Here is a 111208-nt window from a genome sequence, read left to right as displayed (position 1 = left end):
TCGCGGCCGTCCCAGCGGGCGTACACGCCCCGGCCCTCCAGCGGCATGCTGGCGCTGCGCTCGATGTCGAGCCGGAAGGCGAGCGTGTGCGGGGAGGCCTCGATCGCCTCCCTGGCGCCGCGCCCGTCGGCCGCGGGGACCTCCTGGACGAGGTGGGCGCCGATGTTGCCCGGCACGTCCTCGTGCACCAGCTGGGCCCCCTGGACGGCCTCCTCCAGGCCGACGACGGGCTTGAGCACCTCGTAGTCGACCTCGATGAGCGCGCAGGCGTCCTCGGCGGCGTACCGGTCGGCGGCCACGACCATGACCACCGGCTCGCCGACGTGCCTGACCACCTCCCTGGCCAGCGGGTAGGCGGTGCGGCCGTGCGTGAGTGCCGGGTGCGGGATGAGCAGCGGCAGCGCCCGGCCGACCCGCTCGGGCAGGTCCTCCCAGGTGTAGACGGCGACCAGGCCCTCCACGTCGAGCGCCGCCGCGACGTCGATGTCCCGGATGCGGGCATGGGCGTGCGGCGAGCGCACGAACGCCGCCGCGAGCGCGTCGCGGCCCAGGTCGTCGAGGTAGCGGCCCTGACCGGTGAGCAGCCGGGGGTCCTCCCGCCGTTGTACGGGCTCGCCGAACAGCCTCGTCGTCATGTCTCCTCCGCCAGCAGCTCGGCGGCCCGGTGGACGGCCTTGACGATGTTCTGGTAGCCGGTGCAGCGGCACAGGTTGCCGGAGATCCCCTCCAGGACGTCCTCCTCCGTGGGGGCCGGGTTGTCCCGCAGCAGGGCGGTCACCGTGCACAGGAAGCCCGGCGTGCAGAACCCGCACTGCAGCCCGTGGCACTCGGCGAACGCGCGCTGCACCGGCGACAGCAGGCCGGCCCCGGGGGCGAGCCCCTCCACGGTGGTGATCTCGGCGCCGTCCACGGTCACGGCGAACGTCAGGCAGGACCGGATCGGCTGCCCCTCGAGCAGCACCGTGCAGCAGCCGCAGACGCCGTGCTCGCAGCCCACGTGGGTGCCGGTCAGGCCGAGGTCGTGGCGCAGGCAGTCGGACAGCAGCCGCCGCGACGGCACGCGCACCCGCCTGGCCGTGCCGTTCACGACGAGCGTGATCTCATGCTCCACGGGCCGCCACCCCTTCCCGCGCCGCGTTCCGCAGCGCCCGCTCGGCCAGCACGCCCACCAGATGCCTGCGGTAGGCGGCTGAGGCGTGGATGTCGGCGTCCGGCTCGGTCGCCTCCCGCACGGCCTGCGCCGCCGTACCCCAGTCGGCCTCCCCCAGCTCCACGACGACGGGAACGGGCCCCACCCCGATGCACGCGAGCCTCGCCGGCCCGCCGGGCGTGACGACGGCGCAGACCCCGGCCAGCGCGTAGTCCCCGTGCCGGCGCGCGACCTCCTCGAACGCGACCCCGTCCCCTTCCCCCAATGCCGGGAAAAATGCTGACACGGCCAGCTCGCCCGGCCCGACCGCCGACTCCATGGGCCCGACGAAGAACTCGGCGGCCGGCACGTCCCGCGTGCGGACGCCGCCACCCGGTCCGGCGCCGTCCCAGCGCGCCACCCGCACGTGCCCGCCCAGCACCGCGAGCACGGCGGGCAGCTCGGCGGCCGGATCGGCGTGCACGAGGCTGCCCACCACGGTCCCCCGGTTGCGGATCACGGGATGGGCGACCAGCTTGAGCGCCCTGGTGAGCAGCGGGTGCGCCGCGGCCCGCTCGGCCTCGGAGTGCCGGACCAGCGCGCCGACCCGGACGCCCGCCGGCGTCACCTCGATCCCGGCCAGCTCGGGGATCCGGTTGATGTCGACGAGGTGCTCGGGCGCGGCCAGCCGCATGTTGAGCATCGGGATGAGGCTCTGCCCGCCGGCCAGCACCTTCCCGCGTACCTCGGCGAGCGTCCGCAGCGCCGCGCCGAGGTCGCGGGGAGCGTGGTACTCGAACGGCGGTGGCTTCACCCGGTCTGGCTCCTGACCTGTTCGGGGCTGCGCCCGGCGATGGCGCGCAGCAGGTGGTATCCGCCCAGCACCACGAGCGTGCCGAGCGCGATGCCCTCGAGGGCGAAGTCGCCGCCGATGAAGTGCTGCACAGGTCCGATGGCCAGGATGATGCCCGCGCCGATCGGAACCATGTTCACGGGATCGGCGAAGTTCACCCGGTTCTCGATCCAGATCTTCGCGCCCAGTAGCCCGATCATGCCGTAAAGGATCACCGTCACGCCGCCGAGCACGCCGCCCGGCGTGGCCGCTACCAGCGCTCCGAACTTCGGGCAGAGCCCGAACGCGATCGCGATGACGCCCGCGATGTAGTAGGCGGCCGTCGAGTAGACCTTGGTGGCCGCCATCACCCCGATGTTCTCGGCGTAGGTCGTCGTGGGCGACCCGCCGACGGCGCTGGTGACCACGGTGCCGACGCCGTCGGCGAGCACGGCCCGGCCCACGTACGGGTCCACGTCCGTCCCGGTCATCTCGCCCACGGCCTTCACGTGCCCGATGTTCTCCGCGATCAGCGCGATCACCGCGGGCAGCACCAGCAGCACGGCCGAGGTCCTGAAATCGGGCGCGTGGAAGCTGGGCAGCCCGAACCAGGGCGCGGAGGCCACCGATTCGAAGTTCACCCGGTCGTGCGGGAAGGCCGTCGCCACGCAGTACGTGCCCTCGACCGGGCAGCTCGCCCCTGCCGCGTCCCGCAGGTTGGCGCCCGGCAGCACGGACGTGATCTGCCCGGCCGTCCGGTCCAGCACCCACGACAGCAGGAACCCGGCGACGAGCCCGATCAGCACCCCGATCCGCCCGATGAACCCCTTGAACGCCACGATCACCACGAACGTGATCAGCATCGTGACGAGCGCCACCCAGTGGTCCTGCGGCCAGTAGACGTCCGCCACCACGAACGCCAGCCCGAACCCGATCAGCATCACGACCGCGCCGGTGACCACGGGCGGGAAGACGCGGTGGATGATGCCCACGCCGAGGAAGTGGATGGCGAGCCCGGCCAGGGCCAGCACGAATCCGGCGACCAGGATGGCGCCGGTCACGATGGCGTCCGCGCCGGCGGTGTCGCCGCCGGCGGCCGCCCTGATGGCGAACACGCCGCCCACGAAGGACGCGCTGGTGCCCAGGTAGCTGGGCACCTTCCCCTTCACGATCAGCAGGAACAGAATCGTCGCGACGCCCGACATCATGATGGCGACGTTCGGGTCCAGCCCCATCACCAGGGGGAACACGAACGTCGCCCCGAACATCGCGACCACGTGCTGCGCCCCGAACCCCACCATGCGGGGCCAGGTCAGCCTCTCGTCGGGCCTGACCACCTCACCGGGTGCCAGGTGCTTTCCGTCACCGTGTTTGGTCCATCCCATAACCATGCGAGCCCCTCTTGCACTGGGCGCTGTGCCGGCGACACGTTCCGTTGCGGGCACATTAGGCCCGATGGGACGCTCCTACACGGGCATGATCTGCCAAATCTGCCCCGCCGACCAGAGAGAAGCTCGCGCACACGGGGTCAGCTCACTTGTGCGGGCGACCGCCGGGTGACGCGCAGCAGGTGATAGCCGAGCAGCAGCACGATGGTGCCGAGCGCGATGCCGCTGAGCGCGAAGGTGCCGGTGATCGGGAACGCGACGGGCCCGATGGCGCAGATGATCCCCGCGCCGGTGGGGACGAGGTTGACCGGGTCGGACAGGTTCACCCGGTTCTCGATCCAGATCTTGGCGCCGAGCAGGCCGATCATGCCGTACAGGATGGTCGTCACCCCGCCCAGCACCCCGCCGGGCGTGGCCGCGATGAGCGCGCCGAACTTGGGGCAGAGCCCGAACAGGATCGCGATGGCCGCGGCGATGTAGTAGGCGGCGGTGGAGTAGACCTTGGTGGCCGCCATGACCCCGATGTTCTCGGCGTACGTGGTGGTGGCGGAGCCGCCCACGGACGTGGCGACCACGGTCCCGACCCCGTCGGCGAGCACGGCCCGGCCCATGTAGGCGTCGACGTCGGTCCCCGTCATCTCGCCCACGGCCTTCACGTGCCCCACGTTCTCGGCGATCAGCGCGATCACCACGGGCAGCACCAGCACGATCGCCGACACCTCGAACACGGGCCCGTGGAAGGAGGGCAGCCCCACCCAGTCGGCCTGCGCGACCGCGTCCAGGTTCACCCGGAAGTGCTCGGTCACCTTCCCGCTGTCGTCCGGCGCCAGGATCTTCCCCCCGACGAGGTCCCACACCCACGACAGCAGGAACCCGAACACCAGCCCCAGCAGCACCCCGATCCGCCCGAGGAACCCGCGGAACAGCCCGATGAACACGAACGTCGCCGCCATCGTCAGCAGCGCCACCCACGGATCCTTCGGCCAGTAGACGTCCGCCGCCACGTAGGCCATCCCGAACCCGATGAGCATCACCACCCCACCGGTCACGATGGGCGGGAACACCCGGTGGATGACGCCGACGCCCAGCCGGTGGATGGCGTACCCGCACAGGGCCAGCACGACCCCGACCACGAGCAGCGCCCCGGTGACGGTCGCGTCCCCTCCCCCGGCCGCCCTGATCGCCACCACGGCCCCGACGAAGGAGGCGCTCGACCCCACGTAGCTCGGGATCTTCCCCTTCACGATCAGCAGGAAGAGGATCGTCGCGACCCCGGACATCATCACGGCCAGGTTGGCGTCCAGCCCCATGACGAGCGGGAACACGAACGTGGCGCCGAACATCGCGATGACGTGCTGCGCCCCGATCCCCACCATCCTGGGCCAGCTCAGCCGCTCGTCCGGCTTGACCACCTCACCCGGCGTCAGGCGCTTTCCATCGCCGTGCACCTTCCACCCGAATGCCACGCCGTACCCTCTATCTCCCGCCTGACCAGCGGGTATGTCTCCTACCTGTGTCGGAGAGCACAATAGAGGGTGCCGATGGGTGCCGGCGCCGCCGGGCTCCGATCAACGGCCTACGCCACGTTGATCGAGAACCCCTCGCCGCTGACCACCTGCCCGGCCCGGATCTTGGCCCGCTTCCTCAGCTCCACCTCACCGTCCACCAGCACCATGCCCTCGGCGATGAGCTGCTTGGCCATGCCTCCCGTCTCCGTGATCCCGCAATATTTCAGCAGGTCACACAGCGGGATGAATTCAGAGCGCAGTTCGAAGTCCACGACCCCACACCTTAGATGCCCCGCATCCGCAGCACGTGCAGGGCCAGCGTCAGGTTGAGCCTCAGGTGGGGGTCGTCGGTGAAGTTGCCGAGCAGCCGCTCCAGCTTCCCGATCCGGTAGCGCAGCGTGTTGTAGTGGAAGTGCAGCCGCCGCGCCGTCTCCGCCACGTTCAGGTTGGTCTCCAGCAGCGCCTGCAGCGTGCGCCGCAGGTCGGCGTTCTCGGCGTCGTCGTCGGTGGCCAGCGGCCCGAGCGTCTCCCGTACGAACGCGTGCAGCTCCTCCGTGTCGTTGACCAGCGACAGCAGCCGGTAGACCCCGAGCTGGTCGAAGTGGGCCACCGCCCCCGGCCCGTGCAGCTGCCGCCCCACCCGCGCCGCCTTCAGAGCCTGCGAGTACGCCTCCGGCAGCGCCTCCGCCCCCGGGCTGGGCCGCGAGGTGCCGGTCGAGAACGTCGCGGGCGGCACGTCGGCGAAGGCCGAGGCGGCGTCCTTGGCCACCCGGGCGGCGTCGATCGAGGCGTCCACCACGGCCACCACCTCGTGGGAGAACCCCGCCACCGCCCCGCGCGGGTCGTGCCGCCTGATCGCCGCGGTCCAGCACGACACGAGCCGGTCCTGCGCGCTGCGCTCGTCGCCGTCCGGGTCGAGCTCGGCCACCAGCACCGTCACGGCACGCGCCAGGTCCCATCCGAACGCCCTGGCCCGGGCGGTGATCCGCTCCGCCGTGCCGGCCCGGCCGGTGAGCACGTCGCGCAGGAAGTCGGCGCGGTATTTGCTCTCGACGGCGTTGACCGCCTCCTGCCGGGTGACGACGAGCGCGGCCACGGTGGCGGCGCGCTCCAGGATGCCGACGTCGCTGTCCCTGATCGCCCCCGGCGGGCTGTAGGCCACGATCCGGCCGTGGTGGTGTCCGCCTGCCAGCACGGGAACCGAGGCGAACGACCGGGCCCGGCCGGCGGGCGAGGTGGGCGGACCCTCGCGGGAGATGGACTCGCGCAGGACCGTCACGTGGTCGTCGGGACCGGCGGTGGCCAGCACGCGGCCCGAGCCGTCCACGGCCGCCACCGACACGTCGAGGAGCTGCGCCACCTCGGCGGCGACCTCGTTGAGCCCGCCCCCGGCCAGCACCACCTGCACCAGCGCCCGGTGCGCCTCCTCGGCACGGGCGAGCACGGCGGCCTGGCGGTTGAGGATGTCCGTCAGCACCTGGTTGAGGATGTCGTCGAAGCCGACGTCGTTCGGCAGCAGGATGAGCGGGAAGCCGAGCCGGTCGGCCTGCTCGACCATTTCGTCGGGCAGCTCGTCCACGTAGCGGCCGAGCTTGATCGCCAGCGCGGCCAGCCCGCGCTCGTCCAGGTCGGCCACCAGCCGCCCGAGCGACTGCGGCGTGTTGCGCAGCGGGTATCCGGTGGTGAGCAGCAGCTCGTGCGGCTTGACCCAGGCCAGGATGTCGGGCACTTCCATGACGTTGAGCCGCTGGACGATGCGGCCGAGCCCGCTCTCACCCGCGATCAGCCTGGCCTCCGCGAGGGTGGACACGCCCAGCACCTCTCCGACGGACACGCCGTGGATGATCGTGCCGGTGCTGGCAAGACGGACGGGGGGCTCCATGTGGGAATTGTGACCCCGGAAGCCGTCTGTCAGGAAGAGCCAACCTTCCCGCTGACTGTTGGCAAATTTACCCGTACGGAGGGTTCACCGGCCGTTCTACGGTCAGGTCCAAGGTCGGTTGGGAGGTCCGGTGACGGTCAGTACTCATGCACGGCGCTCTCGCACCCACGTGACGGGCGCGGCCAGCACGGCGGTGCGGCCCGTGCTGGAGTCCCAGCGGCGCCCCGCGCGCGTGCTCGCCGCGTTCGCCGAGGGGGTGTACCTGGAGGTCAGGACCGAGCTGGAGCCTTCGGTGATCGCCGTCATCACGGGCGAGGCCACCCGGCTGCCCAACTCGGTGCTGCTGGCGACCCCGCTGCCGAACGTCACGGTGGGTGACGACGCCTCGGTGGGCGACCGCGTGATCGACCTGGGCCCGCTGAGCCTGAGCGTGCGCCGCTGGTGGGATCCCTCCCCGCCGCTGGGCCGGCTGGACCCGGCCCTCCTGGCCCGGGCGGCGGCCCACCTGGGCGAGCCGCCGGGCGCCGGGCTGGCCGGCAACGGCGCCGTGGACATGCTCGCGAGCAGCTGCGCGAAGGGCTGGCTGCTGGGCGCGGTGACGGCGGCGGAGCAGCTCGTGGGGCTGGGGCCGGGGCTGACGCCCAGCGGCGACGACGTGCTGGCGGGGCTGCTCGTGGCGCTGCGGCACCTGGGCACGGCGGCGGGGGTGGACCGCGCGGTCTGGCTGGCGGACTGGCTGGCGGCGACCGTCACGTTCGACGCCCGCACGCGTACGACGCCCATCTCGGCCACCCTCCTGCACTGCGCGGCCAGGGGCGAGGCCAGCCCGGAGGTGATCGCGGTGCTGCGCGGCGTGGCCGGCCGCCAGGCGCTCGACCCGGCGCTGCGCCGCCTGCACCGCCTCGGTCACACCTCGGGCGCGGACCTGGCCCAGGGCATCGCCATCGGCGTGCGCGCGGTGCACGCCCTGAGCGGGTCGCGATGAGCGGCCTCCCGCAGGCGGTGCTGGTACGGAGGGGGGCCTACCACGACTCCGTCACCCTCATGCGGGTCAGCCGCGCCCTGTCGGAGCTGCCCGGCGTGGAGGCGGCCATGGTCGCCATGGCGACGGAGCTCAACGTCTCGATCCTGCGGGACCTGGGCTTCGGCGTCCCGGAGGCCGACCCGGGCGACCTGCTGATCGCCGTACGCGCCCACGACACCGACGCGGCCGTCGCGGAGGCCGACCGCCGGCTCACCGAGTCGCACCGGACGCAGGCCGCGCCCGAGGACCAGCCGCCGCTGACCACCCGCTCGGCGGCCGCCCGGACCCACGCGGACCTGGTCCTGGTCTCGACGCCCGGCGAGTACGCCTTCTTCGAGGCCCTGGACGCCATCGAGGCCGGCCTGCCGGTCATGATCTTCAGCGACGGCGTCACCGTGGAGCACGAGCGCCGGCTCAAGGAGCTGGCGGAGGCCAAGGACGTCCTGGTCATGGGCCCCGACTGCGGCACCGCCGTGATCGGCGGCACCGGCCTCGGCTTCGCGAACGTCCTGACCCCCGGCCCGGTCGGCGTCGTGGCCGCCTCGGGCACCGGCGCGCAGCAGGTGACGTGCCTGCTCGACTGGGCCGGCACCGGCGTGAGCCACGTGCTGGGCGTCGGCGGCCGGGACCTGTCGGCCGAGGTGGGCGGCCTGTCCACGCGGCGGGCCCTGCGCATGCTGGACGACGACCCGGCCACCGAGCTGATCGTGCTCGTCTCCAAGCCGCCGTCCCCCGAGGTGGCGCGGGCCCTGGAGGCGGAGCCGTTGCGCACGCCGGTGGTGCGCGCCCTGCTGGCGGAGGGGGCTCCGGACCTCACGGAGGCGACCGAGCGCGCGCTGCGCGCCCTCGGCAGGCCCGTGCCCGAGTGGCCCGCCTGGCCGGCCTGGCGCGGCACCCGCCCGGCGGGCAAGCGGATCAGGGGCCTGTACGCGGGCGGCACGCTCAGCGCGGAGGCCGCCCTGGTGGCCGGGCAGGGCGACTTCGTGGACTACGGCGACGACGCCTACACCAGGGGAAGGGCACACCCGATGATCGACCCCACCCTGCGCGTGGAGGCCCTGGCCGGCGCGCGGGAGACGGACGTGGTGCTCATGGACGTCGTCCTGGGCCACGGCGCCGACCCCGACCCGGCCGCCTCGCTGGCCCACCCGGTCGCCCGCACCCCGGCCACCGTCGTGATCGCGCTGATCGGCACCGAGGGCGACCCGCAGGACCTGCACCGCCAGGCCGCCGCCTTCCGCGAGGCGGGCGCGGCCGTGTTCACCTCCAACGCCCAGGCCGCCCGCCACGCCAGGAGCCTGCTGTGACCACCCTGATCGACGCCCCGCCGCGGGTGATCACCGTCGGCGCCGGGCTGCTGGACGAGGCGCTGCGGGCGCAGGCGGTGCCGACGACCCCGGTGTCCTGGCGGCCGCCGCTGCCGGGCACCGCCGAGGCCCTGGCCAGGGTGCTGGCCGACCCGCGCCGGCAGGAGGCCAACGAGCTGGCCGTGGGCCGGCTGACCTCCGCCCGCCCGTACCTGGTGGGCGTGCGCCGGGCGTCGGAGGTCCTCGACGAGGGGACGTTCCTGCACGCTGGCCCGCCCATCTCGTGGGAGCGCGCGTCCGGCCCCATGCGCGGCGCGCTGATCGGCGCGATGTTGCTGGAGGAGCGGGCGGCCGACGAGCGCGACGCCGCGGACCGGCTCGCGGCGGGCGCCGTCGCGCTGCGGCCCTGCCACGAGCACGCCACCGTGGGCCCGATGGCGGGCGTGGTGAGCCCGTCCATGTGGTTGTTCGAGGTACGGGACGACGAGCACGGCGGCACCGCCTACTGCTCGCTGAACGAGGGCCTGGGCAAGGTCCTGCGCTACGGCGCGTACGGCCCCGAGGTCCTCGACCGGCTGCGCTGGATGGACCGGGTGCTCGGCCCGGCCCTGGCGGGGGCGCTGGAGCGCACGGGCCCGATCGACCTGCGCTCGCTGATGGCGCAGGCCCTGCAGATGGGCGACGAGCTGCACAACCGCAACCGCGCGGCCACCTCGCTGCTGCTGCGCGAGCTGGCCCCGGCCGTGGTCGAGGCGGCCCCCGGCGACGCGGCCGCGGTGCTGCGCTTCATCAACGGCAACGACCACTTCTTCCTCAACGCCGGCATGGCCGCGGCCAAGGTCAGCACGGACGCGGCCCGCGACGTCCCCGGCTCCTCCCTGGTCGTGGCCATGGCCAGGAACGGCACCGACTTCGGCGTCCAGGTGTCGGGGCTGGGCGGGCGCTGGTTCACCGGCCCCGCCGGGGTGCCCGACGGGCTCTACCTCGGCACGTACGGCCCCGCCGACGCCAACCCGGACATCGGCGACTCCACGATCACCGAGACGTCCGGGCTGGGCGGGTTCGCGATGGCGGCGTCACCGGCCATCGTGCGCTTCGTGGGCGGCGAGGTGGCCGACGCGGTGCGGGCCACGCGCTCCATGTACGAGATCACGCTCGCCGAGCACCCCGCCTACCAGATCCCCGGGCTCGGCTTCCGCGGCACTCCGGTCGGCATCGACGTCACGCTCGTGGCCAGAACGGGCCTGCTGCCCGTGGTCAACACCGGCATCGCAGGGCGCGTCCCAGGAACGGGACAAGTCGGTGCGGGCCTGGTCAAACCGCCTGTCGAGGCGTTCACCACCGCATTGCTCGCCTTGGCCGATTCGAGTAAATGATCCATTTGAATAGTGGCATATCCCCACGTCATTGCCGATGTAAGGCAACATCAGCTTCCCTTGGGCATTCCCCGCCGATATCGTAACGATCCTCACAATCTGCAAGTAGCGTGAAGACGCACGTGACGGATGAGGCGAGATGGGGGCGGGAACATGGCAGCCGACCGCTTGCTCAGCGGGCCCGGCTCGGAGGGAGGAGCCGCAGGGGGCGCTCCGCAGGGCCAGGGCCGCCTGATCGGCAGGCGATACCGACTGATGTCGCCTGTCGGCAGGGGCGGCATGGGCATGGTGTGGCACGCTCACGACGTGCTGCTCGACCGCGACGTGGCGGTCAAGGAGCTGATCCTTCCGTACGGGCTGGACCACGCCGGCAAACAGGTGGCGCACCGGCGCATGTTGCGCGAGGCCAGGTCGGCCGCGCGGCTGACGCACCCCGGCATCGTGACCGTGCACGACGTGGTCGAGGAGGACGGCCGGCCCTGGATCGTGATGGAGCTGGTCCGGGCGTGGTCCCTGGAGCAGGCCGTCCGCCAGAGCGGGCCCCTCCCGGTGATCCAGGCCGCCGAGATCGGCATCCGCGTGCTCGACGCGGTCCGGCACGCCCACGCCGCGGGGATCCTGCACCGCGACATCAAGCCGGGCAACGTGCTGCTGACCTCCGACCGGGTGGTGCTGACCGACTTCGGGATAGCGGCCATCGAGGGCGACGTCACGATCACGCAGACCGGGCTGCTCATGGGGTCGCCCGCGTACATCCCGCCGGAGCGCCTGTCCGGGCAGCCGATCACCCAGGCGGCCGACCTGTGGTCGTTCGGCGCCACCCTGTACGCCGCGGTCGAGGGCCGCCCGCCCTACGAGGGGCCGGACCCGGTCGCGGTGCTCGGCGCGGTGCTCACCCAGGACCCGATCAGGCCGCAGCGGGCCGGCTCGCTGATGCCGGTGATCGAGGGCCTGCTGCGCAAGAACCCGGCCGAGCGGCTGACCTCGGTCCAGGTCATCGACATGCTGGAGACGGTGCTGCGCGCGCACGGCGCGCCCAGGCCGCGCACGCCGGAGACGCTGCCCAGCCAGGCCGACCCCACTCCCGCCGGGCTGCTGCCGCCGCTGGAGACCCCGTCGGGGCCGATGCCGTCGCGGATCGTCGAGACGCCCTCCGGCCCGGTGCGGGTGCCGTACGACCCCCTGAACAGCCCGTCGGGCGGCTATTCGATGCCCTACGACGGGCTGACGAGCCCGTCCGGCAGCCACCGCACCGACCAGCTGCCGCCGCTGCCCCGCGCGTACGACTCCATGGCCGGCGCGTACGACTCCCTGGCCAGCCCGTCGGGCCCGCAACCCCGCGGGTACGACTCCCTGGCCGGCCAGTCGGGCCCGCAATCCCGGGAGTACGACTCCCTGGCCGGCCCGTCAGGCCCCCAGCAGCCCTTCGGCGCGCCTCCCGGCCCCAGGGGCGGGCGCGACGTCGACGACGACCTCGACCTCGCGTCGGGCCCGCACCCCCAGCCGATCCTGCCGCTCACCTCGGACAGCCGCACCTCCTCCGGCGCCACCCCGTGGCCGCTGGCCTCGGCCGACGACCTGCGCGAGCAGTCCCGCGACCTGTCGCGGGACATCGGTCGCAACCGCCTGGCCACCCTGCCCAGCGCCGGCCCGCGCACGGGCAAGAGCCGGCGCCGGCCGGAGGACGACGACGGCCCCTGGATGCGCGACGGGCGGCCCACGCCGCTGACGATCATCAGCGCGCTGCTGACGGTGGCCGTCGTGGTGGGCGCCGTGATGATCATCATGACCGGCGGGTCTCCCGAGGTCGCGCCCACCGCCACGACGGCGGCCAGCGAGGGGGCCAGTGAGGGTGCCGGCGAGGAAGCCACGGCCGGCCGGGAGGACACCAAGCCGTCCGCCGCGCCCGACGGCTACAAGGAGCACACCGGCTCCGGGTTCGTCGCCGCCGTGCCCGAGGACTGGAAGTTCGCGACCTCCGGCGGGGTGGCCACGTTCAGCGGGCCGAAGGACTCCGGCATGCGGATCCTGGTGGAGCGGGCGACCCCGCAGGCCGACGGCGGGCTGTCGGAGCTGGGCCGCCTCGAGGCCGACGGCGGTCTGGAGAGCTACATCCAGGTGCAGCTGCAGGCAGTGGACTACCGGAGCTGGCAGGCCGCCGACTGGGAGTACACCTACACCACCCCCAACGGCGTCCCGATGCACGCCCTGGCGAGGTACGTCTCCATCGGCGACACCGCGGCCTTCAAGATCACGTTCGACCTGCCCGAGCTCAAGTGGGACGACCAGGCGGACACCCGCAAGGTGTTCCTGGACACGTTCCGGCAGACCACCTGACGTATTGCACTAATCATTCCAAAACGTGTAGCGTGCCCGTCATGGCGCGACCGAGGATGTTCGAGGAGGACCGGGCGGTCGAGGCGGCCATGCGCGCGTTCTGGACCGCGGGCTACGAGGCCACCTCGACACAGGACCTGTGCGCCGCCACCGGGCTCGGCCGCAGCAGCATCTACAACACCTTCGCGAGCAAGCACGACCTGTTCGAGAAGTCGCTGCGGCACTACATGGACGAGCGCAACGCCACGCTCGCCCGGCTGATGGACGGCGAGCTGCCGATCAAGGAGAAGATCCGGACGGTGCTGTGGTGGGCGGTCGAGCCCGACCCCGGCGACCCGAAGGGCTGCCTGGTGGTCAACACGCTGGTCGAGCTGGGCCCGCGCGACCCCGGCATCGCCGAGCTGCTGCGGCGCGACACCGCGAAGCGGGTCGAGACCGTACGAGCCGCGATCGAGGCCGCCCGCACCCGCGGCGAGATCGGGGCGGACCGCGACCCGCTCGCCCTGGCCAACTTCGTCTCGGCCACGGTCAGCGGCCTGCGCGTGGCGGCCCGCGGCGGGGCCGGCCGGGCCACGCTCGAGTCGATCGCGAATGTCGCGCTGGGCGCGTTCTGACTTTTTCGCGCCCGCATTTTGAACTGATCAATCTAAAATTGTTGAGGAGAGACGCCATGCCGTTGGCGGTCTACATACTGGGACTTTCGATCTTCGCTCAGGGCACCTCCGAGCTCATGCTGGCCGGGCTGCTGCCCGAGATGGCCGCCGACCTGGGTGTCTCCGTACCGGACGCGGGGCTGCTGATCTCGGCGTTCGCGATCGGGATGCTGGTGGGCGCGCCGGTGCTGGCCGTGGCCACGTTGCGCCTGCCACGCCGGACGGTGCTGCTGGCGTTCACCGCGATCTTCGTCCTGTCGCACGTCGCGGGCGCGCTCACGTCCAGCTACGGCGTGCTGTTCGCGACCCGGGTCGTGGGCGCCTTCGTCTACGCCGGCTTCTGGGCCGTGGCGGCCGGCACCGCGATCGGCCTGGTGCCCGCCAACGCCCGGGCCAGGGCGATGAGCGTGCTGGCCGGCGGGCTCACCGTGGCCACGATCATCGGCCTGTCCGCCGGCACGGTGATCGGGCAGCACCTCGGCTGGCGGGCCGCGTTCTGGGCGGTGGCCGCGCTGTCCGCCCTGGCCGGCCTCGGCGTGCTCGCCACCATCCCCGGCGGCCGCCCGGACACCGGGTCCGCGCCGAGCCTGGCCGCCGAGCTGCGCGCGATGGCCCGGCCCCGGCTCTGGCTCGCCTACGGCACCACCTCCCTGACCACGGGCGCCCTGCTGGCCTCCTTCAGCTACCTGAGCGCCCTGCTGGTCGACACCACCGGCCTGGACTCGGCCTGGGTGCCCGCCGTCCTCGCCCTGTACGGCGTGGGCTCGCTGATCGGCATCACCCTCGGGGGCAGGATCGCCGACGCGCGCCCGTTCCCCCTCCTGTACGCCGGCGTCACCGGCCTCGTCCTGACCTCGGCGGCCCTGGCCATGTCGGCGACCGTCGCGGTGCTCGCCATCCCGCTGATCTTCCTGCTCGGCGCGTTCGGATTCGGCACCAACCCCGCGCTGAACGCCCGCCCGTTCGCCCTCGCCAAGGGCGCCCCCACGCTGGCCGCCGCGGTGAACGTCTCCGCCTTCAACGCCGGCATCACCACGGGCCCCTGGCTGGGCGGCCTGGCCATCGCCGCCGGGCTCGGCTACGCGTCCGTGGCCTGGATCGGCGCCGCCATCGGCGTGGCCGCCCTGGCCTCGGTGGCGCTCGCCGCCGCCCTGCACCGCACGGATTCCGCCATCAGGGAACCGGCCGGAACGGGTGAGATACGGTCGGCCGTATGAAGCTGGCGAGCATCTCCTTCTACCCCGTCAAGTCCACCGCGGGACATGAGGTCGCCGAGGCCGAAGTGCGACCGTGGGGGCTGGCCGGCGACCGGCGCTACCTCGTCACCGACGAGGGCGGCGACGTCCTCACCGCCCGCGCGGAGCCGCGCCTGCTGGCCTGCGTCGCCCGGCTCGACGGCGGCACGCTCACCTTGACCGGCCCGCACGCCGACCCGTTGCCGGTCGTGCCCGGCTCCTCGATGTCCGCCGTGACCATCGGGAGCAGCGCCCCCGTGGACGTCACCGACTGCGGCGACGCCGCGGCGGCGTGGCTGACCGGGCTGGTGGGGCGGCCGGTCAGGCTCAAGTGGCTCGACGACCCGGCCCGCCGCCCGGTCGATCCCGCGTACGGGCGGCCGGCCGACCGGGTGAGCCTGGCCGACGGCTACCCGCTGCTGCTCACCACGACCGCCTCGCTCGCCCGGCTCGACGACTGGATCGCCGAGACCGCGCTCGAACGCGGCGAGGAGCGGCCCGAGCCGCTGCCCATGCGCAGGTTCCGGCCCAACGTGGTGATCGACGGGGTGGCGGAGCCGTTCGCCGAGGACGAGTGGAAGCGCCTGCGCATCGGCGAGGTGGAATTCCGCGTCGCCAAAGGTTGCGACCGCTGCGTGCTGACCACGGTCGATCCGGAGACATACACCAAGGGCAAGGAGCCGATCAGGACGCTGGCCCGCCATCGCAGGCGCGACGGCAAGGTGTGGTTCGGCGTCAACCTGATCCCCGACGCGACCGGCCGCATCGCGCAGGGCGATCCCGTCATCGTGCTCTGAAAATGATGCTGATAAGGCAACTTGCCCGGTAAAGAACGCTCACCGTCCCCTTTGGGGCGATGTTAGGGGATATGGGAGACTTCGGGGGTGACCAGTGCCCCCACAAAGCCCGCTGTCTCATCCTCTGACCGGATTCGGACCGTCCAGCGCCGCACCTTGGCGGTCCTCTCCGCGGCACAGATCGTGGGAGGCGTGGGGGTCGCCGTCGGGCTGGCGCTCAGCTCGGTCCTCGTGGACGAGCTGTCGGGGTCCACGGTGATCAGCGGCTTCGCGGGCACGGCCACCGTGCTGGGCGCGGCGCTGCTGGCCCTGCCCACCGCCAAGGCGTCGGGCAGCGGCGGGCGGCGGGCGGGCCTGTCCCTGGCGTACGCGGCGGCGCTGGCGGGCTGCGCGATCTCGGTGCTGGCGATCAGCCTGCGTACGTGGCCGCTGCTCCTGGCCGGCCTGGTGCTGGTGGGCGGCGGCAGCGCCGGCGGCCTGGCGGCCCGCTACTCGGCGACCGACCTGTCGCCGAAGGACCGCTCGGCCAGGCACCTGTCGCTGGTCGTCTGGGCCTCCACGATCGGCTCCGTGGCCGGGCCGAATCTGGCCAAGCCCGCCGACCAGATCGGCATGCGGCTCGGGCTGGTGGAGAAGGCGGGGCCGTTCGCGTTCGCGGCGCTGGCGTTCGCCCTGGCGCTGGTGGTCGTCATCGGCTTCCTCCGCCCCGACCCGCTCAAGCTGGCCCGCGAGCTCAACGGCGCGCGGGAGGAGGGCGGGGGCCGCAACCGTACGATCCGCACCGCCTGGCAGACCTTGCGTACGACCCCGATGGCCCGCCGGGCCCTGGTCATGATCGCGATCAGTCACACGGCGATGGTCTCCGTCATGTCGATGACCCCGGTCAAGCTGCACCACGACGGCTCGAACCTGGACGTCATCGGCCTGGTGATCAGCCTGCACATCGCCGGCATGTACGTGCTGTCGCCGGTCGTCGGCTGGCTGGCCGACAAGGCGGGCAAGGTGCCGGTGCTGGTGCTCGGCATGGCGCTGCTGCTCAGCGCCTCCGCGCTGGCCGGCACGGCGGGGCACCGGGTGTGGCAGGTGACGGCGGCGCTCGTGCTGCTCGGGCTGGGCTGGTCCTGCGGCCTGGTGGCCGGCTCGGCGCTGGTCACGGAGTCGGTGCCGATCGAGCGCCGCCCCGCCGTCCAGGGGCTGTCGGACCTGCTGATGAACGTCTGCGGCGCCACGGGCACGATCGTCGCGGGCGCCATCGTGGGCCTGCTGGGCTATGGCGTGCTCGGCCTGGTCGTGGGGGTCATGGTGGCCGTGGCCGGCCTCTGGCTCGCCGCCGTCTGGCGCCGCGCCGCCCCCGGCTACGGGACCGCCGACCCCGCTCCCGTCACCACGGGCCCCTGACCGGGAGCCGCCTCACTTGGCGTCGGCGTAGGAGCCGACCGCCACCGCCTCCATCGGGAAGCGCACCGGAGTCTGCCCGAACAGCAGCCGGCTCGCCTCCGCCGCCGACTCCGTCACGGCCTCGATCACCTCTTGGGCCTGCGCCACCGGGCAGTGCACCATCACCTCGTCGTGCTGGAAGAACACCAGCCGGGCCGGCTCCGGCAGCCGCCCCCGCAGCACGGCCAGCAGCGCCAGCGCCCACTCCGCCGCCGTCCCCTGCACCACGAAGTTCCGGGTGAACCGCCCCCGGTCCCTGGCCGCCCGCGTGCCCTCGGGCCCCGACACCAGCTCCTTCCACCGCGCCGACGGGGGCGGGCTGGTGCGCCCCAGCCAGGACCGCACGATCCGGCCCTCCTCCCCCGCCTTGGCCGCGTCCTCGACGAACTGGTAGGCCTTCGGGAAGCGCTGCCGCATCACGGCCAGCAGCTTGGAGGCGTCGCCGCTGGTGCCGCCGTACATGGCGGACAGCATCGCGATCTTGGCGTTGCCGCGCTCGCCGCCGAACGACTGCGCCAGCGCCGAGTAGAGGTCGATCTCCCCCGCGGCCCTGGCCAGCCCCACGTCACCGGCCATCGCCGCCAGCACCCGCGGCTCCAGCTGCGCCGCGTCGGCGACGACCAGCACCCACCCGTCGTCGGCCATCACCACCCGCCGCATCACCTTGGGGATCTGCAGGGCGCCGCCCCCGTTGGTGGCCCACCGCCCCGACACCACGCCGCCCACCACGTATTCCGGCCGGAACCGCCCGCCGCGCACCCACTGGTCGGCCCACGTCCACCCGTGGGCGCTGAACAGCCGGGCCAGCTCCTTGTAGGCCAGCAGCGGCGCCACCGCCGGATGGTCGATCTGCTTCAGCTCCCACTGCCTGGTCGTCTTCAGCGCCACCCCCGCGCCCTTGAACGCCTTGACCAGCTGCTGCACCGAGTCGGGGTTGACCGCGTGCCCGAACGCCGCCGCCACCTCGTCGGCCAGCGCCTGCAGCTTGGCCGGGCGCATGCCGTGCACGGGCCGCGGCCCGAGCAGCTCGGTCAGCAGCGCGTCGTGCACGTCCCGGCGCCACGGCATGCCCTCGTGGGACATCTCGACCGCCACGAGCGCCCCGGCCGACTCGGCGGCCACCAGCAGCCGGAACCTGCCCGGCTCGGGCAGCGCGGCGATGCGCCGGAGCTGGTCGTCCAGCACCTCGGCGACCGCCTCCGCGCCGAGCGGCTCGGGCGCGAACAGCGTGCCGGGCGCGCTGGGTTGCTCCTCCGGCACCGGCAGGCCGCGCAGCCTGGCGTGCGCGGCCCGGACCGAGCGCGGCTCGCCGTAGCGGCCCGCGTGGGCCAGCAGCAGCCCCTCGGTCAGCGCGAGGTCGTGGCAGCGCGCGACCCGCACCCCCTGCTCCAGCAGCGGAGCGTACGCCTCGCGCGTGTCGGCCCACACCCACCGGGGCCGCTCGGCCGCCTCCAGCTCGCGGACCGCGCCCGCGAGATCGGCGGGACGGCGCGCGGAGCCCCCGACCGGCAGCACCGTCTCCCCTGCGACCACGACGTACACATGGCCAAGGGTGCCAAACGCTCCCGACAGAATCGCCCGTCAGGGTGCCAGGCTGATGCGCACCTCGTCCTCCATCGGCGGTTCCAGCTCCTGCCCCAGGCACCCGGTGGCCGCGAAACACCGCAGGGTCAGCTCGCCGGGGGTCACCGTGGCGTGCAGGAACTGCTTGAAGAACGGCGGCGTGTCCCAGTCGGACAGCTCCGACAGGTAGCGGTGGAACACCCTGTCCACCGGCAGCCGCAGCGGCCACGGCCAGGCCCCCAGCAGCCGGGCCGCCCACCGCATCCGCCGGGTGATCGTCACCGGCCCCGTCGGCGTCCTGACCGGCTCGTTCCTGATGTGCTCCGACATGATGCACAGCGCCTCGGAGGGCGTCAGGTAGAGCCACTTCATCCGCAGCCGCCTGGAGTAGAGCTGGCTGTAGAACGACAGCGAGTCACCGCGCAGCGGGTAGCACTTGAAGGCGTCCTCGTGCACCCCCGCCACGTCCACCCGCTGGATGGTGTGCGTCGCGTGCATGAACGCCCCGCCGCCGCCCGACACGATGTACTGGATCACCCGGCCGTCGTCCAGCTCGACCGGATAGCGCTGGTAGTTGTGCACGTCGCCGCCGATGGCCGCGACGTACCGGTGTGCCGGGTCGCGCACGATGTCGTCGATCGTCCCGCCGCCCTCCAGCGGCGACGGCTTGTACGTGTTGCCGGTGTAGATCGGCTTGCCGGTCACCAGGATCTTCGGCCGGGGGTCGAGCGAGACCCGGCGCAGCCACGCGGTCTGGGCCCGGTCGATCACGTTCCTGATGCCGGTGTCCACGCCCACGACGAGCAGGCTGTCGCTCTCGATCACCCAGTACGGCCCCGGCTGCGTCGCCTGCTGGGACGGCTTGCCCCTGAGCTCCCGCGCCTGCGCCAGCCGCGGCTCGTCGATCGTCTCCGGCTTGCGCCACAGCAGCCCGCGCAGCCCCCGGTCCGGCTTCGGCTTGAGCGGCGGCGCGTCGCAGAAGACCCGCATGAACCCGCCGAGCCCGTCGTACCAGTCATGGTTGCCGGGGATGGCGTAGATCGGGGCGTCGTAGTCCTTGTACGGACGGAAGAACTTGTCCTCGTACTCGTTGCCCGATCCCGTCGGATAGATCACATCGCTCGCGATGATGGCAAAGGACGTCTGCTCCCCTATTTTCAACAGGCCCGGAACAACGGCGTACTGGGAGGCATCTCCCTCTCCCGTATCGCCGAGCAGAAGGAAACTGAAATTCCCCCCAACAGGGGGCGTTATACGAAATTCCGGATCAATCCCGCGCGCTTCCTGGGCCTTCAGCCACCGCGCCCGGACCTCCCCCGAGGGATCGCCGAACAACCCCGCCAGGATCTCGTTACGAGAGAGCCAGAGCGTGCGCAAATTCAACCAGCTGAAGCCATGCCCATCGGGTCTGAGCTGCGCGAATGTACCCGTCTGCGAGCAGGCCCAGCCTGCCCCCTCCTCCGAGACCCGGGACGAAAGCTGCTTTCCCCGCTCAGCCGCGACATCCACCATGACCACATCTTTACCGCGATCTACCATTTGTGCATCCTGAACGCTCCGTACCGCTGGGAACACAGAAGGTGCGCAATGGTGTAACCTCACCCCCCAAGCAAGCGGTTGGGACCGCCAAGGGGAGGCTCCCATGCACCGTAACGACCCGGACGACGCGACACGAAAGGGCTCCGCCGACGTGGCGGCCATAGAGGGCCTGCTCGCGTTCGCCCAGACCCGGCCGCGCTGGAGCGGCGGGGCGGCGCTCAGCAGTGCGAGCGAGGCGATCGCACGCAGCAGGGTGCTGGCCGGGAAGTCGCCGGAGGAGCACACGGAGCTGCTGTCGCGGTGCCTGCGCACGACCGCGAAGCTGCTGCTCAAGCGGGGCAAGGCCACCGAGGCGCTGCCTCTGGCGCAGGAGGCGGTGGCGCTGGCCCGCTCGGTCGGCGGAGGGCCGCTGGTCGTCTCGCTGATGTGCCTGGCCCGCGTGTTCGAGGCCCTGCACCGCTACAGCGAGGCCGCCGCGACGATGGCCGAGGCCGACCGAATCCCGCCCACCGACTGACCTTTCACCCCTCCGGGACGAGCACGCCAGGGTTGAGTATCCCGGCGGGGTCGAGCTCCGCCTTGACCGCCCGCAGGACGGCCGCGCCCATGGGCCCGATCTCGGCCGCGTAGGCGTCGCGGTGGTCGCGGCCCACGCCGTGGTGGTGGCTGATCGTGCCGCCCGCCTCGACGATGGCCGCGTTCACGGCCTCCTTGGCCCGCTGCCACTGGGCCACGGGGTCGGCGTCCTGCGGGGTCACGACGGTGAAGTAGAGCGAGGCGCCGGTCTCGTACACGTGCGAGACGTGGCACATGACGAGCGGGGAGCCGAGCGCGCCGAGCAGCGCCAGCCGCACGGCGTCGTAGAGCCGGGGCAGGTTCGCCCAGAACCCGGCCGTCTCCAGCGTCTCGACGGTGGCTCCGGCCGCGAGCAGGGAGTCGCGCAGGTAGGGGGCGGAGAAGCGGCCGTGCTCCCACGCCCGGCCCGGCTCCGGCCCGAGCGGCTCGCCGCCCGTCCGGGCCAGCACGGCGGAGGCGGCCGCGTGCCGGTCGCCCACCCTGGCCCCCTCGTAGCCGGCGATCAGCAGGCAGCCGGAGCCGCCGGGGCCGCCAGAGCCGTCCGAACCGATCGCGTCCGGCTTGGCCAGGCCGATCATCGTCTCGGTCTCGTCCGACAGCCTGAGCACGGTCGGCAGCGGACCGTCCTGGGCGAGCGCCCGCATGGCGGCCGAACCCGCCGCGAACGACGCGAACCGCCATCCGTCGTACCGGCGCTCGGCGGGGGCCCGGCGCACCCGCAGCCGCAGCGAGGTGATGACGCCGAAGGCGCCCTCCGAGCCGAGCACGAGCTGTCGCAGGTCGGGCCCGGCCGCCGACTTGGGGGCGCGGCCGAGCTCCAGGGTGCCCGACGGGGTGGCCAGGGTGAGGCCCACGACCATGTCGTCGAAGCGGCCGTAGCCGGCCGAGGCCTGGCCGCTGGAGCGGGCCGCGGCGAAGCCGCCCAGCGTGGCGTACTCGAAGGACTGGGGGAAGTGCCCCAGCGTCAGCCCGTGCGCGGCGAGCAGCCGCTCGGCGTCCGGAGCCCGCACTCCCGGCTCGAACTCGGCCACCATCGACTCGGCGTCCACCGACCGGAGCCGGTCGAGCCGGGCCAGGTCCAGCGCGATCACCCCGGAGAACCTCGCGCGGGCCGCGGCGAGCCCGCCCACCACCGAGGTGCCGCCGCCGAAGGGCACGACCGCGATCCGCTCCCGCGAGCACAGCCGCAGCAGCTCGGCCACCTCGTCGTGCGAGCCGGGCAGCACCACGGCGTCCGGCGCGTCGGAGCCGTCCCCCGCGCGCATGCGCAGCAGGTCGGGGGTGGACTTGCCGCGCGTGTGGCGGACGCGGGCCTCGTGGCCCGTCAGCACGCGCTCCGCGCCGACGACCTCGGCGAGCGCGTCGAGCCGGGGCCCGGACAGGGCGACCGGCGGGAGGCTCACGGACTCCAGCGAGGCGGCGGGGGCGCCGGGCGCGCGAACGCCGAGCAGGTCGCGCAGCAGATCGCGGATCTGCTCGGGCAGCTCGCGGGCCTTGGCGGGGTCGCCCCAGCCCGACCACAGCATGGGTTCTCCAGTCACGCATACACTGTGACACATGACGTCGATCCGTCACAACGAGGCCGTGCTGGACGCGGCCCGCGACTGCGTGCTGGCCTACGGGGTGCGCAGGACCACGCTCACGGACGTGGCGCGCCGGGCGGGGGTGTCGCGGATGACGCTCTACCGCCGCTGGCCCGACGTGCGCACGCTGGTGGCCGACCTGATGACCAGGGAGTGGGTGCGCGTGGTGGGCGAGCTGGACCTGTCGGACCCGGTGCGCGCGGTGGTGGCCGGCGTGAGGGGGCTGCGCGCGCACCCGTTGTGGCGCAAGATCGTGGAGGCGGATCCGGAGCTGCTCGTGCCGTACCTGCTGGACCGGCGCGGCGCCAGCCACGAGGCCATCCTCGAGGTGCTCGAACGGGTGGTCGGCGATCCGCGCAAGGCCCGGGCGGTGCTGCTGGTCGCCCAGTCGTTCCTCCTGTCCGCTCCGACCATGCTCGACCCCGTGACGCTGGACGAGCTCGACTCCGAGCTCGCCGCCCTGCTGGAGGCCTACCTTGGATAGCTCTCTCAACGCCGCCAGACGATCCCGCGAGCTGCGCGGGGTCGCCGAGGAACGGGTGGACGTGCTGGTGGTCGGGCTGGGCGCGACGGGCGCGGGCGCCGCGCTCGACGCCGCCGCCCGGGGGCTGAGCGTAGCGGCGATCGACGCCCACGACCTGGCTTTCGGGACGTCGAGGTGGAGCTCCAAGATGGTGCACGGCGGCCTGCGCTACCTGGCCAAGGGGCAGGTGGACGTCGCCTACGAGAGCGCGGTCGAGCGCGGGATCCTGCTCAGGAGGACGGCCCCGCACCTGGTGAAGGCGCACCCGTACCTGCTGCCGCTGACCGCGGCCGTCTCGCGGCGGCAGGCGGCGCTGGTGATGACCGGCTACCGGCTCGGCGACGGGCTGCGGGCCGCCGCCCGCACGCCGCGCCGCCTGCTGCCCGGCCCGACGCGCCTGACCGGGGCCCGCGCCCGCACGCTGGCGCCCGTGCTGCGGCCCGACGGCCTGCGCGGCGCGCTGCTGTCGTGGGACGGCCGGCTGCTCGACGACGCCCGCCTGGTGGTGGCGATCGCCAGGACGGCGGCCGCGCACGGCGCCCGCGTGCTGACCCGCTGCCGCGCGCTGCGGCTGACGGATCAGGGCGCGGCGGTCCGCGACGAGCTGACGGGCGAGGAGTTCACGCTCCGGGCCCGGGTGGTGATCAACGCCACCGGGGTGTGGGCGGGCACGCTGGACACCGCCGTGAAACTGCGCCCGTCGCGGGGGACCCACCTCGTCCTGCCGCCGGGGGCGCTGCCCGGGCTGATCGCCGGCATGCACGTGCCCATCCCCGGCGAGTCCAACCGGTTCGCGCTCGTGCTCCCCCAGCGCGACGGCCGCGTCTACGTGGGCCTCACGGACGAGCCGGTGGACGGTCCGGTGCCGGACGTGCCCGAGGCGCCCGAGGAAGACGTCAGAACGCTCCTGGAGGTGCTGAACGGGGTCCTTGAGGTTCAGGTGACCAGAGAGGCGGTCGCGGGCGCCTACGCGGGTCTCAGGCCGCTCCTGGCGGCCGACGGCAGGACGGCCGACCTGTCCCGGAGGCACGCGGTGCTCACCGAGGGCGGCGTCGTGACCGTGGTGGGGGGCAAGCTGACGACATATCGCCGCATGGCCGAGGACGCGGTGGATCGAGCGGTTTCGTACGCGAACCTCCGGGCAGGCCGTTGCCGTACGCGGCGGATCCCCCTCACCGGCGCGGGTCCGCAGCCCTCCGGGGTGCCGGCGCGCCTGGCGGAGCGGTACGGCTCCGAGGCCGAAGCGGTGCACGAGCTCGTCAAGGCGCACCCGGAGGAGATCGGGCTCGGCCTCACGAAGGGCGAGCTGATCTGGTCGGTCCTGCACGAGGGGGCGCTCGACGAGGGCGACCTGCTGGACCGGCGGACCAGGATCGGCCTGGTCACGCAGGACAGGGACCGCGCCCTTCCTGCGACACGGGACGTACTGGACCGATACTCCCGCGCCTAAACCCGCCGATCCGTTAGGTTAGTCTTACCTAAGTCGGATCGGGGAAGGGATACGTGCGTTGGCAAGGGTCTGCGAGCATCCGGTCGGGTGCCACACCGGGAAGGTGCCCACGCTGGCCAGCGCCACCGTGGGAGCCAGGATGTGGCTCCTCATCGAATACACCGGAGCCTGGCCCTCGCACCTGGAAAACTTCGAACTTCCCGCAGAAATCTCGGAACTCGTGCGGCGCGCGCTCGAACGCGGTATCAGGCCTCAGCTGATCCGCCGCCCGGGAAAGCGGACCCGCCCACGGGAGCAGGGGATCCGTGTGCTAGTGGCCTACGCGGTGGGCGAGCACCCCTGGCTGGCGCAGGGCGTCATCGCAGGTCCTGACGATCTTGACCTGGACGCGCTGGTGGCCGGAGTGGTCCCGGAGTCCTGCATACTTGAAGACGAGCCGGTATTTCTGGTCTGCACGCACGCCAAGCGCAATGTGTGCTGCGCCCGCATTGGACTACCCCTCGCTCGGTCCCTGGCCGAAAACTTGCCGGACAGAGTGTGGGAAACGTCACACGTTGGCGGCGATCGTTACGCCGCCAACCTCGTGTGCTTGCCACACGGAATTTTCTACGGCAGCATGTCTCAGGCTGCTGCACTGGCAGCGGCTAACGCGTACCGGTCGGGCGAGGTCATCCTCGACCGCTACCGGGGACGCGCAGGCATCCCTGAGCCATTGCAGGCCGTCGAGCACTTCGCCCGAGCCCATACGGGAGAGCGCTCTGTCGGCGCGGTGGCCGTGGAATCCTCCAGGACGGACGGCGACGTCACCGTAGCCATCGTGCGGGTCAACGCGCGGAGCTGCGGAGATGTCCGGCTCCAGGTTGTGATTGAGCCATCGGCGTTCACAGCGCCGTGTGGTACGGCTTGCGCCGAGACGATCACCACCTACCGGCTGGTTTCGCTGGACAGGCTCACGCCTGTGCGGTACGCCACGCCTGCCCTTGCCTGAAGAGGGAACATCACGGCCCTACGTTGCGTTGGAACAGTGACGCCAAAAGCGTCCAATGCGGCTCAATTACCGAAATACCTCTCACGAAGGTGGTTTTCTCATGTCTCAGGTACGTCGGCAGCTCGCCCGCCCGCGCCCCAGCTGGGGTTGGCAGGATGATGCCGCGTGCCGGGGTGAGGACCTCGTGCTCTTCTTCGGCCCCGATGGGGAGCGGCAGCCCGAGCGTGACGTACGTGAGCGGAAGGCCAAGGCGATCTGCGCCCAGTGCCCTGTCCGCAACGAGTGCCTTGACTACGCGCTGTCCCGGCCCGAGAAGTACGGCACGTGGGGCGGTCTCAACGAGGACGAGCGCGCCAGCGAGCGTCGCCGTCGTATGCGCCGCGCGGCCAGCGCCGGCATCTCCGCCGCCTGACACACCCGGCAGCGTCACCAGCATCGCGTGATCACGCAGTTGTCCCGATGAACCGGAGCCTGGCCCTCCATGTCCAGGCCCCGGCGAACCCGGTCGGGGCAACTGCCTGATCAGGCACACACCTCACCCAAGCCCGCAAGCATCGCGGTCGCGGAGATTCCCCCCGAACTCCCGACCCGTCAGACATCCAGCCGACATCGCCCGTTGCCGTCCGTTCGGAATGCCGTCATGTGGCCGCCCTAGGGTGCCCGCCATGAAACGCATCGCCATCCTGATGTGCGCGGGCGCGCTGGCTGTCGGCCTGGCCGCCCCCGCCTCCGCGGATCCCGATCGGGCCGCTTTCGGCCGGGCCACGCTGACCGGCTTCGCCTCCCTGCCTGCCCTGACGTTCGTCCCCGGCAGTGAGGCGTCCGGGTCGCTGCTGGGCACCGCTCCGGTCAACGGCGTCACCCCGCCCTTCACCGGCCAGCCCGTCCAGGGCTTCAGCGGCATCGCCCGCCGTCACGACGGCACGTTCGACGTGCTGTCCGACAACGGCTACGGCAACAAGGCCAACAGCTCGGACTTCCTGCTCCGCGTCCACAGCGTCAAGCCGGACTTCAGGGCCAGGACCGTCGAGGTGCTCGGCGGCTTCAACCTGACCGACCCGCGCAAGCTGGTGCCGTTCCCGCTCACCCGGCAGGACCGGACGCTGACCGGCTCCGACTTCGACGTCGAGTCGATCGTGCGCCTGGTGGACGGCACCTACTGGATCGGCGACGAGTTCGGCCCGTTCCTCCTGCACTTCGACCGCAAGGGCCGCCTGATGGACGCCCCGGTCCAGTTGCCCGGCGTCAAGGCTCCCGAGAACCCGTATCTCGACGGCGGCCAGCCGAACCTCGGCGGCAGCAAGGGCTTCGAGGGCATGGCCAGGTCGGTCGACGGCCGCCGCCTCTACCCGCTGCTGGAGGGCACGGTGAGCGGCGACCCGGCGGGCACGCTCCGGATGTACGAGTTCGACCTGCGCAAGAAGGCCTACACCGACCGGCGCTGGACGTACCAGCTCGAAGACCCCTCGCACGCCATCGGCGACGCCATCGCCGTCGACGCCAACCGCTTCCTGATCATCGAGCGGGACAACCTCCAGGGCGACGCCGCGAAGGTCAAGCGCATCTACCTCGCCGACATGCGCGACAGGGACCGCGACGGCAAGCTCGACAAGACCCTGGTCGCCGACCTGCTCGACATCGCCGACCCGCGCGGGCTGGGCGGCGCGGCGGGCACGTTCAGGTTCCCGTTCCAGACGATCGAGGACGTCGTCATCCTGGACGACCGCACGCTCGGCGTGCTCGACGACAACAACTTCCCCTTCTCCAACGGCCGGACCCCCGGCAAGCCGGACGACAACGAGTTCATCACGGTACGGCTGACGCACGGCCTCCAGGCCGACCCCCGCGTCCACCGGTAACGACCACGGAACGCGGGCGAGGCCGCCTCGCCCGCGTTCACAGGTTCTTCAGCGGCGCCGCGAACGGGTCCCACTCGATGACCACGAGCTCGCCCCAGCTCTCGGCGGCCCTGCGGCGCAGACCCTGGTCGACGGTGTTGGTCACCACCACGATCCGGTTCAGCCGGGGCTCGATCCCCCCGCTCATGACATGCTCGTCGTCCACCGGCCACGCCGGCACCCTGTCCAGCACGGCCTGGCTGTTGCGCACCTGCCGCCGCACCTGGGGCACGTCCCTCGCGACCCGCCGACCGGCCAGCTCGCGCCCGCGCCCGGTGACGTAGGGGACGACGAGCGTGCGAGTGTCATAGAGCAGGTAGGGCGGTGCGAGATCGTAGGGGTGTGCCTTCGCCCGGTCCTCGGCGGCGATCAGCGCCCGGTTGTACGGCTCCAGCCCCTCCGGCGAGACCCGCAGGCCGGGATCCACGGGCTGCCAGTAGACCTCCGCCGCGCCGCGGGTCGCGGGTTGCAGGATCACCCGCCACCCGGCCGGGTCGTACCCGAGGCCCGCGAACGTCCCGTACAGGACGAGCAGCACGAAGATCATCCTTGCTCGCACCCGGAGGAGTGTAGCGGCCCCGGCGATAGGGTCCCTTGCCATGTCAGAACATGAACCGTCGCCCGCCGACGACCTCGAGCGGACCGTGCGGCTCGCGGTCGAGACGCTCCGGGACGCGCCCGGGACCGACGCCTGGGAGAGCAAGGCCGGGAGCCTCGACTGGACCTGCTGGGAGACCGCCGAGCACCTGTCCGACGACCTGTTCGCCTATGCCGTGCAGCTCGGCCTCACGACTCCCCCGCTGGACGTCAGCGTCCCCTTCGCCCTGGAGAGTCGCCGGCCGGGCGGGCCGCGGAACTCGGTGCACGCCGACCGCGAAGCGGGGGTCACGGGGCTGCTGCAGGTCCTGCAGACGAGCGGCGCGCTGCTGGTGGCGATGGTACGCACGGCGCCGCCGGGCGCCCGCGCGCACCACGTCTTCGGGGCCGCGGACCCGGCTGCCTCCGCCGCGATGGGCCTCGTGGAGACCCTCGTCCACACATACGACATGGCCCAGGGCCTCGGCCTCACCTGGGCGCCGCCCGCGGACACGTGCGCGCGGGTGCTGGCCCGGCTCTTCCCCGGCGCCCCGCGCGACGCGGACCCCTGGACGACCCTGCTGTGGGCCACCGGGCGGGCCGAGCTCCCCGGCCGCCCGCGCCTGACGAGATGGCGCTGGCACAATGAGCCGGTGTCACAGCCCTCGTGACCGAAACCCGGCGCCGGGCAGACCGTAACCCGGCGACGGGTGGTGGCGGTCCGCCGGATCAGACGATGAGATCGTCGAACTCGCCGTCCTTCGCCCCGAGGACGAACGCGGTGATCTCGGCCTGCGTGTAGACCAGGGCCGGGCCTTCGGGAAACCGGGAGTTACGCATGGCTATCTCCCCCGTGGGCAGGTTCGCGACCTCGACGCAGTTGCCGTTGGGGTTGCTCCGCCTGCTCTTGCGCCAGACGACGGGAAGGCGGCCGGCGGGCGTTCCGTTCCGGAACTCATGCATGGGGGCAGCTCCTCGCGATCTTACGGATGCACGTGCATCCGCGTTTGCGAGCTGACAATACGGCAGCACGAAGTGCTCCATATACCGGACGACCAAAAATCCCGGTATGGAGTGGATCACAGGGATATCAGCGGCTTATGCGGAAATGAGGCGTTCCAGGAAGCGCCGGGTCACCTTGGGCTCCTCCGCCTGGATGCTGAGCCGATCCATGACCTCCATGTAGTGGTCGGAGTCGGCGGGTTTGTCCAGGTAGAGGGCGCTGGTGAGCTGCTCCATGTAGACGACGTCGGGCAGATCGCGCTCGGGGAAGCGCAGGATGCTGAAGGGGCCGCCGGCCGCCGCGTGGCCGCCGCGGTCGAACGGCATGATCTGCACGGTGATGTTGCGCTCGGCCGTGATGTCCAGGAGATGGGCGATCTGCTGGCGCATCGTCTCCGGGCCGCCCAGCATGCGGCGCACGACGGCCTCGTCGATCACGGCCCAGAGCGTCAGGCCGCTCTCCAGCCGCTTCTGCCGGGTGGTGCGCAGGTCCACCCGCCGGTCGAGCTCGGACTTGGGGGCCTTCTCGTGGGCCAGCTCGATCACCGCCCTGGCGTAGGCGGGGGTCTGGAGGAGACCGGGGACGAACTGGTTCTCGTAGGTACGGATGCTGGACGCGGCGCCCTCCAGGCCGATGTACACCTCGAACCAGGGGGGCAGCAGATCGCCGTACTTGTGCCACCAGCCTGGGGCGTTGGCCTCCTTGGCGAGGGCCAGCAGGGGCTCGCGCTCGGCCGGGTCGGTGACGCCGTAGAGCGTCAGCAGATCGGCCACGTCGCGCTGCTTGAAGCTGACCTGGCCGAGCTCCAGCCGACTGATCTTGGCATGAGATGCGCGAATCGAGTATCCGGCGTCCTCTCGCGAGATACCCTGCTCTGTACGGAGCCTGCGCAGCTGAGTCCCGAGCAGGATCCGCAGCACCGTCGGGCTCCCCGGCGAATGGCTGAGAAGCTTCGCTTCCGCGCTCTCTGCGCTCACTGCATCGCTCCTAGGTCATCTGCACGTGCAGATGCGATTCGCATCCGTAAACTACGAAAAGTCTTGCATCGGTAAGCACTCCCCGTAAAGATGGGCATTGGATCACCAGACCGCGCTTCGGGGGCCAGAATGACGACTTTCGACGCTCGGCCGCAAGCCGCCATCGGTGCCCGGCCACCAGGATGGCTTTCGTCCATTCTGGTGGAAGGACGCACCGGGGAGTGTGATGCCGTCTTTCCGTTCCATCAACGTACCGCGCTGGAGCCCGCCTGTGTGGCGACGGCCCGGCGGTTCGTCGACCAGACACTCGGCGCCTGGGGGGCGGTGGAGCTGGCCTTCGACACCCAGCTGGTGGTCTCGGAACTGGTGACCAACGCGATGCGGCACGGCGGCGGCGCCGCGCAGTTACGCCTGCTGTCGCACGGGCCCGAGCTGGCGTGCGTGGTCACCGACCACAGTCACACCGTGCCGGTGGCGGCCTCGCCGGACGTGTTCTCCGAGTACGGGCGGGGGCTTCGGCTGGTGGACGCCCTCTGCACGGCATGGGGGTGGCTCTCGCCGGGAGGCGCCCGCAAACTCGTCTGGGCCATCATCGCGACCTGACCGCCCATCCTCCCCGCCGGGTCAGTCCTCCCTGTCGAGCAGGTCGAGAACGTCGGCGTCACTGAGCTGATCGAAGTGCTCGTACCACTGGCCGACCGCCCGGAAATCGATGGGCGTCAGCAGCACGACCACCTCGTCGGCCTCCTCCCGAAGCGACTCGACGGTCTCGCGGGCGCCGACCGGAACGGCCAGCGTCACCTTCGCGGGCTTGTGCGTGGCGACGGCCCTGAGCGCGGCCCGCGCGGTGCCGCCGGTGGCCAGCCCGTCGTCGACCACGATCACCTCCCGCCCTTCGAGCGCCGGCAGCGGGCGGTCGCCGCGATAGGCGCGTACGCGGCGGGCCAGCTCGCGCCGCTCCTCCTCCACCACGTCCGCCACGGACTCGGGCGTCATGCCCAGGCGATGCAGCAGCGTCAGGTCGAACACCGGCTCGCCGCCCTCGGCTATCGCGCCGACCCCCAGCTCGGGCGTCGGCGGATAGCCGATCTTCCGGGTCACGAGCACGTCGGGCACGGTGCCGAGGCGGCGCGCGATGGGCACGGCCACCGCCACGCCGCCGCGGGGCAGGGCGAGGATCACGGGGTCGCGCACGTCCTGCAACCGCTCGGCGAGCAGCGCCCCGGCCTCGGCCCGGTCTGCGAAGAGCTCCATGACCTGTGCCTACCCGCTGACGCCGACTCCTCGCCCTCCCCTCCCCAGCCATTCCATGGGCCCCCTGCGCGGCGGTCCGCAGGGGGCTCGCCGACGCCGCTGACCGTTCGGTTGCCCTCAAGCCCCGTCTCCGGGGCCGGGGCCACTGATCAGGGGCGGTTGCGGCCGGAGCGGCGCATCTCCTTGTGGATGATCTTCCACTTGTTCTGCTGCTCCTTGCGCAGCCGCGCGTCCGTCCGGGACGCCATCCAGGTGGCCTCCCGCTGCAGCTTGCGCCAGCTCTCCAGCCGCCGCTCCGGCAGCTCGCCGCTCTCCAGAGCCGCCAGCACCGCGCATCCCGGCTCGCCGGCGTGCCCGCAGTCGCCGAAGCGGCAGTGCTCGGCCAGCGCCTCGATGTCGGAGAAGACGAGGTCGACGCCCTCCCCGATGTCGTAGAGGCCCACCCGCCGGATGCCGGGCGTGTCGATGACCAGCCCGCCCCCGGGCAGCAGGATCAGCTCCCTGTGGACGGTGGTGTGCCGGCCGCGCCCGTCCGCCGCGCGTACGTGCTGGGTCTCCATGACCTCCTCCCCGGCCAGCGCGTTGACCAGGGTGGACTTGCCGGCCCCCGACGGGCCGAGGATGACGGCCGTACGGGAACCCCCGAGGTAGCCGCCGACCAGCTCCACCCCGTCCCCGTGCAGCGAGGAGACGGCGTGCACGTCCACGCCGGGAGCGGCGACGCGGACGTCGGCGAGCAGATCGTCGAGGCCGTTCTCGAACAGGTCGGACTTGGTGACGAGCACGACGGGCGTGCCGCCGGACTCCCAGGCGAGGGCCACGAGGCGTTCGATGCGGCCGAGGTCGGCGAAGTCGGTCGAGTGCATGGACGGCTCGGCCACGAAGACGACGTCCACGTTGGCCGCGAGCACCTGGCCCTGGCCGTCGCCCGACAGGCCCCCGACCGAGTCGCGGCTCACGCCGCCCCGGACGAACGCGGACGTGCGCGGAAGGACCTCGTCGAGCTCGTAGCGGCCCTCGGGCAGCCACCTGAGCGCGACCCAGTCGCCGACGCACGGCAGCGACACCGGGTCGGCGGCCGAGGCGCGGCGTACGCGGGCGGCGTATTTGACGTGATGCTGACCGTCCGCCGCGATCACCTCGGCGGCGCCGCGGTCGACGCGGGCCACCCGGGCGGGGACGGTTTCGGCGGGCAGCTCGGCGGCGCGGAGATCGGTCCAGCCGAGCAGAGCAAGATCGTTGAACAACGGAGTGAGACCTTTGATCGAGAAGGGTGGAACGGGTGGCTCAGCTGAGCCCCCGGAGGTGGACTGACGGCGCGCTGAACAGGGCGACCCGCATAAGTCCTCACCTCCTCGATCAGTCGTCGGAGTGACTCTACGCAGCCTGTCCCCGGCGATGCAATCGGATTATCTTCCGCGATCTGTTGAACCGTGCCAGGGCGCCTGGCCGTACCACCTCCCGACGGACTGAGAAAGGGGAATGATGCGAATCAGCACGTATCCCCCGCCCTCGGCCGAGGGAGCCGCCCCGATGGGCAAGCCGCGCTTACGTCACTGGATCCGGCGCGTACGCCCGGATGACGAGGTGGTCGTGTCCGCGCTCTACCGGGAATACCACAGGCCGCTGCTGGCCTTCGTGATCCGGCTGACCGCGGGCGATCGGCAGTGGGCGGAAGACGTGGTGCAGGAGACCATGATCCGGGCGTGGCGGAGTGCGGAGCGGCTCGACCCCGATTCGGTCTCGCTGATGCCCTGGCTCGCCACGGTCGCCAGACGTATCGTGATCGATGACCGGCGGCGAAGGGACGCCCGCCCCCAGGAGTCGGGCGACGGACCGCTGGAGAGCATGCCCGTGCCGGACGAGATGGAGGGACTGCTGCACCAGGTGGTCGTGTCTGAGGCGCTGAAGGCGTTGTCGCCGGCCCACCGCGAGATCCTCAACGAGACGATCCTGCGGGACCGGTCGGTCAACGATGCCGCCGAGGCGCTCGGGATCCCGGTGGGCACCGTGAAGTCCCGGGTTTACTACGCCGTACGCGCGTTGCGGATCGCACTGGAGGAGAGGGGGGTGACGGCGTGACTTCGAGAGTCGAGCACACGGACGTGGGCGCTTACGCGCTCGGACTGCTGGACGAGGACGACAGGCTCGCCTTCGAGGCCCACCTCCTCGGCTGCCCCTCCTGCCGGTATGAACTGTCCGATCTGGCCGGGGTGGCGAGCGTGCTGAACGGGATCGGGCCCGTCGAGGACCCCGACCCCCCTTCCTATGACCGCCCCATCGGGGGCCAGGACGACGTGGTCGACCTGCTCCGGCGCAAGAAGGCGGCCGACAGGCGGACGCGCAGGGGCACGTTCGTGATCGGGATGGCGGCGGCGGTCACGCTGGTGGCGGGGGGTCTGACGATCGGCACGCAGCTCAGCGGGGGCGAGCCGGCCCCGGTGGCGCAGGGGCACGGCGGTCACATGGGCACGCACATGGGCCCGGCCGAGCAGTTCTACGCCGACGGCAAGCCCATCGAGGGCAAGGGCGTGGACGGGGTGACCGGCGGCCTGGTCGTGGAGACGAAGGGGTGGGGCACGCACGCGGCGCTCAAGCTGGCGGGGGTGAAGGGGCCGCTGGAGTGCGAGCTCATCTCGGTGGCCAAGTCGGGTGAGCGCCGGGTGATGACCGGGTGGTCCGTACCTCCAGCCGGGTACGGAGTGCCGGGATCGCCCGATCCGCTCTACATGCACGGCGGCAGTGCCACGCAACTGAAGGACATCGACCGTTTCGAGGTGGTCACCTCGGCGGGTAAGAAGATACTCACCATCAAGGCCTGACCGGTCCTGGGGAAGCCCTCTCACCGCTGGTGGGAGGGCTTTCTTCATGCCCTCGCCCTTGTGTGGAAATTTACGCGTTCGCGGGTTGAACCGCACCGGGCTCCGGCGCGTACTGCTTGCCGTATCAACCGGAATATCAAGCCCTTTAAGGGGTTTCATTATGTCTATCCGGAAATTCGTATTTTCTAGTGCTTTAGCGGCAAGCGTGCTTGTCGTCCCGGCGGTGCCCGCGCACGCATCCGGCGACGACGTCTATCTCGCGGCGGGCCTGCGCGGCGCGAACGAGGTGGGCGCCCCGGGCGACACGGACGGCCGCTCGACCGTGGTGCTCAGGATCAGCGGGACCGAGGTGACGTTCGCGGCCCGGTGGCACAGGATCGGCACACCCACCGCCGGCCACGTGCACGCGGGCCCCAAGGGTACGAACGGCGACGTCGAGCTCGACTTCTTCACCACGTCCCTGCCCGGGTCGGTGCTCGGCGTCACCGGCACCGTCAAGGCCGGCGACGACCTCGTCAAGGCCCTCGTCGACAACCCCGGCGGCTTCTACGCCAACCTGCACGACGCCGCCCACCCCAAGGGCGCGGTACGCGGCCAGTTCCACCGGCTGAGCAAGCCCGTCGACCTCAACGGCGTGCTGCACGGCGGCGACCAGGCCACGCTCTCGTCCCAGGCGGACGGCCGCCAGGAGGTCCCCCCGGACGACGGCAGGCAGCGCGGCGACGCGGACGGCCGGGCCGTGTGGTGGCTGCGCCCGTCAGGCTCGTCCATCGCCTACACCGCCACCTGGTCGGGGCTGGGCCGGGTGACGGCCGGGCAGCTGCGCAAGGGGCCTCCGGGCAGGACCGGGCCGGTGGCGGCGGAGCTGTTCGCGGCCCGGGAAGGGCTGCCCGAGAACGTGACCGGCGTCGCGGGGGTGACGCCGGTCGCCGCCAAGGTCGTCAAGCGCGTCGCCGAGAACCCGGGCGCGTACTACTCGAACCTGCACACCACCGACTTCGACGGCGGCGCGGTGCGCGGGCAGCTCTCCGGCGAGGCGTTCACCCACCCGCGCGCGCTCACCGCCGACGTGCTGCGCGGCTCGCAGATCTACTCCTGCACGCAGCTTCCCACCGGCGGCTACGGCTTCACCCAGCTCGGCGTGACGGCCACGCTGCGGCGGGGCATCGACCACTCGTTCGTGACGCCCGCGTCGGGGCCGCCGCTGTGGATCGCCCCGGACGGCAGCGCGGTGCGCGGCGCGGTCGTCAGCCGCACGCCGAACGGCGACAACATCCCCGAGCTGGTCCTCGACGCCACCCAGTCGGGCGCGCCCACGGGGCTGCTCGCGCACGCCACGCAGATCCTGCGCCTCAACACCACGGGCGGCCTCGCCCCGGCCGGCTCCTGCGAGCCGGGCTCCGAGGCCAGGGTCCCGTACGGCGCGGACTACGTGTTCCTCGGCTGAGGCCGGGCGGGGGACGATTCGGTCCCGTCCCCTGTCAGGCCCTTCCCGGTCGATCCGGCCCGGTCCCCCCGGGCCACCGACCGGCCGCGACGGGGTGCTCCGGCCCGGTCGCGACAAGCGCCCCGCCGCACACGGGAGCCCGTGCGGCGGGGCGCCTCGTCATGCCCCCTGGCGGTGGGCGGGTACGGAAGGCGGTGGCCGCCCCGGGCGGGGATCGTCGCCGGGGCGGCGTGGAACCACCGTCACGGTCGAGCGTGCGCCGTGACGGCGGCCGGCCACGTGCGCGTCAGACATTAGCGGGCGTCACCCTGGAGGCCCTCAGCCCCGTGCGGCGGGTGGCGCCCACTTGGCTCCGCCGTAACGGATGGACCTCGGCAACCCCGTGCGGCGAGTGGGACCGACCCGCCGAGAAGAGCCCGTGCGGAGAGGGTGGGTTCAGAGGCCCGGGGCCGGGAACTGGGCGGTGAGTTCGCTGACCTCGTGGTGGACGCGGGTGATGACGTCCTCGGCGTCCCCCTTGGCCAGGGCCGTGACGACCTCGTCCATCCAGGCGCCGATCTGCCGCATCTCCGCCTCGCCCATGCCGCGCGAGGTGACCGACGGCGTGCCGATGCGGATGCCCGACGGGTCGAACGGCTTGCGCGTGTCGAACGGCACCGTGTTGTAGTTGGTCTCCAGCCCCGCGCGGTCGAGCGCCTGCGCGGCCGGCTTGCCGCCGATGCCCTTGGGCGTGAGGTCGAGCAGGATCAGGTGGTTGTCGGTGCCGCCGGAGACCAGGTCGAACCCGCGCGAGGCCAGCTCGTCGGCCAGGGTCTTGGCGTTGGCGACGACCTGGTGGGCGTAGTCGCGGAACGACGGCTGGGCGGCCTCGTGCAGCGCGACCGCGATGGCGGCGGTGGTGTGGTTGTGCGGGCCGCCCTGCAGGCCGGGGAAGACGGCCTTGTTGAGCGCCGTGGCGTGCTCGTCGGCGGTGGCCATGAGCATGGCGCCGCGCGGGCCGCGCAGCGTCTTGTGCGTGGTCGTGGAGATCACGTCGGCGTGGCCCACCGGGGACGGGTGCGCGCCGCCCGCGACCAGGCCCGCGATGTGGGCGATGTCGGCGGCCAGCACGGCCCCGACCTCGCGGGCGATCGAGGCGAAGCCCTCGAAGTCGATGGTGCGCGGGATGGCGGTGCCGCCGCAGAAGATCAGCTTCGGCCGGTGCTCGAGCGCGAGCTGCCGGACCTCGTCGAGGTCGATGCGGCCGGTGTCCTTGCGTACGCCGTAGCGGACCGGGTTGAACCACTTGCCGGTGGCCGAGACCGACCAGCCGTGGGTGAGGTGGCCGCCGAACGGCAGGCCCATGCCCATCACGGTGTCGCCGGGCTGCAGGAACGCCATGTAGACGGCGAGGTTGGCGGGCGAGCCGGAGTAGGGCTGGACGTTGGCGTGGTTGACGCCGAACAGGGACTTGGCGCGCTCGATGGCCACGGTCTCGATCTGGTCGATGACCTGCTGGCCCTCGTAGTAGCGCTTGCCCGCGTAGCCCTCGGAGTATTTGTTGGTCAGCACGGTGCCGGTGGCCTCGAGCACGGCCTTCGACACGTAGTTCTCCGACGCGATGAGCTTGACGGTGTCGGACTGGCGACGTTCTTCCGCCTTGATGAGCTCGGCGATCTGCGGGTCGACGCTAGCGAGAGAACCCATGACTCTCCTGTCATCATTGACGATTGCGAAGACCCAGGCGCACGGCCTCCGCTCCTTTCGCTCCCCGGTGGTCGATCCCACCCAATGCGCCAGTCGCGTCTCGTCCTAGACGATAGCGGATGTGACAGGGGCTTATTTCGTGGTGATCAGCAGATTCGCGTAGTGTCCGAGGTTCTTGAGGTCCAGGTCGACCGGGCCGGCGGCCTTGGGCACCTTGCGGAAGACGGCGAAGAAACGCCGGGTCTGACCGGCCTGGATCTGGTCGCCGGGGGTCAGCTCGGAGCAGGCGCACTGGTCGCCCTGGAACATGGGCTTGACGGGCAGCGCCTCGTCGCGGAGGGCCAGTTCGACGTCCTTCAGGCTGTAGGCGTTGGTCTCGGTCAGGCCCCACACGCTGAGCGAGTTCTGCGAGTGGTCGTTGCTGACGGAGAACTCGAGCTTGACGTCGTCGCCCTGCCACCGGAGCGCCTCGATCCGCAGGACGATGGGCACGGTCCGGTGGCCGTCGTTGTACTGGAAGGACCGCGACGCCTGCTTCGTTCCGGGGGTGACGGTCGCGGCGGGGTCGGGCGCGTTCGTGGTGGCCTGGTTCGTGGTGGCCTGGTTCGCGGTGGGCTGGTTCGCGGTGGGCTGGTTCGCGGTGGGCGCTTTCGCGGTGGGCGGCGTGGCGGTGACGGTCTCGTACTGGGTCAGCATCACCGTGGCCGACTGCTTGCCCGGCTGCTCCCAGGGGCGCCACAGGGCCAGCGTGGCGCCGGCGGTCAGCGCGGACGCGAGCACGGCGGCGATCACGGGCGCCGCCCAGCGCCCGCCGCCCGCGGGCCGGGGACCGGGAACGGGAGGCGCCTGGGGAGTCAGCAGCGGCGTCCAGGCGTCGCTGACCGCGCGGGTGGCGGAGGCCACCGTCGCCCGCTCGCGGCCCATCAGGCGGTCGAGGAGCTGCTGCGCGGTCGGCCGCCGGGCCGGGTCCTTCTGCAGCGCCGGCTCCACCAGCACCCGCAGCCGCTCGTCCAGCCCGTCGAGCATCGGTACGTGGTGCGCCACCCGGTACAGCACCTCCGGAACCTGCCCGGTGCCGAACGGCGGCCGCCCCGTCCCCGCGTACGTCACCACGCCGCCCCACGCGAACACGTCGCTGGCGGCCGTGATGGGCGCGCCGTTGGCCTGCTCCGGAGCCATGTACGCGGGCGTGCCCGCGACGACGGCGGACTGGGTGGCGTCCGGCTGGGCGATGCGGGCGATGCCGAAGTCGATGACGCGCGGGCCGACGGCGCTGAGCAGGATGTTCGACGGCTTGAGGTCCAGGTGCACGACCCCCGCCTCGTGGATGGCGGCCAGCGCGGTGGCCACCCCCACGGCCAGGGCCTCCAGGTTGGCGCCTCCCATGGGCCCCTGCGTCTCGATCATGGACGACAGGTCGGGGCCTTCGACGTATTCGGTGACGAGGTAGGCGGTGTCGCCCTCGATCCCGGCGTCGAGCACGGGCGCCGTGCAGAACCTGGCAACGTGCCGGGCCGCCTCGGCCTCCCTGGTGAAGCGGCGCCTGAAGTCCTCGCGACCGGCCAGCTCCGGCCTGAGCACCTTGAGCGCGACCGGGGCGAACGCGGCGTCCTGCGCGAGGTAGACGATGCCCATGCCGCCCTCGCCCAGCTTGCGCACGAGGGTGTAGGGGCCGATTCGCCGGGTCTGATCGATCACGGGATGAATTCTGACCTCATGGCCTGACATTTGGTGGCAGAACGCTGGATCGCGCTATTTCGTACGACTCACGCCCGGCCAGAGCCGATCCACCTCGGCGTTCAGGATCGCCCCGATGAGCACCGCCAGCGCGGTGATGTAGAGCCACAGCAGCAGCGCGATGGGCGCGGCCAGCGAGCCGTACACCGAGACGGGCGAGAACCACGCCGCCAGCACCGCGCGCAGCACCGCCGCGCAGAGGATCCACAGGAACAGCGCCAGGATGGCGCCCGGCAGCTCGCGGTACCACTTCGTCCGCACCGGCACGCTGACGTGGTAGAGCACGGTGAGGAACAGCACCGAGCCGATGATCACGACCGGCCAGTAGAGCAGGTCGATCAGGATGCCGTAGTCGGCGGGCAGCGCGTCCTTGATCAGCGTCGGGCCGACGACCAGGATCGGCATGACGATGATCCCGATGATCAGGCCGACGATGTAGAGGCCGAACGACATCAGCCGGGTGCGGATGATGCCGCGCTCCTCCCCCAGCCCGTAGGCGACCGAGATGAGGTCCACGTAGACGTAGAGCGCCCTGGAGCCGGACCAGAGCGACAGCAGGAAGCCCAGCGAGATGATCGACACCTTGCCGGCGTCGTCGCTGAGCACGTCGGTGAGGAGCGGGTTGATCACCTTGTTGACCGCGTCGTCGGTGAACAGCAGCCCCGCCTGCTCGATCACCCAGGTCTTCACCTGGGTGACCACGGTGGGCCCGAGCCAGGTGCCGAGCTTGCCCAGCACGCCGATCAGGCCCAGCACGAAGGGCGGCAACGACAGCAGCGCGAAGAACGCCGCCTCGCCGGCCAGGCCGGTGACCCGGTAGGTGACGCCGGCGTTCGTGGCCGCGCGCACGATCGCCCACGACTTGGTGTCGAGCACCCAGTTCAGCCTCGCGCGGGCATTCGAGACCGGCCCGCGCTTGGGTCGGGGAGGCGCATCGGTGGACGTCATGGCACCCATTGCTATTCGCAGTGACTCTTCGGGACAGCTTACGTCCCGGGACTGCCCTAGTCGTTGTCCACGATGCGCGCGCCCAGCGGAAGGAGGGAGACGGGGATCATCTTGATGTTCGCGACACCCATCGGGATGCCGATGATGGAGATGAACAGCGGGATCGAGGTCACGACGTGCCCGATGGCCAGCCAGATGCCGGCGACCACGCACCAGATGATGTTGCCCAGCAACGAGAACACGCCCGCGCCGGGGTCGCGCACCACGGTCCGGCCGAACGGCCACAGCGCGTAGGCGGCGATCCTGAACGAGGCGATGCCGAACGGGATCGTGATGATCAGGATGCAGCAGATGATTCCGGCCAGCGCGTATCCGATGGCCAGCCAGATCCCCGCGAACACCAGCCAGATGACGTTCAGAATTGTGCGCATGCTCACAGGATGTCACTGATCGTGCCCTCGGCGTCATCCGGCAAGACCCTGAACTCACCCTGACTTGGGCGGCCGCCCCTTTCCGGGTGCCCCGGCGAACGCCTGGGCGATCTCCATCCAGGCCCGCGCGGGCGCCCCCGTCGTCTCCAGGCCGGTGTCGGAGAGGTGGATGCGCTGGGTGACGACCAGGCAGAAGTCGAGCACCGTCCCGCGTACGACGGCGTCCGCGTCGTCGGGGCCGGCCGTCCACGTGGTCCCGTCGGGCATGGCCAGCTCCACGCGTACCGGCTCGCCGGGGACGGGCAGGCCGCGCACCGCGAAGCCGTAGGGGCGGGCCCGGTATCCCAGCATGGCCACGTGCCGCAGCCGGGTCGTCGGCTCCCTGGTGACGCCGAGCGCGTCGGCCACGTCCTGGCCGTGCGCCCACGTCTCCATCAGCCGCGCGGTGACGAACGAGGCGGCCGACATCTCCGGCCCGAACCACGGCAGCCGGTCGCGGGCGCCGAGCGTGGCGAACACCTCCAGGCTGCGGGCGCGGGACGTACGGAACCAGTCGTGCAGCTCGCCCGGCGGCATGCCGCGCGCCTCCAGCGCGAGATCGTCGACCGACCGGGAGTCCGACAGCACCGAGGCGCGGTAGGCGTCCGGATCGGTGGCGGCCCGCACGGCCGCGTCGTCGAACCAGGCCAGATGGCTCACCTGATCACGGATCGCCCACCCCTCGGCGGGCGTGGGCCGCTCCCAGTCCTCATCGTTCAAGGGCTGGAGCAGCGCTTCCAAGGACGCGGTCTCGGCACGCAGGTCGTCGAGTAATTCGGCCATGAGGTCCACGCGCGCCAGCCTAACCGGAACGAGGTTCTGGGAGAATAATGCAAGCGTGATCTGCGAGAGCTGCAAGGAGAGGCGCCACGAGGACTGCCGCGGCGGCTCGTGGTGCGACTGCCAGCACCAGGAGGAGGAGCAGGCCAAGGAGTCGGATCTGGACTGGCCGCGCCAAGGATGAACTATCCCACACTCTGGACCCCGTCTTGGACATCCCGGACAGCCAGAGTAATCTCGGAGTATGCCAGCGGACCCCATGCTCGTCGGTCGACGACACGTCGACCTTCAGCGTGTCCGCAGTGCCATCTGTTGCGACGCCCGCTAACCCACATTCTTTTCTACCGCTGAGCGCGTCGCACTCTTCCTCTCCAGCCCTGCCCATCGATGAAGATGGCAGGTGGGACACCGCGCGCGCCCATGATCCGAAGGACGCGCAATGAGCACCCCTGCCAGCCGCACTCCTGCCAGCCGGCACCACAAGCGCCCGCGCGGCGAAGGCCAGTGGGCCCTCGGTTACCGTGAGCCGCTCAACAAGAACGAAGAGAACAAGAAGAACGACGACGGCCTCAACGTCCGCCAGCGCATCATCGACATCTACTCCAAGCGGGGCTTCGACTCGATCGACCCGGCCGACCTGCGTGGCCGCATGCGCTGGTACGGCCTCTACACCCAGCGCAAGCCCGGCATCGACGGCGGCAAGACGGCGATCCTCGAGCCGGAGGAGCTCGACGACAGCTACTTCATGCTGCGGGTGCGCATCGACGGCGGCCAGCTCGACCTGGCCCAGCTCCGTACGATCGCCGACATCTCCAACGAGTACGGCCGCGGCACCGCCGACCTGACCGACCGCCAGAACATCCAGCTGCACTGGATCGAGATCGAGTCGGTGCCGGACATCTGGGAGCGCCTGGAGGCCGTGGGCCTGTCCACGACGGAGGCGTGCGGCGACACGCCGCGCGTGATCCTGGGGTGTCCGCTGGCCGGGATCGACTCCGACGAGGTGCTGGACTCCACGGAGCAGATCCACGAGATCCAGGACCGGATCGTGGGCAACCCGGCGTACTCGAACCTGCCCCGCAAGTTCAAGTCGGCGCTGAGCGGCTGCCCGGCGCACTGCACGGTGCACGAGATCAACGACGTGGCGTTCGTGGGCGTGGTGAACGAGCACGGCGAGGCCGGCTACGACCTGTGGGTGGGCGGCGGCCTGTCGACCAACCCGATGCTGGGCAAGCGGCTGGGCGTGTTCGTGCGGCCGGAGCAGGCCGTGGACGTCTACGAGGGCGTGGTCGGGATCTTCCGCGACTACGGCTACCGGCGGCTGCGGCACCGGGCCCGGATCAAGTTCCTGGTCAACGACTGGGGGCCGGAGAAGTTCCGGGAGATCCTCGAGACCGAATACCTCAAGGAGCGGCTGCCCGACGGGCCCGCGCCGGAGCTGCCGCGCGGCAGCCGCCGCGACCACGTCGGCGTCTTCCCGCAGAAGGACGGCAACTTCTACGTCGGGTTCGCGCCCAAGGTGGGCCGGCTCGACGGCGACAAGCTGCACGTGATCGCCGACATCGCCGAGCGGCACGGGTCGAACCGGGTCCGCACGACGGTCGAGCAGAAGATGGTCGTCCTCGACGTCGCCCCCGACCGGGTGGACTCCGTGGTGGCCGAGCTGGAGGCCAACGACCTGCAGGTCAGGCCCTCCACGTTCCGCCGCCAGACGATGGCGTGCACCGGCATCGAATACTGCAAGCTGGCCATCGTCGAGACCAAGGCCACCGCCATGGACCTGATCGACGAGCTGGAGCGGCGGCTGCCGGACTTCGAGGAGCCGCTGACCATCAACGTCAACGGCTGCCCCAACTCCTGCGCCCGCATCCAGGTCGCCGACATCGGCCTGAAGGGCCAGCTCGTCGTGGACGAGAACGGCGACCAGGTCGAGGGCTTCCAGATCCACCTGGGCGGCTCGCTCGGCGTCAACGCCGGCTTCGGCAGGAAAGTACGCGGGCTCAAGACCACCGCCAAGGCGCTGCCCGACTACGTGGCGCGCGTCGTGTCCAACTACGACAGCCAGAAGAAGGAAGGCGAGTCGTTCGCCGACTGGGTCCAGCGAGCGGACGAGGCCGACCTGAAATGACCACACGAGCGGTTCCCTTCCACTGCCCCTATTGCGGCGACGAGGACCTGGAGCCTTACGAGGGTGATGGCGGCTGGTACTGCCGCGCCTGCGCTCGTGCCTTCAAGCTGAAATTCCTTGGAATCGGAGTGAAGATATGACGCTGGTCGACATCGAGGTCGGTTTGAGAGAGCAGCGCGGGGCCCTCGACCTGCAGGACATCGTCGAGTCCGCCGCCACGTTCCTGGAGGGCGCCCCCGCGCGCGAGATCATCCGCTGGGCGGCGGCGACGTTCGGCGACCGGCTGTGCCTGACCTCCTCGATGAGCGACGCCCTCCTCATCGACCTGGTGAGCAGGGTCAAGCCCGGCGTGGACGTGTTGTTCATCGACACCGGCTACCACTTCGCCGAGACGATCGGCACGCGGGACGCCGTCCGGCAGGTCTATGACGTCAACGTGATCGACATCAAGCCGTCGCGGACGGTGGAGGAGCAGGACCGCGACCTCGGCCCCCGCCTGTTCGGCCGCAACCCGGACCTGTGCTGCTACCTGCGCAAGGTGGAGCCGCTGAACCGGGCGCTGGAGCCGTACCTGGCGTGGATCTCCGGCATCCGCCGCGACGAGTCGTCCAGCCGGACGGACACCAAGGTCGTGGAGTGGGACGCCAAGCGGCAGATGGTGAAGGTCAACCCGATCGCCGCCTGGACGCAGGAGGACGTCGACAACTACATCGCCGACAACGGGGTGCTGATCAACCCGTTGCACTACGACAACTACCCCTCGATCGGCTGCGCGCCGTGCACGCGGCAGGTCGCGGAGGGTGAAGATCCGCGCAGCGGACGCTGGGCGGGCCTGGGGAAGGTCGAATGCGGCATTCACCTGTGATCCCCGGCGGGGGACGCGTCCCGTTGGCAGGCGGGACGGCCCCCGGCCGCGTGCCACTGGTGGCGGTGGCGCACGGGTCTCGCGACCCGCGTGCCGCCGCCACCGTGGCCGCGTTGCTCGACCAGGTGCCGCTGGACGTCCGGGTGGCCTACCTCGACCACTGCGCCCCCACGCTCGGGCAGGCGCTGCGCGGTCTGGAGGAGGCCGTGGTGCTGCCGCTGCTGCTCACCGAGGCCTACCACAGCCGGGTGGACCTGCCGGCGGCCCTGAACGAGGCACGCGCCCGCGAGCCGCGCCTGCGCGTCCACTACGGCCACACGCTGGGGCCGCACCCGCTGTTGCTGTCCGCGCTGGAGCGGCGGCTGGCGGAGGCGGGCGTGCCGGCGGGCGACCCGGACACGGCGGTGGTGCTGGTGTCCGCCGGTTCGAGTGACGCCAGGGCCAACGCGGTGATCGCGGAGCTGGCGCGGGGGTGGCGGCGGTCCGGCTGGTGGACCGTGTCGCCCGCGTACGCCTCGGCCGCCGATCCGGCTCCCGCCGCGGCCGTCGCCGCGCTCAGGCGGGCCGGGGCGCCGAGGGTCGTCGTGGCGCCCTACCTGCTGGCCCCTGGCTACTTCGCCGACAAGGTGCGCCGCGACACGCTGGAGGCGGGCGCCGAGATCGTGGCGGACGTGCTCGGACCGGCTCCGGAGCTGGTGGACGTGGTGCTGGAGCGTTACTGGGCGGCTCAGCGGCAGCCGGTGTCACTGGCGGGATGAGCAGCTCGGCGTCACCGGCGGGATGAGCAGCTCGGCATGATCTCGCCGCTTCCCGGGTCGATGCGGATCACGTCGGCCCGGCAGTCCAGCGTCCGGGTGTCCAGCACCGTCAGCCGCCACGCCGCGGGGTAGGCGGGCGTCGCGGCCAGCAACTGCTCGGCGCGCTCCTCCGTCATGCGGCCCGAGCCGGCCGACGAGGCGGGGACCAGGGCCGCGGTGAGCTCGTTCACGCCCTCGCGGGCCACTGCCGGGTCGCCCAGCCAGCCGGGCGGCTCGGCGACGGTGGGGCCGCAGGGGCCGCTCGCCACGAACCGGCCGTTGAGCCAGACCAGGGCGTGGCCGTCCGCCGGGCAGCTCAGCCCGAACGTCACGCCCGTGGCCGAGGCCCTGAACCGGATCGTCTCCCGCTCCCCGCCCCGCTCGTACCGGTGGTAGAGCGGCAGGGCCGGGAGGGAGCGTTCGGGTGCGGGCGCCGAGCCGGGTTGTGCCAGCACGCCGGTCCAGACGTCCTCGGGCATGGGCGCGGCCTCGGTGCGGGGCAGGCTCGCCACCGCCACGACCGCCAGCGCGGCCATCGCGATCGAGCCGGCCGTCCGCCCGCGCCGTCGGCGGATGGCGCGTGCCCGCGCGTCCACGTCCGCGACCGTCACACCCCTGTGCCCGCCCGTACGTTCGGCGAGGCCTTCGGCGCTGTCGCTGTCGAGCAGCTCGCGCAGGTCCTGCTCTTGTCTCGTCGTCACGGTCAGCTTCCCGTCTCCATCGCGGCCCTGGCCTCAGGGTCGAGCCGCAGCTTGGCCAGCGCGCGGCTGGCCTGGCTGCGGACGGTGGTCACCGAGCAGCCGACGATGGCGGCGATCTCCTCGTCGGGGAGGTCCTCGAAGTAGCGCAGCACGATCACGGCCCGCTGCTTGGCGGGCAGCGCGGTCAGCGCCGCCCGCAGCGCCTCGCGGGTGCCGAGGCCCGCCTCCGCGTCACCGGGGCCGGCGCCGTCGGGCAGCTCGCCCGTGGCCACCTCGCCCCGCCACCGCCGCCGCCACCAGGAGGCGTGGGTGTTGGTGAGGATGCGGTAGACGTACGGGTCGGGGTTCGCGCCGACGCGGCGCCAGGCCAGCCAGGCGCGGGCCAGCGCCGTCTGGACGAGGTCCTCCGCCGTGGCCCAGTCGCGGCACAGCAGGTACGCCGTCCTGAGCAGGCGGGCCGAGCGTTGCTCGACGTAGCGCTCGAAGTCGGCTCGATCCCGCATCGAGGGTCCTCACTGCTCGGTGATGTACACCGAGCACTACGCGCCAGGAGGGCCGGGACGTTGCACGAGCCGGGAAAGGATTTGCGGGTCAGAAGCCCCGGCGCAGGTTGCGGTGCTGGTCGCGGAGCTGCTTGCGCAGCTCGCGGCCGTCCACGCGGACCTGGCGGCCGATCTCCCGCCAGTCCTCGCCGTGCAGCCGCTCCCAGTGCTCCCGCCAGGCGGCGAACCCGCGCTGCAGCGGCTTGACCTGCGAGTCGCCGATCACCTTGATCTCGCCCATCACCGCGTACGCCTTGATCCGCACCACGGGCACGTTCATGCCGGAGGGCGCCTCCAGGACCTTCACCTTCTTCTCGCCCATGATCGCGACGCCCTCGAGGTCCACGTTCACCCCGTCGGGCACGATGATCTTGATGTCGCCCATGACGGAGACGGCCAGGATGTCCACCATGTCGGTGCGCACCTCGGCCTCGCGCAGGTCGAGCAGCACCTCACCCATGACGGCGACCGCGCCGAGCTCCTTGTCGATCCGCCAGGTGCCGCGGCGCTTGGACTCGCCCATGACACCGACGAACCACCGTCGTTTCTTCCCCTCGCGCGCGGGGGCGGGCATGTGGGCGGGCGTGGCGCCCGCGGGCAGGTCCTGCGTGAGCAGGGCCAGCTCGGCATGGGTGGTCGCGGTATACGCGGCCTCCGTGCGGTCGGTCAGCTCGGCGAGCGTGAGCCTGCCTTCGACCGAGGCGACACGGAGCTGCTCGACGACGGCCTCGCGCTCGGCGTCCGACGCGCGGACCTCACCGGGATCAGTCATACTCGCAACATATCGCGTCTTGGCCGCCGTGAAGCTCCTCCTTTGGTAGGAAACGCGTGATCCATCGAAACATGCACGTTGGGCATGGGCTTTGAACCCGTACGGGGGCGGGGCGCGTACAACGCCATGACACGGGGCCCTGGCTTGGTCCGGGGCGCGGCCGGACCAGGCTAGGGTCCCTGTCATGCATGAGGAACAGCTCTACCGCGCGGCGTTGAACGGTGAGTCCGAGACCGTGGGCAAGCTGCTCGCCAGTGGCGCCGACCCCAACAAGCCGAGCAAGGGCGAGGAAGAGGGGCTGCCGCTGTGCGCGGCGGCCGCCTGGGACCGCACGGAGGTGGCCGAGGCCCTGCTGGCGGCCGGCGCCGACATCAATGGCAGGGAGGCCGGCGGCTGGACGGCGCTGCTCTGGGCCGCCGCCAACGGCCACGCCGCCGTGGCCCGGGTGCTGATCGAGGCGGGCGCCGAGGTCGACGCGACCAACGACGACGGCGACACCCCGCTCTCGCTGGCCGCCAGGCGTGGCGCGCTGGGCATGGTCCAGACGCTGCTGGAGGCGGGCGCCGACCACCAGAAGTACGACGGTGACGGCGACACGCCGCTCGACATCGCCGTCGACTGGGTGGGCGTGCACCTGGAGACCGCGCTGCTCGACCAGATCGAGCAGGACGGCTGGGAATACGTCGTGGCCCGCCAGTACGCCAAGGACGGCACCGAACTGGTCACCGTGGCCGGGCGCTCGGCCGACGGCTCCGAGAGCGAGCAGGTGCAGGCGCAGCGCGGCCACGCCGCCGTCGCGACCCTGCTGGAGGACGCGGCGGGCATCCACACGCCGGTGGACCGGCTCGTGGGGCGGGCGCTGGCGCACCGCGACATCGACGAGGACGCCGAGACCTGGTGGATCGTCGCCGACACGCTGGGCAAGCGGGCCGACGAGGAGACGTACGAGGCGCTGGCCAGGCTGTGCGTGAGCGAGGACGCCAGGGAGCGGGAGTTCGGCGTGGACGCGATCGCCCAGTTCGGGTTCGCCGACGGGGAGAAGCCGTACCTCGAAAGGACGCTGCCGCTCCTGCAGAAGATGGTCACCACGGAGAGCAACCCGCAGGTGCTGCGCTCGGTCCTGGCGGGGCTCGGCCATCAGGGCGACCCGCGGGCGCTGCCGTACGTGCTGGACGTCATCAGCCGCCCCGGGCACAAGCGCACGATGACGGACCCGATCGCGCTGGCCGACGTGCTGCCCCCGGACCACGAGGAGGGGCTGGCGCTGCTGATCGCGATGACCGAGGAGGAGGACTCGGAGATCCGCGACTGGGCCACCTCCGGGCTCGCCGGGCTGGCCGCCGACACGCCCCGCATCAGGGAGGCCCTGGCGGCCCGGCTGTCCGACTCCGACCTGCGCACGGTGGCCGAGGCCACGCGCGGTCTGGCGCTGCGCGGGGACGAGCGGGCCGACGAGGGGCGCCGGCGGGTGCTGGCGGAGAGCGACGACGAGTACGCCAGGGACCTCGTCAGCGAGGCCTCCGACAGCTGATCCGGCGGAAGGCTCAGTCGCCGTTGAGCACGCGGGTCACCCAGTCCAGGGTCCCCGTGCTCAAGGCCTCCTCGGCCAGGCGCTTGCCGGTCGGGGTGGTGATCGCGGCGAGGGAGCTGTCGATCCAGCCCTGGACGTTGTGCTGCCCCTGCTCGCGATATTCCACGGCCTGGATGAGGCACTCCAGCTTGTCGGCGTCACGCGCGCAGACGGCTTCGAGGGTCGCCTTCTCCTCGTATTCGCCCACCGCGCCGCTCACCATCCCGGCCACCTCCGCCGGCAGGCCCCGCACCTGGTCGGCGGTGACGTCCTCGTTGGAGGCCGCCTTGAGGTAGCGCTTGCCGATGTACGGGATGTCGGTGATGCGGGTTTCCTGCGTGTCGTGGAACAGGCTCATGAACGCGGCCCGCTCGGGATCGGCGCCCTCCAGCCTGGCGATCACGGCGGCGATGACCGCCGCCCGGAACGAATGCTCGGCGATGCTCTCGGGATCGCGCACGCCCGCGACCAGCCAACCGGTCCGCTTGTAGCGCTTGAGCAGCCCGAACTCGTACATCAACCCCGCGAGACCCGTTACGTCATCCGCCACGGGGACCCCCTCTCGTATGCGCAGAGCCTAAACGACGGCCCCAGTACCGGCGCGATACCGGCGCGGTACCGGCGCGGTACCGGCGTCCTTCCCCGGCCCGGGGCGGCGAATGCCGTGGCCGGTCCAGGTGGCCACGGCATTCGTCTTCCGCTGTCCCGGAGAATCCCGCTGTTCCGGAGACGCGGGAGAGATTGGCGCCCGGTTCCGGGTTACTGCTCTTCCTCGGCCCAATCCCCGAAAGACGGCAATTCATCGAAAGACGGCCATTTGCTGTCGTCGATATGCCACTTGTCCTGCTTTTCCGGCTTGTCCTTCACCGGCGGCGGCGGCTCGACGGGTTCCTCGCGCTCGGGTGCGGGCGCCACGCGCCGGTCCTCGTGGTCGTCGTGGTGGTGGCGGTTGAACTCGTGGTGGTGGTGGTCGAACTCGTGGTGGTGGTGGCGGTGGTGATGGCCGCCGTGACACCAGCCGCCGCACCAGTGCCGGCCCCACCAGTTGCGGCCGCAGCCGCGGTGTCCGCAGCCGAGCGTCGGCTTCTCACCCGAGACGTACCCGACGCCGGTCTGGAGGCCGGCCGCGCCCGCACTCGCGCCGGCGACACCCTGGCCTGCGGGAAGGAACATGAGGCCGGCGGCGGCGCCCGCCAGGGCCATCGTCGCGATACGCCTGTGGCGCGACGTTCGCGCTTGTTGGTTATTCGTCTTCACGTGCATTGTTTCCGTCCTGGGTAGATCGACCCGGAGTCCGATGCTTCATTTCTTGGAGCACCCGGACATAGGCAGACGTACCCCAGCACAGAATCCCCTTTACCTCCACGAACCCAAACAACCCGTCAAATCGTTTAAGCCTGAGGTGGCGTTGATGCAACGAACGCGGCCATTCGCCGTATATAGGCAAATGGCCGCGCGGAATTCGTCCCTTTTGTCGGGGTTATGGGCCCGAAAACGCGGGAGCCGCGGTCAGGACGTCCCGGGCCAGGGACAGGTCGCCCGCCAGGTCGGCGGGGAATTCCGCGGGGTCTCCCCTGCCGCCGAGCAGGAAGCAGAACTCCACCACGTCCGCCGTGATGCCGGCATCCGGCTCGCCCGGCTCGGTGTCCTCCACGCCCAGCGGGACCCGCCACTCGCCGCCGCCCTCGCCCGTCAGCGTGAGCCGCAGCGTGCGGCCGGCGCCGTCCAGGCCGGAGAAGAGCATCGTCCAGGGCAGTAGGCGGGCGCACAGGTCGGCCGTGGGGTGGATGTGCTGGGGGACGGGGTTCGGGAGGCGGACCCGGGCCGTCTCCGCGGCGTCGTTCGTGTGCACCCAGGTCTCCAGGCCCCTGGCCAGGATGTGGTCGCTGACCACCGTCTCCAGGCCGTCCAGCGTGGCCATGGTCGTGGGCGGCAGCTCGGCCAGGTGGCGGCAGAGCGCGTCCGCCTGGGCCCGCCAGTCCCTTCTGGTCTGCTCGGGGCTGCGGGCCCGCTCGTACGCCTGCACGTCGTTCGTCCGGCCCATCGAGTCGACCGCCCCGATCGGGGGGCCCAGCACGGGGGCGCCGACGGAGGCGGCCAGCAGGCCGTCCTTGGCGGCCAGGTGGGCCACGAGCTCCTGGAGCGTCCAGCCCTCGACGATGACCCGCGACCAGTCGTCGTCCACCGCCGAGGCCAGCAGCGCGTCCATGGCGGCCACGCGGCCGGCGTACGGCTCCACCCAGGCGGCGGTCGGGGCCGCCGGCCTGCGCCTCGCCCGGGCCCCGGCCAGGAGCTGGGGCCGCAACGAGCGGGCCGGCACCGCCGGGTCCTCCATCATCGCGTCCAGGTAGAGACGCTCGACGGGGTCCATCACACCTCTTCCTGCGCATGTACGTCCGCCCGACCAGCGTGCGGCAGCCCGGCGTCCATCACACTTCTTCCTCCGCCAGCGCGTCCGCGAGGCGCCGCAACGCCAGCCGGATGCGCGATTTGGCCGTGCCCTCGGGCACGCCGAGTTCCTCGCCGACCTGCCGGTAGGTCCTGCCACCGAAATAGGCCAGCTCCACCGCCTGCCGTAAGCCGTCGGGTAACGACGTCACCGCCTGCCGCACCCGCGCGGCCTCGTCGGCGGCGAGCACGGTGTCCTCCAGCCTCACGGGCTCGCGCTCGAACAGCCTGGGCCCCAGCGCCGACACTCGCCTGCGCTCCTCGGCCCGCACGTGGTCGACCGCGCGGCGGTGCGCGATCGTGGCCAGCCAGGCGCGCAGCGTGCCGCGCTCCGGGTTGTAGGCCAGCGGCCGTTCCCAGAAGACGAGGAACACCTCCTGAGTGATGTCCTCGGCGATCACCCGGTCCCTGGTGACCCGCAGGGAGAGACCGAAGATCAGCGAGGAGAGCCGATCGTAGACCTCCCCCAGCGCGGACTCATCGCCGCCGACCACCCGCTGGTGCAGCAGGCGGTCGTCGTACGGTGCCTCCACTGGCACCACGCTCCCGTTTAATCCGGACCAAGGCGGCAGGGTGCGCCGCGACCCGAGCATGTCATTATTCGCACCAAATGTAGAGCCGGATGACCCGCAGGCAAGACTCTTTCGGGCCGCGATAAGGTCGTAACGATAACCACGGAGGGAGCACACGTCATGGCCACCACTCGCACCGCCACCACCCAGTGGAAGGGCGCCCTGCTCGACGGTTCCGGCACCGTATCGCTCGACACCTCGGGCGTCGGCACATTCGAGGTCTCCTGGCCGTCGAGGGCCGAGGCGGCCAACGGCAAGACCTCCCCTGAGGAGCTCATCGCCGCCGCCCACTCGTCCTGCTTCTCGATGGCGCTCTCGCACGGCCTGGCCGGCGCCGGCACGCCGCCGGAGTCGCTGCAGACCAGCGCAGACGTGACGTTCCAGCCGGGTGAGGGCATCACGGGCATCGTGCTCACGGTGAAGGGCCACGTCCCGGGCATCACGGCCGAGCAGTTCCAGGAGGCCGCGGAGACGGCCAAGGCCAACTGCCCGGTGAGCAAGGCCCTGACCGGCACGACGATCTCGCTCAAGGCCGAGCTCCTCTAGCCTCTCTCCGATTTCCGGAGCCCCGTCCGGGGGCGTGGCGCCCTCCCGCGCAGTCATGTGACGCCTCGTACGGGGCCGTCAGCGGCGTGGGGCGCCGCGTGCCCGGCGTGTGTTCGCGCACGTGGGCGCCCCCGTACGGAGAGCGATCAGGCTATTGAGAGACCAAGAGCGCGTTCGCGTGCGACAATTGGGCCACATGCGTGAGGTCTGGCCGGGCGAGCCCTATCCACTCGGCGGCACCTGGGATGGCGTTGGCACCAGTTTTTCGGTGTTCTCCGAGGTCGCCGACCGAATCGAGCTGTGCCTTTTTCACGACGACGGCTCCGAGGAGCGGGTCGATCTCCCCGAGGTCGACGGGTTCGTCTGGCATGGCTATCTTCCGGGGATCCAGCCGGGGCAGCGTTACGGCTATCGCGTGCACGGGCCCTACGAGCCGTCGCAGGGCCACCGGTGCAACCCGGCCAAGCTGCTGCTCGACCCCTACGCCAAGGCCATCGACGGCGACCTGACGTGGAACCAGGCGCTGTTCCCCTACTACTTCACCGATCCCACCCGGCGCAACACCGAGGACAGCGCGCCCTACATGCCGAAGAACGTGGTGGTCAACCCGTTCTTCGAGTGGGGCAACGACCGGCCGCCGCGCATCCCGTACCACGAGACGGTGATCTACGAGGCGCACGTGCGCGGGCTCACCATGCGGCACCCCGACGTGCCGCCCGACCTGCGCGGCACCTACGCGGCCGTGGGCCATCCGGCGATCATCGAGCATCTGCTGTCGATCGGGGTGACGGCGGTCGAGCTGATGCCGGTGCACCACTACGTGCCCGAGCACTTCCTGGTGGCCCGGGGGCTGACGAACTACTGGGGCTACAACACCATGGCCTACCTGGCGCCCCACGGCGGCTACTCCAGCGCCGGGACGCGGGGGCAGCAGGTGCTGGAGTTCAAGGCCATGGTGCGGGCGCTGCACGAGGCGGGCATCGAGGTCATCCTCGACGTGGTCTACAACCACACGGCCGAGGGCGACCACATGGGTCCCACACTGGGGTTCAGGGGGATCGACAACACCGCCTACTACCGGCTGCACGACGGCGACCGGCGCTACTACCTCGACTACACCGGGTGCGGCAACTCGCTCAACGTGCGCTCGCCGCACGCCCTGCAGCTGATCATGGACTCGCTGCGCTACTGGGTGCTGGAGATGCACGTCGACGGGTTCCGGTTCGACCTGGCCTCGGCGCTGGCCAGGGAGCTGCACGACGTCGACCGGCTGAGCGCGTTCTTCGACCTGATCCAGCAGGATCCGGTGATCTCGCAGGTCAAGCTCATCGCCGAGCCGTGGGACGTCGGGCCCGGCGGGTACCAGGTCGGGAATTTCCCGCCTTTGTGGACGGAGTGGAACGGCAAATATCGGGACATCGTGCGAGATTTCTGGAGGGGCACCCACTCCGCCCTGCCCGAGTTCGCCTCCCGCCTGACCGGCTCCGCCGACCTCTACGAGTCCTCCGGCCGCCGCCCGGTCGCCTCGATCAACTTCGTCACCTGCCACGACGGGTTCACGCTGACCGACCTGGTCTCGTACGACCACAAGCACAACGAGGACAACGGCGAGGACAACCGCGACGGCACCAACGACAACCGCTCGTGGAACTGCGGCGCGGAGGGTCCGGTCGAGGACCCGCAGATCGTCACGCTCCGCCGCCGCCAGCGGCGCAACTTCCTGGCCACCCTGTTCCTGTCGCAGGGCGTGCCCATGCTCTCCCACGGCGACGAGATCGGCCGCACCCAGCGCGGCAACAACAACGCCTACTGCCAGGACAACGAGCTGGCCTGGGTGGACTGGTCGCTACTGCACACCGAGCCCGACCTGCTGGGGTTCGTCCGCGCGCTGTCGAAGCTGCGCCGCGAGCACCCGGTCTTCCAGCGCCGCCGCTTCTTCCACGGCCGCCACCCCGACAACGGCAAGCGCGACCTGGTCTGGCTCACCCCCGGCGGCCAGGAGATGACGGCGGGCGACTGGCACATCAGCTACGCCAAGTCGCTGATGGTCTACCTGAACGGCGAGGCGATCACCGAGCCGGGGCCGCGCGGCGAGCGGATCGTGGACGACTCCTTCCTGCTGCTGATCAACGCCCACCACGAGAACATGACGTTCACGCTGCCGGGCGAGGAGTTCGGCACGGGGTGGCACCCGGTGCTCGACACCAACCACGACACGGTGGAGGACGCGTTCGGCGACGAGCGGTGGCTGGCGGGCGACCTGGTCGCCGTCACGGCGCGCTCGCTGCAGGTGCTGCGGCAGCCCCGGAAGGCCAGGTCCTGAGCTCCTGGCCGTGAGGCGGTCAGAAGACGTGGGCCGCGCCGGCCGTGGTCAGAAGACGTGGGCCGCGCTGGCCGTGAGGAAGACCAGCGTGAACGCCGTCACCCCGGCCAGCCCGTGCAGCGCCACCGCCAGCACCGGGAACCGGCGCGCGGTCGTGCCGTGCCGGCCCGCCCCGAGCCACCGGGTGAACATCGCGAACCCCAGCAGCACCGCCCCCGCCAGCCCCGCGAACGCCGCCCACACCAGCGCCCGGCTGCCCGTGGCCAGCCCGGCCGCCCAGCAGACCAGCGACGAGACCGCCAGCGCCGGGTGGGAGAAGACCACCGCCACGGGGAAGCGGGTGACCTTGGCGCGGCGCAGGCCCCCGCCCGCCAGCCAGAGGCAGAGCAGGTACACCCCGGCGAGCGCGGCGATCGTCCACGCCACGGCGGTGGCCAGGCCCATCGCGCCTCCCTGTCAGTCCCAACCCTGTCGTCACGTTAAGCAGATAAATGCCGAGAAATCCGCTGATGCACAAAAGCGGATGACTTATTAGGCATGCGCTCAGTCGATGACCGCGGTGGCCTCGATCTCGACCAGATGCTCGGGTACGTCCAGCGCCGCGACCCCGATCAGCGTGGCCGGCGGGACCGGGGTGACCCCCAGCCTCTCGGCGGCCCGCGAGATCCCCGCCAGGAGCTGGGGCATCTTGTCCGGCGTCCAGTCGACGACGTGGACGGTCAGCTTCGCCACGTCGTCGAAGGAGCCGCCGGCCCCGGCCAGGGCGGTGCCGATGTTGAGGTAGCACTGCTCGACCTGCGCGGCGAGGTCGCCCACGCCGATCGTGACGCCCCCGGCGTCCCAGGCGACCTGCCCGGCGACGAAGACCAGCTTCGAGCCGGATGCGATCGACACCTGCCGGTAGACGTCGATCTGGGGCAATCCGCTGGGGTCCACGAGGGTGATGGGCATGTTGTCCGCCTCCTTGTGCTCTCTTGTGGTTACTCGGGAACTATAGGAGAGTGAACCTTGACCTGGAAGAACGCACTTTTCGGTGACTGGAGCACTTCATGGTGACCAAGCAGTACACGGGCTCGCCCGAGGATGCGGACCTGGCGCGGGCCGACTCCTTGGCGCGGGAGATCTTCTCGGACGTCGCCAACAAGTGGGCGTTCCTGATCGTCGAGGGTCTCGGTGACCGAACGCTGCGCTTCACCGAGCTGCGGAAGGAGATCGAGGGCATCAGCCACAAGATGCTCACCCAGAACCTGCGCATGCTGGAGCGCAACGGCCTGGTCGAGCGCAACGTGCATCCCACCGTCCCGCCGCGGGTCGAATACACCCTCACCGAGCCGGGCCAGGCCCTGCGGGCCACGGTCGACGGGATGTGCGGCTGGACCCGCCGGTACCTCGGTGACATCGAGTCCGCCCGCCGCCGCTTCGAGGCCTGACGGGCACCCCAAAACCCCTGGGGAACGAATGTCGGCAGCGTGTGCCAAGGTAGAGGGGTGCGGCGCATCTATCCCGACATACAGGACAACCCGGACATCGTTCAGGCGTACGCCTACCCCGAGGCCCGGCCGTGGCTGCGGCTCAACATGGTCGCCAGCGCCGACGGCGCGGCCTGGCTGAAGGGGCGCTCGGGCGGGCTGTCGAGCAAGGGCGACAAGCGGATCTTCCAGACCCTGCGCGGGCTGGCCGACGTGGTGGTCGCCGGCGCCGCGACCGTGCGCAAGGAGGGGTACGGCCCGGTCCCGCCGCGCGAGGCGTGGGCGGAGATCCGCGAGGGCCGCCCCGAGGTGCCGCCCATCGCCGTCATCACCCGCAGCCTCGCCCTCGACCTCGACGGCGAGCTGTTCACCGACGCCCCCAGCAGGACGATCGTGATCACCTGCGAGGCCGCGCCCCACGAGCGGCGCAAGGAGGCGGCCAGGCGGGCCGACCTGATCGTGGCCGGCGACGAGGGCGTGGACCTGCGGCGGGCCGTGGCGGAGCTGCACGACCGGGGCCTGACCAGGGTCCTGTGCGAGGGCGGCCCCCGGGTCAACGCCCAGCTCTCGGCCTGCGACCTGGTCGACGAGCTGTGCCTGTCGATCAGCCCGATGCTGGTCGGGGGCGGCGCGGCGCGCATCCAGAACGGCGAGCCCGCCCAGGTCGCACTGGACCTCACCCAGGTCCTGGAAGAGGAGGGTGTCCTCTTCTGCAAATACACGAGGGAGCAGAGCGATGACGGATCCGACGACGACGCCGCCTCCTGAGGTCGCCGAAGAAGAGCCGCAGCCGGTGCCCAACCTGCCGGTGCGCCCTCCGGTGCCGCCGATGCTGGCCAAGCCGGTCAAGGCCATGCCGAAGCAGGACGGCACGCTGTTCTACGAGCCGAAGTGGGACGGCTTCCGCTGCATCGTGTTCCGCGACGGCGACGAGGTCTATCTGGGCAGCCGCAACGAGCGGCCGTTCACGCGCTACTTCCCCGAGCTGGTCGAGGCGGTCAGGGCCGAGCTGCCCGACAAGGTCGTGGTGGACGGCGAGATCGTGCTGCCGATGGGCACGCAGCTCGACTTCGACGCGTTGCAGCAGCGCATCCATCCGGCCAAGTCGCGGGTGACGATGTTGTCGGAGCGCACGCCGGCCCAGTTCGTCGCGTTCGACCTGCTGGCGGTGGGCGACGAGTCGCTGATGGAGGCGCCCTTCGCGGAGCGGCGGGCGCGGCTGGAGCGGCTCTTCCCGGAGAAGGGCGGCTCCATCCGGCTGACGCCGGTCACGACCAGCGAGGAGCAGGCCGGCGAGTGGTTCGAGATGTTCGAGGGGGCCGGGCTCGACGGCATCATCGTCAAGCCGGGTGACCAGCCCTACGTGCCCGACAAGCGCACGATGTTCAAGGTCAAGCACGAGCGCACCGCCGACGTGGTGATCTGCGGCTACCGGGAGCACAAGACGGGGCCGATCGTGGGCTCGCTGCTGCTCGGCCTCTACGGCGACGACGGCCGGCTGCACCACGTGGGCGTGGCGGCCTCGTTCCCGATGAAGCGCAGGGCCGAGCTGGTCGAGGAGATCAGGCCGTACCTCGCGGAGCTGAGCGAGCACCCGTGGGGTCACTGGGCCGAGCAGGCGGCGGCCAACATCGGCCAGCCGGCCGCCGGGCCGGCGACGGGTGGGCAGCGGGTGCCCGGCGCGGTGTCGCGGTGGAACGCCAAGAAGGACCTGTCGTTCATCCCGCTCCGTCCCGAGCTGGTGATCGAGGTGGCCTACGACCAGATGGAGGGCGACCGGTTCCGGCACACCGCGCAGTTCCGGCGGTGGCGGCCCGACCGCACGCCCGAATCGTGTACTTATGAGCAGTTGGAACGTCCGGTTAGTTACAACCTTGATGACATCCTTGCCCGCTAGCCTTCAAACCCGTTATATCTCGACACATGACTACAGGGGATGAGTTACGGGCCGCCGTGTCCGCACGTCGCGATCTCGGGCCCGATTTCGAGGACGCCGTCGTGGAATCGTTCCTCGACAAGATGGGCAAGGAGATCGACCGGCGGGTGGACGAGCGGCTGGCCGAGGCCGCTCCGAAGGCTCAGGTGGCCCGGAGCGGCACGGCTGAGGCGCAGCGGCTGGCGCTGGCCATCGTCTCGGTGGCCCTGGGGACGGTCGCCACCGTGCTCTTCGTCCTGCTCGGTGACGGCGGCATGGCCGGGCTGATCCCGGTCTGGGCGGGGATCATCATCGTGAACGCGATCTTCAACGGCTCCCGGAAGGGTTAGTCCAGCCAGATGAGCCCGGCGAACCGGCCGCCGGGCTGCTCGCGGCGGTGGGAATAGAGCTCGGCCGACTCGATCGTGCAGCGCGCGTCGTGGCGCACGTCGGCCAGCCCCGCCGCCCTGAGCTGGGCCTCGATTCCGGCGCGCAGGTCGAGCGCCGGGGTCTCCCACGACGTCGTGGACCAGGTCTCCGGCACCTTCGCGGCCACCTGCCCGCGCAGCTCCGCGGGCACCTCGTAGCACCGGCCGCACGCGCCCGGCCCGATCAGTGCGACCATCCTGCCGGGCTCCGCGCCCTTGGCCGCCATGGCCTCCACCAGGGCGGTGGCAATGCCGGCCTCGGTGCCGGGGCGGCCGGAGTGGGCGGCGCCGACCATGCGGGCCACCGGGTCGGCCACCAGCACGGCCGGGCAGTCGGCGCCCAGCGAGGCCAGCGCCAGGCGCGGCTCGGTGGTGAACACGCCGTCGAGCATGGGCGGGTCGTCGCCGAACGGCTCGCTCACGTAGGCGACGTCGGCGCTGTGGACCTGGCGCATGAACACCACGGCCCGCACGCCCAGCTCGGCCGCCACACCCGCGCGGTTGGCCCGCACCGCCTCGGGGTCGTCGCCGACCATGCCGCCGAGGTTGCGCGAGGTGTAGGGGCCCGCGCTGACCCCTCCGTTCCGATCGGTGACGGCAACGTGGACACCGGGGGCGAGCTGCATGCCTCCGATCTTAGGGCGAGCCCGGGCCGGGTGGAGGGGTGCCCCGGCCCGGGAGCTCAGGGAGGGGAGTGCAGGGATGGGAGCCGGTCAGCGGCCCCGGCCTGGCCACCAGCCGGTCGGTGGCCCTTGCCGGGTGACCAGCCCGTCAGCGGCCCTGCCAGGTGACCTGCTCCTTGGCCAGGAAGGCGGGGACGGCGGCGTGGAAGTCGTCGCTGCCGAAGACCGTCGCCACGATGTCGTCGCCGTCCGGCAGGTTCGCCACGCGCAGCCGCCTGACGGCCTCCTTGGCCGCCCACATCGACAGCGGCGCGTGCGACAGCAGCCGCTCCTCCACCTCGGCCCGGCGGGCGGCCAGGTCGTCCGGCTCGCACAGCTCGGCCACGAACCCGGCCGCGTGCGCCTCCTCGGCGCTGTACATGCGGGCCCGCAGCAGCATGTCGAGAGTCCTGGCGGGGCCGAGGTGGTGGACGAGGAGGGAGTAGGTGTTCATGGACAGGCAGTTGCCGAGCGTCCTGGCGATCGGCGCGCCGAACCTCGCTCCCGGTACGGCCAGGCGCAGGTCGCAGGCGGCGGCCACGACCAGCCCCCCGCCCACGCAGTAACCCTCGACGACGGCCAGGGTGGGCACCCTGACGCGTTCGAGGCGGTCGATGATGCGCTGGACCTTGCGCTCGTAGGCGATGCCGTCCTCGCCGCCGGTGAACTCGCCGAACTGGGAGATGTCCGTCCCGGCCACGAACGCCCGGCCGCCGGCCCCCGAGAGCACCAGGAGCTTGGTCTCCGGGTCGGTGTCGGCGCGCTCGCAGGCGTCGTACAGGCCGTCCCACATGGCCCAGGTCAGCGCGTTGTGCTGGGCGGGCCGGTTGAAGACCACCCGCAGCACGGGCCCGTCGGCGGTGACGAGTAGCTCGCTCACACCTTCTCCTTCTCTCTCTTCGGCTCCCTCTTGGGCACGAGTTTGAGCAGCGACGGCCCGGCCAGCAGCAGCGCCGCCAGCAGGAACACCACCAGCGCGATCGGCCGGGTGAAGACGATCGTCAGGTCGCCGTCACCCATGGCGGACGTCTGCACGAGCGCCTTCTCGAACAGCGCCCCGATCACGAGCCCGAGCACCAGCGGCGCCATCGGCAGGTCGAACTTCTTCATGAAATATCCGACCAGGCCGAAAACGAAGACGATCCACACGCTGAACATGTTGTTGTCGATCGAGTACGCCCCCACGAAGCTGGTGACCAGGATCAGCGGGTACATGTACCCGTACGGGATCCGCAGCAGCTGCGCGAACAGCGGCGCCAGCGGCAGGTTCAGCACCAGCAGCAGGACGTTGCCGATGAAGAACGAGGCCAGCAGCCCCCACACCAGCTCAGGCTGCTCGTCGAAGAGCAGCGGCCCCGGCTGGATGCCGTACATCATGAACGCCCCCAGCAGCACGGCCGTGGTGGCGCCGCCCGGGATGCCCAGGGCCAGGGTGGGGACGAAGTTCGCGTTGGCGGCGGCGTTGTTGGCGCTCTCCGGCGAGGCGACGCCCTCGATGGCACCGTGGCCGAACTCGTGCTTGTTGCGCGAGACCCGCTTCTCCACCCCGTACGCCAGGAAGGACGCCAGCGTGGAGCCGGCCCCCGGCAGGCAGCCGAGCAGGTAGCCGATCACGCTGCCCCGGGCGATCGCGCCCTTGGAGCGGGACAGCTCCTCCCTGGTGATCACCAGGTCCTTGAAGCGGGCCCGGATCGGCTGGGCCGCGCCCTGCCGGATCTGGTAGAGCACCTCCCCCACCGCGAACAGCCCGATCATCACCTGGACGAACGGCAGCCCGGACAGCAGGTCCACGTCGCCGAAGGTGTAGCGGGGCAGGCCGGTGGCCGCGTCCACGCCGACGGTGGCCAGCAGGATGCCCAGCACCGCCATGGCCAGGCCGCGCAGCTTCGCCCCGGCGGAGAAGCTGACGATGGTGGTGAGGCCGAGCACCATGACGGCCAGGTTCTCGGGCGGCCCGAAGTCGATCGCCAGCTTGGCGAACGGCGGGGCCATGGCCACCAGCAGCACCAGCGAGACGATGGCGGCGGCGAACGAGCCGATGGCCGCGATCGACAGCGCCGCCCCGGCCCGGCCCTTGCGGGCCATCTGGTAGCCGTCGATGGCGGTGACGACGCTGGCCGCCTCGCCGGGCGTGGAGATCAGCACGGAGGTGATCGTGCCGCCGTACTGGGCGCCGTAGTAGATGCCGGCCAGCATGATGAGCGCGGTCAGCGGCTCGAACGAGAGCGTCAGGGGCAGCAGCACGGCCACGCCGGTGGTCGAGCCGAGGCCTGGCAGCAGGCCGATGACGGTGCCGGCAAGCACGCCGACGAAGCACCAGAGCAGGTTCGCGGGCGTGAGCGCGGCCCCGAAGCCCATGACCAGGTTGTCCAGCATCAGCCGTCACCCCCGATGCCGAGCAGCCCGCCCAACAGCCCGCCGGGCAGGGGGACGGCCAGGAACAGCACGAACACCGCGTAGATCACGACGGTGGCGGCGACCGCGACGACCGCGGCCGAGACGATCCGCCGGCGCTCCACGAACGCGGAGACGGCGAACACCAGCAGCCCGAACGCCACCAGGAACCCGGTCAGCGGCACCAGCAGCAGGGCGACCAGCAGCAGGCCGAAGACGGTCCAGAGGGTCCTGATCCGCCGGGGGTCGACGTCCTCGTCCGGCGCGGCGCGGCGTACGGACTGCAGGAGGCAGGCTGCCGAGAGCAGGGCCAGGGCCACACCGCTGACCAGGGGCAGGAAGCCGGGCCCCACCTGGCCGCCGTCCTTGGTGATGCCGTAGCCGAACGAGGCGCCCGCCATGGCGACGGACAGGCAGACCAGCAGCGCCCAGACGGCGGGCTCGCCGCGCAGCAGCGGCCTCATGACGGCTTCTTCAGCACCGGCGCGAGGGCGGTGTCGAGCTGCTCGAGGTACTTGCCGAAGTCGTCGCCGTACAGCTCGGCCTGCTGCAGGTAGTTGTCCTTGAGCCACTTCTGGAACTCGGCCGTCCTGGTGACGCCCCTGGCGGCGTCCTCCCAGTACGCCCGCTCGCGCTCGTCCAGCCCGCCGGGCGCCAGGAAGCCCCTGAACTGGACGTACGAGACGTCGATGCCCTGTTCCCCGGCCGTGGGCAGCTCGGCGAACTCCGGGTAGGTGTAGCGCTTGCCGGTGGTGACGCACAGGCCCTTGAGGTCGCCGGACCTGAGCTGGCCGATCACCTCGCCCGGGTTCAGCAGCGCGACCTGGATCTGGCCGCCGAGCACCGCCGGCACCAGCTCGCCGCCCGACTCGAACGGCACCCGCTGGAACTTCACGCCGGTCTTCTGCTCGATCATGGTGAAGATCACGTTGTCCACGCCGAACGCGCCGGACATGCCCACGCTGACGCGACCGGACTTCGCGGCGTTCACCACGTCGGTGCAGGTCTTGTACGGGGAGTCCGGCTTGACCACCAGGATGCCGCCGTCCTCGGCCAGCTTGGCGACGGGTGTGAAGTCCTTGCGGGTGAACGACACCTGGCCGCCGAGCGGCAGGGACAGGATCGCGTTCTCGGTGGCGATCAGGTAGTTGCCGTTGCCCTTCTTCCCGAGCAGCGTCGAGTAGCCGACCGCGCCGGAGCCGCCGTCGCGGTTCTCCACGGTGACGGTCAGGCCGGGCTGGGCCTTCTCCAGCGCGGTGGCGATGGCGCGGCCGGCCAGGTCGCTGCCGCCGCCGGCGGCGAACGGCACGATCATGCGTACGTCGCCGCGCGGCTTCCACGCGCCGCCCCCTCCCCCGCCCGCGTCGGCGGTCGCGCCGCAGGCCGCCACCCCGAGCAGCAGGACTGCGGCCATGCCCAGGGCCGGGAGCGCCCTCATGACGCCAGCCCCTCGAGCTTGGCGGCGAACTTGTCCAGATCGATGATGAAGCGCTCGTGCGTGCCCTCGCCGACCTTCCCGTTCCCGTCCTCGGCGACCACGGCGAAGGCGACGCGACGCCGGTCCACCTCGGTCACCGTGGCGGTCGCGGTCACCGTGCCGCCCTTGAGCGTGGGCGCCACGTGCGCGATCTCCACCTTGCTGCCGACGCTGCCCTGGCCCTCGGCCAGGTGGGGGGCCAGCGCCTCGATCGCGGCGTCCTCGATCAGGTGGACCAGGTTGGGGGTGGAGAAGATGTCGTGGTCGCCGCGGCGGGTGCAGTGGCGCTCCGCCACGACCCAGGTGAGGCTGCCGCTCACACCCGGGGTCAGCTGGTCGCTCATGAGCTCTCCAAGGGGGTGGGGGATTGGGCCGCGGCGCCTTCGGCGAGCAGCCGGTCGATCTCCTGCTCGGTCAGGCCGCACTCGCGCAGCACCTCGACGGTGTCCGCGCCGAGCAGCGGCCCGGCGGGGCCGCGCCTGGTGGGCGTGGCCGAGAAACGCATGGCCGAACCGAGCTGGCGTACGGGGCCCATCTCGGGATGCTGGGCATCCCAGAAGAACCGCCGCTGGTTCAGGTGGTCGTCGTTGAACACCTGGGAGTAGTCGGAAATGGGGGCACAGGGCACCCCGTGGGCATCGAGCGTGGCCACGACGTCGGCCGTGCTACGCCCGGTGGTGACCCGCTCGATGGCGGGGATCAGCTCGTCCCGCAGGCCGTGCCGGTCGTGGGCGTCGGCGTAGCGCTCGTCGTCGAGCAGCTCGGGCAGGCCGAGCGCGGCGCACAGGCCGTGCCAGGTCTTGGGGGTGACGGCGCCGACCGTGCACCAGCCGTCGGAGGTACGGATCGCCTGGTACGGCGCCGTGCTCTGGTGGGCCGAGCCGAGCGGCCTGCCCACCTCGCCGGTGGCGAAATACTTGCCCGCCTCCCAGATGGCGAACGACACGGCCGACTCCAGCAGCGACACGTCCACGTGCTGGCCCCGGCCGGTCAGCGTGCGGGCGTGCAGGGCGGAGACGGCGCCGAGGGCTCCGTACAGGCCGCAGACCAGGTCGGCGATGGGTACGCCGACCTTGACCGGGTCGCCGTCGGGCATGCCGGTGACGCTCATCAGGCCGCCGCGGGCCTGGGCCATGATGTCCAGGCCCGGCCGGTCCGCGAGGGGGCCGTCCTGGCCCCAGCCGGAGGCGGAGACGTACACGAGGCCGGGGTTGAGCTCCTTGAGGTCGTCGAAGCCGAGGCCGAGCTTGCGCATGGCGCCGGGGCGCAGGTTCTCCACCAGGACGTCGGCGTCCTTGATCAGGCTGCGGAAGGCGGCGGCCCCCGACTCGGACTTCAGGTCGAGGGCGACCGATCGTTTGTTCCGGTTGAGTCTGGCGAACGGGGAGCTGTGCCCGGCCGTGAACGGGCCGATCGCGCGCACCTGGTCGCCGCCGGCGGGATTCTCGACCTTGATGACGGTGGCGCCCAGGTCGGCGAGCTGCATCGTCGCGAAGGGGGCGGCCATGAAGGCGCCGACCTCGACGACTCGGACACCGGACAATGGAGTGGTCATATGTTACGAAAACCTCACTTCAGCCGGGGTTGGTCTATTGTCTACAGAAGACAAGTGAGCTAGACAAGGGTTCTGCCGGAAGATCTTCGGCACTATGGCGACAGACGTTGATCGCCCCCTGATCGCCCCTGATCGCCCCTGATCGCCTACGACAAGAGAGACCACGATGCGCATCGAGGCACCCCCCAGCATGGTCCAGCTCGCCACCGAGGCCCTGATGCGCATGCTGCTCAGCGGCAAGCTGCAGCCCGGCGACCGGGTGGTGGAGAACCAGCTCACCCAGGAGCTCGGCGTCAGCCGGCCGCCGCTGCGCGAGGCGATGCGGGTGCTGGAGCAGCAGGGCCTGATCACCCAGCTCCCGCGCCGGGGCGCGTTCGTCACGCAGCTCACGCTGCACGACATCTACGAGATCGTCACGCTCCGGCGCGAGCTGGAGCGGCTGGCCGTGGACCTCGGCGTCCCGGTACGCGAGCCGGCCCGCCTCCAGCGCTGCCACGCCGCGCTCGACCGGCACGGCGCCCGCGCCCACGCCGGGGACTGGCTGGGGGTGCTGGAGGAGGCCGTCGAGTTCCACAGCTCGGTCATCGGGCTGTCCGGGCACCGGCGGCTGGAGGAGGCCTACCGCTCGATCCAGCTCCAGATGTTGCTCTGCATGGGCATGAACCGGCAGGCCAGGGCGTCGGACGAGTCGCTCGTCGACGACTGGGAGCGGCATCGCCGGCTGCTGGAGGTGATCGAGTCGGGCTCGCCCGAGGCCGTGCACCGGGAGCTGGCCGGGCACGGGGACATGGCGTTCCTCGACGGCATCGAGGAGCGGGTCGGCGGCCACTCCCCCGAGTCGCTGGCCTGGTTGAAGCGGGTCAGGGAAGGAGATTCATGATCGAGGCGCTCCAGAAGGCGGTCGGCTGGACCGGCCCCGCGCGCGAGGACGTCGTCGAGCGGCGTCATCTGGACTTCTACCGGCACGCCATCGGGGACCCGGGCCCCGGGGTGCCGCCCACGTACACCGCCTGCTTCCTCGACGAGCCGCCGTCGCTGCCGGCCGCGGAGTCGTACGGGTCGGGGTGGCTGAACGGCGGGGACCGGTTCGAGCACCACGCCCCGCTGCGGGTGGGGGACGTGCTCGTGTCACGGCCGCGCTTCACCGGGGTGGTGGAGAAGATCGGGCGGGCGGGGCCGATGGCGCTGCTGACGTTCGAGACGGAGTTCCGCCGGCCGGATGGTGAGCTGGTGGTGAGGCATGTCGGCACCCGGATCCGGAAATAATATGATTCCTCCGCTCACCGAGATCACCTCCCTGCGGCGGCTGGTCGAGTACGCCGGCGCCTCGGGCGACTTCTACGAGATGCACTACGACCTGGACTTCGCCCGCTCGCTCGGCCACCCCGACCTGGCCGTGCACGGGCTGCTCAAGGCGGCCTACCTGGGCCGGCTCGTCACCGGATGGCTGGGCGGGCGGGGCCGGCTGGCCGTGCTCGAGGTCAGCTACCGCGGCATGGACTTCCGCGACCGCGCCCACACGTGCCGCGGGCGGGTGGTGTCCACCACGGGGAACCGGGCAGAGCTGGAGCTGTGGGGCGAGGACGACACCGGCCGGCGCACCACACTCGGCCGCGCCGAAGTGATCTATGACGAGGAGATCCCCTGATGACCAGCCTTGCCGACCTCCACGCCCTGATGGCCCGCCTCGGGCACCCGGTGGTGCAGACCGCCACCCCGTCGGGCTCCGGGTTCGCGGACGGGGCGCCGTACCGGTTCGAGATCCCCAGCGTCGAGGGGCCCGCCGTGCTGGAGGCGGTGGTCGCGGAGGCCGACCGGCTCGGCGTGCCGGTCACCAGGACCTCGCAGGGCAGCGGCGTGATGATGCTGACCGACGACGAGATCACGCGGATGGCGCGGATCGGGGCCGACCGGGGCATCGAGATCAACCTGTTCCTCGGGCCGCGGGCCGCGTGGGACACCGGCGGCCAGGCCAAGCTGACCCAGGCCGTGGGGGCCGCCGCGCGCGGCAACGCGATGGTGGCGGCGTGCGTGGCGGACGCGCTGCGGGCCTGCTCGCTCGGCATCCGCAGCCTGCTGGTCGGCGACCTCGGGGCACTGGAGGTGCTGCGCGAGCTGAAGGCGGACGGCACGTTGCCCCCCGACCTGGTGCTGAAGACGTCCGTGCTGATGCCGCTCACGAACGGGCCCACCGCCGCGATCTACGAGCGGCTCGGAGCCACGACCGTGAACGTCGGGACGGACCTGACCGTGCCGCACCTGGCCGAGATCCGCGCGGCTACCGGGTTGCCGATCGACCTCTATCTGGAGGTGCCGGATGATCAGGGTGGGTTCGTACGCTTCTACGAGGCGGTCGAGATCGTGCGGGCCGCGGCGCCCGTCTACCTGAAGATGGGGCTGCGCAACGCACCCAACATCTACCCGTCCGGGGGGCACCTCGGGGTGGTGCCGAAGGAACTGGGGCGGGAGCGGGTGCGGCGGGCGGCGCTGGTGCAGCGGCTGATCGAGCAACTCGACCCTGCGCTCGCCAAGCCGTCCCAAACCTCCGACCTGGGCGTCCCGCAACCGTAACCCCATCCGTGCCCCACCGCACTTCGGTGGGGGTCCCTTGGGGGGGAAGGGTCGGAGGCACGGCGGTCGGCGCCCAGCCGGGCGCGCGGGACTCGGTCGGCGGGACTCGAGCGCGCGCGATGGGCCTCGGGCGGGCAGCCCACCGTGCGCGGCCGCCCAGGGGCGGGCCGCGCCACTCCAGCGGTCAGGCGTGGAGGCGGTGGACGGTGAGAGGGCCGCCGCCCCAGCGGCCGATGGCCTCCTCGTCGGCGAAGGCCAGCACGCGCATCATGTTGCCCCCGTCGCTCAGATCCACGTTGCGGCGCAGCCGGGCGGCCAGGTCGGCGGGCAGGTTCGTGGTGCCGGCCTCGATCGTGTCCCCGTAGTGGGGGGCGAAGGCGACGCCCGCGAACCCGGTACGGCCCAGCAGCGTGCGCACGGTCTCCGAGGAGTAGAACATCAGGTGGTTCTTGGTGAAACCGCTCCACTTGGACCCGTACGCCTTGAGCAGCAGCGACCGGGCGTTCACGGTCAGGATGAGCAGCACCCCGCCGGGCGCCAGCAGGCTCCTGAACCGTGCGAAGTCCTCCAGCGGCCTGGGCAGGTGCGCGAGCACCGACCAGAGCGTGATCACGTCGAAGCCGCCCGCGGCGATCTCCGGCACGTCCTCGGGCGCCCCGAAGTAGGTGCGCGCCCGGCTCAGCCGCTCGTTGGCCTGGGCGACGGACTCCGGTGACAGATCCACCCCGTAGGCGTCGAACCCGCGCTGCTCGGCCAGCTCCAGGAACAGCCCGACCCCCGAGCCGAAGTCGAGCAGCCGCCGCTCCTTGCCCTCGTCGAACACCGGCGAGAACGCCTTCATGGTCAGGTCGTAGCGGCGCTGCCGGTTGGCCGCGTACTTGCCGGTCAGGAAGTTGCTGTAGCCGGTCGCGTACAGGTCGCCGAGCCGCTCGGGCCGGACGTTGGGATTGCGGTAGAGGAAGCCGCAGGACGGGCAGCGTACGACGTGGTAGCGCCACCCCTTTCCGCCGGTCGGCTCGAACAGCGGCTGCTGGCGGGACTCCCCGCACATCATGCAGCTCAGGAACTCCTCGATCTCGCCCAGCGGCCTGAGCCGTTCGTAGTCGGCCAGCGTCATGACGGGCGCTCGCCTGGTGAGCAGCCGCCACTGCGCCTCACGGATCAGTCGCTCCCCCGGCCGTACGTAGACCCGCTGTCCCCACGGGACCCGGTTGTAACGGGAGCCATAAGCCAGTTTTCCTAGCAATCTGTATGCCATCGCCACCACCCTGCGAGCCGTTGTGCCCTACCAGTTGCCGACTATGCGTCCGTCTTCGGGCGCTTTACGTGATCTTTGGGCACTGGCCGGGCTACTTGAGCAAGCATATGCTTGGTAACGTGCCTGACTATCGCAATCTGATCGGCGGCGAGCTGGTGCCCGCCGCGCGCATGATGGACACGGTCAACCCGGCCACCGGAGAGGTGTGGGCCCAGATCCCCGCGAGCGGCGCCGCCGAGGCCGAAGCGGCCGTCGAGGCGGCCGGCCGCGCCTTCCCCGCCTGGTCGGCGCTGCCCGCGGTCGCCAGGGCGCACTTCCTGCGCAAGGTGTCGGAACTGTTCGGCCGGCACGCCGAGGAGCTGGCCAGGCTGGAGACGCGCGACAACGGCAGAATCCTGCGCGACACGCTCAAGAGGGACCTGCCGGGCATGGCGTACCTGTGGCAGCTGGCCGCCGGGCAGTGCCTCGACGCGGTCAAGGGCGACACGGTCGTGCTCGGGCCGGACACGCTGGGGCTGACGCGGCGGGAGCCGTACGGGGTGGCGGTGTGCATCATCCCGTGGAACTCGCCCATCTCGACGTTCTCGGCCAAGGCCGCGTACGCGCTGGCCGCCGGGAACACGGTGATCGTCAAACCGGCCGAGCAGGCGAGCGCGTCGGTGCTGCGGCTGGGCGAGCTGCTGGCGGAGGTGTTCCCGCCCGGCGTGCTGAACATCGTCAGCGGCCTGGGCGAGGAGGTCGGCGACGCCCTGGTGCGCCACCGCGGCGTCGCCAAGATCAGCCTCACCGGCTCGACCGCCACCGGCCAGGCCATCACGCGGGCCTCGGCTGACGCGCTGAAGCCGATGACGTTCGAGCTGGGCGGCAAGTCCCCCAACATCGTCTTTCCCGACGCAGACCTGGACGCCGCCACCCAGGGCGTCACCGTGAACTCCGTCTACACCGGCAACGCCGGGCAGGTGTGCGTGGCGGGCTCGCGCATCCTCATCCACCGCTCGATCTGGGACGAGATGCTCGGCCGCATCGAGCGGGCCTGCGCCGGGCTGGTCCTGGGCGATCCGCTGGACCTGGCGACGACGATGGGGCCGATCGTGTCCGCCGGGCAGTACGAGCGCGTGACGTCGTACCTGGAGCTGGCCGAGAAGGAGGGCGCGCGGCTGCTCTTCGGCGGCCGGACCGGCGCGGACGTGGTGCCCGCGCTGCCCGGCGGCTACTGGGTGGCGCCCACGCTCTACACGACCGAGGACAACTCGCTGCGCGTGTGCCAGGAGGAGATCTTCGGGCCGGTGGCGGTGGCCATCCCGTTCTCGACGGAGGAGGAGGCGCTGGCGATCGCGAACGACTCCCCCTACGGCCTGGCGGCCGGCGTGTGGACGCGTGACCTGGGGCGGGCCCACCGGTTCGTCCGTGATCTGCGCAGCGGCACGGTCTGGGTGAACACGTTCCGCCAGATGCCGCCGGGGCTGCCGTTCGGCGGGGTCAAGGACAGCGGGTACGGGCACGACGCGGTGCTCGAGTACACGCGGGAAAAAGCGGCAATCATCCAGATCTAGTCGGATAGATTTACCCCTCATGAGCGAGGGGATCAAGGACCATCCCGGGCTGTCCGACACGGCCACCCAGTCCCGGGCCTCGGTGCTGCGCAGCCGCGCCGAATCGTACATCGCCCTGTCGCGGCACGACGCCGCGATCGCGGACCTGACGGAGTCGATCGCGCTGGTGCCGGACAACGCCCGCGCCTGGCGGCTGCGCGGCGAGTGCCATCGCGTGATCGAGCGGTACGAGACCGCCCTCGACGACTTCGGCGAGGCGCTGAAGCTGGAGCCGGACAGCGCGTACGCCCTCGGCTCGCGCGGCCAGACCTACGCCTCGATGGGTCGCCTGGAGGAGGCCATGGACGACTTCGAGCACGCGCTCACCCTCTCCCCCGACTCGCTCTGGATCCTGGAGGCGAAGGCGGACGCCCTGGTGGACCTGGACCGGCTGGACGAGGCCCTGGCCGAGCACACCAAGATCATCAAGCTGAACGACGAGCTGGCGTACTCCTGGGTGGCCCGCGGCGACCTCTACCAGCGGATGGAGCTCTACGCCGAGGCCATCGACGACTACACCAAGGCCCTGGAGGCCGAGCCGGACCACGTACGGGCGCTGAGCAGGAGAGGCGAGGCGCTGCGCATGGCCGACCGCTACGAGGAGGCCCTCACCGACCTGAACCGGGCCCTGGAGCTGGACCCCGGCAACGACCGCGCGCTCGGCAGCCGGGGCGCGGTGCTGAGCGAGCTGGGCGACAACGAGGCGGCGCTGCGGGACCTGGACACCGCGATCGAGCTGGACCCCGAGTACACCTGGGCCTACCAGGTGCGCGGCGAGATCCTCCAGGAGCTGGACCGGCACGAGGCCGCGGTCGCCGACTTCACCCGGGTGCTGCACCTGTTCGGCGGGTGAGCCACTCCAGGGCGGCCGCGCCCTCGCGCAGCACGGAGATGTGGCCGTCGTCCGGGAAAAGGCGCAGCTCGGCCGTGCGGCAGCGGCCGGCCAGCCAGGCGCCGTGCGCGGCCGGCACGACGCGGTCGCGGCCGCCGTGCAGGAGCAGGACGGGGACGGTCGCCCGGGCGGGGTCGCAGCCCCACGGGGTGACGTAGGCGAGGTCGTCGTCGATCAGGCCGCCCGGCCCGGCCGCCGTCGCCGGGCCCACCACGTCGCCGAACCACGACCAGTCGCCGGCCAGCGCCGCGTGGTCCTCCGGGGTGAACATCTCGGGGTCGTATTCGGCCGACGCCTCGTGGCGTTCCTTGGCCTCGCGTCCACCGGCGGCGGCGCGCAGGGAGGCCACGCCCGAGGGTGACATGCCCGCGTACCAGTCGAGGCCGCGCGCACCGTACGGTGCCAGGCCCGCCACGCTCACCGCGGCCAGGACCCGGTCGGGCAGCAGGGCGGCGCAGGCCAGGGCGTGCGAGCCGCCGCCCGAGTGGCCCATCACGGCGAACCGGGCGATTCCCAGCTCGTCGGCGACCCGCCGGGTGAGGCCGGCCGCGGAGCCGATGTCCCGGCCGGGCGACGGGGTGGAGCCGCCGTAGCCGGGGCGGTCGTAGGAGAGCCAGCGCACGCCGAGGCGGTCGGCGGCCTCGAAGAGGGGCGCAGGGGGCGCGCCGATGTTGGGGGTGCCGTGGTGCCAGATGACCGGCAGGCGGTCGTCCGCGCCGGGGGCCGTGTCGTAGACGTGGAGGGTGCGGTCGTTGCCGAGCGGGAGTTCGAATTCCTTCCCCATAGCGGGAGCTTAGCCCCTTCGGGGGACCGCGGGACTCTGACCAGGGTTCTTCATCTCCCTGCCGGAGCCGCGCGGTCCTGGGTGGCGCTCGATCCCTGCCGGGACCAGCGGTCCTGACAGGTGCGTGATCCCCGCCGGGGCCGCGGGTGCGGCCCCGGCGGGGTCACAGGGACAGCAGGGCGCTGACCGGGATGCGGGTGTCCGACAGCGGGCGGATGGCGATGCGCAGCAGCGCCAGCGCGTTGTCGTCGCCCGCGATGCGGTTGGCGCTCAGCCCGCCGCACGACTGGCAACTGTGGATGATCAGCCACTCCCCGTCCCCCCGGACGGTGACGCTCAGCGCCGCCATCCGGCCCCGGCAGGCCGCCCGCCGATCGCCCGGGATCCGGTGATCGACGTGCAGGCTCGTCAGGCAGTGCGGGCAGTGGTTGCGGTGGGCGGTGCCCGGCGCGATCATCGGCACGTCCAGCCGGCACCCGACGCAGCGGAACGCGTCGCCGGGCTCCCCGTGATGTGTTCTCTTGCGGCGTTGCGGCCGTTCCCGGCCAGGGTTCCTCCTGGGCATGTCACAGGTCGCCGAACGCCTCTAGGGGGAACGGCGGCTGCGCCAGCGGCCGTACGGCCATGCGCATGAGGATGAGCTGGTTGTCGTCCCCGCAGATGGGGTTCGACGTCAGCTCGCCGCACCGGGTGCAGCGGTGGATGATCATCCATTCGCCGGTACGCAGGACGGCGATCGAGATGGGGATCATCCGCGACCCGCAACCGTCGAGCAGGTGCTGCGAGTGCAGGCAGCTCGGGCAGTGGTTGCGGCGGGTTCCGTCCGGCGCGGTCGCGGTGACCGTGAGGCCGCAGCGGATGCACTCGAACGTGCTCAGGATGGGACTGGGTTTGCCGTTGGTGGACAACCTGGGTACTCCTTGCCGGAATGAGTCATTGAAAGCAGCAAGGAAGCGCCGAGCGGGCCTCGCGGGCACGCTGATGGGGCAGGCGGCCGGTCCGGCCTGTCAGGAGTGATTCAGAGGCAGGATCCGCCGATGGCACAGCGAGGCGCGCTGGGCGCGGTGCCGGGCATAAATCCCCTCCCCCTCCGGGCATGACAGCCCGACTGTTCCACTGAACGGACGGGAGTGAGCGTAACCGGACACCTCCGCTCATCGCCAACCATTTTCCGGTGGGTGGTGGGCGACCGAATATCGTTCTAGATTCGGAGGCATGGGAATCGGGCTGACGGGGGAACACCTGGAGCTGGCGGCCTCCGTGCACGGGCTGGCCGGGCGGAACGCCGATCACGCCGCTCTGGCGGAGCAGGGGCTGCTGGGGTTGCATCTGGCCGAGGAGCGCGGCGGGCAGGGGTACGGGCTGCTGGAGCTGTGCGTGGCGCTGGAGGCGCTGGGCGAGCGGCGCGTCCTGGGGCCGTACCTGCCGTCGGTCCTGGCGTCGGCGGTGCTCTCCTGGTCCGGCACCGCACCGGAGCTGATCGCCGGGCTCGCCGGTGGCTCGCTCACCGCCGCCGTCGCGCTCCTCCAGGACAGCGGACCGTCCGCCGTCGCGCTCGGATCGGCGGAGGCGGACGTCTTCGTGGTCCCGGTCGGTGGTGCCTGGGCCGTGCTCGATCGCGGGGACGTCACCGCCGAGCCCGTCCCAGGGGTCGACCTGGACCGGGCGCTCTGCTCCGTGACCGTGCGGACGGTGCCCGCCGGACGGATGCTCAGGGAGGTCCCGGTACGTGAGCTCGCCGCCGTGCTGCTGGGCGCGGACGCGTGCGGGGTGGCGGCGTGGGCCGTGGCCACGGCGGCCGCCCACGCCAAGGTGCGCGAGCAGTTCGGGCGGCCGATCGGGCAGTTCCAGGGGGTCAAGCACCGGGTGGCCGGGGCGCTGGTGGCGCTGGAGCAGGCCCGGGCCGCCGTCTGGGACGCCGCCAGATCCCTCGACGAGACCAGCCACCCCCGGGAGGGCGGCGCGGGGTTGCCCGACGAGAGCCGGCTGGCGGTGGCCGTGGCGGCGGTGCTGGCGGCGGACGCGGCCGTGCGGTGCGCGGCGGACGCGATCCAGGTGCTCGGCGGCATCGGCTACACCTTCGAGCACGACGCCCACCGCTACTACCGCCGGGCCCTGTCCGACCGGATGCTGGCCGGGGATCCGGGGCCGTGGGCCGGTGAGGTGACCCGGCTGGCGGTGGCGGGCGTGCGGCGGCGGATGGAGCCGGACCTGCCGGAGGAGGCCGCCGCCGTCCGGGACGCCGTCAGGGCGGCGGCCGCGTCACTGCGTGCCGAGGAGCCGGCGGCCCGGCTGGGCAGGCTGGCGCGGGAGGGCTGGATGATGCCGCACCTCCCCCGGCCCTGGGGACGGGGCGCCTCGCCGCTCGAGCAGGTGATCATCCACCAGGAGTTGCGCGACCTCGGCCGCCCGAACCTGGGCATCGCGGCCTGGGCGGTGCCGTCCAGCGTCCGGTACGGCACCCTCGAGCAGCAGGAACGTTTCCTGCCCCGGACGTTGACCGGCGAGATCGTGTGGTGCCAGCTGTTCAGCGAGCCGGGCGCGGGCTCGGACCTGGCCGGGCTCTCGACCAAGGCCGTATGGGTGGAGGGCGGCTGGTCGCTCACCGGCCAGAAGATCTGGACGTCCCTCGCGCAGTACGCCCATTGGGGCATCTGCCTGGCCCGGACCTCCCCGGAGAAGCCCAAGCATGACGGCATCTCGTACTTCCTGGTGGACATGTCGTCCCCTGGCGTCACCGTCAGGCCGCTCAAGGAGATCAACGGGGACGAGATCTTCAACGAGGTCTTCCTGGACGACGTGTTCGTACCGGACGACCTGGTCGTCGGCGCGGTGGACGGGGGCTGGCGGGTGGCCCGCGACACGCTCTCCCACGAGCGCGTCGCGCTCGGCGACTCCTGGGGGCCGGGGTCGCGGCACACCGACATGGTGAAGCTCATCGCCCGGCTGCCGCCGCTCCGGGAGGCGCAGCTCGAACAGGCGGGCCGCCTGTGGGCGGAGGGCCAGGCCGGCTCGGCGCTCGGGCTGCGCGCGACCCTCTCCCAGCTCTCCGGGTCCGGAGCGGGCACCGACTCCAGCGTGCGCAAGCTGCTCGGCATGCGGCACGCGCAGGCGATCTCGGAGTTCTGCTGGTCGCTCGCCCCGGCCGACCGCTACTGGAACCGCATGATCCTGACCACCCGCGCGTTCACGATCGGCGGCGGCACGACGGAGGTGCAGCTCAACATCGTCGCCGAACGCGCGCTCGGCCTGCCCAAGGATCCGTGATCAGCGGCCGGGGTAGTACGGGGCCGCGAGATGGGCGTAGACGATCGTGTTGTCCTCGTAGCTGTGCGCCCGCCGGTCGAACGTCCCGCCGCAGGTCACCAGCCGCAACCCCGGGTAGGCGAGCTTGGCGTAGACCTTCTTGGCGGGGAAGCGGCGTTTCGGGGTGTGCTCGACCTTGTCGACGACGAAGACGGCCACCGAGCGGTCCGCGCGCAGCACCTGCACCTGGTCGCCGCGCTTGACGTCCTTGAGCCGGGCGAAGACGGCGGGGCCGGTCCTGGTGTCCAGGTGGCCGGTGATCACGGCGGCGCCGCGCTGGCCGGGCACGGGGCCGTAGCGGTACCAGCCGGCCAGGTTCGGGGGGTCGAACGGCGGGTTCTGGATGGCGCCGTTCGCGTCCAGGCCCAGCTCCATCAGGGGCGCGGCGACGCCGATGGAGGGGATGTAGACGGCGGCGGGCCGGGCGGGGCGCATGGGGGCGGCCACCCCGGACAGCGGCACGCCGGTGATCGGGGCGGCGGACGCGGGCAGGGGTGACGGCGCCGGCTCCGGCGAGGCGGCGGGGTCGCCGCCGAGCACACCGCCGATCCCGAGCCCGATCAGCAGCACCCCGGCCAGCGACACGACCGCCGCCCCCGCCACGATCAGCCGATGCCCGGACGCCCCACGGCCGGACGCCCCACGGCCGGATGCCCCACGGCCGGATGCCGAGGTAGGGGGTGGGGGCGAGGTGGGTGGCTGCGCCGGGGTCAGGCGCGGCCTCGCGCTCGGGGCCGGGCTCGGGGCTGGGCGCGAAGTCGGGCTGGGGTTCGGGGTTTCGGGCAAGCTAGACGACGCCCTTACGGCGGCGTACCGCGAACCCGGCCAGGCCGGCGCCGGTCAGCAGCGCCGCCCCGCCCACCGCGAACGGCCACACCGGCCCGTCCGCCGTCAACCCGCCCCCGCCCGTCTCCGGATGACCCCTGGGCACCTTGTGCTCCTCCTCGCCCGCCGGCCGCCACGGAGGCTCGGACCCGGGCGGACCCGACCAGGAATCCTGCGGGGCGGGGCCGCTCGACCAGGAATCCTCCGGTACGGGCTTGTCCGACCAGGAGTCGTCGTGCCCGGGAGCACCCGGCCGGGATTCGCCAGGTTCGTGGCCGCCCGACCAGGAATCGTCGGGCTGTTCCTCGCACAGGATCGGTAGCGGGAGGAGGCAGGTGGACACCGCGCCGGGCACCTGCGGACCGGCGGAAGCGGCGGCGGAGGCGGTGCCCAGGCCGGTCGCCAGGCTCACGCCCGCGACCGCGAAGGCGGTCACCGCTCCAGCCGCTGCGAGACGTCGCGCTCTTGCCATGAGAAGGCTCCAGGATCGGTTGACGCCCCCCGATACACAAGAGAGCCTTGCGAATTATTAGACCGACAGTCAAGTAATGTGACCGAAGTGAAACCAGCCGGACACGGAGGGTTTGGCCACGGCCTGCCGTGGTAGGGGATTCCCCGCAAAGGGGGACAAAAGCCATGATTAATTCGCAACGGCCTGAACTGCCGCGGTCAGCGCATCCGGGGTGAGCCGAAGTGAAGGGAAGCTTGCAGTTCATCGGGAACGCGACCACGCTGATCCGCTACAACGGCTTCACGCTGCTGACGGATCCCAACTTCCTGCACCGCGGCCAGCGGGCGTACCTGGGGTACGGCCTGACCTCGCGCCGCCTCACCGACCCGGCCGTGGAGATCGAGGACCTGCCGCCGCTGGACGCGGTGGTGCTGTCACACATGCACGGTGACCACTGGGACCGGGTGACGCGCAGGGGCCTGGACAGGGACACGCCGGTCATCACGACCACGACGGCGGCCCGCAGGCTGCGCCGCCGCGGCTTCCGCCAGAGCGTGGGCCTGGAGGAGTGGCACCAGCACGAGCTGCGCGGCCCGGGCGGCACCGTCCGGATCACCGCCCTGCCCGCCAAGCACGCCCCCGGCCCGGCGGAGGCGCTGCTGCCGCCCGTGATCGGCACGATGCTGGAGTTCTGCAACCAGGACGAGCGGGTCGAGCTGTGCATGCACATCAGCGGTGACACGCTGCTCGACCGCCGCCTGGACTCGATCCCGCGCCGCTTCCCCGACATCGACCTGGCCATCGTGCACCTGGGCGGCACCAGGCTGCTCGGCACCCTGCTGGTGACCATGGACGGCGAGCAGGGCGCCGCGTGGGTGGACCTCATCAACCCGCACGCGGTCGTACCGGTGCACTTCGACGACTACACCGTCTTCAGCTCACCCCTGGACGACTTCCGCCACCACATCGAGCAGGCGGGGCTGACCGACCGGGTCGTCTACCTGGAGAAGGGCGAGACGCGCGAGCTCGCCCCGCACCACCTCGTCCGCCGCTGAGACCGCCGCAGGCCCGGGCCAGGCGCGGGCCTCCGCGCGCTGCTGGAGGCGCAGCGGCAGCGTCTCGGCATCCTTCCACGTTCGACAGGCGGACGCCCCCATCGTGCAGTTCCTCGACGGGCCGAACCAGTCGGCGACGGCTGCGCGCAGCCGAACACCGACCGCCGCTGCTGGAACGTTCTGCGACGTTGACGCCGCGCACCGGATATAGTTAAACTCAATAACGTTATGAAGAATAACGATATTTTGCCTGGGGACGACGGGACCGAAGGTCCTCCCAGGGAGCTGGCGCGCTCAACCGGCTTCCTGCTGTCGTGGGTGGCGGCCAGAGCCGGTGAGCAGTACGAGAAGGCGCTGTCCGAGATGGGGCTCAAGGCGCTCCACCTCGGCGTGCTGACGCAGCTCCAGAGCGGCCCGCTGGTCCAGTCACGGCTCAGCGAACGGCTGAGCGTGTTCAAGCCCGTGATGGTCACACTGGTCAACGAGCTGGAGGCCATGGGTCTGGCGGAGCGGCGCCCCCACCCGCGCGACCGGCGTGCGGTGGAGGTGCACCTCCTGCCGGCCGGCGTGCAGAAGATCCGGCATGCCGAGCAGGTCAGCGAACGCATCTCGGGCGAGTTCTTCGGCCCGCTGACGCCCGAGGAGCGGGAGACCCTGCACGCTCTGCTCGCCAAGCTCGCCGGCGGAGCGCCCGCCGGCAGCCGGAAGGAACCCCGATGAACGCCTCGGCCAACGCGCACCACCCCGAGATCGCCTCAGCCCGCTCCCGTTTCTGGCCGGTCGGGCTCCTCTTCGTCCTCGCGCCCGTGCTGATCGGGCAGATCCCGGGCGCACTCGCCTTCACGCTCAACCCCGACGTCGCTACCGATCTCGGGATGACCAGGATCCCCATACCCGTGTGGGTCTTCATCGTGGTCTGGCTCGTGATCAAGACCGGCATGGGGATCGCGGCATGGCAGCTCTGGCGCCGGGCACCCCGCGGAAGCGACGTCACCGTACCCCTGACCGTGCTGATCGCCGGCTACCTGCAGACCAACCTCTTCTGGCTGGCCGACGGCCTGCGCTCCATCGCCGTCACCGATGCCACCGGCCTCCTGCTCGCCGCCGCCACGGTGGTGGTGTTCTCGCGCTACTCAGCCTCCGCAGCCCGCTGGCTGCTGCCCTGGCTGATCTGGATGCCGATCACCCTGGCCGTCAAGATCGCGGCCATCGTCGGAGCCTTCCCCGCATGACACTCCAGCGGTCGGGTTGATCCGCCGGACGCCTACCGCCCGCGTCGGATGCGGGCGAATCGGCGTAACCCCGGAACCGGGTCAGGACCGTGCGCATCGCCGGCTCAGCTTGACCCGTCTTCCGTCGTCACAGCCCTGGCCTTGCTCGGCTGGACCCGCTTGGGCTCGCCGGGCATCTTCGGGTAGTTGGGCGGATAGGGCATGTCGCCCCGGCCGTCCTCGGCGTACAGCTCCAGGAGCGGCTCGATGGAGTAGGCCCGGTCGTCGATGGCCGCGTGCACGTCGCCCACCTTCGCGAAGCGGGCGGGCACCGTGCGGATGTCGAAGTCGCGCGGGTCGGCGTCCTCCAGCTCGTCCCAGGTCAGCGGGGTCGAGACGGGCGCCTCAGGCCGGGCCCTGATCGAGTACGCGCTGGCGACCGTGCGGTCCCTGGCGTTCTGGTTGAAGTCGATGAAGACCCGGTCCCCGCGCTCCTCCTTCCACCAGGCCGTGGTGACCAGGCCGGAGTCGCGCTCCTCGACGGCCCTGGCCAGGGCGATGCCGGCGTGGCGTACTTGGATGAAGTCCCAGCGCGGCTCGATGCGCACGGCGATGTGCACGCCGCGGTTGCCCGAGGTCTTCACGAAGCCGGTCATGCCCAGCTCGCCGAGCACGTCCCTGGTCAGGAACGCGGCCCGGCGCGCGGTGTCGAACTCCAGGCCCGGCTGCGGGTCGAGGTCGACACGCAGCTCGTCGGGGTGCTCGACGTCGGCCGCCCGCACCTGCCAGGGGTGGAAGTCGATGGTGCCGAGGTTGGCGCAGTAGGCGATGGCCGCCACCTCGGTGACGCGCAGGGACTGCGCCGTACGGCCGCTGGGGAAGGTGACGGTGACGGACTCGAGCCAGTCGGGGTGCCGGGGCGGCATCCGCTTCTGGTAGATCGCCTCGGTCTGTACGCCGTCGGGGTGGCGCTTGATGTTGGTCGGCCGGTCCTTGAGCGCCCGCAGGGCCCCCTCGCCGACGCTCACGTAGTATTCGACCAGTTCCCGCTTGGTAGCCCCGATCCCAGGAAAGTAGACCTTGTCGGGATTGGTGACCTTGACGGTCCTCTCCCCCACCTCGAGCTCTATGTACGGCGATGCCATGCACTCGAACCTACTCCAAGCGGGGTGGGCCCGTCCCGGAGCCGCCTCGGTGGCGGGACCGGGGGCTCGACGGGACGGGCCGCCAGACCATCCGCCGCCGTTCCGGGCGCTGGCGCGCCACCCGGCCGGCCGTCGCGATCCCCCAGCGGCGCCAGCACGGGCGTGGGCTGTGCCGCTCGGCGGGATCTGCGGATGATCTCACCCCTTGGCAGGAGGCGATGACACCCCCATGCCTACAAAGACGCGAATTCGCCCCAGAACGGATGCTTCCCCCTGCGAAGATCTCTTTTTGCCTGATCTCGTATTCTGAACGCATGGACAAGGTGGTCAAGAGCGAGGCCGAATGGCGGGCCCAGCTGTCGCCCGAGGAGTTCCACGTCCTCAGGGAGGCCGGGACCGAGCGCCCGTTCACGGGGGAGTACGTCGACACCAAGGCCGAGGGGGTCTACTCGTGCCGCGCCTGCGGGGCCGAGTTGTTCCGGTCGGACACGAAGTTCGAGTCGCACTGCGGCTGGCCGAGCTTCTTCGAGCCGTCAGATTCCGACGCGGTGAAGCTGATCGAGGACCACAGCCACGGGATGGTGCGCACCGAGGTGCGCTGCGCCCGGTGCGACTCGCACCTCGGGCACGTGTTCCACGGCGAGGGGTACGCGACGCCGACCGACGATCGTTACTGCATCAACTCGGTGTCACTGCGGCTCGAACCCATGGGGTGATCACGCGGCGACGCGGCGTATCGATCGTGTCCTACGGGTACGAGTGCCGCGTGCGCTTTGTACACCTTCGCCACCGATGGGTGACGATCGAGACCATCGGGCGCGTCGTAACTCAACGGTGCGAAGTGTGCTCGAGGACGCGGGTCCGGGTCCGGTGACCCGGAACGTGCCACGACGGCCGGATCAGTTCGGGGCGGGATGGGTGACGCGGCAGCTGCGATCACCGGGGCCGAGGATGTTGGCCAGCACCGGGTTCCCGTTCCCCCCGAACTTGGAGTGCACGAACACCACCGGATTCGGCACTCCCCTGCTGTGGAGGTAGGCCAGGCCGCGCTCGCAGAGCGTGACGGCGGTGAGTGAATTGTCCGCGCTGTCCGGCAAATCCGTGTAAATGCGCAAATATCCGCCGACTGTGCGGATGTCTTTGAGGCGCTTCAGCGCCTTGTCGTCCGGGCCCCACTGCGTCCGGAAATACTCCGCCGCCTGCTGATCCGTATGCCGGGAGGGGCCGTCGGCCCGGTAGTCGTCGCCGTCCCCGGGGGCGGGGCCGTCCGCCAGCACGTCCTCCGCCATCGTGGACGGGGCCGTGGTGCCCGCCACCATTCCCGGCTCCGCGGCGCCCGTTCCCTCCGGAGTGGCCGCCGGTCTCGGTGACTCGGACCTCTGCAGTTCCCTGGTCTCGGCCCCGGTGGTCACCTCGGCGCCGGCCCCGGTGGCCGCCCCAGGCTTCCCCGTACCCTTCCCGGACTGCGCGCCCGAGCCGGCGTCCGGCTCGGCCGGCCCGCGCTCCTGCCCGGTGCCGGGCTGGCGGGCGGCGCCGGAGCCCACCGACGCCCCGAAGGGCCAGCCGTTCACGCCGAGCAGCACGACGGCCCCGCCCGTCAGCGTCAGCACCCCCGCCACCAGCCGGCCCCGCGCCCTACGGCGCCGCGCGCGCCGGGTCCGGCCCGCCGCATGGCGACCGGCCGGACGCCGTCGCCTTCCGGTCTCTTCCACCCCGTCCTCCCGTCGCCCTTGGAACGTGCCACCCCGCGAACGCCCAACGAACAAGAGATTTCCCCTGATTGTGACAAAGGGGATAGATCAATTCAGTGGGATCGTCCACTTAGGTCTTGCTCTTTCTTGATCCGGACCAGCAAACTGCGGGGGTGGCCCAGGACGAGATCCTGAAATGTCAGAATTTACGAAAGACGTTCGGCGACCTCGTGGCGGTCGACGACGTCAGCTTCATCATCGAAGCCGGCGAAACCTACGGACTCCTCGGCCCCAACGGCGCGGGAAAGACCACGACGATCTCGATGATCGCCGGCATCCTCGACCGCGACGGCGGCGACGTGCTCATCTCGGGCCGCCCCCACGGCACCACCAGCACGTGGGGCAAGAAGCAGATCGGCTACGTCCCCCAGGACCTGGCCCTCTACCCCGACCTCAGCGCCCGCGAGAACCTGCGCTTCTTCGCCCGCCTGTACGGCCTGGGCCGCGCCGAGGCCCGCACCCGGATCGACGCGGTACTCGACGTCATCGGCCTGACCGAGCGGGCCAGGGATCCGGTCAAGGAGTATTCGGGCGGCATGAAACGCCGGCTCAACATCGGCGTGGGCCTCCTGCACCGCCCTCCCCTGCTGATCCTCGACGAGCCCACCGTCGGCGTCGACCCGCAGAGCCGCAACGCGATCCTGGAGAGCGTCTCAGCGCTGGCCGGCGAGGGCGTCGCCATCCTCTACACCACGCACTACATGGAGGAGGCCGAACGCCTCTGCGACCGCATCGGCATCATCGACCTGGGTCTGATCAGGGCCGAGGGCACCCGGAGGGAGCTGGTCGGCCTGGTGGGCGAGCTGGACCGCGTCTCGCTGACGACCGACGGCGGTCAGGCCGTACCGGAGCTCGAGGCGCTGCCCGAGGTGCGCAAGACCAGCAGCCACGAGGGGCATGTCGAGGTGATGGTGGAGGACGCGCGCGCGGCGCTGCCCCGGATCCTGGCGACGGCCACCGAGGCAGGCGTGGTCGTACGCACGGTGGAGGTGCACGAGCCGAACCTCGAGTCGGTCTTCCTGCACCTCACCGGCAAGGCGCTACGGGACTGACATGCGCGCGATGTGGCTCATCACCGCCAAGGACCTGCGCCAGCGGGTCCGGGACAAGTCGGTGTTCCTGCTGGCGATCGTGGTGCCGTTCGGGCTGGCGGCCATCTTCAGCCTGGTCTTCAAGGGCATCGACACCCAGGAGACGCCCACGTTCGCGGTGGCCGACCAGGACCGGGGGCAGATCGCGACAGCCTTCACCGGGCAGGTGCTCGGCACGCTGGAGCGGGAGGGCGTCATCCGGCTCAGGACGGTCGGCACCGAGCAGGAGGCGCTGGCCCTGCTCGAACGGGGCGAGGCGGACGCCGCGTACGTCATCCCCGGCGGCTTCAGCCAGGCCGTGCTGGGCGGGCACGCCACGTCCATGCGGCTGATCGGGGACGCGGACGCGGCGATCAGCTCGTTCGTGGCCCGCTCGGTGGCCGAGTCGTTCGTGGCCGACGTCCGTTATGTGCGGGTGGCGCTGGCGACCAAGGGCGGCGGCACGCCCGAGGAGGCCCTGCGGGTGCCCGTGCCGGTCACCGTCGAGGACCTCGCCGCGGAGCGGCGGCAACTGTCGCTGGCGGAGAGCTTCTCGGCCGGGATGGCGGTGTTCTTCCTGTTCTTCACCGTGCAGTTCGGCTTCAGCTCGATCCTGGACGAGCGCCGCGACGGCACGCTGGCCAGGCTGCTGGCCGCGCCCGTCTCCCGCTACACGATCGTCCTCGGCAAGCTGCTGGGCGGGATCGTGGTCGGCGTGGTGAGCATGGCGGTGCTCGTCGTCGCCTCCGCCCTGCTGCTGGGCGCGCAGTGGGGCGAGCCTCTCGGCGTGGGGGTGCTCGTGGTGGCGGGCGTGCTGGCGGCGACCGGGGTGATGGCCCTGGTGGCGACCGTGGCCACCACCGCCGAGCAGGCCGGGAACGTCCAGGCGGTGGTCGCGGTGCTGCTCGGCGTGCTGGGCGGCGTGTTCATCCCGGTCCAGCAGATGGGCGGTGCGTTCGCGGTGCTGAGCATGATCACCCCGCACCGCTGGTTCCTTGAGGGGCTGGCCGACCTGCACGGCGCGAACCCACCGGTCCTGGCCGTCGTGCCGACGCTGGCGCTGCTGGGCTTCGCCGTCGTGACGACCGGGATCGCGCTGCTGCGGGCGGGAAGGATGTTGCGGCCATGACGGCGATCGCCTGGGTCAACCTGATCCGGCTCTTCCGCGACCGGAGCAACTTCTTCTTCGTGATCATCTTCCCGATCGTGCTGATCATGGTGTTCGGCCTGTCGTTCGGCTCCGGCTTCACCCCGCGGCTGGGCGTCACCGACGTGCCGACCCTGGAGGCCGCCAGGCTGGTGGCGGCCCTGGAGGCGACGGGACGGATGGAGGTGGTGCGGGTCGGCAGCGAGGCCGAGGCCCGCGACGGGGTGGAGCGCGGGCGGCTCGCCGCGGCGCTGCTCATCCCCGCGGACTACGACCGCGCCCTGGCCTCCTACACCCCGGTCAGGCTGCGTTTCGTGAGCCGGGACGACCCCGACGCGCTGCAGCTCGGCACCGCCGTCAGGTCCGTGGTGTCCGAGGCCACGATGCCCGCCAGGGCCGCGGCGTACGTGCGCGAGGGCTCCTACGAGGAGCTCGCGCGCCGGGCGGAGCTCGTCAGCGTGCCCGGCATCACCGTCTCGTTCACCACGGCCGGCAACGCCGCCCTGCCGCAGGACGTGTCCAGCTTCGACATCGCCGCGACCTCGCAGCTCCTGCTGTTCACGTTCCTCACCTCGCTGACCGGCGCGGCGGCGCTGATCGAGACCCGGCGGTTCGGGCTGTCGCGCAGGATGTACGCCACGCCGGTGTCGAGCGGCACGATCCTGCTGGGCGAGGCGGCCGGACGGGTGGCGGTGGCGCTGACGCAGGGGCTGATCATCATGCTCGGATCGGGCCTGCTGTTCGGGGTGCGATGGGGCGACCCGCTCGGCGCGGGCGCGCTGCTGCTGGCGTTCTCGCTGGTGGGCGGCGGGGCGGCGATGTTCCTCGGCGCCGCGCTGCGTACCGAGCAGCAGGCGGTCTCCCTCGGCCTGCTGCTCGGCCTGGGCCTGGCCGCGATCGGCGGCGCCATGGTGCCCATCGACTTCTTCCCCGACACGATGCGGCAGGTCGCGCACGTCACCCCGCACGCGTGGGCCCTGGACGGCTTCGCCGAGCTGCTGCGCAGGAACGGCACGATCACCGACATCCTGCCCCAGCTCGGCGTCCTGGCCTGCTTCGCCGCCGCCTTCTTCGCCCTAGGCACCTGGCGCCTGCGCGCCGCCCTGTCCCGGTAGGCGTCGTACCAGGCCCACGCCCTCACCACGGAAGCTCCCGTGAATGGCCCGGAGACTGCCATGACCGCCTGCAAAACCGGTCATATTAGGACAAATATTCGCATATAACTGGAAACCGGCGGATACCGTGACGGTATGGCCTTCGTGGGGGTGCACAACGCCGGCCACGACCACCTTGACCACCTGATCGACCGCCACCCCTTAGGCGGTCACCGATCCGCTGCCCGAGCTCGCAGCAGGCGGCAGACCAACGGCTCCGGAACCACTCACTGATTCTCACCCCCGGGGCATCGCTCTTCCGACAGGCCATGCAGGCAGATCTCGACGTGCTGCGGGTCGCGGAGAAGGAGGGGAGCATGTGGCCGAAGGCCATCAGGCAGCGCCGGCCGTACCCGCGCTCCATCCGGGTGCGCTACGCCCTCGCCGTGGGAGCGCTGTTCCTGATGGTCCTCACGGCGATCGGTGCTCTCATCTCCCTCAAGATCCGCACCAGCGTGGCGGAGGAGATCGCTCATGACATGCGCCTGGCCATCGTCGACTGGACCAGCGAGATGCGGCCCGGCTACATCCCGCCGCCCAAGCCGAGCATCCGCGCGAGATACCTCCAGCTCGTCGACTCCCGGGGGCGGGTGGTGGCGGCCAACGCGACCGCGGCGAACAAGCCGCCGTTGACCATGGTCCGCCCTCCCCCCGGTGACCGCATGCAGGACATCACGGTGTGCCCTTCGTGGGCCGGGGGCGCGTGCATTCTGGTCACGGCCCTGCGGTTCGACGCCGGCGCGGCCCGCCTGCTGTTCAACAACGAGCCGCACTACATCTACGCCGGTGCGGAAGAGCCTCCCGCCCTGGCCATGCACTATCTGGAGGCCGGCATCACGACCGCGGTCCTGTTCGCCTCCGCGACGGCAGCCTGGAGCACCTGGGTGGTGGTGGGCCGGACGCTGCAGCCGGTGCGGGCGATCAGCAGGAAGATGCGTGAGGCCGCGGAGACGGACCTGAGCCTGCGGGTGCCGACGCCGCCGGGCAACGACGAGATCGCCGAGTTCGCCCATACCTCCAACATCTACCTCGACCGGCTGGAGAAGGCGGTGAAGGCGCAGCGCCGGTTCGCCTCCCTGGCCTCCCACGAGCTGAGGTCCCCGGTCGCCGCGCAGCACATCCAGCTGGAGGAGGCGCTGCTGCATCCGGACGAGGTGGACACGCGCGCGGCCCTGCAGCGTACGCTGCGCAGCACGGAACGCCTTGAGGCGATCATCGACGATCTGCTGGCCTACACGCGGGTCAAGGACGCCTGCCCCACGGCGTACCAGCCGCTCGACCTCGCCGACCTCGTGGCGGAAGAGGTGGCCGGTCTGCCCTCCGGCGGTACCCCGATCCGGCTGCAGGTGACGGCCCGCCCGATCGTGCTGTGCTCGCGGGTGCAGCTGGGCCGGGTGCTGACCAATCTGCTGGCGAACGCGCGACGGCACGCCCGGTCCCGCATCGAGGTCACCGTCGAAGAGGTGGACGGGCAGGCCGTGGTGAGCGTGCAGGACGACGGTGCGGGCATCGCGCCCGAGGATCGCGAGCGCGTCTTCGACGCCTTCGTCCGGTTGCGGGAGGGGCAGCGCCTGGATCCGGGGGGCAGCGGGCTCGGGCTGGCCATCAGCCGGGAGACGTGCCTGGCCCACGGCGGGTCCCTCACCGTGGAGGACTCCCCGGTCGGAGCGCGGTTCGTGCTACGGCTACCGGTGCGGGACCTGCCCGCCGGCCAGGGGGCCGGGGACCGGTCCGGCGACTGACAGCACACCCGGCAGGCCCGGCGGACACCTTTACCGTGAAATGGCGTGAATCAGAGGTCCAGGTGAGGTATCGACGTCAATCATGCCGTCAATCGAGTCGTGCGTTTTGCCGTCCGCTACGGCGTGTGTGCTCGACTGGGCGCATGAAGGCTCGGCAAGATTGGTCGATCACCACCCGCATCACGGTTTTCGCCGGCGCGGTGGCGGTGCTGCTGTCGGCGATGCTGGGCGCAGCGGTGATGCTGGCGATCCACAGGTACGTGACGGCTGACCGCACGAGCGAGATCGCCGCGGACGGTGGCCGAGTGGCTCACGAGGTGGAGCACAACGACGTCAGTGTCCCCCTGGTCGAGCATTCCGACCGGAACATACAGGTCGTCGACCCCGCGGGCACGGTCGTCGCCGCGTCACCGCGGCTGCGCGGCAAACCGGTGATGGCCGACTTCACCCCCGACGGCAGGACCATGGCCACCCGCATCGTCTGCGGCGGGGGCTTGCCCGGCCACGACTGCAACATCGTGGTCGCGCAGTCGGCCTACCGGGCGGGGCAGGACTGGATCGTCTACAGCTCGAGTCCCACGATCCCGCCCTACGTCACCCCGTGGCTGGCCGCGACCGTGCTCGGCGCCGCGGCGTTGATGGCCGCGGCGATCACCGCCCTCGGCCACCGGATCGTCACCGCCGCCCTCAGACCGGTGGCCGCCATCCGCAACGAGCTCGACCTGATCAGCGAGATCTGCCCCGACCGGCGGGTCCCCCATCCGCCGAGCCGCGACGAGATCCACGACCTGGCCGACAGCGTGAACCGTACCCTGGCTCGCCTGCACGCCGCGATGAGCCAGCAGCGCCATTTCACCTCCAACGCCTCGCACGAGCTGCGCACCCCCATCGCGGCGATCCGCGCCGAGGTCGAGGACGCCCTGTACGCGCCCGAGGAGACCACCGTGTCCAGGCTGGGCACCACGGTGCTGGGCAGCGTGGACCGGATCGAGGCGATCGTGGGCGACCTGTTGACCATGGCCCGGTTGGAAGCCAGGCAGGCCCTGGATTCCGAGCCGATCGACCTGGCCGCGTTCGCGAGCGCGGAGTTCAGGAGCCGGCACGACGCGCACAAGGAGTACGCCCACGCCCTGGAGCCCGGCGTGGTGGTGGCCGGCGACAGGGCTCAGCTCTCCCGTCTGCTCGCCAACCTCCTCGACAACGCCGAGCGGCACGCCGCCTCCACCGTCACCGTCCGCGTGTGCCGCGAGCACGGAGCCAAGCCGAACACCTTGCGGTTCCCGCAGGGCGTCGCCCGGCTGGAGGTGCTCGACGACGGGGCCGGCATCGACGTGGACAAGCGTGAACTGGTCTTCCAGTGCTTCGCCCGCCTGGACACCGCCCGCGACAGAGGAGCCGGCGGGACCGGGCTGGGGCTGCCGATCGCCCGCCAGATCGCCCAGGCGCACGGCGGCACTCTCCAGATCGAGGACAGTTTCACCGGCGCGCGGTTCGTCCTGCGCCTCCCCCTGGCCGCCATTCCGCAGGCCGCGGACGGTAAGGCGGCGAGCCGCCCCGAAGGATCGGCCGCCCAGGACGCATAAGACGCCTGCCAAGGTGTCACCGGCATCGGACTCGTCGACCACCTGCGCGCTGTGGTCACCGCGGCCCGGGAGGCGGGGGTATGACGTCACCCTGGTCCGGGACGCGACCTCATGAGTCCTCATTCACCTCGACGCGCGGAGGGCGGGCCCTGGGCTGTTCGCGCGCCTTGTCGAGGCGGCTCCGCAGCGTGGCGGCCAGGTCGCCGGCCGCGGCGATCTGGTCGGGGGACAGCGCGTCGACGAAGAGCTCGCGGATGGCGCGAAGGTGCGGGATGGATGCCTTGCGGAAGGCGTCGGCGCCTTCGGCGGTGAGGACGATCTCCGCCCCCCGGCTGTCGGTGGCGCAGTTCTCGCGCCGCACCAGCCCGCGCCGTTCCATGCGTCCGAGGTGGTGGGACAGGCGGCTGCGCTCCCAGCCGATCGTCGCGGCGAGTTCGGAGGAACGCAGCCCGCGTCCGTCCGCGTCGCTCAGCGCGAGCAGGACGGCGTAGTCGCCCGGCGACATGGACGAATCGCTCTGGAGACGTGCGGCCAGCTCCGAGCGCAGGGATTCGGTGGTCTCGATGAAGTCCCGCCAGATCCGTAGCTCCTCGCTCGTCGGCAACTGTCGCCTGCGCTGCGTCACGGCCGTCCCTCCATTCACGAGTAATTGACATGTCAATGACTTCCGCAACATAATTGACATGTCAATCATCTCCGATCGGGTGACAGGACGCAACGTCCGCGGTCGGAACAGGAGGAATCGTGACCGTCGGCAGGATCGAACCCACCCGCTTCGAGGTGGGGCTCAACCCGTTCGGGGAGCCCGGCGACCCCGCCGCCCCGGTGCTCCCCGCCGCGATCGCTGACCTGCGGCTGAGCCGCTTCGACGAACCGGTCCGAGCCTGACACCCGACAACTCACGACACCCTCGAAAGAGACCCCCATGACCGACATCACCTTCGGGCTGGACACCTTCGGCGACGTGCCGGAGGACGCCGCCGGAGTCCCCGTTTCCCACGCCGCGGCGATCCGCCAGGTCCTCGACGAGGCGCTGATCGCCGACGAGCTCGGCGTCGACGTGATCGCCCTGGGCGAGCACCACCGCCCCGAATATTCGATCTCCACCCCGGAGACCGTGCTCGCCGGCATCGCGACGCGCACCTCCCGCATCCGCCTCGCCTCCGGCGTGACGGTGCTGAGCTCGGACGACCCGGTCCGGGTGTTCCAGCGCTTCGCCACCGTCGACGCGCTCTCGAGCGGCCGCGCCGAGGTGATCCTCGGACGCGGCTCCTTCACGGAGTCGTTCCCGCTGTTCGGCTACGATCTGGCGGACTACGACGTGTTGTTCGAGGAGAAGATCGAGCTCTTCGTCAAGCTGCTCGACGAGCGGCCCGTCACCTGGAGCGGCACCGTACGCGCCCCGCTCGAGAACGCCGACGTCTTCCCCAGGACCGAGTCGGGGCGCCTGAGCACGTGGGTCGGCGTCGGCGGCTCGCCCCAGTCGGTCGTCCGCACCGCCCGCTACGGGCTGCCGCTCATGCTGGCGATCATCGGCGGCGCCCCCGACCGGTTCGCCCCGCACATGGACCTCTACCGGCGGGCCGCGGACCAGTTCGGCACGACGGCGCACCCCGTCGGGATGCACTCACCGGGCTTCGTCGCGGACACCGACGAGGAGGCCAAGGAGAGGTTCTGGCCGGGCTTCAAGCTGATCCGCGACCGGATCGGAGCGTTGCGCGGCTGGCCGCCGGTACGCCGCGCCGAGTTCGAGGGCGAGATCGAGCACGGCTCCCTGTACATCGGCTCACCCGAGACCGTCGCCCGCAAGATGGCCCGAGCCATCCGCCGCCTCGGCGTCGGGCGGTTCGACCTCATCTACAGCGCCGGTCCGCAGTCCACCGGAGCCCGGCTGAAGGCCGTCGAGCTGTACGGCGGCAAGGTGATCCCGATGGTCCGCGACATGCTCGCCGAGGGCCGGTGACGAGAATGCGGTACACCAGCACCCCGGAGCGGTCATGAACACCGACGACGTCCGTACCATCGGCATCCTCGGCGCCGGCAAGGTCGGCACCGTCCTGGCCCGCCTGGCTCTCGCGGCCGGCTATCACGTGCTCGTCGCGGGCTCCGGCGACCCCGCGCGGATCGCCCTCATCGTCGAGGTCGTCACGCCGGGCGCGATCCCGGTGACCGCGGCGGAGGCGGCGACCCAGGCGGACGTGGCCGTGCTCGCCCTGCCGCTCGGCAAGCACCGCAACGTCCCGGCGGAGGCGCTGCGGGGCAAGCTCGTGATCGACGCGATGAACTACTGGTGGGAGGTCGACGGCGTGCGCGACGACCTCACCGATCCGCGCGTGTCCTCCAGCGAGATCGTCCAGGAGTTCCTGTCCGGGGCCCGGGTGGTCAAGGCCTTCAACCACATGGGCTACCACGACCTCGAGGACGGCGCCCGTCCCGCGGGCACCCCTGGCCGCCGCGCGATCGCCGTCGCCGGCGACGACCCCGGCGACGTGAAGACCGTCGCCTCGATCGTGGACGCGCTCGGCTTCGACCCGGTGACCGCCGGGCCGCTCGCCGAGGGTGTGCGCATGGAGCCGGGAACCGAGCCGTTCGGCGCGAACGTCGACGCCGCCGAACTGCGCGCCATGCTCGCCCGCTTCCCCGAGTCGCCGCGCGGCCGCGCGGTGCTCCAGGCGCGCGGCGGGGCCCTTTCGTGAGGGTCGCCACCGGGCCGCGGCCGGACGAAGGCTACGGCAGGGCGGCGACCAGCTCCTGAACGGGCTTGCGGGCCCCGGTGTAGAACGGGATCTCCACCCGGGTGTGCCGCCGGGCCTGCGCCCCCCGGAGCGTACGCATGAGGTCGACGATCCGGTGCAGCTCGTCGGCCTCGAACGCCAGCATCCACTCGTAGTCGTTGAGCGAGAAGCAGGCCACGGTGTTGGCCCGCACGTCGGGATAGTCGCGCGCCATCCGGCCGTGCTCGGCCAGCATCGCCCGCCGCTCGGAGTCCTCCAGCAGATACCACTCAAGGGAGCGGACGAACGGGTAGACGCTCACGTAGGCCCGCGGCTCCTCCTCGGCGAGGAAGGCCGGGACGTGCGACTTGTTGAACTCGGCCGGCCGGTGCAGCGCCATCGCCGACCAGACCGGCCTGGTGTGCCGGCCCAGCTCGGTGCGCCGGAACCTGGCATAGACGTCCTGGAGGTCCTCCGGCGTGGGAGCGTGCCACCAGAACATGAGGTCGGCGTCGGCCCGGAACCCGGCGACGTCGTAGACCCCCCTGGTCACGACGTCCTTCCCGGCCACCTGGTCGAGCAGCTCCTGAACCTCCGCCGCCAGGTCGTCGCGGTTGCCCGGGCACGGCTCGGTCACCTGGAAGACCGACCACATCGTGTAACGGATCACCTGGTTGAGATCGCGGGCCTTCGGCCGCGCAGCGCCCTCTGTCATGCTGCTCATTCTCCTCTCAGAGCCAGGTGGTCCAGAATCCGGGCGGCGGCCGTGCGGGCCGTGCCGATGCACGCGGGGATCCCGATGCCGTCGTAGGCCGCGCCGCACACGGCCAGCCCCGGCTGCACGGCCACGGCGGCGCGCACCCTGGCCACCCGGTCGAGGTGGCCCACGTTGTACTGCGGCAACCCTCCGCCCCAGCGGGTGACCCGGCTGTCGACCGGCAGGCCGCGCGCGCCCATCACGTCGGCCATCTCGGCCATGGCCAGCGAGACCAGCTCCGCGTCCTCGCGCTGGAGCAGGTGCTCCTCGCCCAGCCGGCCGATCGAGCAGCGCAGGATCACCAGCTCCTTGGTCAGGTGGGGCCACTTCACCGAGCTGAACGTGACCGCCTTGACCGGCCGCCGCTCCACCGGCGGCACCAGGTAGCCGCTGGTGGCCGGCGGCTCGGGGAAGGCGTCGAGCGGGTACGCCAGCGTGACGACGGCCATGCTCGCGTACTGGATCCGGGCCAGCTCGCTCGCCGCCTTGGGCGCCTCGGCCTTGAGCAGCCTGGCGGAGGCGGGCCCCGGCGTGGCCACGATCACCGCGTCCGCCTCGATGACCTCGGGTTTCGGCACGGGCCCGGCGATCAGCCGCCAGCCGGCCTCGGTGCGGTGCAGCTCGCGTACGGTGACGCCGGTCCTGACGTCCGCTCCCGACGCCTTGGCGACCGCCTCGGGCAGGCCGCCGACACCGTTCTTCGGCGCCGTGAAGAGCGGCCCGGCGTCCTTCGGGGTCTCCTCGACGAGGTGCCTGGCCGCGCTCAGCAGCGAGCGCTCGGAGCGTGCCACCGCCGCCACGCGCGGCATCGTGGCCTCCAGCGACAACATGTCGGCCCGGCCCGCGTAGACGCCGCCGAGCAGCGGCTCGACCAGCCGGTCCACGATCTCGGCGCCCATCCTGGCGCGGATGTAGGCGGCCACGGACACGTCGGTGCGCACGAGCGTCGGCGGCAGGATCTGGTCGAGCGGCACGCGCAGCAGGCCGCCGGGCGAGATGATCCCCGACTTCGCCAGCTCGGTCAGGTCGGAGGGCACGCCCATGACCTGCCCCTTCGGCAGGTGGCGCAGCGTGCCCCTGGTGTAGACGGCCGAGCGCGCGGTGCCGGGGAAGACCAGGTCGTCGCCGAGCCCGACCGCCCTGGCCAGGTCTTTGCCCTCGGGCCGCCTGGCCAGCATGGCCTCGGCGCCCGCGTCGACGCTCACCCCGGCGACCTCCGAGGTGTACAGCTTGCCACCGATGCGCGGCGAGCCCTCGAGGACCGTCACCTTGACCTGCTCGCCCGCGCCCTGGCGGAGATACCACGCGGCGGCGAGGCCGGAGATCCCCGCGCCGACGACGACCACGTGCGCCCGTTTCCCTTCCACGCCTCCTGACGCTACCGCCTCAGCGGGGCGGGCAGCAGTTCGGGGCATGTGACCGGACCGTGATCCATCCCATCAAACCGGCACAATCCTGGGGCCGTCATATGGGCATGACCAGATTCCGGTACGGCATCGCGCTCTCGGGGGCCTGCGCGGCCTTGTTACTCACCGGCTGCGGCGGGGGCGGCTCCATGGCCAGCAGGTCAGAGTCGGCCGACGCGCCGGCCGCCCAGACCGGCGGCGCCGCCCGCGAGGAGAGCGTCCAGAAGGAGCAGTTGTCGCGGGGCAAGGACGGCATCGTCGCGAACGTCAAGGTCACCCAGCAGGAGCGGCAGGTCATCTACACCGGGACCATGACCGTACGCGCCAAGCAGGTGAGCACGGCCGTGCAGCAGGCCAAGCAGATCGTCACCGCGGCCGGCGGCTACCTGTCGCGGGAGGAGACCAACTCGGCCAGCGACACCCGGGACACCGCCACGCTGGTCTTCAAGATCCCGCCCCCGAAATACTCGGAGATGCTGGGGCGGCTCGGCAAGGATCTGGGCAAGCAGCTGTCGATGAACCAGGGCACCCAGGACGTCACCCTGAAGGTGGCCGACGTGGAGAGCCGGCTGAGGTCGGCGCAGCAGTCCCTGGAGTCGCTGCGCGCGCTGCTGAAGAAGGCCGACACGATCGGGCACGTGCTGGAGGTCGAGCGGGAGATCTCGGCCCGGGAGTCCGATCTGGAGTCGTTGCAGGCGCAGCAGAAGGAGCTGGCCACGCAGGTCGCCATGGCCACGCTGACGCTGCGGCTGGTGGGGCCGGTCGCCGTGGTCGAGGACCCGGCCGAGGAGCCGGCCGGCTTCTTCGGCGGGCTGAAGGCCGGCTGGCAGGCGCTGGTCTCGTTCACGAAGGTGACGCTCACCGTGATCGGGGCGCTGCTGCCGTGGCTGGTCTTCTCCTCGCCGCTGATCGTGCTGTTCGTCTGGCTCGTACGCCGGAACCGCCGCAGGCGCCCGTCACCTCCGCCCCGTCCGACGCCGCCCGGCCCGCCTCCGGCGCAGCCTGGCACGCAACCGGCCACGACCGCCTAGCAGCGGGGCCGCTCAGCTCGCGCGGCCGTGCTCGTGGACCAGGTCGGTCAGGCGCTTGAGCTGGTCGGGGTCGGTCGAGGGGAGCACGCCGTGCCCCAGGTTGAACACGTGACCCTCGGCCGCCTCGCCCCGGCGCAGCACCTCGCGGGCCTTGCGCTCGACGACCTCCCACGGCGCCAGCAGGATCGCCGGGTCCAGGTTGCCCTGCAGCGCCCTGCCCGGGCCGACCCGGCGGGCCGCCTCGTCGAGCGGGACCCGCCAGTCCACGCCCACCACGTCGGCCCCGGCCTCGCCGAGCACCCCGAGCAGCTCGCCGGTGCCCACGCCGAAGTGGATCCGGGGCACGCCCTCGACAGCCTCGAAGATGCGGCGGGTGTGGGGCAGGATGAACTCGCGGTAGTCGTCCGGCGCCACCGCCCCCACCCACGAGTCGAAGAGCTGCACGGCCGAGGCCCCGGCCGCGATCTGGATGCGCAGGTGCTCAAGGACGATGTCCGACAGCCGCTCCATCAGCGAGTGCCACAGCTCGGGGGCGCCGTACATCATGGCCTTGGTGCGGTCGTGGTTCTTCGACGGGCCGCCCTCGATCAGGTAGGAGCCGAGCGTGAACGGCGCGCCGGCGAAGCCGATCAGCGGGGTGCCGCCGAGCTCGCCGGTCAGCGCCCTGATGGACTCGGTGACGTAGGGCACGTCGCCGGGCTCCAGCGGGCGCAGCGCGTCGAGGCCCTTGGCGTCGCGGATCGGGTCGGCCACGACCGGGCCGACGCCCGGCTTGATGTCGAGGTCGATGCCGATGGCCTTGAGCGGGACCACGATGTCGCTGAAGAAGACGGCCGCGTCGACGCCGTAGCGGCGGACCGGCTGCATGGTGATCTCGACGATCAGGTCGGGTGTCGCGCACGCCGTGAGCATCGGCACACCCTCGCGGACCTTCAGGTATTCCGGCAGTGACCGCCCGGCCTGTCGCATGTACCAGACAGGGGTGTGCGGGACGGGCTGGCGGCGGCAGGCACGCAGGAACGCTGAGTCGGCGAGGTTCACCACACCAGGGTGCCATGCAGGGGGGCCGGTCATGACACCGGTGCGAGGTGTCGGAAAAAGATGCATTGGACACCCCAAATCATGATCAGATAGCCAGATGAAGGTTTACCGGTCTGCTCGGCATCGGCAGCGCACACGGGTCGAACACACCCCATGCCCGCCCAGAGAGCCGGTCTCGACTGGGCCAAATGTTCCCCAAGCCACCGCGCGGCATCGATTCAGCGACCACTTTCGGGACACGCCGAGCGCGTTGCGGGGAATTGTCAGCGGCTCGTGCCAACGTCGGAGCCACGACCCGAAGAAAGGCCCCGGTTCGATGACTCGTGCGATGACCGCGTTGTGGAGTTCCCCAGAGCGCCGCAGTGAGCACTGCCCTTCCTGCGCCGGTGAGCGGCCGTTCGAGCAGCCGCCGTGCCTCGACGGTCACGAACCGGGCGAGTGCCCCGAGTGGGCCTGCGCCGACTGCGGCCACGCGATCCTGCTCGGCGCCGCGGAGTCCACCCGCCCGGTTCGCCAGCTTGTTACGGCAGCGGCTTGATCACGAAGGATGAGCACCCCCGTGGTCCCCTTCCGCCCGTCTTCGACCTACGCTTCGGCTATGACACTCGGTGACCAGCCACCGCCGCCCGCCGCGTTCACCCGCGCGGCGGAGAGCCTGCGGCGGACCGAGGTCAGGCCGGAGATCGAGCTCGAGGACCTGCCCGCGCCGCAGCGGCTGGCCCCCTACGCGGCCGCCATCGGCGCGTCGGTCTACCGCGACGACGACGAGCTCGCGGTCGGCCGGCTGATCCTGCTCTACGACCCCGAGGGCCAGCGGGGCTGGGAGGGCCCGTTCCGGCTGGTGGCCTACGTCCGGGCCGACATGGAGCCGGAGATCACCTCCGACCCGCTGCTCGGGCCCGTCGCCTGGAGCTGGCTGACCGAGGCTCTGGAGGCGCATCAGGCCGACTACTCCGCCGCTGGCGGTACGGTGACAAGAGCCGTGTCCGAGGGCTTCGGCAACAAGGCCGACGACCCGGTCACGACCGAGCTCGAACTGCGGGCCTCATGGTCACCCGCGCAGGAGGATCTCTCCGGCCATGTCGCCGCCTGGTGCGACCTGATGTGCCTGGCGGCGGGCATGCCGCCGCTCCCGCCCGACGTGGCCGCCCTGCCCCGCAGACGTGATGATCCGGAGAGTGACCGACCGAAGTGAGGGCACCAGTCAAGACAGCACCAGCGTCATGAGGTCGGTGAACTCATGACAGAAGAACGCACTGTGGAGCCGCTGCTCGAGCCACGCGAGGGCATCCCTCCGGTCGTCGCCGACGCCGCAGGTCTGGCCGAGGTGGTGGACAGGTTCGCCGCGGGCACCGGCCCCGTCGCGGTGGACGCCGAGCGCGCGTCCGGCTACCGCTATGGCAACCGCGCCTACCTCGTGCAGCTGCGCCGGGCCGGGGCGGGCACCGCGCTGATCGACCCGATCGGGTGCCCCGACCTGTCCGGGCTCGACCGGGCCGTGTCCGGGGCGGAGATCGTGCTGCACGCGGCCTCCCAGGATCTGCCGTGCCTGATGGAGGTCGGGTTCAAGCCGCGCGAGATGTTCGACACCGAGCTGGCCGGCCGGCTGCTCGGCTACGAGCGGGTGGGGCTCGGCACGATGGTCGAGACCGTGCTCGGGCTGCGGCTGGAGAAGGGCCACTCGGCGGCCGACTGGTCCACCAGGCCGCTGCCGGAAGACTGGCTTCGCTACGCCGCGCTCGACGTGGAGGTCCTGGTCGAGCTGCGTGACGTGCTCCACCAGGAGCTGACCGACAGCGGGAAGCTGGAGTGGGCGCGCGAGGAGTTCGCGGCCGTGCTCGACACGCCGCCGCCCGCGCCCAGGTCCGACCCCTGGCGGCGCACCTCGGGAATCCACAAAGTACGCAACGTGCGCGCCCTGGCCATCGTGCGCGAGCTGTGGACCATGCGCGACCAGATCGCCCGCGAGGCCGACCTCGCGCCTGGCCGGGTGCTGCCCGACGCGGCGATCGTCACCGCCGCGCTGGAGGGACCCCGTACCAAGAAGGCATTGACCGAAATTTCAGCATTCACTGGCAGAAGTGCGCGCAGGCACATGAGCGACTGGCTCGCCGCGGTGGCCAAGGCCCGTGGCCTGCCCGACAGCCAGCTGCCGCAGCCCAGCACGCCCGGCGACGGCCCGCCGCCGCCCAACCGCTGGGCCGACCGCGATCCGGCCGCCGCCAAGCGCCTGGCCGCGGCCCGCGCCGTGGTGGCCGCGCTGGCCGACGAGCACCACATGCCGACGGAGAACCTGCTGCAGCCCGACGCCGTACGCAGGCTCACCTGGGAGCCGCCCGCGGAGATCACCGACGAGAGCGTGACCGCCCGGCTGCGCGAGCTCGGGGCCCGCGAGTGGCAGCTCTCCCTGGCCGCCCATCCCATCGCCAAGGCCCTGGCCAGGCTGGAGATGCGCGGCGAGCTCTAGGCTCGGCACCGGGTGCACTCACCCGCGGTCGAGGCCCACCTGAGGTTCGCGCTACTTGACGCCCTCGGTGGCCCGGCCGTACGGTTCGGGAAAGCGCTTTCCCCATGTTTTGCCTGAAGGGATCCTCATGAGCGTGCGCACCATCGGCGTCGTGATGAACGGCGTCACCGGACGGATGGGCTACCGCCAGCATCTGGTCCGTTCCGTCCTGGCCATCAACGAGCAGGGCGGTGTGACGCTCTCGGACGGCTCCAGGATCAACCTCAAGCCAGTGCTGGTCGGACGCAATGCCGACAAACTTGCAGATATCGCCGCTAAGCATGGAATTTCGGATTTCACCACGGACCTCGACGCGGCCCTCGCCGACGACGACAACCTGATCTACTTCGACGCCCAGGTCACCAGCGCCCGGGTGAAGGCCGTGCTGAAGGCCATCGAGGCCGGCAAGCACATCTACGCCGAGAAGCCGACGGCCGAATCGACGCAGGAGGCCATCGCGCTGGCCGAGGCCGCCACGGCCAAGGGCGTCAAGAACGGCGTCGTGCAGGACAAGCTCTTCCTCCCCGGCCTGCTCAAGCTGAAGCGGCTGATCGACGGCGGCTTCTTCGGCCGGATCCTGTCGGTGCGCGGCGAGTTCGGCTACTGGGTGTTCGAGGGCGACTGGCAGGAGGCGCAGCGCCCGTCCTGGAACTACCGGGCCGAGGACGGCGGCGGCATCGTGCTCGACATGTTCCCGCACTGGCACTACGTGATGGAGAACCTGTTCGGCCGGGTCCAGTCCGTCTACGCTCAGGCCGTGACGCACATCCCGGCACGCGTCGACGAGCAGGGCAACACGTACCAGGCCACCGCCGACGACGCCGCGTACGGGATCTTCGAGCTGGAGGGCGGCATCGTCGCCCAGATCAACTCCTCCTGGACCGTCCGCGTGAACCGGGACGAGCTGGTGGAGTTCCAGGTGGACGGCACGCACGGCAGCGCCGTGGCGGGCCTGCGCAACTGCCGCGTCCAGCACCGCTCGGCCACCCCCAAGCCCGTCTGGAACCCGGACCTGCCCGCCACGGCGCGCTTCCGCGACGGCTGGCAGGAGGTGCCGGACAACGCGGAGTTCGACAACGGGTTCAAGATCCAGTGGGAGGCGTTCATCCGGCACGTGGTGGAGGACGCGCCCTTCCCGAACGACTTCGCCTCGGGCGCGCGCGGCGTCCAGCTCGCCGAGCTGGGGCTGCGCTCGAACGCCGAGGGCCGCAGGATCGAGGTGCCCGGGCTGTGAGGATCGACCTTCCCGGCATCGGCGCCTACACCCTGACGGAGCCGACGACCTGGCCGGTCGTCGAGACGCCGGCGTCGAGCCGCATCGTGTACGCCGCCGCCCACGTCGTGGCCGACCCGCTGGGCGACAACACGCCCGGCTCCCCCGCCGCCGTCGACTGGGACGCCACGCTGCGCTTCCGCCGCCACCTGTGGTCGCACGGCCTGCGCGTCGCCGACGCCATGGACACCGCCCAGCGCAACATGGGCCTGGACTGGGCGGCCACCAAGGAGCTCATCCGGCGCAGCGCCGCGGAGGCCCGCTCGTACGGCGACCCGGCGACGCTGGTGGCCTGCGGCGCGGGCACCGACCACGCGCCCGGGGCCGGCGACCTGAACACGATCACCGCCGCGTACGCCGAGCAGATCGAGACCGTGCAGTCCGCCGGCGCCGGCGTGATCGTCATGGCCTCCCGCCAGCTCGCCCGGGTGGCCACGGGCCCCGCCGACTACCACCAGGTGTACGGCAAGCTGTTCGGCCTGACCGACCGCCCGGTCATCCTGCACTGGCTGGGCGAGATGTTCGACCCGAACCTGGCCGGCTACTGGGGCTCGCGCGACGTGGCGGCGGCCACGGAGTCGTTCCTGGAGCTGATCCACGCCCACGCCGCGATGGTGGACGGCGTGAAGGTGTCGCTGCTGGACGAGGAGCACGAGGTCGGGCTGCGCGCGGCGCTGCCCGAGGGCGTCAGGCTGTACACGGGCGACGACTTCAACTACCCGTCGCTGATCAGGTCGGGCTCGCACGCGCTGCTGGGCATCTTCGACGCCATCGCCCCGGCGGCGGCCGCGGCGCTCCAGGTGCTGGACGCGGCCGCGGCGGCACGTGACGAGGCGGACCGGGAACGGCTGCTGGCCTCGTACGACGAGATCCTCGCCCCGACCGTGCCGCTGTCGCGCAAGATCTTCGAGACGCCCACGTACAACTACAAGACCGGCATCGTCTTCCTGGCCTGGCTGAACGGTCACCAGGATGCCTTCGCCATGGTGAACGGCGCCCAGTCGGCGCGCTCGCTGCTGCACCTGTCGGAGGTGTTCCGCCTGGCCGACCAGGCCGGGCTGCTGGCCGACCAGGAGCTGGCCGTGCGCCGCATGAAGTCCCTGCTGGCGGTGAACGGGCTGTGAGCGAGGGAACCACGGGACGCGGCAGCCTCTCGCTGAACCAGTGGACGACCCGGCACTGGTCGCTGGCCGAGGCCGTGGACGGGTGCGTGCGGCACGGCCTGGAGTCGATCGGGCTGTGGCGGGAGAAGGTCGCCGAGCAGGGGCTCGCCGAGAGCGTCAAGCTGGTGCGGTCGGCCGGGCTGCGGGTGTCGTCGCTGTGCCGGGGCGGCTTCCTGACGGCGGGTGGGCTGCCCGGCGAGGAGGGCCGTACGGCCTTCGCCAGGGCGCTGGAGGACAACCGGCGGGCCATCGACGAGGCGGCCGAGCTGGCGGCGGCCTGCCTGGTGATGGTGGTGGGCGGCCTGCCCGGCGTGCGGCCGGGAGAGGCGCTGCCCACCACGGGGCCGGCCGGCGGCTTCACGCGCGACCTGGCCGGGGCCCGGGAGCGGGTGGCCGAGGCGCTGGCGGAGCTGGCGCCCTATGCCGGTGAGCGGGGGGTGAAGCTGGCCCTGGAGCCGCTGCACCCGATCTACTGCCCGGACCGCGCGGTGCTGTCCACGCTGGCGCAGGCGCTGGAGCTGAGCCTGGCCCACCCGGAGGAGCAGGTCGGCGTGGTGGTCGACACGTTCCACGTGTGGTGGGACCCGCGGTTGTTCGAGGACATCGCGCGGGCCGGAAGCCGGATCGCCGGCTATCAGGTGTGCGACTACCTGCACCCGCTGCCGGAGGACGTGCTGCTCGGGCGGGGCATGATGGGCGACGGCGTGATCGACTTCCGGCCGATCACGCGGGCCGTCCAGGCGGCCGGGTACACCGGTGACGTCGAGGTGGAGATCTTCAACGCCGACATCTGGGCCGCCGACCCCGACGAGGTCGTGACCACGATGAAGGCCCGCTACGAGGACGTGGTGCTGCCCGCGTGACCCCGGACGGAGCGGCGTGCGGTCGCGCCGCCGCTCCCTCCCGCACGCGAGCCGCCGCTTTCTCACGCACGCGAGCCGCCGTTCCCTTCCCTCACCCTCACTGGTCCGGCCGGTCCCAGACCAGCAGGTAGCGGCGCAGCAGCAGGCGGCGGTAGCGGCAGCCGGGCAGCTCCTCGCGGGCCAGCCGCCCGGTCTCGGCCCACGACAGGACGGGCGGCGTGCCGGGCACGGCCTGGCCCGGCCCGCTCTTGGGGCCGTGCCGCAGCTGCAGCAGGCGGGAGACGACCTGGGCGGTGCCGCTGATGACCCAGTCGCTGGGCGAGCGGTTCAACGCCAGGCCGATGACCACCAGCCGCCCGCCCGGCGCCAGCAACCGGGCCAGGGCCCGCGCGGACTGCCGGAACTCGGCGTGGTGGGTGACGGCGACGGCGCTGATGAAGTCGTACTTGCCCTCGGGGAGCAGGCCGTGCGGGTCATCGAGGTAGTCCGCCGTCACGAAGGAGACGTTGTCCAGGTAACCGTGGCGCTCGCAGGCCAGGGCGACCGCCTCCGGGGACCGGTCGGCGGCGGTCACGTCCGGTACGCGGGCGGCCAGCTTGCCGGCCAGCAGCCCGTCGCCGCAGCCGATGTCGAGCGCCCGCCCGCAGCCCGGGGGCACGAGCTTCATGACCAGGCTCTGGTAGTGAACGTTGTGGTTCCAGTAGGGCTCGGACATTTGATCACCATAGCGCCGGCGACGTTGCGCTATGACGGGATCGTCACCGTTCCGGCCGCGCCGTTCACCGTGATCTCCTGGCCCGAGGAGATGCGGTCGATGGCGTGGGGCACGCCGACCACGGCCGGGATGCCGTACTCCCTGGCCACCACCGCTCCGTGCGACATCGCGCCGCCCATCTCCATCACCAGCCCGCCGGCGGTCAGGAACAGCGGCGTCCAGCCGGGGTCGGTCGAGGGGCAGACGAGGATCTCGCCCGGCTCCAGGTGCGCGCCGATGGGGTCGAGCACGACCCGGGCGATGCCCGTGACCGTGCCGGCCGAGGCCGCCGTGCCCGTCAGGGCGCCGTCCGCGGCCGGCTGCGCGAGGGCCTCGGGCTCGGTGCCGTCGGAGAGCAGCACCCGGGGCACGTGCCTGCGGCGCCGCTCCTGCTCGTGCGCCGCCCGCCGCCCGGCCACCAGCTCCCGCAGGTCTCCCCCGCCCAGCGCGGCCCTGGTCTCCCGCAGGTCCAGGAAGAACACGTCAGCGGCCGAGTCCAGCACGCCGAGGCCCACCAGGTGCTCCCCGACCGCGAGCAGGCTGTGCCGGACCGCCGCGATCGTCTTGACCAGGTAGAACTTGGGCAGCTCGCGCAGCCCGGCGTACCGGCGCGTGCGCCCGAGCCCGAAGCGCACGACGGCGGCCCGCCACCGTCCCCTCCCCCGCGCCCTCGACGCCACGCGGGCGATCGCGGTGCGCGCCTCCCGCGCGCCCCTGGCGAACAGCGCGTCAGGCGCGAGGTCGGCCGCGCCGTCCATGCGCAGGTAGTTGGCCAGCACGCCGAGGATGTGCGCGGGCTCCTCCGACCACCTCGGCACGCCGACGTCGATCTCGGCGACGCCTCGGTGGCCGTACTTGTCCAGGAACGCGGTGATCTCGCGCTGGGCGACCGGCGGGAGCCCGCCCTCCTGGTAGAGGCGCACCAGCTCGGCCACCGTCCGCTCCTTGAACGGCGCCGGCTCGACGCGGGTGGCCAGGTCCCACAGCTCCAGGTCCATCTCCGTGGTCGGGTTGTGCGGCACGCTGCGCAGGACGTCGCTCATCTCGTTCACCGGCACGCCGGAGAGCTTCGACGCCAGCGCGAACAGGGCGTAGCCGGTGATCGCGGTCGGCATGATCGAGATGATCAGCGGGAAGGTGCCGGCGAGCACGCGTTCGGCGTGGTCGAGGCGCTGTGCGGGGGTGGCGGTGGCGGGCACCCGCAGCCGCCGGTCGAGCTCCTCGCCGAGCCGGACGGTGTCCGCGACCGCCTTGGCCGGCCTGGTCAGGGCCGTCAGGACGCGGGCGGGAACGCGGACGCGGCGGGCGAAGCGCCCGAGGCCGCGCAGGAAGGGGCGCAGGGAGGTGTGCGCCAGCGTGAGGCGCGGGTCCTCGAACAGCCCCTCCATGATGTTCACGGCACGCGCCTCGCCGAGCGTCAGCATGCGCGGGAGGATGGCGCGGCCGGGACGGCTGCGTACGACGGTCGTGAGGTCGAGCCAGATTCGCTCCCCCGAGGCGGTGAGGAAGGGCGCGCCGTCGAGGGGGTCGGCGGGGGCGTGCCCGGCCAGTCCCGCTCCGCCCGCGCTGATCACCCGGAACACCGACTGTCCCATGGGCGTGAGCGGCCCCATGACGCCCTGCACGACGTTGACCGAGAAGTACACCCGCAACCCCGGCCTGGGCCGCTCGGGCAGCGGGTAGAGCGTGGTGATCGGCCTGGACTGGGTGAGCCAGAGGGTGCCGTCGCGGTCGATGGCCCACTCGGTGTCCTGCGGGGCGCCGTAGTGGTCCTCGACGCGGGCGCCCAGCGCGGCCAGCCGGCGCACCTCGTCGTCGGTCAGGCAGAGGCCGTCGTGGGAGGTCTCGACGCGTTCGGTGCCGCCGCCGGGCAGGGAGCGGATGGCCAGCAGCTTGTCGCCGGCGTGCCGTTCGAGGATCTCCCCGTCGAAGACGCGGAAGCGGTCGGGGTTCACGGCGCCGGAGACGACGGCCTCGCCGAGCCCGGGGCTGGCGTCGATCACGGCCTCGCGCCGCCGTCCGGTCACCGGGTTGGCGGTGAACATCACGCCCGCCACCTGCGCCTCCACCATCTCCTGGACGACCACCGCCAGCCGCACCGAGGCGTGGTCGATGCCGTTGGACTCGCGGTAGGCCACGGCACGGTCGGTCCAGAGCGAGGCCCAGCAGCGGCGTACGGCCTCCACCACCGCCTGCGCGCCCACCACGTTGAGGAAGGTGTCCTGCTGGCCGGCGAAGCTGGCGAACGGCAGGTCCTCCGCCGTGGCGGAGGACCTGACCGCGACGGGCACGTCGTCGCCGAGCGCGGCGTACGACTTCACGATCTCCTCCCGCACGGCCTCCGGCACCGGAGCCTGCAGTAAGTGCCGCCTGGCCCGCTCGGCCAGCCCCTCGCCGCCGGTCTCCAGGCCCTGCGCGACCTGGCGGTACGCCTCCGTGGTGAGGACCCAGCCGGGCGGCACGGGCAGCCCGGCCCGGGTCAGCTCGCCGAGGTTGGCGGCCTTGCCACCCACCTCGGCCAGCATGCCCGCGTCGATCTCGGTGAAGTCCAGGGCCGTCTTCATCGAATGCACTCCTGCCGTTCAGCGTCCTGTCACCAGTTTCACGCTTCCCGGGCAGAAATTCAACACTTGATGAATCAAGGTTCCAGGGGAGCACCGTCCAGGTCCCACGCGGGGTCGAGGGCGACGCCCAGCGCGGCCAGGGCCGTCGGTCCCACGTCCACCAGCCGGGGCGCGCCGAGCGAGCGGCCGCCCAGGTCCTCGCCGAGCCGGTTCACGATCACGAACACCGTGCGCTCCTCGTCCGTGGTGCCGCCGTGCCCGCCCTCGTCCACGTGGCCGTGGTCGGTCGTGACGAGCACGGTCCAGCGCTCCCCGGGGTACGCGGGCCGGGCGCGGATCGCGTCGAGCAGGCGGCCCAGGTAGGCGTCCTGGGCCTTGAGGGCGGCGGCGTACTCGGGGCAGTGGGGGCCGAGGTCGTGGGCCACCTCGTCGGTGTCACCCAGGTAGACGAACACGGCGTCCGGGTCGTCCTCGGACAGGTGGCGCTCGGCGGCGTCGGCGACCTGGGCGTCGGCCTCGGCCCAGCCGACGGCGTACCCGTCGAGGACGAACCTGCGGTCGATCGCCGGGCCGAAGGCGCCGTGCTCGGCGAGGGCCGCCCACGAGAAGAACGCCGAGGTGCTCAGGTGGGGGCGAGCGGTCTTGGCCCGAGTCAAGAAGTCCGGAAATTTCGTGAACTGGGGGCTCGCGAAGCCGTTGTCGACAACGCCGTGCTTGTCGGGCCAGGCGCCGGTGGCGATGGAGGACCAGCCGGGGCCCGAGTCGGTACGCGACCTGATCACCCGGCCGCCGTCGCCGGGCTCGGGGGTCTTGGGGACGACCTCTCCAGGGGATTCCGTGCGCGGGGTGCCGGCCTCGCCGTAGGGGAGCTTGCTGGTGCCGTACGCACCGGAGGACATCAACGCGGCCAGCACGGGGGCGTCCAGGGCGATCAACCGGTCGAACCGCAGGCCGTCCATGCCGACGACGAGCACCTTGCTGCTAAATGCGGACATCCCCCCATCTAAGCGGTTAAGGGGCGAAACGCCGCACCCACTCCGCCGCACCCGGCAGGATCTCCTCGACTGGGGCCACCTGCGGATACCACGTACGCTCCCACTCCAGCGACACCCAGCCGTCGTAACCCGCGCCGCGCAGCAGCTCCCCCGCCTCGTCCAGCGGCACCGACCCCGTCCACATGGGCACCGGCGTGGTGTCCTGAGCGGAGACGGCGTCCTTGATCTGCACATAGGACAGGTGAGGGCCCAGCGCGGCCAGCGAGCGCGCCGGCGGCTCGCCGTGGCGCCACGGGTGCAGCAGGTCCCAGATCGCGCCGGTGGTCTCGGGGCAGCCCGCCTCGTCGAGCAGCGCGGCCACGGCGGCGCAGGTCGCCATCCTGTCGTGCGTCTCGACGAGCACGCGGCGGCCGAGGTCGCCGGCCGTACCGGAGACCGCCTTGAGCCTGCGGGCGCCCACGGTCACGTCGTCGCCGCGCGGGAAAACCCGCACGCCGGGCGCGCCGAGGTCGGCGGCGAGCCGCAGGTCGGCGAGGAGCGCCTCGACGACCGGCTCGTCCGGCCCCGGCTGGCAGATGCCGACATATCCGGCGAGAGCCGCGATCTCCAGTCCCGCGCTCTCGACCCGCTCCCGCACGGCCCGCCGCTCCGCCGCGCCGAGCCCGGCGTGCACGCCGGTGTCCGGATGCAGGCGCAGCTCCAGCCCCTGGCAACGCTGCCCCGCCGCGATCTCGATCGCCCTGTCCAGTCCCTCGCCGGGCATCCCCAGCGTGCTGACCGCCAGCTTCACGCCATCCTCCGCACGCTCTCCCGCAGGACGACCTCGCCGGCGACCTGCTCCACCACCACGGGTTCGTCCTCGTTCAGCGCCAGCTCCAGCGCCCGCGCCCCCATGTCCTTCAACGGCAGCCGCACGGTCGTCAGCGCGGGCACGTGATCACGCAGAGTGACGATGTCGTCGAACCCGGCCACCGACACGTCCTCGGGCACCCTGATCCCGCGCTCGCGGCAGGCCGCCAGCGCCCCCACCGCCATCACGTCGTTGACCGCGAACACGCACGTCGCGTCCCCGACCTGCTGGGCCGCGGCATAACCACCGTCGCGGTCGAACGGCCCGTGGATCACCTGCGGGGCCGGCAGCCCCAGCTCGTCGAGCGCACCGGCGAAACCGGCGCACCGGTCGGCCGCCGTCACCAGGTGCGGCGGCCCGGCCAGCACCGCGAAGCGCGTGTGCCCCAGCCCGGCCAGCGCCCGGGCCAGCTCCGCCGCCCCTTCCCTGTTGGCGGGCGCGACGGTGTCCACGCCGAGGAGATCCTGCCCCACGCAGGCCGCCCGGCCGCCGCCCGCCTGGTATCTGGCCAGCTCGTCGCGCAGGCGGCCGGTGACGGCCGGGTCGGCGACCCGCGAGCCGACCAGCAGCACGGCCCGCACGCGCTGGGCGTTCAGGGTGGCGACGTAGGCGATCTCCTGCTCGGGGTCGCGATGCGTGGTGCCCACCATGACCAGCAGCCCCTCGGTCGCCGCCGCCCGCATCGCCCCGTCGGCCAGGGCCGCGAAGTAGGGGTCGGTCAGGTCGTGCACGACGATGCCGATGACGTTGCTCGCCCCGCGGGCCAGCGTCTGGGCGGCGATGTTGGCACGGTAGCCGAGCTCGTCCGCGGCCTGCTCGACGCGTGCCCGCAGGGCCGCGCCCACCTGGCGGGTGCTGCCGTTGAGCACCCGCGAGGCGGTCGCGAGCGAGACGCCCGCCTGCTTGGCGACGTCTTCCAGCGTGACCACGTTGACCTCCCCGGAAAGCGGTTTCCCAGTCTGCCAGACCGGCACCTGGATCCGCATCCTGCCACGCCCGGCCTCGGGCCGCACGCTCAGCGGGCCCGGCCCGGGGGAAGGCCGGACGACGCCCCGCCACCCCGCCCGAGCCGAGAGCCCCCCTGCACGAGGGACGCCTCCGCCCGAGCCGGGCGCCTCCCCTGGCCAAGGAACGCCTCACGTAAGGGGACGCCGGGGGTTGCGGGGACAGGGCGGGTCAGACCCACGAGCGGGTCAGGCCCGGGGCGGGTCAAGCCCCGGGGCGGGTGAAGCCGGGGCGGGTGAAGCCCGGGGCGGGAGATCAGGCCCAGGGGAACAGGATGTCGAGCAGGCCCTTGCGCTCCTCCTGCGTCGGCGTCGGGGCGGGCGCCTGGGTCGTGGCCGGCGGCTGCGTGGTGGGGCTCTGGTCGTTCGACTCCGGCTGCTTGGTCGCCGGTTTGTCGTCGTTGTCCTGCCCCGTGGTGTCCGCGGTGTCGTCCATCGTGTCGTTCTGCGGCGCCCGGGTGGGCCTGCTGGTGGTCTTCGAGGTCGGCTCCCCGACCCGGGTGGGCGTCGGGCGGGCCGAGGGCTCGCGCGTCGGGCGGGCCCGCTGCTGCGTGGGCGTCGGCATTACGGTCTCGGACTCGGTCGGCTCGCCGGTGGCCGAATCGGTGGGTTCGGGGCTGACCTCCTCCTCGACCGGCGCCTCCTCGGGCACGGCGGAGTCGGAGGGCGAGGTCACCTCACCCGCGCTGGCGCACCGGCTGCCCGCACAGGGGTCGTCGGAGGACGTACCGGTGAGCATCCAGCCGGCGCCCACGCCGACGAGCACCACCGCGACGGCCGCCACCAGCAGCACCCTGGTACGGCGGCGCACCTCACCCTCGCCCCCCGAGCCCCCGTCGTGGGAGTCGTCGGTCCACCCCGAGCCGAGGAACCCGCGCCTGGGCGGGTCGTCGTCGCGGTCGTCGTCCCGCGCCGGGTCGTAGCCGCGGTCCAGCGGGAGGTAGGGGCTGTCGTCCTCCACGGGGTGCGGCCCGCTGGCACCGCCGAAGTCGTGCGGCCCGCTGGCGCCCCCGAAGTCGTGCGGCCCGCTCGGACCGCCCAGGTCGTGGGGCCCGCTGGGCCCGCCCAGGTCATGCGACCCGGCCGCCCCGCCCAGCACGTCGTGCGGGCCGCCGAGCACGTCGTGCGAATCGGCGGCCAGGAGACCGCGCGGGGCGGGGTCCAGCACGTCACGCACGCCCTCGCCGAGCGGCGGCTCACCGGCAGGCGTGCCCTTGTCGAGCGGGAGGATGTAGGTCTCGTTGCCGACGACCTGGATGGCGGGTTGCTCGTCGGTGTCCTCGGTGCTCCACCGTGGGGACAGCACATCACCCGTCAACTCCGGGTTTAACGACCTACCCTGCCCATCCTCGTATGGCCTGTCGTTCTCGTCGCGCGCCACGATGGAACCTCTCTAGTACGAATTCGGACCGCGCCCCTTCCTACCATCTCTTGTCGGAAAATTTCACATGTTTCGCTAAAACTACTCTCTGTAACATATGTCCCAATGCTATCGTCTCGTCACACCCCGGGTACAGTCCTGAAGATCAATCGCCGGTGATCCCGGAGAGCAGTTCGTCGAGCGCCGCCTTCACCCGCTCGACCCCCACCCCGCCGTCCCTGAGCCGGTGGACGAGCAGTGGCGCGGCGAGCGGCGCCAGGAGCGCGTCGGCCAGGCAGTAGGCGTCGGCCTCCGGGCGCAACCGGCCGATCAGCATGGCGAGGTGCCCGTGGTAGGCCTCGTACGCGCCGCCGAAGCGGGCCAGCGGCCCCGCCGTCTCCGCCATGAGCAGAAGATCGAGCTGCTCGACCGTCCGGTCCGTGATCGCCCGCAGGAACGCCCTGGCCCGCTCCCCCGGCTCCGCGCCGGGCCCCAGCGGCGGCGGGCCCTCGATGAACGCCGCCTGGAACTCCCGCTCCCGCGCGTCGATCAGCGCGTACGCCAGCCCCGAGCGGTCCCCGAAACGCCGGTAGAGCGTGCCGACGCCGACCCCCGCCGCGGCGGCCACGTCCGCCATGGACAGAGCCTGCACCCCCTGCGTGGCGACGATGCTCTCGGCCGCGGCGAGGATCTTGGCCCGGTTGCGGGCGGCGTCGGTACGCTCCCGCCGCCCCGCCCCCTTGGTCGTCGCGGTCTCCGGCTCGGTGGGCTCGCGTCTCACGGGTCCCATCCTCGCACCGCTTGCATCCGGAATAGGTTCCGCTTAAAGTCGAAAGCGGAACATATTCCGGATAAGGAGGCACTCATGGCCCGGAAAGTCGCCCTGGTGACAGGGGGCAGCAGGGGGATCGGCGCGGCCGTCGCGCGGCGGCTGGCGGGTGACGGGTTCGACGTGGCGATCACGTACCGGAGCGCGGGCGGGCGGGCCGCCACCGTGGTCAAGGAGATCGAGGCGGCCGGCGGGCGCGCGCTCGGCCTGCGCGCCGAGGCCGCCGACCCGCGGGCGCTGGTGGAGGCCGTGGAGCGGACGGCCGGCGAGCTGGGTCGCCTTGACGTGCTGGTGAGCAATGCGGGCATCGCGCCGTACGGGGCGCTGGAGGAGGTGACGGTCGATCAGGTGGACGAGCTGCTCGCCGTGCACGCGCGGGCGTCGTTCGTGCTGGCGCAGGCGGCGGCGCGGCACATGAGCGCGGGCGCCGCCATCGTGCTCATCGGCAGCAGCCTGGCCGAGCGGGTGCCGTACGCGGGCTGGACGGCGTACGCGATGAGCAAGTCCGCGCTGATCGGCCTGACCAAGGGCCTGGCCAGGGACCTGGGCCCGCGCGGCATCACCGCGAACCTGGTCAGCCCCGGCTCCACCGACACCGAGATGAACCCGGCCGACAGCCCGGAGGCCGACGAGGAGCGGCGCCACACCGCGCTGGGCCGCTACTGCTCGCCCGAGGACATCGCCGCCGCCGTGGCGTACCTCGCCGGGGAGGGCGGGCGCGCCGTCACTGGCGCGACGATCCCCGTGGACGCGGGCGTGACGGCCTGACCTGAGCTACAGGCACGGGTTGGTGCTGCTGTCGACCACCTTGTCCTTCAGCGAGTCGGGGATCGCCGAGGCGACCCGCACGCCGGGCCAGTCCTTCCCGATGACGAGCTGGATGACCGGCCCGTCGGGGGCCTTGGCGGGCTTCCCGGCGCTCTTCGACTCGTACGGCTGGGAGACCAGGGCCTTGACCTTGCCTTCCTCGGGCGTGCGCTTGTCCTTCGACAGCCGCGCGGCCAGCGCGTCACCGTAGGCCGGGCCCTCCTCGGCGTCCTTCTTGGCGTACCGGATCGTCGTGGTGTCCGCCGGGGCGGCGTTGCCGACCTGCGTGACCACGAAGCCCTGGGCGGCCAGCGCGTCGGCCACCTGGATGGCCTTGCCGTCCTGGCCGCTGGCGTTGAGCACCTGCAGGCGCACCTGGCCGTGCTCGATCTTGGGGGCGGCGGACTTGCCCGGCGTGGGAGAGGTGGTGACCTCGACGTCGTTGCGCACGCTCTCGAAGAAGTCGCGCGCGGCCGGCTCGGCGAACTGCACCCGGTCCTTGTCCGCCGGGTACGGCTCGATGGGCACCGTGATGCCCTTGAGCTCCTTGGCGGTCAGGCCCCTGACGCTGTTGCCGATCTCCAGCATCCGATCGAGGGAGAGATCGTCGTCCACGGTGACGGCCTGGATGGCGGCCTGCAGGAAACCGTTCAGCTTGATGGGGTCGGTGAGCAGGCCGCCGTCGGTGACCTCCTTCAGCACCGCGGTGAGGAAGACCTGCTGGCGCTGGATCCGGCTGAGGTCGCTGCCGTCGCCCAGGGCGTACCTGGTGCGCACGTAGCCGAGCGCCTGCTCGCCGTTCACCACGTGCTTGCCCGCGCCCAGCACGAGCTTGGCCTGGGGGTCGTTGACCGGCTTGGGCAGGCAGATCTCGATGCCGCCGATGGCGTCGATGATGGCCTTGAATCCGGTGAAGTCGACCTTCACGAAGTGGTTGATCTTGATGTTGGTGAGGGACTCGAGGGTCCTGATCGTGCAGTTGATGCCACCGTCGTTGAAGGCGGAGTTGATCTGGCGGAGCCCGGCGGGCAGCACGGCGCCGTTCCTGCCCTTGCACTCCGGGATCATGACCATGGAGTCGCGCGGGAAGCTGATCATGGTGGCGTTGTCCCGGTTCGGGGCGATGTGCAGGAGCATGATGGTGTCCGTGCGCTCCCCCGTGCCCTGGGACTTGGCGCCGTACTTCTTGTTGTCGCCGTCGCGGGAGTCGGAGCCGACGAGCAGCACGTTGAGCGCGCCGGTGTCCGGCGGGCGGCTCGGGCCCACCACGATGGGCTCGGTTTCCAGGCCGCCGAGGAGATAGCGGTAGTAGGCGTAGCCGCCGAGCGAGCCGGCCACCAGCAGGATCGTCAGCGCCACGCTCACCCAGCCGAGCGGCGTCAGCGGGTTCCGCCGCGGCTCGGAACGGCGCTTCCGCCGGCCCGGCTGCGGAGGTGGTGGCGGGGCGACGCGACGCCCCAGAACCGCTTCTTCCTGCCGATTTCCCACGCGGTTCACCCCTTGCGCCATGATCGCGAAGCTTAGTCACAAACAGGAACTCAGGAGGACATGTCCGTTCATCTCGGCTTGTTCGCCTCCCCATCATCGGTCAGACGGTGGCCCTGCGGATACTCCTTAATCACTGCGATCGAGGGCTCCATCCAAAGCATGCGAAAACGCGGCGTCACGACACACGGTGACGCCATCATGACGGTCATGCTGTTGACCGAGATGGCCCCACCCCCCGGCGCGCAGGAGGTGGCCGGACTGCGCGCCAGGGCCAGAACCGCCCGGCGCGGCGCGCTCGTGGCGCTCTCCGCCTCGATCGCGTTGCTGGCCACCGCGCAGTTGCTCGCCGACCGGGCCGCGACCAGGGAACACGCGCT

General features: G+C 71.6%; 114 protein-coding genes and 1 riboswitch (2 of these 115 running past the window's edge). Of the genes, 58 read left to right on the top strand and 56 right to left on the bottom strand.

Annotated elements, in window-relative coordinates; translation table 11 throughout:
- The 7 genes from cutA to AB0J69_RS10615 all read right to left on the bottom strand — a co-directional run.
- Window positions 1-635, bottom strand: the 5' end (the start) of a protein-coding gene (gene cutA, locus AB0J69_RS10645; RefSeq protein WP_364115142.1) for an aerobic carbon-monoxide dehydrogenase large subunit. The gene continues 1726 nt to the left of window position 1, outside the view; the window shows 635 of its 2361 coding nt (coding positions 1-635); it begins with the start codon at window positions 633-635; its stop codon lies beyond the left edge, outside the window.
- On the bottom strand, window positions 632-1111 hold the full coding sequence (locus AB0J69_RS10640; RefSeq protein WP_364115140.1) for a (2Fe-2S)-binding protein: 480 nt from the start codon (window positions 1109-1111) through the stop codon (window positions 632-634). The genes cutA and AB0J69_RS10640 overlap by 4 nt, the downstream gene beginning before the upstream one ends.
- Complete coding sequence (locus tag AB0J69_RS10635) at window positions 1101-1943, bottom strand: FAD binding domain-containing protein (RefSeq protein ID WP_364115138.1); 843 nt, start codon at window positions 1941-1943, stop codon at window positions 1101-1103. The genes AB0J69_RS10640 and AB0J69_RS10635 overlap by 11 nt, the downstream gene beginning before the upstream one ends.
- Window positions 1940-3352, bottom strand: coding sequence for a solute carrier family 23 protein (locus AB0J69_RS10630; protein ID WP_364115136.1), 1413 nt, complete (start codon window positions 3350-3352; stop codon window positions 1940-1942). Before AB0J69_RS10630 ends, AB0J69_RS10635 begins: the two co-directional genes overlap by 4 nt.
- Window positions 3353-3489: 137 nt before the next feature.
- The gene (locus tag AB0J69_RS10625) at window positions 3490-4815 is read right to left on the bottom strand and encodes a solute carrier family 23 protein (RefSeq protein WP_364115134.1); all 1326 of its coding nucleotides are present in this window, start codon (window positions 4813-4815) and stop codon (window positions 3490-3492) included.
- 110 nt (window positions 4816-4925) lie between these two features.
- Window positions 4926-5129, bottom strand: coding sequence for an RNA-binding S4 domain-containing protein (locus AB0J69_RS10620; protein ID WP_364115132.1), 204 nt, complete (start codon window positions 5127-5129; stop codon window positions 4926-4928).
- A gap of 11 nt (window positions 5130-5140) precedes the next feature.
- Window positions 5141-6739 carry a PucR family transcriptional regulator ligand-binding domain-containing protein gene (locus tag AB0J69_RS10615; RefSeq protein WP_364115130.1) on the bottom strand — a complete coding sequence of 533 codons (1599 nt, stop codon included), beginning with the start codon at window positions 6737-6739 and terminating at the stop codon, window positions 5141-5143.
- 130 nt (window positions 6740-6869) lie between these two features.
- On the opposite strand from AB0J69_RS10615, the gene AB0J69_RS10610 reads away from it, so the two are divergent.
- The 8 genes from AB0J69_RS10610 (at window position 6870) to AB0J69_RS10575 (ending at window position 16866) form a co-directional block, all read left to right on the top strand.
- The gene (locus AB0J69_RS10610; RefSeq protein WP_364115128.1) at window positions 6870-7724 is read left to right on the top strand and encodes a DUF2877 domain-containing protein; all 855 of its coding nucleotides are present in this window, start codon (window positions 6870-6872) and stop codon (window positions 7722-7724) included.
- Entirely contained in the window at window positions 7721-9070 is a 1350-nt protein-coding gene (locus AB0J69_RS10605; RefSeq protein WP_364115126.1) for an FdrA family protein, read from the top strand. The genes AB0J69_RS10610 and AB0J69_RS10605 overlap by 4 nt, the downstream gene beginning before the upstream one ends.
- Entirely contained in the window at window positions 9067-10446 is a 1380-nt protein-coding gene (locus AB0J69_RS10600) for a DUF1116 domain-containing protein (RefSeq protein ID WP_364115124.1), read from the top strand. Before AB0J69_RS10605 ends, AB0J69_RS10600 begins: the two co-directional genes overlap by 4 nt.
- A gap of 255 nt (window positions 10447-10701) precedes the next feature.
- Window positions 10702-12783, top strand: a complete 2082-nt coding sequence (locus tag AB0J69_RS10595; RefSeq protein ID WP_364115122.1) for a protein kinase — start codon at window positions 10702-10704, stop codon at window positions 12781-12783.
- A gap of 41 nt (window positions 12784-12824) precedes the next feature.
- Window positions 12825-13397: a TetR/AcrR family transcriptional regulator gene (locus AB0J69_RS10590; protein ID WP_364115120.1), complete on the top strand. Its 573-nt coding sequence runs from the start codon at window positions 12825-12827 to the stop codon at window positions 13395-13397.
- Between the two features lie 56 nt (window positions 13398-13453).
- Window positions 13454-14653 carry a Cmx/CmrA family chloramphenicol efflux MFS transporter gene (locus tag AB0J69_RS10585; protein ID WP_364115118.1) on the top strand — a complete coding sequence of 400 codons (1200 nt, stop codon included), beginning with the start codon at window positions 13454-13456 and terminating at the stop codon, window positions 14651-14653.
- Window positions 14650-15468 carry an MOSC N-terminal beta barrel domain-containing protein gene (locus AB0J69_RS10580; RefSeq protein ID WP_364115116.1) on the top strand — a complete coding sequence of 273 codons (819 nt, stop codon included), beginning with the start codon at window positions 14650-14652 and terminating at the stop codon, window positions 15466-15468. The genes AB0J69_RS10585 and AB0J69_RS10580 overlap by 4 nt, the downstream gene beginning before the upstream one ends.
- A 192-nt stretch (window positions 15469-15660) precedes the next feature.
- A complete protein-coding gene (locus tag AB0J69_RS10575; protein WP_364115114.1) occupies window positions 15661-16866 on the top strand; it encodes an MFS transporter in 1206 nt (401 codons plus the stop codon).
- 12 nt (window positions 16867-16878) lie between these two features.
- On the opposite strand, the gene AB0J69_RS10570 is transcribed toward AB0J69_RS10575, so the two are convergent.
- Together AB0J69_RS10570 and AB0J69_RS10565 are read right to left on the bottom strand one after the other, a co-directional pair.
- A complete protein-coding gene (locus AB0J69_RS10570; protein ID WP_364115112.1) occupies window positions 16879-18447 on the bottom strand; it encodes a bifunctional 3'-5' exonuclease/DNA polymerase in 1569 nt (522 codons plus the stop codon).
- Window positions 18448-18486: 39 nt separating this feature from the next.
- On the bottom strand, window positions 18487-19686 hold the full coding sequence (locus tag AB0J69_RS10565; RefSeq protein WP_364115164.1) for a metallophosphoesterase: 1200 nt from the start codon (window positions 19684-19686) through the stop codon (window positions 18487-18489).
- Window positions 19687-20110: 424 nt separating this feature from the next.
- Between AB0J69_RS10565 and AB0J69_RS10560 the strand changes: the two genes are divergently transcribed.
- Window positions 20111-20524, top strand: a complete 414-nt coding sequence (locus AB0J69_RS10560; RefSeq protein ID WP_364115110.1) for a tetratricopeptide repeat protein — start codon at window positions 20111-20113, stop codon at window positions 20522-20524.
- Window positions 20525-20528: 4 nt separating this feature from the next.
- Here AB0J69_RS10560 and AB0J69_RS10555 read toward each other — a convergent pair whose 3' ends face one another.
- The gene (locus AB0J69_RS10555; RefSeq protein WP_364115162.1) at window positions 20529-22109 is read right to left on the bottom strand and encodes an FAD-binding oxidoreductase; all 1581 of its coding nucleotides are present in this window, start codon (window positions 22107-22109) and stop codon (window positions 20529-20531) included.
- A gap of 31 nt (window positions 22110-22140) precedes the next feature.
- Here AB0J69_RS10555 and AB0J69_RS10550 point away from each other — a divergent pair, with 31 nt between their 5' ends.
- From AB0J69_RS10550 to AB0J69_RS10530, 5 genes are all read left to right on the top strand, one after another.
- Entirely contained in the window at window positions 22141-22650 is a 510-nt protein-coding gene (locus tag AB0J69_RS10550) for a helix-turn-helix domain-containing protein (protein ID WP_364115108.1), read from the top strand.
- Window positions 22643-24139: a glycerol-3-phosphate dehydrogenase/oxidase gene (locus tag AB0J69_RS10545; RefSeq protein WP_364115106.1), complete on the top strand. Its 1497-nt coding sequence runs from the start codon at window positions 22643-22645 to the stop codon at window positions 24137-24139. The genes AB0J69_RS10550 and AB0J69_RS10545 overlap by 8 nt, the downstream gene beginning before the upstream one ends.
- Window positions 24140-24278: 139 nt before the next feature.
- Window positions 24279-25127, top strand: coding sequence for a sucrase ferredoxin (locus tag AB0J69_RS10540; RefSeq protein ID WP_364115104.1), 849 nt, complete (start codon window positions 24279-24281; stop codon window positions 25125-25127).
- 100 nt (window positions 25128-25227) lie between these two features.
- Window positions 25228-25539, top strand: a complete 312-nt coding sequence (locus tag AB0J69_RS10535) for a WhiB family transcriptional regulator (protein WP_080036407.1) — start codon at window positions 25228-25230, stop codon at window positions 25537-25539.
- Window positions 25540-25792: 253 nt separating this feature from the next.
- Complete coding sequence (locus AB0J69_RS10530) at window positions 25793-26986, top strand: esterase-like activity of phytase family protein (RefSeq protein ID WP_364115102.1); 1194 nt, start codon at window positions 25793-25795, stop codon at window positions 26984-26986.
- A 37-nt stretch (window positions 26987-27023) separates the two neighbouring features.
- On the opposite strand, the gene AB0J69_RS10525 is transcribed toward AB0J69_RS10530, so the two are convergent.
- Window positions 27024-27584 (bottom strand): hypothetical protein, encoded by a 561-nt coding sequence (locus AB0J69_RS10525; RefSeq protein WP_364115100.1) that lies wholly within the window; start codon window positions 27582-27584, stop codon window positions 27024-27026.
- Between the two features lie 40 nt (window positions 27585-27624).
- Between AB0J69_RS10525 and AB0J69_RS10520 the strand changes: the two genes are divergently transcribed.
- Window positions 27625-28272 carry a hypothetical protein gene (locus tag AB0J69_RS10520; RefSeq protein WP_364115098.1) on the top strand — a complete coding sequence of 216 codons (648 nt, stop codon included), beginning with the start codon at window positions 27625-27627 and terminating at the stop codon, window positions 28270-28272.
- A gap of 58 nt (window positions 28273-28330) precedes the next feature.
- Here AB0J69_RS10520 and AB0J69_RS10515 read toward each other — a convergent pair whose 3' ends face one another.
- Window positions 28331-28564, bottom strand: coding sequence for a DUF397 domain-containing protein (locus tag AB0J69_RS10515; protein ID WP_364115096.1), 234 nt, complete (start codon window positions 28562-28564; stop codon window positions 28331-28333).
- Between the two features lie 135 nt (window positions 28565-28699).
- Window positions 28700-29581 (bottom strand): helix-turn-helix transcriptional regulator, encoded by an 882-nt coding sequence (locus AB0J69_RS10510; RefSeq protein ID WP_364115094.1) that lies wholly within the window; start codon window positions 29579-29581, stop codon window positions 28700-28702.
- 90 nt (window positions 29582-29671) lie between these two features.
- Here AB0J69_RS10510 and AB0J69_RS10505 point away from each other — a divergent pair, with 90 nt between their 5' ends.
- The gene (locus AB0J69_RS10505; RefSeq protein WP_364115092.1) at window positions 29672-30184 is read left to right on the top strand and encodes an ATP-binding protein; all 513 of its coding nucleotides are present in this window, start codon (window positions 29672-29674) and stop codon (window positions 30182-30184) included.
- 21 nt (window positions 30185-30205) lie between these two features.
- On the opposite strand, the gene AB0J69_RS10500 is transcribed toward AB0J69_RS10505, so the two are convergent.
- Complete coding sequence (locus tag AB0J69_RS10500; RefSeq protein WP_364115090.1) at window positions 30206-30835, bottom strand: phosphoribosyltransferase family protein; 630 nt, start codon at window positions 30833-30835, stop codon at window positions 30206-30208.
- 149 nt (window positions 30836-30984) lie between these two features.
- Window positions 30985-32082, bottom strand: a complete 1098-nt coding sequence (rsgA, locus tag AB0J69_RS10495; protein ID WP_364115088.1) for a ribosome small subunit-dependent GTPase A — start codon at window positions 32080-32082, stop codon at window positions 30985-30987.
- A gap of 286 nt (window positions 32083-32368) precedes the next feature.
- Here rsgA and AB0J69_RS10490 point away from each other — a divergent pair, with 286 nt between their 5' ends.
- The 3 genes from AB0J69_RS10490 (at window position 32369) to AB0J69_RS10480 (ending at window position 35104) form a co-directional block, all read left to right on the top strand.
- Window positions 32369-32917, top strand: a complete 549-nt coding sequence (locus tag AB0J69_RS10490) for a sigma-70 family RNA polymerase sigma factor (RefSeq protein ID WP_364115086.1) — start codon at window positions 32369-32371, stop codon at window positions 32915-32917.
- Window positions 32914-33657 carry a zf-HC2 domain-containing protein gene (locus AB0J69_RS10485; RefSeq protein ID WP_364115084.1) on the top strand — a complete coding sequence of 248 codons (744 nt, stop codon included), beginning with the start codon at window positions 32914-32916 and terminating at the stop codon, window positions 33655-33657. The genes AB0J69_RS10490 and AB0J69_RS10485 overlap by 4 nt, the downstream gene beginning before the upstream one ends.
- Window positions 33658-33880: 223 nt before the next feature.
- Window positions 33881-35104, top strand: a complete 1224-nt coding sequence (locus AB0J69_RS10480) for a CHRD domain-containing protein (protein ID WP_364115082.1) — start codon at window positions 33881-33883, stop codon at window positions 35102-35104.
- Window positions 35105-35539: 435 nt separating this feature from the next.
- Here AB0J69_RS10480 and glyA read toward each other — a convergent pair whose 3' ends face one another.
- The 5 genes from glyA to AB0J69_RS10455 all read right to left on the bottom strand — a co-directional run bounded on the left by glyA (window position 35540) and on the right by AB0J69_RS10455 (window position 40728).
- Window positions 35540-36790, bottom strand: a complete 1251-nt coding sequence (gene glyA / locus AB0J69_RS10475) for a serine hydroxymethyltransferase (RefSeq protein ID WP_364115080.1) — start codon at window positions 36788-36790, stop codon at window positions 35540-35542.
- A 24-nt stretch (window positions 36791-36814) separates the two neighbouring features.
- A riboswitch (ZMP/ZTP riboswitch) is annotated at window positions 36815-36897 on the bottom strand.
- A 25-nt stretch (window positions 36898-36922) separates the two neighbouring features.
- The gene (locus tag AB0J69_RS10470; protein WP_364115078.1) at window positions 36923-38488 is read right to left on the bottom strand and encodes a protein kinase; all 1566 of its coding nucleotides are present in this window, start codon (window positions 38486-38488) and stop codon (window positions 36923-36925) included.
- A gap of 54 nt (window positions 38489-38542) precedes the next feature.
- Entirely contained in the window at window positions 38543-39403 is an 861-nt protein-coding gene (locus tag AB0J69_RS10465) for a YihY/virulence factor BrkB family protein (protein ID WP_364115076.1), read from the bottom strand.
- A gap of 128 nt (window positions 39404-39531) precedes the next feature.
- Complete coding sequence (locus tag AB0J69_RS10460) at window positions 39532-39906, bottom strand: YccF domain-containing protein (RefSeq protein ID WP_364115074.1); 375 nt, start codon at window positions 39904-39906, stop codon at window positions 39532-39534.
- Between the two features lie 54 nt (window positions 39907-39960).
- Complete coding sequence (locus AB0J69_RS10455) at window positions 39961-40728, bottom strand: TIGR03084 family metal-binding protein (RefSeq protein ID WP_364115160.1); 768 nt, start codon at window positions 40726-40728, stop codon at window positions 39961-39963.
- 55 nt (window positions 40729-40783) lie between these two features.
- Here AB0J69_RS10455 and AB0J69_RS10450 point away from each other — a divergent pair, with 55 nt between their 5' ends.
- From AB0J69_RS10450 to AB0J69_RS10430, 5 genes are all read left to right on the top strand, one after another.
- The gene (locus AB0J69_RS10450; RefSeq protein WP_364115072.1) at window positions 40784-40909 is read left to right on the top strand and encodes a hypothetical protein; all 126 of its coding nucleotides are present in this window, start codon (window positions 40784-40786) and stop codon (window positions 40907-40909) included.
- A 60-nt stretch (window positions 40910-40969) separates the two neighbouring features.
- The gene (locus AB0J69_RS10445; protein WP_311132608.1) at window positions 40970-41053 is read left to right on the top strand and encodes a putative leader peptide; all 84 of its coding nucleotides are present in this window, start codon (window positions 40970-40972) and stop codon (window positions 41051-41053) included.
- Between the two features lie 111 nt (window positions 41054-41164).
- The gene (locus tag AB0J69_RS10440; protein WP_364115071.1) at window positions 41165-42853 is read left to right on the top strand and encodes a nitrite/sulfite reductase; all 1689 of its coding nucleotides are present in this window, start codon (window positions 41165-41167) and stop codon (window positions 42851-42853) included.
- 136 nt (window positions 42854-42989) lie between these two features.
- The gene (locus AB0J69_RS10435) at window positions 42990-43718 is read left to right on the top strand and encodes a phosphoadenylyl-sulfate reductase (protein WP_364115069.1); all 729 of its coding nucleotides are present in this window, start codon (window positions 42990-42992) and stop codon (window positions 43716-43718) included.
- Window positions 43700-44476 carry a sirohydrochlorin chelatase gene (locus tag AB0J69_RS10430; protein WP_364115067.1) on the top strand — a complete coding sequence of 259 codons (777 nt, stop codon included), beginning with the start codon at window positions 43700-43702 and terminating at the stop codon, window positions 44474-44476. The genes AB0J69_RS10435 and AB0J69_RS10430 overlap by 19 nt, the downstream gene beginning before the upstream one ends.
- 11 nt (window positions 44477-44487) lie before the next feature.
- Here the strand turns inward: AB0J69_RS10430 and AB0J69_RS10425 are convergent, their stop codons facing one another.
- The 3 genes from AB0J69_RS10425 to AB0J69_RS10415 form a co-directional block, all read right to left on the bottom strand.
- Window positions 44488-45216: a hypothetical protein gene (locus AB0J69_RS10425; RefSeq protein WP_364115065.1), complete on the bottom strand. Its 729-nt coding sequence runs from the start codon at window positions 45214-45216 to the stop codon at window positions 44488-44490.
- Between the two features lie 2 nt (window positions 45217-45218).
- On the bottom strand, window positions 45219-45719 hold the full coding sequence (locus AB0J69_RS10420) for a SigE family RNA polymerase sigma factor (protein ID WP_364115063.1): 501 nt from the start codon (window positions 45717-45719) through the stop codon (window positions 45219-45221).
- A gap of 88 nt (window positions 45720-45807) precedes the next feature.
- Window positions 45808-46530, bottom strand: coding sequence for a DUF1707 domain-containing protein (locus tag AB0J69_RS10415; protein WP_364115061.1), 723 nt, complete (start codon window positions 46528-46530; stop codon window positions 45808-45810).
- A 184-nt stretch (window positions 46531-46714) separates the two neighbouring features.
- Between AB0J69_RS10415 and AB0J69_RS10410 the strand changes: the two genes are divergently transcribed.
- Entirely contained in the window at window positions 46715-48061 is a 1347-nt protein-coding gene (locus AB0J69_RS10410) for an ankyrin repeat domain-containing protein (protein ID WP_364115059.1), read from the top strand.
- Between the two features lie 13 nt (window positions 48062-48074).
- On the opposite strand, the gene AB0J69_RS10405 is transcribed toward AB0J69_RS10410, so the two are convergent.
- From AB0J69_RS10405 to AB0J69_RS10390, 4 genes are all read right to left on the bottom strand, one after another.
- Window positions 48075-48650 carry an HD domain-containing protein gene (locus AB0J69_RS10405; RefSeq protein WP_364115057.1) on the bottom strand — a complete coding sequence of 192 codons (576 nt, stop codon included), beginning with the start codon at window positions 48648-48650 and terminating at the stop codon, window positions 48075-48077.
- A gap of 209 nt (window positions 48651-48859) precedes the next feature.
- A complete protein-coding gene (locus AB0J69_RS10400) occupies window positions 48860-49363 on the bottom strand; it encodes a hypothetical protein (protein ID WP_364115055.1) in 504 nt (167 codons plus the stop codon).
- A gap of 217 nt (window positions 49364-49580) precedes the next feature.
- Window positions 49581-50471 carry a maleylpyruvate isomerase family mycothiol-dependent enzyme gene (locus tag AB0J69_RS10395; protein WP_364115053.1) on the bottom strand — a complete coding sequence of 297 codons (891 nt, stop codon included), beginning with the start codon at window positions 50469-50471 and terminating at the stop codon, window positions 49581-49583.
- 58 nt (window positions 50472-50529) lie between these two features.
- Window positions 50530-51081, bottom strand: coding sequence for a sigma-70 family RNA polymerase sigma factor (locus tag AB0J69_RS10390; protein WP_364115051.1), 552 nt, complete (start codon window positions 51079-51081; stop codon window positions 50530-50532).
- Window positions 51082-51240: 159 nt separating this feature from the next.
- Here AB0J69_RS10390 and AB0J69_RS10385 point away from each other — a divergent pair, with 159 nt between their 5' ends.
- Both AB0J69_RS10385 and glgX read left to right on the top strand, forming a co-directional pair.
- Window positions 51241-51666, top strand: a complete 426-nt coding sequence (locus tag AB0J69_RS10385; protein WP_327590568.1) for an OsmC family protein — start codon at window positions 51241-51243, stop codon at window positions 51664-51666.
- A 196-nt stretch (window positions 51667-51862) separates the two neighbouring features.
- On the top strand, window positions 51863-53989 hold the full coding sequence (gene glgX / locus AB0J69_RS10380; protein WP_364115048.1) for a glycogen debranching protein GlgX: 2127 nt from the start codon (window positions 51863-51865) through the stop codon (window positions 53987-53989).
- A 48-nt stretch (window positions 53990-54037) separates the two neighbouring features.
- Here the strand turns inward: glgX and AB0J69_RS10375 are convergent, their stop codons facing one another.
- On the bottom strand, window positions 54038-54433 hold the full coding sequence (locus AB0J69_RS10375; RefSeq protein ID WP_364115046.1) for a hypothetical protein: 396 nt from the start codon (window positions 54431-54433) through the stop codon (window positions 54038-54040).
- A gap of 99 nt (window positions 54434-54532) precedes the next feature.
- Window positions 54533-54940, bottom strand: a complete 408-nt coding sequence (locus AB0J69_RS10370; protein ID WP_364115045.1) for a RidA family protein — start codon at window positions 54938-54940, stop codon at window positions 54533-54535.
- 98 nt (window positions 54941-55038) lie between these two features.
- Here AB0J69_RS10370 and AB0J69_RS10365 point away from each other — a divergent pair, with 98 nt between their 5' ends.
- Genes AB0J69_RS10365 through AB0J69_RS10350 form a run of 4 tightly spaced genes read left to right on the top strand, consistent with a single transcriptional unit; the run spans window position 55039 to window position 57723 of the window.
- Window positions 55039-55419: a helix-turn-helix domain-containing protein gene (locus AB0J69_RS10365; RefSeq protein ID WP_364115044.1), complete on the top strand. Its 381-nt coding sequence runs from the start codon at window positions 55039-55041 to the stop codon at window positions 55417-55419.
- A 57-nt stretch (window positions 55420-55476) separates the two neighbouring features.
- Entirely contained in the window at window positions 55477-56226 is a 750-nt protein-coding gene (locus AB0J69_RS10360) for a pyrimidine reductase family protein (RefSeq protein WP_364115042.1), read from the top strand.
- Complete coding sequence (locus AB0J69_RS10355) at window positions 56195-57355, top strand: ATP-dependent DNA ligase (RefSeq protein ID WP_364115040.1); 1161 nt, start codon at window positions 56195-56197, stop codon at window positions 57353-57355. Before AB0J69_RS10360 ends, AB0J69_RS10355 begins: the two co-directional genes overlap by 32 nt.
- A 26-nt stretch (window positions 57356-57381) precedes the next feature.
- Complete coding sequence (locus tag AB0J69_RS10350) at window positions 57382-57723, top strand: hypothetical protein (protein ID WP_364115038.1); 342 nt, start codon at window positions 57382-57384, stop codon at window positions 57721-57723.
- Here the strand turns inward: AB0J69_RS10350 and pgeF are convergent.
- The 7 genes from pgeF to AB0J69_RS10315 form a co-directional block, all read right to left on the bottom strand.
- Complete coding sequence (gene pgeF / locus AB0J69_RS10345) at window positions 57720-58427, bottom strand: peptidoglycan editing factor PgeF (RefSeq protein ID WP_364115036.1); 708 nt, start codon at window positions 58425-58427, stop codon at window positions 57720-57722. The two genes, AB0J69_RS10350 and pgeF, sit on opposite strands and share 4 nt — an antisense overlap.
- Window positions 58428-58572: 145 nt before the next feature.
- Window positions 58573-59343, bottom strand: a complete 771-nt coding sequence (locus tag AB0J69_RS10340) for an enoyl-CoA hydratase/isomerase family protein (protein WP_364115034.1) — start codon at window positions 59341-59343, stop codon at window positions 58573-58575.
- On the bottom strand, window positions 59340-60839 hold the full coding sequence (locus AB0J69_RS10335) for a tripartite tricarboxylate transporter permease (RefSeq protein WP_364115032.1): 1500 nt from the start codon (window positions 60837-60839) through the stop codon (window positions 59340-59342). The genes AB0J69_RS10340 and AB0J69_RS10335 overlap by 4 nt, the downstream gene beginning before the upstream one ends.
- Window positions 60839-61321, bottom strand: a complete 483-nt coding sequence (locus tag AB0J69_RS10330) for a tripartite tricarboxylate transporter TctB family protein (RefSeq protein WP_364115030.1) — start codon at window positions 61319-61321, stop codon at window positions 60839-60841. The genes AB0J69_RS10335 and AB0J69_RS10330 overlap by 1 nt, the downstream gene beginning before the upstream one ends.
- Window positions 61318-62295, bottom strand: coding sequence for a tripartite tricarboxylate transporter substrate binding protein (locus AB0J69_RS10325; RefSeq protein WP_364115028.1), 978 nt, complete (start codon window positions 62293-62295; stop codon window positions 61318-61320). The genes AB0J69_RS10330 and AB0J69_RS10325 overlap by 4 nt, the downstream gene beginning before the upstream one ends.
- Window positions 62292-62678, bottom strand: a complete 387-nt coding sequence (locus tag AB0J69_RS10320; RefSeq protein ID WP_364115026.1) for a hotdog domain-containing protein — start codon at window positions 62676-62678, stop codon at window positions 62292-62294. The genes AB0J69_RS10325 and AB0J69_RS10320 overlap by 4 nt, the downstream gene beginning before the upstream one ends.
- Window positions 62675-63877: a CoA transferase gene (locus tag AB0J69_RS10315; RefSeq protein ID WP_364115024.1), complete on the bottom strand. Its 1203-nt coding sequence runs from the start codon at window positions 63875-63877 to the stop codon at window positions 62675-62677. Before AB0J69_RS10315 ends, AB0J69_RS10320 begins: the two co-directional genes overlap by 4 nt.
- Before the next feature lie 178 nt (window positions 63878-64055).
- On the opposite strand from AB0J69_RS10315, the gene AB0J69_RS10310 reads away from it, so the two are divergent.
- The 4 genes from AB0J69_RS10310 to AB0J69_RS10295 are packed head-to-tail and all read left to right on the top strand — an operon-like array spanning window position 64056 to window position 66460.
- On the top strand, window positions 64056-64769 hold the full coding sequence (locus AB0J69_RS10310) for a GntR family transcriptional regulator (RefSeq protein WP_364115022.1): 714 nt from the start codon (window positions 64056-64058) through the stop codon (window positions 64767-64769).
- Window positions 64766-65155 (top strand): MaoC family dehydratase N-terminal domain-containing protein, encoded by a 390-nt coding sequence (locus tag AB0J69_RS10305; protein WP_364115020.1) that lies wholly within the window; start codon window positions 64766-64768, stop codon window positions 65153-65155. Before AB0J69_RS10310 ends, AB0J69_RS10305 begins: the two co-directional genes overlap by 4 nt.
- Window position 65156: 1 nt before the next feature.
- On the top strand, window positions 65157-65537 hold the full coding sequence (locus AB0J69_RS10300; protein WP_364115018.1) for a MaoC/PaaZ C-terminal domain-containing protein: 381 nt from the start codon (window positions 65157-65159) through the stop codon (window positions 65535-65537).
- The gene (locus AB0J69_RS10295) at window positions 65537-66460 is read left to right on the top strand and encodes a U32 family peptidase (RefSeq protein WP_364115016.1); all 924 of its coding nucleotides are present in this window, start codon (window positions 65537-65539) and stop codon (window positions 66458-66460) included. The genes AB0J69_RS10300 and AB0J69_RS10295 overlap by 1 nt, the downstream gene beginning before the upstream one ends.
- 184 nt (window positions 66461-66644) lie before the next feature.
- Here the strand turns inward: AB0J69_RS10295 and AB0J69_RS10290 are convergent, their stop codons facing one another.
- A complete protein-coding gene (locus AB0J69_RS10290) occupies window positions 66645-67718 on the bottom strand; it encodes a class I SAM-dependent methyltransferase (protein WP_364115014.1) in 1074 nt (357 codons plus the stop codon).
- Between the two features lie 119 nt (window positions 67719-67837).
- Between AB0J69_RS10290 and AB0J69_RS10285 the strand changes: the two genes are divergently transcribed.
- Both AB0J69_RS10285 and AB0J69_RS10280 read left to right on the top strand, forming a co-directional pair.
- Window positions 67838-69271, top strand: a complete 1434-nt coding sequence (locus AB0J69_RS10285) for an aldehyde dehydrogenase family protein (RefSeq protein WP_364115012.1) — start codon at window positions 67838-67840, stop codon at window positions 69269-69271.
- Between the two features lie 19 nt (window positions 69272-69290).
- A complete protein-coding gene (locus AB0J69_RS10280; protein WP_364115010.1) occupies window positions 69291-70163 on the top strand; it encodes a tetratricopeptide repeat protein in 873 nt (290 codons plus the stop codon).
- Here AB0J69_RS10280 and AB0J69_RS10275 read toward each other — a convergent pair.
- The 3 genes from AB0J69_RS10275 to AB0J69_RS10265 all read right to left on the bottom strand — a co-directional run bounded on the left by AB0J69_RS10275 (window position 70132) and on the right by AB0J69_RS10265 (window position 71894).
- Complete coding sequence (locus AB0J69_RS10275) at window positions 70132-70986, bottom strand: alpha/beta fold hydrolase (RefSeq protein ID WP_364115008.1); 855 nt, start codon at window positions 70984-70986, stop codon at window positions 70132-70134. The genes AB0J69_RS10280 and AB0J69_RS10275 overlap by 32 nt on opposite strands.
- A 163-nt stretch (window positions 70987-71149) precedes the next feature.
- A complete protein-coding gene (locus tag AB0J69_RS10270) occupies window positions 71150-71551 on the bottom strand; it encodes an RNHCP domain-containing protein (protein WP_364115006.1) in 402 nt (133 codons plus the stop codon).
- A 1-nt stretch (window position 71552) separates the two neighbouring features.
- The gene (locus tag AB0J69_RS10265) at window positions 71553-71894 is read right to left on the bottom strand and encodes an RNHCP domain-containing protein (RefSeq protein WP_364115004.1); all 342 of its coding nucleotides are present in this window, start codon (window positions 71892-71894) and stop codon (window positions 71553-71555) included.
- 307 nt (window positions 71895-72201) lie between these two features.
- On the opposite strand from AB0J69_RS10265, the gene AB0J69_RS10260 reads away from it, so the two are divergent.
- Window positions 72202-74253 carry an acyl-CoA dehydrogenase gene (locus AB0J69_RS10260; protein WP_364115002.1) on the top strand — a complete coding sequence of 684 codons (2052 nt, stop codon included), beginning with the start codon at window positions 72202-72204 and terminating at the stop codon, window positions 74251-74253.
- Here the strand turns inward: AB0J69_RS10260 and AB0J69_RS10255 are convergent, their stop codons facing one another.
- Together AB0J69_RS10255 and AB0J69_RS10250 are read right to left on the bottom strand one after the other, a co-directional pair.
- Complete coding sequence (locus AB0J69_RS10255; protein WP_364115000.1) at window positions 74254-74895, bottom strand: class F sortase; 642 nt, start codon at window positions 74893-74895, stop codon at window positions 74254-74256.
- Window positions 74896-75079: 184 nt separating this feature from the next.
- Window positions 75080-75553, bottom strand: a complete 474-nt coding sequence (locus AB0J69_RS10250) for a hypothetical protein (protein ID WP_364114998.1) — start codon at window positions 75551-75553, stop codon at window positions 75080-75082.
- Between the two features lie 257 nt (window positions 75554-75810).
- Here AB0J69_RS10250 and AB0J69_RS10245 point away from each other — a divergent pair, with 257 nt between their 5' ends.
- The 3 genes from AB0J69_RS10245 to AB0J69_RS10235 all read left to right on the top strand — a co-directional run bounded on the left by AB0J69_RS10245 (window position 75811) and on the right by AB0J69_RS10235 (window position 77855).
- Window positions 75811-76623, top strand: a complete 813-nt coding sequence (locus AB0J69_RS10245; protein ID WP_364114996.1) for an MBL fold metallo-hydrolase — start codon at window positions 75811-75813, stop codon at window positions 76621-76623.
- 228 nt (window positions 76624-76851) lie between these two features.
- Window positions 76852-77343 carry a MarR family transcriptional regulator gene (locus AB0J69_RS10240; protein ID WP_364114994.1) on the top strand — a complete coding sequence of 164 codons (492 nt, stop codon included), beginning with the start codon at window positions 76852-76854 and terminating at the stop codon, window positions 77341-77343.
- Entirely contained in the window at window positions 77340-77855 is a 516-nt protein-coding gene (locus AB0J69_RS10235; protein WP_364114992.1) for a tryptophan-rich sensory protein, read from the top strand. The genes AB0J69_RS10240 and AB0J69_RS10235 overlap by 4 nt, the downstream gene beginning before the upstream one ends.
- Window positions 77856-77959: 104 nt before the next feature.
- Here AB0J69_RS10235 and ligD read toward each other — a convergent pair whose 3' ends face one another.
- A complete protein-coding gene (gene ligD / locus AB0J69_RS10230) occupies window positions 77960-78979 on the bottom strand; it encodes a non-homologous end-joining DNA ligase (RefSeq protein ID WP_364114990.1) in 1020 nt (339 codons plus the stop codon).
- 314 nt (window positions 78980-79293) lie between these two features.
- Between ligD and msrB the strand changes: the two genes are divergently transcribed.
- A complete protein-coding gene (msrB, locus tag AB0J69_RS10225; protein WP_364114988.1) occupies window positions 79294-79695 on the top strand; it encodes a peptide-methionine (R)-S-oxide reductase MsrB in 402 nt (133 codons plus the stop codon).
- A gap of 183 nt (window positions 79696-79878) precedes the next feature.
- On the opposite strand, the gene AB0J69_RS10220 is transcribed toward msrB, so the two are convergent.
- Complete coding sequence (locus tag AB0J69_RS10220; protein WP_364114986.1) at window positions 79879-80589, bottom strand: hypothetical protein; 711 nt, start codon at window positions 80587-80589, stop codon at window positions 79879-79881.
- Between the two features lie 218 nt (window positions 80590-80807).
- Between AB0J69_RS10220 and AB0J69_RS10215 the strand changes: the two genes are divergently transcribed.
- The 5 genes from AB0J69_RS10215 to AB0J69_RS10195 all read left to right on the top strand — a co-directional run bounded on the left by AB0J69_RS10215 (window position 80808) and on the right by AB0J69_RS10195 (window position 87426).
- The gene (locus tag AB0J69_RS10215) at window positions 80808-81782 is read left to right on the top strand and encodes an ABC transporter ATP-binding protein (RefSeq protein WP_364114984.1); all 975 of its coding nucleotides are present in this window, start codon (window positions 80808-80810) and stop codon (window positions 81780-81782) included.
- Window position 81783: 1 nt separating this feature from the next.
- Complete coding sequence (locus AB0J69_RS10210; protein ID WP_364114982.1) at window positions 81784-82929, top strand: ABC transporter permease; 1146 nt, start codon at window positions 81784-81786, stop codon at window positions 82927-82929.
- Window positions 82926-84062: an ABC transporter permease gene (locus tag AB0J69_RS10205; RefSeq protein ID WP_364114980.1), complete on the top strand. Its 1137-nt coding sequence runs from the start codon at window positions 82926-82928 to the stop codon at window positions 84060-84062. Before AB0J69_RS10210 ends, AB0J69_RS10205 begins: the two co-directional genes overlap by 4 nt.
- Window positions 84063-84370: 308 nt before the next feature.
- Window positions 84371-85843 carry a HAMP domain-containing sensor histidine kinase gene (locus AB0J69_RS10200; RefSeq protein WP_364114978.1) on the top strand — a complete coding sequence of 491 codons (1473 nt, stop codon included), beginning with the start codon at window positions 84371-84373 and terminating at the stop codon, window positions 85841-85843.
- Between the two features lie 143 nt (window positions 85844-85986).
- Window positions 85987-87426, top strand: a complete 1440-nt coding sequence (locus AB0J69_RS10195; protein ID WP_364114976.1) for a HAMP domain-containing sensor histidine kinase — start codon at window positions 85987-85989, stop codon at window positions 87424-87426.
- Between the two features lie 109 nt (window positions 87427-87535).
- Here the strand turns inward: AB0J69_RS10195 and AB0J69_RS10190 are convergent, their stop codons facing one another.
- The gene (locus AB0J69_RS10190; RefSeq protein WP_364114974.1) at window positions 87536-88051 is read right to left on the bottom strand and encodes a MarR family transcriptional regulator; all 516 of its coding nucleotides are present in this window, start codon (window positions 88049-88051) and stop codon (window positions 87536-87538) included.
- Between the two features lie 119 nt (window positions 88052-88170).
- Here AB0J69_RS10190 and AB0J69_RS10185 point away from each other — a divergent pair, with 119 nt between their 5' ends.
- From AB0J69_RS10185 to AB0J69_RS10175, 3 genes are read left to right on the top strand one after another with little or no spacing between them, the layout of a single operon-like run.
- Window positions 88171-88314: a hypothetical protein gene (locus AB0J69_RS10185; RefSeq protein ID WP_364114972.1), complete on the top strand. Its 144-nt coding sequence runs from the start codon at window positions 88171-88173 to the stop codon at window positions 88312-88314.
- A 37-nt stretch (window positions 88315-88351) separates the two neighbouring features.
- Window positions 88352-89389: an LLM class flavin-dependent oxidoreductase gene (locus tag AB0J69_RS10180; RefSeq protein WP_364114970.1), complete on the top strand. Its 1038-nt coding sequence runs from the start codon at window positions 88352-88354 to the stop codon at window positions 89387-89389.
- A 34-nt stretch (window positions 89390-89423) separates the two neighbouring features.
- Window positions 89424-90122 (top strand): NADPH-dependent F420 reductase, encoded by a 699-nt coding sequence (locus AB0J69_RS10175; RefSeq protein WP_364114968.1) that lies wholly within the window; start codon window positions 89424-89426, stop codon window positions 90120-90122.
- Between the two features lie 31 nt (window positions 90123-90153).
- Here the strand turns inward: AB0J69_RS10175 and hemQ are convergent, their stop codons facing one another.
- Complete coding sequence (gene hemQ / locus AB0J69_RS10170) at window positions 90154-90855, bottom strand: hydrogen peroxide-dependent heme synthase (protein WP_364114966.1); 702 nt, start codon at window positions 90853-90855, stop codon at window positions 90154-90156.
- 5 nt (window positions 90856-90860) lie between these two features.
- Window positions 90861-92264, bottom strand: coding sequence for a protoporphyrinogen oxidase (gene hemG, locus AB0J69_RS10165; protein ID WP_364114964.1), 1404 nt, complete (start codon window positions 92262-92264; stop codon window positions 90861-90863).
- Between the two features lie 107 nt (window positions 92265-92371).
- Here hemG and AB0J69_RS10160 point away from each other — a divergent pair, with 107 nt between their 5' ends.
- Window positions 92372-93334, top strand: a complete 963-nt coding sequence (locus AB0J69_RS10160; protein ID WP_364114962.1) for a DUF4349 domain-containing protein — start codon at window positions 92372-92374, stop codon at window positions 93332-93334.
- A gap of 12 nt (window positions 93335-93346) precedes the next feature.
- On the opposite strand, the gene hemE is transcribed toward AB0J69_RS10160, so the two are convergent.
- Window positions 93347-94408, bottom strand: a complete 1062-nt coding sequence (hemE, locus tag AB0J69_RS10155) for a uroporphyrinogen decarboxylase (protein WP_364114960.1) — start codon at window positions 94406-94408, stop codon at window positions 93347-93349.
- A gap of 565 nt (window positions 94409-94973) precedes the next feature.
- On the opposite strand from hemE, the gene AB0J69_RS10150 reads away from it, so the two are divergent.
- The 5 genes from AB0J69_RS10150 to AB0J69_RS10130 all read left to right on the top strand — a co-directional run bounded on the left by AB0J69_RS10150 (window position 94974) and on the right by AB0J69_RS10130 (window position 100180).
- Window positions 94974-95570: a DUF3000 domain-containing protein gene (locus tag AB0J69_RS10150; protein ID WP_364114958.1), complete on the top strand. Its 597-nt coding sequence runs from the start codon at window positions 94974-94976 to the stop codon at window positions 95568-95570.
- 45 nt (window positions 95571-95615) lie between these two features.
- Window positions 95616-96842 carry an HRDC domain-containing protein gene (locus AB0J69_RS10145; RefSeq protein WP_364114956.1) on the top strand — a complete coding sequence of 409 codons (1227 nt, stop codon included), beginning with the start codon at window positions 95616-95618 and terminating at the stop codon, window positions 96840-96842.
- 127 nt (window positions 96843-96969) lie between these two features.
- Window positions 96970-98115 carry a Gfo/Idh/MocA family oxidoreductase gene (locus AB0J69_RS10140; protein WP_364114954.1) on the top strand — a complete coding sequence of 382 codons (1146 nt, stop codon included), beginning with the start codon at window positions 96970-96972 and terminating at the stop codon, window positions 98113-98115.
- The gene (locus AB0J69_RS10135; protein WP_364114952.1) at window positions 98112-99278 is read left to right on the top strand and encodes a dihydrodipicolinate synthase family protein; all 1167 of its coding nucleotides are present in this window, start codon (window positions 98112-98114) and stop codon (window positions 99276-99278) included. Before AB0J69_RS10140 ends, AB0J69_RS10135 begins: the two co-directional genes overlap by 4 nt.
- Complete coding sequence (locus AB0J69_RS10130; protein WP_364114950.1) at window positions 99275-100180, top strand: sugar phosphate isomerase/epimerase; 906 nt, start codon at window positions 99275-99277, stop codon at window positions 100178-100180. Before AB0J69_RS10135 ends, AB0J69_RS10130 begins: the two co-directional genes overlap by 4 nt.
- A gap of 97 nt (window positions 100181-100277) precedes the next feature.
- On the opposite strand, the gene AB0J69_RS10125 is transcribed toward AB0J69_RS10130, so the two are convergent.
- The 7 genes from AB0J69_RS10125 to AB0J69_RS10095 form a co-directional block, all read right to left on the bottom strand.
- Window positions 100278-100895 (bottom strand): class I SAM-dependent methyltransferase, encoded by a 618-nt coding sequence (locus AB0J69_RS10125; protein WP_364114948.1) that lies wholly within the window; start codon window positions 100893-100895, stop codon window positions 100278-100280.
- Between the two features lie 29 nt (window positions 100896-100924).
- On the bottom strand, window positions 100925-103498 hold the full coding sequence (locus AB0J69_RS10120; RefSeq protein ID WP_364114946.1) for a PEP/pyruvate-binding domain-containing protein: 2574 nt from the start codon (window positions 103496-103498) through the stop codon (window positions 100925-100927).
- A gap of 74 nt (window positions 103499-103572) precedes the next feature.
- Window positions 103573-104493 (bottom strand): alkaline phosphatase family protein, encoded by a 921-nt coding sequence (locus AB0J69_RS10115; protein ID WP_364114944.1) that lies wholly within the window; start codon window positions 104491-104493, stop codon window positions 103573-103575.
- Window positions 104494-104509: 16 nt separating this feature from the next.
- Complete coding sequence (locus AB0J69_RS10110) at window positions 104510-105283, bottom strand: sugar phosphate isomerase/epimerase (protein WP_364114942.1); 774 nt, start codon at window positions 105281-105283, stop codon at window positions 104510-104512.
- Window positions 105280-106272: a LacI family DNA-binding transcriptional regulator gene (locus tag AB0J69_RS10105; protein ID WP_364114940.1), complete on the bottom strand. Its 993-nt coding sequence runs from the start codon at window positions 106270-106272 to the stop codon at window positions 105280-105282. Before AB0J69_RS10105 ends, AB0J69_RS10110 begins: the two co-directional genes overlap by 4 nt.
- Window positions 106273-106603: 331 nt before the next feature.
- Window positions 106604-107653 (bottom strand): hypothetical protein, encoded by a 1050-nt coding sequence (locus tag AB0J69_RS10100; RefSeq protein ID WP_364114938.1) that lies wholly within the window; start codon window positions 107651-107653, stop codon window positions 106604-106606.
- A gap of 220 nt (window positions 107654-107873) precedes the next feature.
- Window positions 107874-108488 (bottom strand): TetR/AcrR family transcriptional regulator, encoded by a 615-nt coding sequence (locus AB0J69_RS10095; RefSeq protein ID WP_364114936.1) that lies wholly within the window; start codon window positions 108486-108488, stop codon window positions 107874-107876.
- Between the two features lie 84 nt (window positions 108489-108572).
- On the opposite strand from AB0J69_RS10095, the gene AB0J69_RS10090 reads away from it, so the two are divergent.
- Window positions 108573-109304, top strand: a complete 732-nt coding sequence (locus AB0J69_RS10090) for an SDR family oxidoreductase (RefSeq protein ID WP_364114934.1) — start codon at window positions 108573-108575, stop codon at window positions 109302-109304.
- A 6-nt stretch (window positions 109305-109310) separates the two neighbouring features.
- On the opposite strand, the gene AB0J69_RS10085 is transcribed toward AB0J69_RS10090, so the two are convergent.
- Window positions 109311-110708 (bottom strand): LCP family protein, encoded by a 1398-nt coding sequence (locus tag AB0J69_RS10085; RefSeq protein WP_364114932.1) that lies wholly within the window; start codon window positions 110706-110708, stop codon window positions 109311-109313.
- A gap of 330 nt (window positions 110709-111038) precedes the next feature.
- Between AB0J69_RS10085 and AB0J69_RS10080 the strand changes: the two genes are divergently transcribed.
- Window positions 111039-111208 carry the start of a hypothetical protein gene (locus AB0J69_RS10080; protein ID WP_364114930.1) on the top strand. It continues 559 nt past the right edge of the window, so 170 of the gene's 729 nt are visible here — the first part of the coding sequence; its start codon is at window positions 111039-111041; its stop codon lies beyond the right edge, outside the window.

It is taken from the genome of Nonomuraea sp. NPDC049709 (assembly GCF_040674815.1).
GTDB lineage: Bacteria > Actinomycetota > Actinomycetes > Streptosporangiales > Streptosporangiaceae > Nonomuraea.
The sequence above is the reverse complement of the archived record's forward strand: the minus strand, read 5'-3'. Positions and strand labels throughout refer to the sequence as shown.

Excerpts from the sequence above, each read along its gene's own strand:
- AB0J69_RS10630 (WP_364115136.1), bottom strand. The coding sequence starts at position 3,352 with ATGGTTATGGGATGGACCAAACACGGTGACGGAAAGCACCTGGCACCC.
- AB0J69_RS10615 (WP_364115130.1), bottom strand. The coding sequence starts at position 6,739 with ATGGAGCCCCCCGTCCGTCTTGCCAGCACCGGCACGATCATCCACGGC.
- AB0J69_RS10605 (WP_364115126.1), top strand. The coding sequence starts at position 7,721 with ATGAGCGGCCTCCCGCAGGCGGTGCTGGTACGGAGGGGGGCCTACCAC.
- AB0J69_RS10595 (WP_364115122.1), top strand. The coding sequence starts at position 10,702 with ATGTCGCCTGTCGGCAGGGGCGGCATGGGCATGGTGTGGCACGCTCAC.
- AB0J69_RS10590 (WP_364115120.1), top strand. The coding sequence starts at position 12,825 with ATGGCGCGACCGAGGATGTTCGAGGAGGACCGGGCGGTCGAGGCGGCC.
- AB0J69_RS10585 (WP_364115118.1), top strand. The coding sequence starts at position 13,454 with ATGCCGTTGGCGGTCTACATACTGGGACTTTCGATCTTCGCTCAGGGC.
- AB0J69_RS10580 (WP_364115116.1), top strand. The coding sequence starts at position 14,650 with ATGAAGCTGGCGAGCATCTCCTTCTACCCCGTCAAGTCCACCGCGGGA.
- AB0J69_RS10560 (WP_364115110.1), top strand. The coding sequence starts at position 20,111 with ATGCACCGTAACGACCCGGACGACGCGACACGAAAGGGCTCCGCCGAC.
- AB0J69_RS10555 (WP_364115162.1), bottom strand. The coding sequence starts at position 22,109 with ATGCTGTGGTCGGGCTGGGGCGACCCCGCCAAGGCCCGCGAGCTGCCC.
- AB0J69_RS10550 (WP_364115108.1), top strand. The coding sequence starts at position 22,141 with ATGACGTCGATCCGTCACAACGAGGCCGTGCTGGACGCGGCCCGCGAC.
- AB0J69_RS10540 (WP_364115104.1), top strand. The coding sequence starts at position 24,279 with ATGTGGCTCCTCATCGAATACACCGGAGCCTGGCCCTCGCACCTGGAA.
- AB0J69_RS10535 (WP_080036407.1), top strand. The coding sequence starts at position 25,228 with ATGTCTCAGGTACGTCGGCAGCTCGCCCGCCCGCGCCCCAGCTGGGGT.
- AB0J69_RS10530 (WP_364115102.1), top strand. The coding sequence starts at position 25,793 with ATGAAACGCATCGCCATCCTGATGTGCGCGGGCGCGCTGGCTGTCGGC.
- AB0J69_RS10520 (WP_364115098.1), top strand. The coding sequence starts at position 27,625 with ATGTCAGAACATGAACCGTCGCCCGCCGACGACCTCGAGCGGACCGTG.
- AB0J69_RS10515 (WP_364115096.1), bottom strand. The coding sequence starts at position 28,564 with ATGCATGAGTTCCGGAACGGAACGCCCGCCGGCCGCCTTCCCGTCGTC.
- AB0J69_RS10505 (WP_364115092.1), top strand. The coding sequence starts at position 29,672 with ATGGGCATTGGATCACCAGACCGCGCTTCGGGGGCCAGAATGACGACT.
- AB0J69_RS10500 (WP_364115090.1), bottom strand. The coding sequence starts at position 30,835 with ATGGAGCTCTTCGCAGACCGGGCCGAGGCCGGGGCGCTGCTCGCCGAG.
- AB0J69_RS10490 (WP_364115086.1), top strand. The coding sequence starts at position 32,369 with ATGGGCAAGCCGCGCTTACGTCACTGGATCCGGCGCGTACGCCCGGAT.
- glyA (WP_364115080.1), bottom strand. The coding sequence starts at position 36,790 with ATGGGTTCTCTCGCTAGCGTCGACCCGCAGATCGCCGAGCTCATCAAG.
- AB0J69_RS10460 (WP_364115074.1), bottom strand. The coding sequence starts at position 39,906 with ATGCGCACAATTCTGAACGTCATCTGGCTGGTGTTCGCGGGGATCTGG.
- AB0J69_RS10455 (WP_364115160.1), bottom strand. The coding sequence starts at position 40,728 with ATGGCCGAATTACTCGACGACCTGCGTGCCGAGACCGCGTCCTTGGAA.
- AB0J69_RS10445 (WP_311132608.1), top strand. The coding sequence starts at position 40,970 with ATGCCAGCGGACCCCATGCTCGTCGGTCGACGACACGTCGACCTTCAG.
- AB0J69_RS10440 (WP_364115071.1), top strand. The coding sequence starts at position 41,165 with ATGAGCACCCCTGCCAGCCGCACTCCTGCCAGCCGGCACCACAAGCGC.
- AB0J69_RS10435 (WP_364115069.1), top strand. The coding sequence starts at position 42,990 with ATGACGCTGGTCGACATCGAGGTCGGTTTGAGAGAGCAGCGCGGGGCC.
- AB0J69_RS10430 (WP_364115067.1), top strand. The coding sequence starts at position 43,700 with ATGCGGCATTCACCTGTGATCCCCGGCGGGGGACGCGTCCCGTTGGCA.
- AB0J69_RS10420 (WP_364115063.1), bottom strand. The coding sequence starts at position 45,719 with ATGCGGGATCGAGCCGACTTCGAGCGCTACGTCGAGCAACGCTCGGCC.
- AB0J69_RS10415 (WP_364115061.1), bottom strand. The coding sequence starts at position 46,530 with ATGACTGATCCCGGTGAGGTCCGCGCGTCGGACGCCGAGCGCGAGGCC.
- AB0J69_RS10410 (WP_364115059.1), top strand. The coding sequence starts at position 46,715 with ATGCATGAGGAACAGCTCTACCGCGCGGCGTTGAACGGTGAGTCCGAG.
- AB0J69_RS10400 (WP_364115055.1), bottom strand. The coding sequence starts at position 49,363 with ATGCACGTGAAGACGAATAACCAACAAGCGCGAACGTCGCGCCACAGG.
- AB0J69_RS10395 (WP_364115053.1), bottom strand. The coding sequence starts at position 50,471 with ATGGACCCCGTCGAGCGTCTCTACCTGGACGCGATGATGGAGGACCCG.
- AB0J69_RS10385 (WP_327590568.1), top strand. The coding sequence starts at position 51,241 with ATGGCCACCACTCGCACCGCCACCACCCAGTGGAAGGGCGCCCTGCTC.
- glgX (WP_364115048.1), top strand. The coding sequence starts at position 51,863 with ATGCGTGAGGTCTGGCCGGGCGAGCCCTATCCACTCGGCGGCACCTGG.
- AB0J69_RS10375 (WP_364115046.1), bottom strand. The coding sequence starts at position 54,433 with ATGGGCCTGGCCACCGCCGTGGCGTGGACGATCGCCGCGCTCGCCGGG.
- AB0J69_RS10370 (WP_364115045.1), bottom strand. The coding sequence starts at position 54,940 with ATGCCCATCACCCTCGTGGACCCCAGCGGATTGCCCCAGATCGACGTC.
- AB0J69_RS10365 (WP_364115044.1), top strand. The coding sequence starts at position 55,039 with ATGGTGACCAAGCAGTACACGGGCTCGCCCGAGGATGCGGACCTGGCG.
- AB0J69_RS10355 (WP_364115040.1), top strand. The coding sequence starts at position 56,195 with ATGACGGATCCGACGACGACGCCGCCTCCTGAGGTCGCCGAAGAAGAG.
- AB0J69_RS10350 (WP_364115038.1), top strand. The coding sequence starts at position 57,382 with ATGACTACAGGGGATGAGTTACGGGCCGCCGTGTCCGCACGTCGCGAT.
- pgeF (WP_364115036.1), bottom strand. The coding sequence starts at position 58,427 with ATGCAGCTCGCCCCCGGTGTCCACGTTGCCGTCACCGATCGGAACGGA.
- AB0J69_RS10335 (WP_364115032.1), bottom strand. The coding sequence starts at position 60,839 with ATGCTGGACAACCTGGTCATGGGCTTCGGGGCCGCGCTCACGCCCGCG.
- AB0J69_RS10330 (WP_364115030.1), bottom strand. The coding sequence starts at position 61,321 with ATGAGGCCGCTGCTGCGCGGCGAGCCCGCCGTCTGGGCGCTGCTGGTC.
- AB0J69_RS10325 (WP_364115028.1), bottom strand. The coding sequence starts at position 62,295 with ATGAGGGCGCTCCCGGCCCTGGGCATGGCCGCAGTCCTGCTGCTCGGG.
- AB0J69_RS10320 (WP_364115026.1), bottom strand. The coding sequence starts at position 62,678 with ATGAGCGACCAGCTGACCCCGGGTGTGAGCGGCAGCCTCACCTGGGTC.
- AB0J69_RS10310 (WP_364115022.1), top strand. The coding sequence starts at position 64,056 with ATGCGCATCGAGGCACCCCCCAGCATGGTCCAGCTCGCCACCGAGGCC.
- AB0J69_RS10305 (WP_364115020.1), top strand. The coding sequence starts at position 64,766 with ATGATCGAGGCGCTCCAGAAGGCGGTCGGCTGGACCGGCCCCGCGCGC.
- AB0J69_RS10300 (WP_364115018.1), top strand. The coding sequence starts at position 65,157 with ATGATTCCTCCGCTCACCGAGATCACCTCCCTGCGGCGGCTGGTCGAG.
- AB0J69_RS10295 (WP_364115016.1), top strand. The coding sequence starts at position 65,537 with ATGACCAGCCTTGCCGACCTCCACGCCCTGATGGCCCGCCTCGGGCAC.
- AB0J69_RS10290 (WP_364115014.1), bottom strand. The coding sequence starts at position 67,718 with ATGGCATACAGATTGCTAGGAAAACTGGCTTATGGCTCCCGTTACAAC.
- AB0J69_RS10280 (WP_364115010.1), top strand. The coding sequence starts at position 69,291 with ATGAGCGAGGGGATCAAGGACCATCCCGGGCTGTCCGACACGGCCACC.
- AB0J69_RS10275 (WP_364115008.1), bottom strand. The coding sequence starts at position 70,986 with ATGGGGAAGGAATTCGAACTCCCGCTCGGCAACGACCGCACCCTCCAC.
- AB0J69_RS10270 (WP_364115006.1), bottom strand. The coding sequence starts at position 71,551 with ATGCCCAGGAGGAACCCTGGCCGGGAACGGCCGCAACGCCGCAAGAGA.
- AB0J69_RS10260 (WP_364115002.1), top strand. The coding sequence starts at position 72,202 with ATGGGAATCGGGCTGACGGGGGAACACCTGGAGCTGGCGGCCTCCGTG.
- AB0J69_RS10240 (WP_364114994.1), top strand. The coding sequence starts at position 76,852 with ATGAAGAATAACGATATTTTGCCTGGGGACGACGGGACCGAAGGTCCT.
- AB0J69_RS10235 (WP_364114992.1), top strand. The coding sequence starts at position 77,340 with ATGAACGCCTCGGCCAACGCGCACCACCCCGAGATCGCCTCAGCCCGC.
- ligD (WP_364114990.1), bottom strand. The coding sequence starts at position 78,979 with ATGGCATCGCCGTACATAGAGCTCGAGGTGGGGGAGAGGACCGTCAAG.
- msrB (WP_364114988.1), top strand. The coding sequence starts at position 79,294 with ATGGACAAGGTGGTCAAGAGCGAGGCCGAATGGCGGGCCCAGCTGTCG.
- AB0J69_RS10210 (WP_364114982.1), top strand. The coding sequence starts at position 81,784 with ATGCGCGCGATGTGGCTCATCACCGCCAAGGACCTGCGCCAGCGGGTC.
- AB0J69_RS10205 (WP_364114980.1), top strand. The coding sequence starts at position 82,926 with ATGACGGCGATCGCCTGGGTCAACCTGATCCGGCTCTTCCGCGACCGG.
- AB0J69_RS10200 (WP_364114978.1), top strand. The coding sequence starts at position 84,371 with ATGCAGGCAGATCTCGACGTGCTGCGGGTCGCGGAGAAGGAGGGGAGC.
- AB0J69_RS10195 (WP_364114976.1), top strand. The coding sequence starts at position 85,987 with ATGAAGGCTCGGCAAGATTGGTCGATCACCACCCGCATCACGGTTTTC.
- AB0J69_RS10180 (WP_364114970.1), top strand. The coding sequence starts at position 88,352 with ATGACCGACATCACCTTCGGGCTGGACACCTTCGGCGACGTGCCGGAG.
- AB0J69_RS10175 (WP_364114968.1), top strand. The coding sequence starts at position 89,424 with ATGAACACCGACGACGTCCGTACCATCGGCATCCTCGGCGCCGGCAAG.
- hemQ (WP_364114966.1), bottom strand. The coding sequence starts at position 90,855 with ATGACAGAGGGCGCTGCGCGGCCGAAGGCCCGCGATCTCAACCAGGTG.
- AB0J69_RS10160 (WP_364114962.1), top strand. The coding sequence starts at position 92,372 with ATGACCAGATTCCGGTACGGCATCGCGCTCTCGGGGGCCTGCGCGGCC.
- hemE (WP_364114960.1), bottom strand. The coding sequence starts at position 94,408 with ATGACCGGCCCCCCTGCATGGCACCCTGGTGTGGTGAACCTCGCCGAC.
- AB0J69_RS10150 (WP_364114958.1), top strand. The coding sequence starts at position 94,974 with ATGACACTCGGTGACCAGCCACCGCCGCCCGCCGCGTTCACCCGCGCG.
- AB0J69_RS10145 (WP_364114956.1), top strand. The coding sequence starts at position 95,616 with ATGACAGAAGAACGCACTGTGGAGCCGCTGCTCGAGCCACGCGAGGGC.
- AB0J69_RS10140 (WP_364114954.1), top strand. The coding sequence starts at position 96,970 with ATGAGCGTGCGCACCATCGGCGTCGTGATGAACGGCGTCACCGGACGG.
- AB0J69_RS10125 (WP_364114948.1), bottom strand. The coding sequence starts at position 100,895 with ATGTCCGAGCCCTACTGGAACCACAACGTTCACTACCAGAGCCTGGTC.
- AB0J69_RS10120 (WP_364114946.1), bottom strand. The coding sequence starts at position 103,498 with ATGAAGACGGCCCTGGACTTCACCGAGATCGACGCGGGCATGCTGGCC.
- AB0J69_RS10115 (WP_364114944.1), bottom strand. The coding sequence starts at position 104,493 with ATGTCCGCATTTAGCAGCAAGGTGCTCGTCGTCGGCATGGACGGCCTG.
- AB0J69_RS10090 (WP_364114934.1), top strand. The coding sequence starts at position 108,573 with ATGGCCCGGAAAGTCGCCCTGGTGACAGGGGGCAGCAGGGGGATCGGC.